This is a genomic window from Bacillus sp. JJ1562, from assembly GCF_036962705.1.
GTDB lineage: Bacteria > Bacillota > Bacilli > Bacillales > Bacillaceae_L > Ferdinandcohnia.
In genome coordinates, this window is sequence record NZ_JBALOQ010000017.1 from 25,265 (window position 1) to 108,697 (window position 83,433).

An 83,433-nucleotide genomic window follows, 5' to 3' on the forward strand; every position below is an offset into this window, starting at 1 on the left:
CAGATTGATTGAAAAACTAGTTGGATTTGTCTCCGAGAGGCGGGCTCAGAGACAGTTTGTATAAAAACTTTGGAGAATTGTCTTTGAGTAACTTCATATTAACAATGAGTAAACAATTGTATCATGCGCAACACCATTCTGGTACATATAGCCTCGTAACATACCTTCCTTTTCAAAGCCAAGCTTTGCCAATAAATCATTTGATGCTTTGTTCTCAAGAAAAACAACCGCACCAATACGGGTTAAACCAAGTTCGTTAAATCCATATGAGATCACTTTTGAAGCAGCCTCGGTAATATAGCCTTTTCTCCAGAATTGAGGGTGAAGTTCATACCCTATCTCCGCGCGCTTATGCTTAGGAGACCAGGCATTAAATCCAATTGTGCCAATGAACCCCTCTGTATTTTTTAATTCAATCGCCCATCTAATTCCACGCTTTTCTTTATAGTTTTTTGCAAAGAATTTAACAAACTGCTCTGCCTGTTTTAATTCGGTAATAGGATCCTGCCCGTAGTATCGTGTTACATCATGATTTGAAAAACAGTCAAAAATCCCTTGAGCATCACTATGTACAATTTCTCTTAATCTAAGTCGTTCGGTTTCTAGTATCGGAAACATTTATATACTCCTTTATCTATTTTGACTATATTTTTTCGATAAAAAACAGCGTAATCCTTCTGGACAACGCTGTTTTTTTAACATTATTTTTTCTTCTTCTCCTGAAGTGGCTCGACGATTACTTTTTGAATCAGTAGGTTTAGAATGGATATAATGACTGCTGCCAGTAATGCTGTGCCGAAGCCTTCGATGATGAAGGTATCGCCCATTAGGGATTGTGTTAGCATTAAGGTAATGGCATTGATGACGAATAAAAATAAACCTAATGATAGAACTGTTACAGGTAAGGTTAAGAGAATGAGAATGGGTTTGACGATTACATTTAAAATCGACAGGATGATACTTGCAATGACCGCTGCGCCAACACCTTCTAAATGAAAGGTGTCCACATAGCCTGCGACAACCATGAGTACGATGCTATTGACAATTATGCTAGCAAGCCATCTCATTATCTATGGACATCTCCTTCATTCGGCACAATAAATAACCAAACCAGATAAATAAGACCTAGAGAACCAACCCCTAAAATAAACCCAATTACCGCAAGAATTCGCAAAAGGGATGCATCGATTCCAGTGTAATCCGCAAGGCCTCCGAGCACGCCTCCGAGCATTCTATTTCGGGTAGAACGGTATAATTTCTTTTTCATATACAACACCTCAAAGTGGTTTTATCGTAATGGATCCTGTTTTCGTTTCAGCAAACAGATGAAGCTTTTGCGCTTTTTCTTCATTTGCCTTAAAGCGAAGTGACTTCTGAACAACCTCGTTTTTCTCCTCAATGATCGACATCATTGGAAGCTCAGACTTAAAATTGCCTAGATTGGATTTTAATTCCCCATCAACTTGGTAGTCATTGGCAACAAACATATCAATTCCGCCAGTTGTGGTTTTTACAAATGCAGTGTGGCAGACATCTCCTTGAAGGTCACATGTAATATTTCCGTTAAAGCTTTGGAGATCTACTTTTTCAAAAAGACCCGTAGCTGTTACTGTTCCGTTAATTGTTTCTGCTTCAAAATCCTTGCTCGTGATTTGATTTGCTTTGATGTGGCCATTTGCCGTTTCTACTTCTACTGAATCTGTGTCGAAGTTTGAAATGGTAATGGCACCATTTGCTGTTTTTGCACGGAATTCCTTTACTCGTAAATTATCCCCAAGTATAGGTCCGTTAAACATGCGCGCCTTAATGCTTTCGTAGTTTTCCTGCGGAACATAGATTTTCGCATGAACCTTCATTTGCTTTTTCTGAATCGATAGTCGAAGCGCACCATTTTCAATTGAGAATAGGACATCCTCTAAGAATGCTTTTCGCGCTCGTTCCTGGTTTTCAATATTGTATACTTTTGCTTCACATTCAACGCGAACATCCCGCTCTTCCCATGGAATAATGGTGATACTTCCGTTTGAAACGTCAAGGTCAAGCTTGGTAATATATACGTCCTTGTGTTGAAATATATGTTTCACTTCAACTGCGTTACCAAAATTAAAGTCGAGATCAAGGTCCTTAATTTTTTTCAGAGCAGTGTCGATAAAGTCCATAAATTTGTGTTTTGCAGAACCTTTATTTTCATACGTGTTCCGGTATTGCTGTTGCGATTGCTCGTACTGAACTTGAGTCGTGAGCTCAGTCTTGATTTCTTGGGCAGGGTCCCCTGACTGTTCTCCCGAATGTAGTTTTTCAATCAGAATGATGGCTTCCTCTGCTGTAAGTTTTCCTTCTTCAACTAGCTTTAAAATTCGTTTTTGTTCTTCTTTCATGAGTAAATTCCTCCTTTAAATTTCATCGTGAGCTAATACTTGAATTCCTTTTACAATATTGTAAATCACAATTCCAATGTTAATAATGGCTAACAGGATAAATACAAGCACCATGGCTGCTGCAAATATCTCCACCGACCATATAAAGAAAAACGGAATGATGATAAAAACGACAGTTGCTGCAGGAATAATATGTGAGATTAACGCATGCAAGGCATGCTTCTTAACTGCTGGATTTTGTACTAGAATATAAACTACAATTGGTAAAATAAACCCTGCAAAGAAAATACTAAAGTAACATAACGCTGCAATTAATTTATCCGTATTCACTCTACATCTCCCCTTCATACCTCTATATACGGAACCTACACAATAATGGTTTCAACATTTTATAAAAATAAGTCTGGAGTCTTAGATGGAACCAGAGGGACGGTTCTGTTGGTTCCCTTTGTTTTTATTTTTGCGAAGATTATGTAAGTTAGGGACCGAGAGAACCGTCCCCGTGGTCCCCAAATTGTTTCTCATTTTCTAGACTTTCTTTCTAGCAGTCCTTTAAAGTTTTCACGATAGTGCCAAGCTAGAATCCCTTCGAATATTGTAATTAAAATAGCTAATGGCAATAGTTCAGAATCTACAAAAATATGAAATGCTAAAATATTGACGATTAATCCAGCTAAAACAACTAAAGCCAATGGTACATACCTACGAATGATCAATAGGAATCCTGCAATGATTTCAACGCCCTTTTCCATGGCCAATAAATAGCCATCTCCCAAAAACTCCATTGCAGCTGGACTTGTTGGAGCAAAAGGCTCAAATCCAAATAACACAACATACCCATTTAATCCAGCTCCTAAAAAAATGGTTCCCAACAGAATTTCAATTATTCGAATCGTGATTTTCATTTTTGAGCTCCTTTTAGGAACCACGGGGACGGTTCCGGTGGTTCCTACAGAAGATTTTTAAAAATTCCAGGAATCTGAACCAAGAGAACCGTCCCCTTGGCACCCTTTGGCCGCCTATACTTTCAAAATCACTTTACGGCTAATTCCGGTAAGTCTAGCTATTTGTCTGGATGAGAGTCCATTTAATTTTAGACTTTTGATATGTTCGTCTCGTGTGTTGGGGTTTGTTATTTTTTGAAGGTCTAAGCAGTGGTCTACCTCGCAGATATTTTTGATGATTTGAATTGCTTTTTCATCTGTAAGTTTCTTTTTGTCATTGATATCTAGGTAATTTTCTTGGGACTCTTGCATGTGAAACTGTTTAAAATGGGTTAGCGCTATATTATTATTTGTATGAAACAATCCTAAAATAAAGTCCTTATCTATCATTCTAGACTTCCCTATATATTCACCATAGCTACTCCATAAGTAACTTGAAATATCTCCAACAATTCCTGCTTTTAAAGGATTTTGGTGGACATATCTAATTACATTTAATAAGTACGATAGGTCCTCGACCACCTCACTTTTAAATCTGTCTTGAAACAAATGTCCGTTTCGTTCATATTTTAGGTTGTACCAATATACAAAACTTGCACCAAAACGCCTCATAATACTTCCAATCTCCTCATCCCCTTCCTTTATAACTAGATGGACATGATTTCCCATTAAACAGTACGCATAAATTTCAAAACCACATCTATCTTTTAACCTTTTAAGGGTCTCTAAAAATTTTAATGAATCCTCTTCTTCCTCAAAAATTGTTTGACGATTAATCCCTCTTATAATGACGTGATAGACATTTGTTCCACTTTTTTTCCTAGCAATCCTAGGGCATAAACATCACCTCTTATTCAGATTTTTATATTTTTTTGGAATCAAAAACAATAAAGGGCGGGGGCACTGAAAACAGAATAGAATTAGCAGAAGAGGGAGATGGAGAATCTTACCAACTATATAGTATCATAATTAACTAGAAAAAACGTTGTCTAATTTCTTGGGAGGGACCACAGGGACGGTTCTTGTGGTCCGGGTGTTTTTTTAAAAAATCTGTTTAAGCTGGTACTTTGGAAGTTGAATGGTAATGGGGGATTCTAATGAGAGACAGAGGTTCAGTTGTATTGATAGAAGACAATAAGATTTGTCTTATCAAGAGGTTCAAGGATGACTTTTGTTTATTATGTATTTCCTGGTGGTGGGATAGAGATAGGAGAATCCCCTGAAGAATGCACATATGAAGAACTAGGGGTGAAAGTAAAGCTACATGAATGCATTGGAACCGTCGAATATAGTGGAAAACAATATTTTTTCCTATCAGAAATTATCGATGGCAAATTTGGAACAGGAATGGGAGATGAGTTCTCTGTAAATAATCGAAACAGAGGCTCATATACTCCAGTTTGGATTAGTCTAGAAGACCTTACATTCCTTGACGTAAGGCCAAAGCAAATTGCTTTAAAAGTAATATCCCTGTTCAAATGATAGATAGTGAAGTTACAAATTTAATTTCATCGTTTCCTCAATTCCCTTGCCAGAATTGACCGACGAAAGCCTTTTTGATGCATGAATTCTTTTATCTCTTCAACACTCATATAGGAAAGGCGAATGTGATAATAATTAATATGTTCAATAATAGCAAACCCATATAAGAATAGGTACCAATAAAGACCTTTTGAAAATGTAGCTTGATAGACAAGTATGGGTAAACCAATTACAAGTAATACAAGATTAATTAACTTGAAGATTCGAAAAGTCTCTAGTTGTTTGTTTGTCAAAGAAGAACGCTTGCCCTCCTTAACCCGCTTCCACTTCAAGTACCAATAATAACTTCCTTGGAATAAGATGAATTCTAATACGCTGAAAGCAAATATATGCGGAAAAGTAGTTAAATACTGATCAGACCATTTAAATGTAGGAATATAAAACAACCATAGAATTGGGAATAGAATGGCAGCCGCTAATTCCCCTGACCAAAGGCTAAATAATTTTTTCTGAGCTCTTTCTTTCATGGATATCACCTATCAGTATATTTATATAATGCTAAGGTTACCATAATTTGCCGATGAGAAGTTTATTAACAAACCCCTCTTTACAAAATATTTATTAAAAAAATCCCGATCTGCAGTTAAGCAAATCGAGATTTCACATGCAACGAACCACAAGAACCGTCCCCCTGGTTCCTAAACTGTTTCTTTTTCTTTGATCAATTCCTTCATGCGCTGGCGGTCGCGTTCAAGGACTGGTTTTAGGTAGTGGCCGGTGTGGGAGGCTTCAAGTTTTGAGATTTCTTCTGGTGTACCTGTTCCTACGATGGTACCGCCTTTGTCTCCGCCTTCTGGTCCAAGGTCAACGATATAATCTGCTGTTTTAATCACATCGATATTATGCTCGATTACAAGGACCGTATCGCCACTTTCTACAAGTCGTTGCAATACCTTTAGTAATCTTGAGATGTCATCCACATGTAGTCCAGTTGTAGGTTCATCTAGAATATAAAACGTCTTTCCATTGGATCGGCGATGCAATTCTGAAGCAAGCTTCACACGTTGCGCTTCTCCACCGGATAAGGTTGTAGCTGGTTGTCCTAATTTGACATAGCCTAACCCAACATCAAACAGAGTTTGTATTTTACGCTTGATTTTAGGGAGGTTTTCGAAGTACGAAACCGCCTCTTCAACTGTCATATCTAATATATCTGAGATGTTTTTATCTTTATATTTTACTTCTAAAGTTTCTCGATTATAGCGTTTTCCATGACAAACCTCACATGGAACATAAACATCTGGAAGGAAGTGCATTTCGATTTTAATAATTCCATCTCCACGGCAAGCTTCACAGCGGCCACCCTTCACATTGAAGCTAAAACGACCTTTTTTATAGCCTCTTACCTTTGCTTCATTTGTATTCGCAAACAAGTCGCGAATATCGTCAAACACCCCTGTGTAGGTCGCTGGATTCGAACGTGGTGTCCTACCAATCGGAGACTGATCGATATCAATAACCTTTTCTAAATGCTCAAGTCCCTTAATGGTTTTGTGTTCACCTGGCTTGCTTTTTGCACGGTTTAACTTTTGAGCAAGCGATTTATGAAGAATCTCATTCACTAATGTACTTTTACCTGAACCAGATACTCCAGTAACGGCAACGAACATACCTAGAGGAAACTTCACGGTTACATTCTTTAAGTTATTCTCCTTCGCTCCAACAACTTCGATAAAACGGCCATCCGGTTCTCTTCTTTCAACAGGAAGTGGAATAAACCTTTTACCTGATAGGTATTGACCGGTCAAGGAATTTGGATCCTCCATCACTTCATTTGGAGTTCCTGCTGAAATGATTTCTCCTCCATGGGTACCAGCCCCTGGGCCAATGTCGATTAAGTAATCTGCAGCAAGCATTGTATCTTCATCATGCTCTACCACAATTAATGTGTTACCAATTTCCCTCATGGCTTTTAATGTATCTATCAGTCGGTCATTGTCTCGTTGGTGTAGACCAATCGATGGCTCGTCTAAAATATAGAGAACACCTGTTAACCGTGAACCAATCTGGGTAGCAAGGCGAATCCGCTGTGCTTCACCACCAGACAAGGTCCCTGCAGCACGACTTAGCGTCAAATAATCAAGTCCCACATTGTCTAGGAAACCAAGTCGTTCCTTGATTTCTCTAAAAATAAGGTTTGCGATCTGCATATCCTTTTCAGAAAGCTCGATTTCTGAGAAAAACTCTAAAGACTCTTTAATTGAAAAATCTGTAATATGTGAAATATGTTTTCCAGAAATCAAAACTGCAAGGCTTTCCTTTTTCAAACGATGGCCTTTACAGGAAGGGCATGGCTTTTCACCCATGTATTTTTCCATTTGCTCCCGAATATAATCAGAGCTTGTTTCCTTGTAACGTCTCTCTACATTACGAAGAACGCCTTCAAATTGAATATAATTTTCACGAACCTGACCCCAATCGTTTTCATAATGGAAAAAGATTTCCTCACCATCACTTCCATATAAAACTTTATCCATTAAAGGCTTCGGGATGTCTTTTACTGGCATATCCATATCGATACCGAAATGGTTGCAAACCGCTTCAAGCAACTGCGGATAATATTGTGAGCTTGTTGGCTCCCACGGGGCAATCGCATGCTTTCGAAGTGACAAATCCCAATTTGGAATAACGAGATCAGGATCGACCTCAAGCTTACTACCTAATCCATCACAATCAGGGCAAGCCCCAAATGGACTGTTGAAGGAGAACATTCTTGGCTCAAGTTCGCCAATCGAAAAGCCACAGATTGGGCAGGAGTGAAGTTCACTAAATAAAAGCTCCTCTTCCCCCATTACATCAATGATGACCCTTCCTCCCGCAAGACGAAGTGCTGCTTCAAGTGAGTCAGCTAGTCTTGTAGTTACACCCTCTTTTACGACAATACGGTCAACAACAACCTCGATTGAATGCTTTTTATTTTTTTCAAGCTCAATGTCATCAGAAAGCTCTAACATTTCCCCATCTACGCGAATCCTTACATAGCCCTGTTTCTTAATATCCTCTAAAACCTTTACATGAGCTCCCTTGCGTCCTGATATAACAGGAGCAAGTACTTGAAGCTTTGTACGTTCAGGATATTCTAAAATTCGGTCGACCATTTGCTCAATGGTTTGTGAGGTAATTTCGATACCGTGATTTGGACAAATCGGTTTACCTACGCGCGCATATAATAAACGTAAATAATCATAAATTTCCGTAACCGTTCCAACTGTTGATCTTGGGTTACGGCTTGTTGTTTTTTGGTCGATTGAAATCGCAGGGGAAAGTCCCTCGATTGAATCGACATCTGGTTTATCCATTTGTCCTAAAAATTGACGTGCATATGCAGAGAGGGACTCGACATAGCGTCGTTGTCCTTCCGCATAAATAGTGTCAAACGCAAGGGAAGACTTACCTGAACCCGAGAGACCTGTAACCACAACCAATTTATCTCTTGGAATCGTAATGTCTATATTTTTTAAATTATTCGCCCGTGCGCCTTTCACAACGATTTTATCTAATACCATGGTACTGTCATCCTTCCGCTTTTAACTCCAAAATTAAATCACGTAATTCAGCTGCCCGTTCGAAATTAAGTGCTTTTGCTGCTTCTTTCATTTCTTTTTCCATGTCAGCTATCACTTTATCGCGTTCCTTCTTCGATAATCCAGTTAACTTAGGTGCTGCTTCATAGTTTTCAGTACTTTCAGCTGCTTGTGTGGCACGGATTACATCACGGATTTCTTTTTGGATCGTCTGTGGGGTAATACCATGCTTATTGTTATATTCCTCTTGAATCTCACGACGGCGTTTCGTTTCATTAATCGCGATTTCCATTGAATTTGTCATCTTATCCGCATACATGATGACTCTACCATTTGCATTTCTTGCTGCCCGACCAATCGTCTGGATAAGTGATCGCTCTGAGCGTAGGAACCCTTCCTTATCTGCATCAAGAATCGCAACAAGTGAAACCTCTGGAATATCTAATCCTTCACGGAGTAAGTTAATTCCAACAAGGACATCATATTTACCCATTCTTAGATCGCGAATAATTTCAATCCGTTCAAGAGTTTTAATTTCTGAGTGTAAATAATTCACCTTAATCCCAATATCCTTCAGATAGTCCGTTAAATCCTCAGACATTTTTTTCGTTAAGGTTGTAATCAGAACACGTTCATTTTTATTCACGCGGTCTTGGATTTCTCCTAATAAATCATCAATTTGACCTTGAATTGGTCGAACATCAATAATCGGATCAAGTAGTCCGGTTGGACGAATGATTTGTTGAACCATTTCATCGGTATGTTCAATTTCGTATGGTCCAGGAGTCGCTGAAACATTTATGATTTGATTAATATGCTTTTCGAATTCTTCAAAACGCAATGGACGGTTATCCATTGCGGAAGGAAGTCTGAAACCATGATCGACCAGTACTTTTTTTCTCGCTTGGTCACCATTAAACATCCCTCGAATTTGCGGTAAGGTTACGTGGGACTCATCGATGACAATCAGTAAATCCTCAGGAAAATAATCCATTAATGTATATGGTGTTGAACCTGATGGTCGTAATGTTAGATGACGTGAGTAGTTTTCAATTCCTGAACAAAAGCCCATTTCACGCATCATTTCAAGGTCATAATTTGTCCGTTGTTCAAGTCTTTGTGCTTGAAGCAATTGGCCATCTTCACGGAACTCTGCTAACCGTTCCTCAAGCTCCGCCTCAATATTTTTAATCGCAATTTGCATTTTTTCATCACGGGTTACGAAGTGGGATGCCGGGAAAATTGCGACATGTTCACGTTCGCCAAGAATCTCACCCGTTAAAGCATCAACTTCGCGAATTCGGTCAATTTCATCACCAAAAAACTCGACGCGAATACAGTGCTCATCACGTGAGGCTGGGAAAATTTCAACTACGTCCCCTCTGACACGGAAGGTTCCGCGATGAAAGTTGATGTCATTTCGTTCATATTGAACATCCACTAGTTTATGTAAAAGCTCATTACGCTCGATTTCCATTCCAGTTCGGAGGGAAACAACGAGTTCCCTATATTCCTCTGGAGAACCCAAGCCATAAATGCACGATACACTGGCAATGATGATGACATCACGTCGTTCAAAAAGCGAAGATGTAGCAGAGTGACGTAATTTGTCAATTTCATCATTGACGCTTGAGTCTTTTTCGATATATGTATCAGAGGAGGGTACATACGCTTCCGGCTGGAAGTAATCATAGTAACTGACAAAATATTCAACAGCGTTATTTGGAAAGAATTCTTTAAACTCACTGTAAAGCTGTCCAGCCAATGTTTTATTATGCGCAATAATCAAGGTTGGTCGATTCACTTCTTTAATCACATTTGAGATCGTAAAAGTTTTCCCTGTACCAGTCGCTCCTAGCAAGGTCTGATATTTTTTCCCCGCTTTGATTCCATCCACAAGTTCTTTTATTGCTCCCGGTTGGTCACCCTGTGGGGAATATTTCGAAACTAATTCAAATTGATCCTTCACATGCAATCCTCCAATCCATCATTTCGTTTTATGTAGATTTTCACTGACTTTTTCTCGATAGAAACATTGTACCACAAACTGTCATAAAACAAACAAAAATACGAACTGATATTCGTTTTTTTATTTAAGTATTTTTGGTTTTAAGCATGTTATAATTTGGAAAAATACTTTTAACTGAGAGGTATTATATGAAAAAAAGGTGTGGAATCCTTATTCTCGTTTTCGTATTGGGATTTTTAGTTTCGTGCAACAACAAGTCTGGCACATTTGGATCCAGTCAAACTAAAGGTTGCCCAAATGGCGAAATTATTGAATGGGTTGAAGTGCTGATGATTAATGATATAAAGTATCAGCATCATTTTCCTGATTCTACAGATGAACAAAGCTTGATTTCAATTGAAAAAGGAGAAGAGCTTGGAAAGGTTACTTTCATGATGGATGAGCATGCATGCAGTAATCACGTAATGGGTAACGGAGATGCTGCTTATCTGCCTAAAGGAACTTCAATTTATGAGGTAAAAGGATACCCTGCCTCCTTCATTGTAACTGCGAGTGATGATGTGTATGTTGTTGACGAAAATAAGAAAGCAAAAACAGCCGGGGAGCTTTACCCACTCGATGGATTGGTAAAGAATATTCATATCGAAAGCACTGAGGATGGAAGTCGTCTGCATACTTTTTCAGAAGCATCAAAGGAACAATTTATTAAAGCTTGGTATCAGCTTGAACTTGATGACCCTTATATTTTACATTTTACTGGAAATTCCGAAGGTAAACGTGCTTTTTTAGAAATTGAGCTAAATAACGGGGTTAGCTTTCGGCAGCTTTACTGGATGGATTCAAACACCTTTCATAATGGGGCAATTGGGAACGATGTGATTAAATCAGTGATTGTTTCCGAGTTTGAGAAATTGGAGGAGAATTGAAGGACTTTTCGCTGCGACACCACAGGCAAAGAGTCCTTCATAAGACTGATGAAGGACTCTTCGGAGCGTTATCAAAGGCAAATGATCCTTCATCACCTCGATGAAGGATTTTCCGAAGCAATACCAAGAGCAAATGGTCCTTCATAACCCCGATGAAGACTTTCCGGAGCAACAGCTAAGTTCAAGAGTCCTACATAACCAATGAAAGCTTTTATTTCTCCGCTCTCTCCCCCATCTTTCTCGCATACAAGAATCCCACTACGAGCGAGATGATATCCGCAATGATGATAAAAATGGAATCCGCGTATCCTTTATATATGGACGCAGCGATTAGAGCAACTGCAAGTAATAATCCCACATAAAAATTATAGGTTACCCTTGTAAAGAAAACGACGAGTACACCCGGAAGGATGAGCGCCAGTAATAGTTTCAATAGCATTAAATTCGTGTCCTTTCAACATTTTCATAGTTTTACTATAGCAAAACTCTTAAAGTAAAACACCATTTAACCCTGCTATTTAAACAACTCCGGATAGAACCCTCCTGCAAGTGTTTCCACCGCATACGCCATTCGGTTTCCTGGCAATACGCTCTCTAGTGTAATGACGACAAAGTTTTCATTTTTTACACTTTCAAGCTGTGAAAGGGCAGGGTCGTTTTTGATGTCATTTATTTTTTGCTCAATCGACGGTGCATCATAGTCGTGAATCAAGATTACATCAGGCTGCCTAGCGAGTACCTCTTCGTAGCTAACAGTGGTCCATTGTTTGTCCGCAATATCGTCAAATATATTACGTCCGCCTGCAAGCTCAATCAATAGCGTTTCAAAATTCGTACCACCCGCTGTGAAGACGCCGTTTCCACCACTGTCGTATATTAAAACATCCACTGGTTCCTGACCGACCAACTTTTCCTCCACTTCAGCAATACGTTTCTTCTGCTCGGCAACAAATGCTTCCGCCCGATCTTCAACCTCAAAAATTTTACCGAGGTCGAGGATTTCCTGATAGATTTCTTCCAATGAAGTTGCCTTGTTCATATACACCTTGATTCCATAGCTCTCAAGCTCATCAAGGTCCAGACCTTCACTTCCAAATTCCCAATCGATACCGTAAATAAAATCGGCTCCACTTGTTAATACAGCTTCCCTTGTAGCAGAACCGTATGTGAGCTCAGGGATATTATCATAGTCCTCCGCGAATTCTGGTAAAGCACCGCGGCTATGATTGTCCAAGCTATTTCCGATCACATAATCAGAGAGTCCTAATGCGATAAACAATTCGGTCGCATTCGGTCCTAAAGTTAACACCTTTGCAGGCTTTTCGGTAATTTCTACTTCCCTACCATAATTATCAATAGTAAGAGAATCCTCGGTTTGTTTTGAAGTTGTGTCCTCTTTCTCAGCCCCACATCCTGCTAATACCAACATAAGAATCCCAGTTACAAGCAAAACTAGTTTTTTCATTTATTTTCTCCTTCTAGTAAACTCATGGGTAAATAAGTGATCGCTACCTTTTTAGTAACCGGATGAATTGTCACATCTGATCTTACCCCGTAAATCTTGTAAATCGATTCAGGAGTTAACACATCTCTAGGAGTTCCTGCCATCAACATTCTTCCATCCTTGACAACATATAATCGGTCACAGTAAAGAGCAGCTAGATTTAAATCATGAATGGCTGATAAAACGGTAACCCCCAACCCTTTAATTAAATCAAAAATTTGCAGCTGATGCTGGATATCAAGGTGGTTTGTTGGCTCATCTAAAAGCAACAAATCAGTTTGCTGTGCTAGTACTCTTCCTAGCAGAACACGTTGCTTTTCCCCACCTGAGAGATTGCTATAATTTCGTTTTTCCATTTCTGTCATCCCAATTTGCTTGATGGCATCAGCAACAATCTCTTTGTCTTTTGTACTATCCCCGTCAAAAAAACCTTTGTATGGGCTTCTCCCCATAGCAACGATCTCTTCTACCTTAAAGTCAAACGGAACTACATTTTCCTGTCCGACTACCCCAATTTTTTTCGCTGCCTTTTTTGGGTTCAATTTAAAAATATTTTCTCCTTCTAAAAAAGCAACACCCGAATCGGGTTTGAGAGCACGATAAATATTTTTTATTAAGGTTGATTTTCCACTTCCATTAGGCCCAATGATTCCTACAAACTCACCTTCAGAGACATGTAGATTCATATCTTCAATAATCAGTTTTTCATTCAGTGAAAAGTTTATATTCTCTACCTGTAGTTTCAATTTTTCACCTCATTGCTTCTTTGTTTTTAACAACCAAATAAAAAATGGTCCTCCGACTAATGCTGTTAAAATCCCGATTGGTAATTCCTCAGGGGCGATTACTTTTCGTGCTGCAACATCTGTCCAAATCACTAAAATTCCACCTAGCAGCGCACTTATAGGAAGAACACGCTTATGGTCCGATCCAACGAGTAGTCTTGTGATATGCGGAACCATCAACCCAATGAAACCGATCGAGCCACTAACAGCTATTGTGACACCTGCTAAAAGGGAAGCAACGAGGATTAGCATTCTATGCAATCTTGACACATTAAAGCCCAATGTTCCCGCTGTTTCATCTCCAAAAAGCAAGGCATTAAGGGCACGATATTGACTCATTAAAATGACCATACAAAAAACGGCCACAATAAATGGAAGGGTTAAATAGCCCCACTTCGCACCCGCTAAACTACCTGACATCCAAAAGGTAGCATTATGTAATCCTAATGCATTTGGTGCACTCAGCGTAATAAATCTTGTCAAAGCATCCATCATGAGGGCGATTGCGACACCTGATAGTAAAAGATGAGTGACATTTATTCTACCGTTCACTCTTGAGAGGATGTAAACTAATATGATCGTCACAGCAGCTCCGATGAATGCGCTGATCGACAGTGAATAAGTACCGAAAATTGAAAATGCGCCAAACAGCATACCTAAAGTCGCCGTTGCGGACGCGCCTGATGAGACCCCAAGAATGAAAGGATCAGCCAGATGGTTACGAACCAATGCCTGCATAACAACCCCTGTAATCGCCAACGAAGCACCAACGATCATCCCTAATAATACCCTAGGCAGACGCAAGCCCCAGACGATATTATACTCAACCTGTGTCCAGTTATTTTCAATAGTAAGAAATGGAAGTTTTGCGAGAAGAATCTTGATAACTGTTCGTGGATCAACAGAAACAGGTCCAATTCCAATCGCCAAGAGAATAGAAACAATGCTAAAAACAAGTAGCAGCACTGTAATAACCTTCATATTCGGTTCATCTTGATTGAAGATTTTTCGAAACGAATTTCTGTTCATAGTTAATCCTTTCAATAATCGTAAACGCCCAGAATAGTTTCTGAGCGTCTTGTTTTAAACACCTTTATAGTCATTGCTTTCAAATAAGTCAATTAGTTCGACGTCTTTGTTTTTATCCTGGAAATAGCGATACGTAAAATCATTTTCAAACAAAACAACATAGCGCTCGTTACGGTCGCGAACAAGTAAACTTCTTGAATCGAATAGACGTGTGTCCACATTCTTATTAGCAATCCATCTTGGGATGCGTGTTCCAATCGAGGTGAATTCAACTGAAACATTGTATTCTGCCTCTAAACGATATTCAAACACATCATATTGAAGTTGACCAACTGCACCCAAAATGAAATCTTCATTTGACTCTTGTCTGAATAATTGAATCGCCCCTTCTTGAACGAGCTGCTCAATTCCTTTTCTAAATTGCTTCGCCTTCATCACGTTCTTTACGCGAACCTTACGATACATTTCCGGCGGGAACACAGGTAACTCTTGATAATGCATATCTTCTTTACCAGCCGTTAATGTATCGCCGATTTGGTACACGTTCGGGTCATAGATTCCGATTATATCACCAGGATATGCCTCATCAACTGTCTCACGGCTTGCCGCCATAAACTGTTGAGTCTGATTCAATTTGATCGATTTACCTGTACGAGTGATGTTAACGCTCATTCCGCGTTCAAACTTTCCAGAGCAGACACGTAGGAATGCAATCCGGTCACGATGCTTCGTATTCATGTTGGCTTGGATTTTAAAAATATACCCTGAGAACGTTTCGTCCTCTGGTGGGACTAAACCAAGATTTGTTTTACGTGGCTTCGGTTCTGAAGCAAATCGTAAAAACGTATTAAAAAATGTTTCCACCCCAAAGTTTGCGAGCGCACTTCCAAAAAATACAGGAGTAAGTTCACCCTTGGCGACACGCTCCACATCAAAATTGTTTCCAGCTTCGTCTAGTAAAAGCAACTCGTCTTGTGAACTGTCATAAACCGGACTTTCAGTAATAGCTGGATGCTTGCCGTCCTCAAGCTCCTGTAATGGAATGAGTTTTTCATCTTCATTACCAGTAAAATGAACAAACCGATTGTTAAAACGATCGACAATCCCTAAAAATCGTTTTCCCATACCCACTGGCCAGTTCATTGGATAGGATTCAATGCCTAGAACCTCTTCAATTTCAGCTAAAAGTTCAAGTGGATCCTTACCTTCACGGTCAAGCTTATTAATGAATGTAAAAATCGGAATTCCTCTCATGCGACAAACTTTGAAAAGCTTAATCGTTTGTGGCTCAACACCCTTTGTGGAATCGATGATCATCACAACACTATCCACGGCAGTTAGCGTACGATAGGTGTCCTCACTAAAGTCCTCGTGCCCTGGTGTATCCAGAATATTGACATAGAAGTTTTCATATGGAAAACTCATAACACTTGATGTTACGGAGATTCCACGTTGCTTTTCGATTTCCATCCAGTCCGATGCGGCGAATTTCCCTGATTTTTTTCCTTTTACCGTACCCGTTTCTCGAATTACATTTCCAAAAAACAATAGTTTTTCTGTCATCGTGGTTTTCCCGGCGTCCGGGTGTGAGATGATGGCAAAGGTTCTTCGTTTTTGTACTTCATCTATATAACTCATGCAAATTTCCCTTCCGTTATCACGAATTGTATCTAAAAAAATATATCACAATTAAAAAAGAACTACAACGTGAATTGATTCCAATTTTGCCGAGGAAAACCATCAAAAAAAAAGCATTTATGTGATACAAATCACATCCTGCAATATAAGTTCCCACTATACTGAAGGTAGAAATAGAAAAATACTCTAATGAGGTGAAGGTTCATGTTTGCAGCATATTTTATTCTTATTAGTATTATTCTCATTTGTGTCGGTTTTACAGTACAAATTATGAACGGCATTAGAGAAATAGATAGAAAATCACTAGATAATTAATCTTGAAAAAGAAAACGGGAGAAGCTAGTTTTTCTACTAGACTCTCCCGTTTTTTCGTCATCATATAAAGGTACCCTTCCATTCTATAGCAACCCGGCCGCCATAGAGAATTCTCCTTAGGCCCGTGGCTTTGCGTCATCGTTTTTCAACAATTTTGCCTTTTGTATAGTTTGGTCGTCTATCTATGCTGTCTATCTAATAGCTTTACTCATGCGCTGATATTTACGTTGAATGCTAATTGGACTACGGTTTAGCCTTTTTCCAATATCAGAAAATGGTGTACCCGTTGCCACAAGCTCGATCATGGAATGAATTTCAACAGTTGTCCATGAGCGGTAATTGACCCTCTTTTGCTTTGAACGTTCCCCTTCAACCCAGCTAGGTTCAGGAACGATTGCATTTTTTTCAATCTTCGAGAAATCAATTCGGTCTTTGTTGTTTTTTGCCCAACCCCAAAAATCTTCGGGTTTAATAAAGTAAAACTTTCGTGTGTTTCGTGTTGCTTTTTTTGTGTACTTTAGTCCATGGTTGTCAATCCATAGCTTTACAGACTTTGGATCAATTTTTAATAGAGTTGCCAATTCATGCATCGTTAACTGGCCAGTGAAAGATTTCGTGTTTGAAAGCCCTAATCTCTTAATTTTTAACTCAACCGCCGTTTCTGTTCTATCGAGGTGACCTGCAATCGTAGAGATCTTCATACGACCTACATTATCTTTCAAAAACTCTATTTCCTCATACGTCCATGTTCTTTTCTTCAAATCAAAAATCCCCTTTTCATTCTTAATAGTACTAAGAATGAAAGGCCTTTTGATGACATACTCTTATCATATCATACTATTGAACTAAAAAAACACCGGTATTTTTATTTTCCCTTGAATTGTCAAGTGCTTTTTATACTCTTTATAGTTTGCGAGCATTTATGTGACCCATACTATCTTTTCCTCTCTGAAAATAGGTATATGGATAGTCATATCTTTGCGACGCCAATCGATAGATTTCCATAAAAATCGATACAATCACAAAAAGCAAAAGCCTAGGGAATTGTCCTCAGGTTTGGTAGTTTAATTATTTTTAATAACAAGCTTCATCGCATGGATCTGGCCTAAATGATAGGATATATGGAAGAGTGCTAGGTTGGTTATATCACCGAAGGTTTCAAGCCCGAGAAATGGTTGTTTCAATCTTTCTTCAAATCGTTCAATGGGGATTTGCTGAGTTCTGGTTACCTGTTCGGTAAATTGAGTTACCATAACTGCTAATGATGGGATGTCTCCATTCCAACTGGCAGGACTAGTTCCTTTTGCAAAGAGATCCATATAATTTTCCGGTAGAAAAGTAGACTTCTTCGGATAACCAAACATAAATTGTTCATTGATGGTAACGAGATGCCCTACATGCCAAAGGATTGTATTATTAAAACCGTCCGGTTGAATGGTAACTATCTCGTCCGTTACATCCTCCAACTCGCCAAGAAAACGACCTTTTAACAATTCAAATTGTGTTAATAAATAGTGACTCATTTTTAATTCCTCCTGTTTTTTCAAGTGGTAGTAATCTATATGGCAATTTTGCGTATTTGAGACCTGATTCTTATCGTTTTCGAAAAGATAGTCTGTTTCCCAAATAATTTGAATGCATTTTATGATATTTAGGTAGTAGTTATTACAAAGCATATTTCCTATGGTCTAGTATATTTTTGAATCTATTTAAATTTGCTGTCACTAACCAATACATGCTGTCGTTTCCCGGGAAATGTTGTCGGTGATAGTAAATTATTTCAGATATATTTCTCCGTTATGAAACATACGAAAAGGCCCAAAACCGCATTTCCGGTTTGGACCTTCCTTCACATTATGTTAAATTTCTTTCAATCTTGTATTCCTCTGTTTTTTCAGTGAGCCACACAGTATATTCCTCTGAGACTTTTTGATTAAACAAGACTTCGTAAATGGTGTCTTTGCTTTCTTCATAATTAGCTTCTTTGGCTTCTTTTTTATCGGTAACTTTGATGATATGGTATCCGAATTCTGTTTTTACAGGATCACTAATTTCATCAATACCCAATGAGAATACTGCATTATCAAATTCAGCAACCATTTGCCCTTTTCCGAAATAGCCAAGCTCTCCACCATCCTCAGCATTGGCAGTATCCTTTGAATACTCTTTTGCTAATTCGGCAAAATCTGACCCATCTGCAAGCTTTGTGGCTACTTCATTTGCTGTTGTTTCATCTTCCACTAAGATATGACTTGCTTGAACCTGTTCAGGCTGGGCAAGTGAATCCTTGTTTGCCTCAAAATATGTTTTTATCTCATCATCTGTAATCTCAATTCTTGGTTCAAGTAGTTTTTTCGTTTGGATAAACTGCCTTACATCGTCTTCTACATCAGCGCGAGTCAAACCACTAGCTTCAATAGCACTCGTAAAGCTTTCCTCTCCTCCATAGGAATCGATTAATGGCTGCATTTCCTCATCTAACTCTTTATCTGAGACTGTTATCATTTCTTTTTCAGCTTCTTGTTCAATGATTTTATTCGTAATTAATAATTCTAAAACCTGTGGGCCATATAATTTTTCTAAGGATGTGTGCAGTTCATTACGTTCAATTTCTACGCCAGCTACACTAGCAACTACATCCTTCTTTAAAAAAGTGAACCCAATAATTGCTATTAGTGCTATACATAAGATTGACCCAAAGACCCAGGCTAATTTTGTTTTCCCCATCATTTTTGATCCCTTCACCGCTATGCGTTATTCTATTCCTGTATTATTGCTTGCTAATGTAAGTTTTGCTGTTTCAAGATTGCCGCCACGGTAAAAGCTTAACTCAATTTCGTCACCAATTTTCACTTTTGAATACAAGTATTTGCGAAGGTCCATTGAACTTTTAACCTCTGTGTCATTGATTTTCACGATGACATCGGTCATTTTCATGCCCGCTTTTTCAGCTGCAGAGTTCTGTGCAACACTTGTTACAATGACTCCTTCTTTTATATCATCAGGCAGGTCAGCATAATACATTCTTGGTATTTCCGCAAGGTCCGCTAAACCGATGCCAATAAATGGACGCTCAATTTTACCACTTTCTATTAAATCATTAATTATCGGCACGACATCATTACTAGGGATGGCAAAGCCTAGTCCTTCAACACCACTATTCGCAATCTTTAAGCTATTAATTCCAATAATTTGCCCCTGTGTATTTAAAAGAGCACCACCGCTGTTACCAGGGTTAATCGCAGCATCGGTCTGAATTACGTTTAATTCCCAGCTACCTGCAGAGGTATCAACGGAAATGCTACGATCCTTTGCACTTACAATTCCTGATGTCACTGTTCTTGATAAATCAAGTCCAAGTGGGTTTCCAATTGCATACACCTGGTCACCAGGTCTTAGTGACTCGGAATCACCAAATTGCAGAACCGCCTCTACGTTTTTAGAATCTATTTCTAAAACAGCTAAATCGGTTAACGGATCTGTTCCAATTAACTTAGCCATTGTTTTTTCACCATTATAAAGTGAGATTTCCACTTCATTTGCATTTTCGATTACGTGGTTATTTGTAACAATATAGGCTTTATCGCCATCCTTTTGGAAAATAACCCCGGAACCAGTTCCACTTGGGACACTTTGTGAATTGTTTCTGTTAAACGGATTTTGTTGGGCTTGCATGCTTGTAATTCCAACAATTCCTTTTGATGCATCTTCAACCATATCCGCTACAGAAGACGATGAGTCATTGACTGCAGTTGGTTGGATTTGCACAGGTCCAGAAGCTTCAATTACTCCTGATTGCTCCTCCTTAGTTGGTGCATCTGAATTGAAATATCCCTGTAATCCGTCAATATGTGGTGCGACTCCCAGTGTTAATGCCGAACCAAGGACGCCAGCAGATACCATGGATAGAAAGCTTTTCATTTTACCAGTTGATTTTTTCTCTTTTAGCTTTGATGAGCGCAGTGTCGTTTCTTCGGAAACCGACGATAGTTGAATCGTTTCCGATTCGACTGGCTCAGCTAGCACTTGCTCAACTTCTTGTTCTAGTTTCATTTCTTCTTGTTCTAGTTTCATTTCTTCCTGTTCAGAATGAGTTTCTTTATTATGATTTTCACTATTTTCTAGGTTGTTAGATTGACCTTCTGTATGATTAAATTCATCAAAACGTTTTTCGTTCTCCATTATGAATTCCTCCCTTAACTAACTCCATGTATATATCATAGACAAAAATTATGAACAAAATATTAACAAACCTTGAAAAGACATAGAAAATCCACCAAAAAAATGGTGGATTTAATCATATGGAATTCGAATTTCAAATTTGGTTCCTTTTCCTCTTTCACTAGACACTTCAATCTTTCCGTTATGGAGCTGAACGAGCTGCTTAACGATTGAAAGTCCTAGACCGAATTGACCAAATAGAGTACCGGTTCGTGAGACATCGGCCTTGTAAAAACGATGCCAGATTTTCTCGATTTCTACTGGGTCGATTCCCACTCCGGTATCTTCGATTTCGATAATCGTTTCGTTCTCGCCCTTTTTTCCACGAATCCAAATTGTACCGTTATCGGTAAACTGGATACTGTTTTTAATAATATTGATTAAAATTTGAATCAAGCGATCGTAATCGGCGGTTATCGATAAATCTTCAGGGACTTCAATGATTATTTGGTCATTTTTTTCATCCGCCTGTGGCTCAAGTGTATCTTTTACAATCTCGAGCACTTCAATTAACTCAATCGTTTCCTTTTGGAGAGTAACTTGATTTGATCGGATTTTTTCATAGTCCAGGTTTTCATTCACGAGGCGAATGAGACGTTTTGTTTCCTGGTTAACTAATTGAACGCCCTTTGCCTTTTCTTCTTCAGGAATCAAGTCATTTTTCAACCCTTCAATCACACCACTAATCGTTGTGAGTGGTGTCCTCATTTCATGAGAGACATCAGCCATGAATTTCCTTCTGCGGCTTTCCAAGCTTTCGATTTCCTCCATCGATTTCTTCAAACGCTTTGCCATCTCGTTAAAATCATTTGATAGCTCGCCAATTTCATCAAAATCAGATGAGGGGAGTTTTACAGAAAAATCACCAGCGGAAATCATCGAAGTTGCTTTCCTTAAGCGTTTGATGCGCGTTACATGAATCGTCGACAAAATCCAGCTCATTAAAAGAGCAACAGCCAGTGCCAAAAACATCGTGTAAAACAAATATTGGTTGATATCATGTATCATTTCCTGTGTTCCACTGATCGGTGACGCTAGTAGGACCCCTCCGACAAAGGTTTGACCAAGCATATAAGGCATGACAATAAACGTCACTTCCTGATCAAAACGCTTATAATCCTGTTTTACTGACACAATATGCCCACTGCGGACCTTGTCCCATTCCTTCTTTTTTAACTCGACCTGTGGAACAAATCCACCGAAAGCACTCAGGCTTACTCCATTTTCGTCAAACACTGTAAAAAGAATATTTCGCTCATTGAGCAGGTTTGAGTATTGCCGAATTAGTACATCGACATTCGATGTGCGATTAATATCACTTATGATATTCTCACCATATGTGGTCAATTCCTCGACCTTTTCTTCAAAGACGAGGTTCCCAACGTAGTGCGCGAACACAATACTTAAAATTAGAAACGCAACCACAATCACACTTATGTGGCTAACAAGCTGCTGAAACATGTACCGAAATTTCATTTTTCTTCCTCAATGGACTCATCGAATTTGTAGCCAACACCCCATACTGTATGGAAAAAGGGCTGATTAGCTGTACCAAGTTTTTTACGAAGCCGCTTTATATGTACATCAACTGTGCGCTCATCCCCATAAAACTGGTACCCCCACACACGATCCAATAACTGCTCCCTTGAAAACACCTGCTTTGGATGCTGTGCAAAATAATACAATAAATCAAATTCCTTAGGTGTTAAATTATTAATAGATGCTCCATTTATAAGGACTTCTCTTGTATTCTTGTTGATTTTAAAATGTTCGGTCTGAAGGGTCTCTGCTTCAACTTCATCTGAAGTCCTATTATTATAACGACGAGTAACAGCCTTAATCCGTGCCATCAAAGCGAGTGGGCTAAATGGCTTTGTGACATAATCATCCGCCCCCATCTCAAGTCCCAATACTTGATCAGATTCACTATCCTTTGCTGTCAGCATAATAATCGGAATATCGTTTTTCTCCTCGCGTATTTTTCGGCAAATGGTTACTCCATCCATCCCGGGCAGCATCCAGTCCACAATGAGTAAGTCCCAATTATCCTCTTTAAAACGGTTATAGCCCTTAAGGCCATCATGGACAAACTCACCTTTGATGCCTTCTTTTGAGAAAAACATTTCAATCATTGAACATACACTTTCATTATCTTCTATAACGAGAACTCTCATGTTTCCAACTCCTAATATAGAACCATTGTTATTTCCATTTTACTATACAAAATCTTTTTTAAAAAAGGAGTGCTTATTTTTTCATAAAATTATGTTCACGCCCATAATTGTCTGCATAAAGCAGTTTTATTTCTGTATCTCCCAAATCAAATGTCAAGGTTTCATATAGAAACTCAGCTTGATAAATCATTTGAGCATTTTCCACTTTTACAAGATTAATAGGATACATATATGGAACACCATACTTTTTAGGAGCTGTTAAAAATAAAGAACCCCCATGATTTCGGTGAATTGTTAGCTGCATATTTTCATTTTCATACTCGCCTATTAATGGTGAGGTGTCTATCTTTTGTTCTACTTTATGTGGGATCACCATTGGTTTTATACCCTTACCAAATACTATTCTCGAAAGATCATCACTAATTTTCTCAACAGGGGTGAGATTAAAATTTGATAACACAATAATCGTTACATCTTTTTCTACAAACAAATAAAAATCACTAACATAGCCATTTATATCCCCAGAATGACGGGCTACTTTTTCAGGTTTATCTAGCACAAACCAACCATAACCGTATCCATCGAGATTAGGAGTAAACATTTGGTCGATCAGTTCTTTCCTTAAAATGTCACCATTACGTAAAGCTTGTCCCCACTTGAATAAATCCTCAACTGTAGAGTATAAACCGTATGCCCCTAGAGGAAATGACATGTCGATAAATTCTGTATGAATGATCGTTTTATTTAAGGTGTGACCTGTTGCCAAATCAGGAATAATAGTTCTTCCGTCATCAACACCTGTATCAATCATTCCAAGTGGATGGAAAATTGTATCAGTTAATAATTTCGCATAAGAATTTCCTGTAATTTTTTCAATAATTGCGGTTAGTACTAGATAACCAGCATTACAATATTCCATTCTCTCTCCTGGCTCGAAATCAAGTGGTACGTCTTTGAAAGAGTCCAACACTTGTTCAAGCGTGGATGGAAGCCTCATTGATTTGTTCCAATAGTCTGGTGATGAAGTAAAATCAGCAATTCCTGAAGTATGGGATAACAGATGATGAACGGTTATTTGGTGGCCGAATCTAAAGTCCGGTAAAAATAGATCAACCGTATCAGTCAATGCAAGTTTGTCGTCTTCAACAAGCTTTAAAATAGCTACTGCCGTAAAGGCCTTTGAAAGGGAACCGATTCTGAATTTTGTTTTTGAAGTGACTGGTACTTCGTATTGGAAGCTTGCATATCCATAGCCCTCTGATAGCAAAATTTCTCCTTTTTCCGCCACAAGTACAGCCCCATTAAAATAACCTTGATCTGCTTGAGATTTCATATAGTTTTGCAGATTTTGACTCATAAATTCCTCCTATGTATGGAAGGAGCTAGGTAACTTAGCTCCATAAAGTGAAACTTCAATCAGTGGGGGTTTACTGCCCGTTAATGCTGGATAAAGTGTTATACTTTCATTTCCCCATGCTCAATCGTTGACGTTTCAATCTGTATCGTAGTGTGTTCAATTTTAAATTCTTCACGTATTTTATCAATCGCTTGCTGTAAAATTTCCTGACTATCGTGATCGTCCTTGATTAAAATATGGCAGGTGAGCGAATCCATTCCCGATGTAATCGTCCAGATATGGAGATCATGAACATCGATAACCCCATCAATTTCCTCAAGTGTAGCTTTGACTTCTTTTTGGTCAATTGTTATTGGCGTTCCCTCCATTAAAATGTGGATGGAATGCGTCAAAACACCCCAAGCACTTTTTAAAATGAGGAAAGCTACCACAACAGAAATAATTGGGTCGGCAATATACCATTCAAAGAGGAGCATCAGTAAACCTGCGATAATCGCTCCAACTGAACCTAGAGCATCTCCTAGAACATGTAGGTACGCGCTTCGTAGGTTAACGTTATTTTTTACATCCCCTTTGCTAATTAACGACCAGGCACTAAGCAAATTTGCCAATAGACCAATACCAGCAATGATCATCATTGTCCCGCTTGCAACAGTCGGTGGCTCAAAAAATCGGTCAAATGCTTCATAAACGATAAAGCCCGCAATGATGAACAACGTAACCGCATTAAAAAGGGCTGCCAAAATTTCAAATCGGTAAAACCCGTAGGTTTTCTTCGGTGATGCAGGTCTAGTTGCAAACCAAAATGCAACTAGACTTAAAAATAGCGAGCTTGCGTCACTTAGCATATGACCTGAATCTGATAGTAGGGCTAAGCTATTTGTAATGAGGCCGCCGAAAAATTCAAGCAGCATAATTCCACTGGTAATAATCAAAGCAATGAGTAGACCTTTTTTATTTCCTTCCCTCACTTCATCAAAATGATTGTGGTGATGGTGACCATGATGGTCGTGTCCGTGATGATGGTGGTGGTGACCATGGTGGTGATGGTGATGTCCCATCATTCTCTCCTCCTATTCGTGTTCAATATGATGAATGACTTGGTGTAGCAACGTTATGACATGTTCATCATCATATGTATAAAGGAATGTGTTTCCTTCGCGTTGGTATGTCACTAAGCGTAAATTTCTCAGTAGGCTGAGCTGATGGGATACAGCCGATTGTGACATTTCGAGTACTTCCGCGATATGGTTGACCGAGCATTCCTCTTGAGACAATAAGTAAAGAATCTTGATTCGCGTTGGATCTGCGAGTGCCTTAAAAATCCGTGACGCTTCGTCAATAGTCGCTTGCGATAAAAAAGAATGATCCTTTTGTTCCAATTTTTAAACCTTCTTTCTTAATTTTGCTTGGCATCCTGAAAATGTTGAATGATGTATTTTGCATCGTCTGCGACTCCTTGTAGAAGGGCCGAGCCTCTCCGGGATTGCCAAGGTAGGCCTAAAAAGTAGAGCCCCTTTATAGTTGTGATTCCTCTAATATGTTCAGGTTGACCATTTTGTTGTAAGACTTCAGGGATTTGCAGCCATTGATAATTTGATCTATATCCTGTTGCCCATACAACATTTGACACCTTTAGATCGCTTTTATCTTGAAAAAAGAATGTATCCTCTTTTATGTTCGTTGTTCTTGGTTTTAAAGTGATTTTTCTGGAATGTATAGCCTTTTTTAACTCAAATCCAAAAATCGGATCTGGTCGACTTTTTATTAATTTACCTAATTTTGATGTGGCGTCAGCTTTGAGTATACCAAATTTATCAAACCACCAAAAAATGCTCTTGCCACCTAGATTCTGCGGGATAAAAGTATGTCTTTGACTAACTGAAAGGTACACATCTCTGCCCTTTGCTAACTCGACTGCAATTTGTGCCCCGGAGCTCCCCCCACCTACTACTAATACAGGGCCATTTTTTAGCTGGTCTGGATTTTTGTATTGTGAGGAATGGATTTGAAACACATGATTGGATAAAGCTTCTGCAATTTTTGGTATAGAAGGCTCCTGAAACGGACCTGTTGCAATTATCACATTTTTGGTATGGATTGTTTCATTTGTCGTTTCAATTTGAAAACCTTTTTCTGCTTTGGTAACCCTGACTACCGATGTATTCAATTGAATCGGGAGAGAATGGTATGATGCGTATTTTGTTAAATAATCGGCAACCTCATCCTTAGTAGGGTAACCCTGTCTTTGACCTTCCATTTGAATGTCTGGAAGTTCGCTATAAGCTCTTGGTGTAAAAAGAGTCAGCGAATCATAGCGGTTTCGCCACACATCACCGATTTCCTTTGCCCTATCTAAAAGTAGAAAAGATTGATTTGTTTTTTTCAAATAAAAGCCCATAGCTAAACCCGCTTGACCAGCTCCAATAATAACAACATCATACATTATAATCCCCACTTTTTTCACAAACTATATGAGCATATGCTCATATATAATACTACGACAGCGTGTAAATGGTGTCAATAATAATTGGAAAATTGTAATTTCACTTTGTATCACAGATATCTATCGTTGATAATTTCGTTCTATCGGAGTTAATTTTGTTCTATCGGCGTTAATTTTGTTCTATCGGCGTTAATTCCTACCTATCGGCGTTAGCAAATCCCTTCCATTAAAAAAACCTGCATTTCGCCATGAAATGCAGGTCTTACATCCTATTTCGTCTGTTCCCATTCTTCCCGTAGTAATCCCATTCGAATCGAGTCATAGTAGACACCATTATAATAACGGCATTTTCTCATACGTGCTTCGAGTGTCATACCGAGTTTTTGACCAACTTTGATCATGCGATGATTTCCAGACCATGTAGTGTATCCGACTCTTTCGATATATGGTATTGTTTCAAATAAATAGTCAATCCACAGCTTAATTGTTTCCGTACCGTAGCCATCACCCCAATATTCGGGAAGATAGATGACAATGCCCATCTCAAGCCATCTAGTTGCTTCACTTTCCCAATAAAAAATGACCGTTCCTATAATTTGACCATCCGCTTCTATAATCATTTGATCTAATGGATAGTGTTGCCTTGTGAGTTGATGTTCGGACTTTTTTATATACGTTTCTTTATCAATGTACTTATGCGTAAAATAGGGCGCATCCCACTTTTTCCATTCCGGATTTGGATCACCGTAACGCATTTCCCAAAGCGTAGGTAAATCCTCTTTTTCAACTTGTCGTAAGGTTACTTTTTCTCCCTTTATTTTGACTAGATTCATCGTGTTCCCCCTGTTTTCATGTTTCCTATAGTTTTTATTCGGTAAGAACAGGAAAAATCCTTTCTTTTCTTTAACCTTCACTTTCTAAAAAGCACTTTACTGTTCCTATATAAAAATAACTGGTATTAAATCCTGAAATACTGTTTTTAATCTTTAAATACTATTCTTAATCTTTAAATACAATTTTTAGCCATTTTGCGGGCAAACAAAAAAAGCATGCAGCGTTAATCTGCATACTTTTAATATCCAACAACTTCTAGAAAGTTGTCTTTAAATGATTCCTCTTTTTGAAATTGCATTTCTTGTTGTTGTTCGATTTCAGCTCGTCTTGCTATCTCGAATTCTTTTAATCTTGTTTCAGTTAAGTCCCCATCGATTAAGGCTTGCTCAAGGATTGGTGCCAAAACATAAGCATCCTTTATCGCACAGTTAATTCCGATTGCAGCCGTTGGCGTCATGGTATGAGCGGCATCTCCCAGGATGACAAGACCATCTTTTACCCATGTATCTGCGTTTGAGCTGAACACTTTTAAGCACACGAAGTCTTTCCAGGATTGAATGTGTCCACGAACAAGTGGTTCTAATTCAGGAAAACTTATTAAAAGTGGTTCCAAAAATGGTTCCAGCGGTTGCTTCCGTAAAGAGGCAAATGTACCCTCTTCAATGTTCCAGCCGATTTGAATCATCCCACCTGTTTGTGTGAACAATGCAAGTTGGTGACCATTGACATATACCATTTTTGTTGAAGGTTCCCAACCAGCAGGTGCTGGGATTTTAGCCCAAAGCACGTCATAACCATGTGTTTCCTCTGTAGCGGCAATGTCTGCAAGTCTTCGAACAGTCGAATAACGGCCATCCGTGCCTACAACGATTGAGCTTGAGATATTGATTTCTTGTCCATTTTGTTTTGCTTTTACACCTGTATAGTTGCCTTTTTCGTCCTGAACTAACCCAGTGACACTTGTGTTTAAAAGCAGCTGGTAGTTTGGAAACTGCGCAGCTTCGTTTGAAACAGCAGTTAAAAAGTGTGGCTGCGGAATATGGATTCCAACATGATCCTCTCGTGTTGGAGTAATTGATTTTACAATATTTCTTTCGTAATAATATTCCACTTTTTTCATTTTTAATAAGCCAAGTGATTCTATTTTATCAAATAAATGATGTTCTTTTAAAATGGCTTCGGTTTCCGCGTTGATGTGCTCACCTCTAAATTCACGTTCATTTCCTGATGTGCGCTCAACAACGATCGTAGATATCCCTTTCTTAGCTAATAAATAGCCAAGAAGAGCACCTGCCGGACCTCCACCAACAATGCAAACATCTGTCTGTAGATTCATGTTTTCACCTTCTATAGTAATCGTATGATGTAAAAAAGTTTTCTAATAAGAAACAAAGTTTACTAAACGATAATTAAATGATATCAACCAAGCTTTATTTGGTCAACTGAAATTCATTTCCATCTCTGAAAGTTGCACTTTTTCATTCAATTCGCTATGTTTAAGGAACTACTGGTAAAGGATGAGAATATTGACTAAAACCTCAATTACAACATTAACGATGATAAGACAATTTGATGTAGCTCCAGAAGCAGTTTTTAATGCTTGGACCCAATCAGACATGATCAAAAAATGGTTATTTACAATGGAACACACTAATAAGGTCGCAAAAAATGAACCACATGTCGGTGGAACCTGGGAAATTGTTGATCACAGAAATGGTAAGGATTATCGAGCAATTGGTGAATACCTTGAAATAGACCGCCCAAGTAAATTAGTTTTTACATTTAAGATGCCTCAATTTAGCGATACACAGGATGTGGTTACAGTAGTGATTAATCCTGTTGAAAATGGCAGTGAGATGACTTTTACACAAGAAATTGTTGTGCCGCATGAGGAAGGTTGGACTGAAGAAGACATCGAAAAATCGCTCAAGGAGTATAATGAAAGCTCAGAGCAAGGTTGGAACTGGATGTTTATGGGTCTAAAGCAGCTTGTTGAAACCGGAAAAATTAATTATCCATCTTAATGTGAATGGCTTGGGAATCCAGGCCTTTTTTTATTTCCTTGTAATTGTAATAATATAGAAAGTAACTATGTAAAATGAACTATTGGATCATTTTTGGAGGAGCAAAGCGAATGAAGCGAATTCTTTTTTTGGTTACTTTTGCTTTCGCCTTTATGTTAGCAGGCTGTGAAAGCCAGCAAACTGTACCATCGCATCAAGGAGAAGATGAAAATAATGCAGAGCATTTTGAATTTGATACAGCAACATATGAGAACGGGGAGTTAACGATTCACTACCCTCAGCTTTTAAAAATGCAAAATAAAGACCTGGAACAACAAATCAATCATCTCATTAAAGATGATGCCATTCTGTTTCTGAACCAATTCCAAGATGGCGATGCTCCACTCAAAATGGATAATCATGTCATACTTCCAGAATCTGATACTTTTAGTATTCATTATACTGGTAATTATAATGGTGGTATGTATCCTACTCATCTTCTTTTTACAACCAATATCGATTGGAAAACAGGAGAGAAAATCAGGTTATTCGATCTGTTTGTTTTAGATGAACATTTCATAGAAACATTAAAAAATGCGAAGTATATTGATTGGGAAAATCCACCTGAGCCAAATAAGGAAAAACATGCTGCTATCATAGAATACTTGAACACTTTTAATAACCAAGATCTCATTGAGGCTATCAAAAAGGCAGATCACCCAAACCCTGAAGAAAATCCATATGGAATTTTTTCTTACTTTCTTAATAATTCTGTTGTCATCAGTATTCAAGTCCCGCATGCGCTTGGAGACCATGCGGAGTTTGAAGTGAACTTTGGAGATTTGGTAAGGAAATAGAATAGCCATATCTAAAAGCGCTGTTCATTGAACTAGCGTTTTTTCACACTCTGACGAACCTAAAAAATCCTTCTCATTCCACAAATTTGTCAAATTCCTTAAAGACATGCTGTTTGCTATTTGTGTTAAAATACTAATATACCAAAAATGTATACGGTTACAAAATGAAGGAGAGATCAACAATGAAGGTCAGAGATTTCATGATTACAAATGTTTTTACTGTAAAACCTTCAAATACTGTCAAAGAATTATTACTTATTCTTAAATCAAACCGAATTGGCGGTGTGCCAGTTGTTGATGATAAAGGAAATTTGGTCGGTATGGTATCAGATGGGGATGTATTGCGCTACCTAACTCCTAAGCCTATAGGGATTGCTGGAATTGTCTATTTAATAGAGGATGGGAAATTAGAAGATGTATTACAAGAAAAGTTGGATACACCTGTAAAAGAAATCATGACCAAAAGAAACCTCCTCTTCGTATCACCTGATGAAGATTTCGAAAGAACAATGCGGTTATTATCGATGCATCGTTTCAAAAAACTGCCTGTAGTCAACGGGGCTGGTCGGGTTATAGGTGTTCTTAGCAGAGGGGACATTATCAATAATATTACGAACAGTATTCTTATATCATAAAAAGAAACCATTCGCAAAGATTGGCCTTTACGAATGGTCTAGTGAAAAATATAAAAGTTTAGTTTTGTTAAATTGTATTAGTTTCGAACAGGTTCTGTTGCTTTTACTGTTGATGCAGATTTTTCCTTTACACTGGATCCCTTTTTTACAAATAAAGATAAAATTAAAGTAACAACTGAAATTCCAGTAACAAAGTAGAATGCATATTTTACACCTGCGGCTAAGATTTGCGGCTCTGATGCAGCAGGAACTTCGACCACATAATTTCCTTGGCCAGCTGTAAATAACGTAATCGCTATCGCTGTACCTGCTGCCCCTGCTACTTGATTCAATGTATTCATAGCAGCTGAACCATCACCATAAAATTCACGTGGCAATTGATTTAGGGCATTTGTTTGTGATGGCATCATTACCATCGTTAATCCAAAGAAGAAAATCATAAATGCAACTATTATTTGCCAACCAGGAGTTGATGCTGATATTACGGTTGCAAACATGAAATTTGCAATCAGAATAATTATAGAACCAATAATGACGAAAACACGTGGTCCGAATTTGTCAAATAGAGTACCAACAATTGGTGACATCACAACATTGACAGCATTACCAGGAAGTAATAATAAACCTGCTACTGCTGCACTATATAATAAAGCATCCTTTAGATACATTGGTAAGAGAATACCCGCTGCTAAAATCATTAAAATACCGAGGAACATCGTCGCTGTTCCCAAGGTAAACATAGGAAACTTAAATACACGTAAGTTAACCATGGGCTGAGACATTTTCATTTGGCGAACGCCAAATAATACAAGTGCGATGATTCCAATTAGTAAAGGTGCCCAAACTATTGGCGATGAGATAGCTGCTTCGGCCATTGACGCCAATGCGTAAATTAAACCGCCAAAACCAATCGTTGATAAAGCAACCGATGAAAAATCAATTTTTGGTTTCGTAATTTCCGACACATTTTCAATTTTAGCTACAGCAAAAAGGGTCAATAATGCATATAAAATAGAGCTAATCCAGAAAATATATGGCCATCCTAACGTACTAATAATTACCCCTGAAAGTGTAGGGCCTAAGGCAGGACCTAATGTAATAACTAATCCCATTATCCCCATTACCACTCCACGTTTATGAACAGGGAAAATAATTAAAAGAACACTTGTCATAACTGGTATTAAAACACCCGTCCCTATTGCCTGCACGATACGGCCTGCTAATAGTATTGCAAAATTTGGAGATAGAGCAGCTAGTACCGCTCCTAATAGTGAAATAACTAGTCCCCCGATAACTAATTTTCTAGTAGAGAACCATTTCATCAACAGTGCAGAAATTGGAACTAATATCGCTAATACTAATAAATATCCTGTTGTCAGCCATTGGGCAATAGCAGGTTTGACTGAGAATTCACCCATAATATTTGTTAATGCCATGTTTAATGCAGTTTCACCAAATAATCCTATAAAGGTACCAAACATTAAAATAAATGCCATTATTTTAGGACTTTTGACTTGTAATTGTGTGTTCATAAAAATCTCCTTTTTCTTTGATTTGACCCATTTGGGTCTATTTTTTGCATAATAAAGGCCAATCCCATATCTTCCTGAGCTATGCTCATGAAAAATTGGAATTAGCCGTTTTTTCAAAAACCATATTATTCACTTTTTATCTCCTGTAATATGTTTGGTAATACTAGAGAAATTGTTTTTAGTGGTTCACTTGCATTTTGAGTTAAACAAAGCATCATTCCCCCTTCAATTGTAGCCACCATCGTAAGTGCAATTGAATGAGCAACTTCCTCCAAAAATCCATCCCCAACTAACTTGTTTGAATAAATACCTTGCATTTTTGTATATAAATTAGAACAAGCATAACGAACTGGTTCACTAAGTGAAGACATTTCGCTGACAATACTGCTAAATGTATATCCCGTAATCGTTCCTTCTGTTTCAAAATGAATGATTAATTGATCAATCATAGCTTTTGTGGCTTCGATCGTGTTCGGGTACCGTTCAAAAATGTTCTCGATGTCATTAGTGATTGTTTCATTCAACTCTTGAAGGCAAGCAATAAGTAATTCTTCTTTTCCATTTGGGAAGTGATGATATAGCGAACCTTTCGAAATGTTACAGGCCTTTAAAATTTCGCTTAGCCCCACACCTATATATCCTTTTTGTTGGAAAAGCTTTGTCGCGATTTCGATAATTAGTGCTTTTGTATCCATTCCCGTAGTACACCTCCACCATACCAACCGGTCTGTTTGTAACTTTACCAAAAATTTTTCCTTATAGTCAAGAGTTTTTTTACTGCGACTATAGTGTTAACCAGAATCCAGATACTATGCTAACTCAAAAAAAAGCAGCGTTAATCTCAATAAATTAACGCTGCGAAGCAGGGTACTTCTCTAGAAAAGATTAAATTTTATTTACCAATCAGAATATCAAAATCAACCGTAATTTGAACTGTTTCCTTATTTAATATTGAAGCTACTTTTTCTTTTTTAGCCCATGTCATGGGTGTCATTTGAACCAACCATTCTATAGCAGATTTATTAAGTTTCCTATTATACGTTAACCTTGAACGATCAACAATTCGAAAATTATCATAAAATCTTTTTACTGTATCCTCATTCGAATAGGAACGATCTCCAAAAATTTCGCCTCGCAAGTCTTTCAAGTATCCACTTTGAGGAACAATTTTAATGACGATCCCATTCTTTTTCAATACCCTCTTAAATTCTGCATAATTGGATGGTGAAAGGATATTAAGGATTACATCGAACTGGGAAGTCTGAAACGGTGTGTTTGTTAGGTCTGCCACCGCCCAAATCTTATTTCCATAGTTCATAGATGCTGCTCGAATTCCTTCCTTTGATAAATCGATTCCTACTCCAATTACATCTTTATTGACAGTCTCACAAATTTTAAACAGATGCGATCCCTCTCCACAACCCGTATCAAGAATCGTTATTCTTTTACCTGAACATTGTCCAACTATCCTTGAAATTTCATTGGACAAGGGCACGAAAAAACCATCATCGATTATAAGTTTTCGTCTTGCATCAAATAGTTCCTTATTATACTTCGTGTTTACTGGGTGAGTCGAAAAATTGATATAGCCTTGTTTCGAAATGTCAAACGTATGACGTTTGAAGCAAACCAAGCTTTTAGACTCCATTACCTCCATAGGGGAATGACAAATAGGACAAGCAAACATCGTTTCATTTTTGCTCACATAATCTGCACTTTGCATTCTTCTATTCTGTTTTAACAAAAAAGCCACCTCATTCATTCGTTTTTAGAAATGAAAAAGGCATAGACAAATAAACCCTCACTAACTATTTTTAAAAAATAAGTGGGGTCTACATATCGTCTATACCTGTTTTTATCTATAACGAATGAATTGAATGATCATGATAATGACTCCTTGTTTCAGCTTAGGACTGTGTACAATAATATGGTAGCAAGACTGTAAGCGCAAATCAATCTACAATTCTATCCAAAACCTTTTGATGACATTTCCATCTTCCTCGATAAAGTCGGAATCTGGTACCCCGCCATTATTTACTATTGTTTTAAATGAACCCATATTATCATGGTCACAAACAACTAAAGCTTTCTGAATCCCCAGTTTTCTCGCTTTTTCTAAAGATAATGATAAGAGTTTCGTAGCAAATCCTTTACGGCGTTCTGACGGACGGATTCCATAACCAATATGTCCACCACTGTTGAATAATGTTTCGGTCAACCGATGGCGAATATTTACAGCTCCGATTACTTTTTTATTTTCATCAACTAACCATAATGTTGAGTCGGGCACCCATTTGTCCGGTAGATTCTCACCTTTTTCTGCATCGTAAAGAGATTGAAGCATTTCCGAAAAGTTTGAGGGGTCCTTACTAATAACCCATGGAACCATGTCCTCTCCACTTTCCTTCCATTCTTGGTAGTAAGATAGATATTCTGTTTCGTAAGCTAGTGATGGTTGTATGAGCTTAAGTTGTACCATTGAATGTTCACCTTCTACTTATTATTATTAATTTCTTAGCACCAATCATAACTGAAGAAGACTAACAATTCCATATTTCCCCTATTCTTTTACTCTTCTTAAATAGCACAATCTCATCAACAAACAACCTCAACGCAAGACCAGTCTTTTGCATGTTTCAAAGTAATATCTATAAAACTTGATAATGCAGGGGAAACCCATTTGTTTTTGTGATAAACGACTTGAGAGTATATCGGTTTTAATTCTGCTTCACAAGGAATCGTTTTTAACTTCCCTTCCTTGATTTCATCCTGTACAGTCATTAAAGGTAGATAAGCAATACCAAGCCCACTCATTACAGAACGCTTTATCGCCTCAATACTCCAAAGCTCCATGATGTTGGAAGGAACAATCCCTCGACCACGTAGAAACTCTTCAAATATTCTTCTATAACTGGCCTCTTTCTCGTTAGTAATTAAACACTCGCTAAGTTTCTGATTTTCGTAGCTTATAGGTAAACTAGTCAATGAACAGTCAGGACTTCCAACGAGAACGATCGGTTCGTTCATTAACGGATGGATGACTAAATCTGAGTCCTCAAACTGTGGCAACATGACAAACGCAACATCTGCGCTACCATCAACTATTGCTTTCTTGTTATCTCCACATGTGGCATTACTTAAACGGATGCTTACATGTGGAAATTTTTTTCGATATTCTCTTAATATTGGTTCTAGGCGGTAGACTGTTAAAGACTCAGGAGCCGCAATCTTTAACGTCCCTCTTATATCCTTTTCCTCACGAGTAACGCTTTCGATTTTTCCATAAGTATCTAAAATTTCTTTCGTATATGGTAAAAGCTTCTTGCCCACATCCGTCAATCGTACCTTCCTACCCATCCGATCAAATAGAGGTGCACCTAAATGCTCTTCAATCGTTTGAATATGAGAAGTCACCGTGGATTGAGTGTACCCTAAATGTTCTGCAGCTTGTGTGAAGCTACCCATTTCAATAACCTTATTAAACGTAACAAAATGGCGTATTTCCATCACTTCGCCCTCCCTTGAATATTCTCTTTTTTCAATAGTATCAGAAAAATCAATGATTCACTTCATAAACTTCAATTTTACACATGATTAGTTACTAGTTAAAATTAAATAAGAATCATAGATAGAGAGGCGATTTCATTTTGAAGCATATCCACTATAGCTGGATTATTCTTACAGTAACCTTTTTTTCAATCATTATAGCTGGAATTGTTATGGCATCATCAGGGGTTTTCTTAACTCCTTTTGAACGTGAATTTGGCTGGGATCGGCCCGTAATTTCCCTTGCTTTTGGCATTTGTTTATTTTTCTATGGAGTCTCAGGTCCGTTTATCGCTGCCTTACTGGAAAAATTAGGACTAAGGAAAATGATGTTAGCTTCAATGGGAACATTGCTGGTAGGACTCCTATTAACTTTTTTGATGAATCAATCTTGGCAATTGATTATCATTTGGGGAATTATTATTGGATTAGGATCAAGTCTTTTCTTAACTGTATTAAGTCCATATGTGGCTAATCATTGGTTTAAGGAAAAAAGGGGACTTGCAACAGGAATATTAACAGCAAGTACCGCAGTGGGCCAGTTAATATTACTTCCTGTCTTAGCAATGGTTATCGAAATATACTCGTGGCGATGGGCAATTGGATTAATTATTGTTTTGAGTATCATTATGTTCATCATTATTTTTTTATTTATGAAAAACTCACCCAAAGATATTGGAATTCTTCCATATGGTCAAAGGGAAGAGACAGAGGAAATGTATGAAACTCAAAAGAAAAATCCGATAGTCATTGCCTTCGATGGATTATTCGAAGCTTTAAAAGCAAAAGAATTTTGGTTATTAGCAGGCAGTTTTTTTATTTGTGGTTTTTCTACTAGTGGATTGATTGGGACACATTTCATTTCTTACTGTTTTAGCTTTGGAATTCCACTAGTTACTGCTGCTTCCTTACTTTCATTTATGGGCGTTTTTAACATCGTAGGAACAACTCTATCTGGTTGGCTGTCAGATCGTTTCGATAATCGCTGGCTCTTATTTTGGTACTACCTGTTTAGAGGAGCTTCCCTCGTACTTCTTCCATTCGCATTAATGGAGGGTAATATTATTTGGATTATTGTTTTTACTGTATTTTATGGTTTAGATTGGGTGGCAACAGTACCACCAACAATTAATATCTCAAGACAAATCTTTGGTCTTCAGAAGAGTGCTATTATATATGGTTGGATTTTTGCATCACACCAAGCAGGGGCTGCAGTAGCTGCTTATGGTGGAGGTTTAATTTATAAATATTTCGATACTTACAGTTGGGCTTTTTTAATGGCAGGGGTCTTCTGTTTATTCGCAAGCTTATTTGTCATTATTATTAAAAAACAACCTGCCTGAGCACTGAAAGTAATGGGGCTATTGACCTTGATTAGGGAAAGTAGCCCATAAACTTTCTGCAAACTAGCTGTTTCGAGCTTGCATGAGTTCATATATCTTTCTAGCGGTGTTTACGTTTCTTACCGTAACTTGTTTGTAAATCTTTGATCCAATTATTTTTGATTTTCCACTCTTAGTTGCATTTTTCCTGTCAACTGACCAGAGTATTGCTCCGGGGACATATTTAATCGTGTCAATATTTGGTTTTATAACCAAATTTTCAAGTACAGACTCATCATCGATTTCATCCCATAAAAACAGGACATCACTTGTCATTTCTTTGTTATTTTCCCATGTGTCAGGATGTGTCAGGAATTGCGTTAATGATTCCTTCGACATCATCGATACTGCGAACTACTACTTTAATTTGCAATCCGAAATCGTTATGTATCGCCTCTTCCAAAATACCGGAAAGTTCAGTTCTTGATTTGTCTTTGTCTGAAAAAATAATATTACCTGTATTGATGTATGTAACCACATCTTTCATCCCGACTTTTTCAAACGTTTGCTTAAGCAGCTTCATATCAATTTTATTTTTCCCACCAACATTAATACCCCGTAAAAGAGCAATATAGATCATAGCCAGTCTCCTTTCTTCTTTTATTACCCCTTGTATATTTCTACTAGATTATCCTGATTAACCGTAATGCTACCGCCATCAGTTGTTCGAATTTCAATCGGATAGACAGCAGAATCTTTATCAGAGAAGATCCATCTTCTCCCTGGCTGATTAAGAATAATGAATATCCCTTTAGATTTTTCTCCCATGAAATTAAGTGATGCTTGGCTCAATGGTTCATTGTCCCGCTCATGAATACCAATATCGATTAACCTATTTCCTGCACGAATAGCATCGTCTACAGTAAGGCCGATTTCACTAATATTTAACACACTTTCTATAGAGAATGGTTCTGTTCCTTCTTCAGAGGACTTTCTCGAAATGAACTCGACAATATTCCCAGCTGGGTCATAGAAATATAGAGCGTATGCGGAAAAGAAGGAAAAATAGGCCTCATCTTCCCCATCCTCGACATTTAACTGGACTCTCTCTTTTACCCATGTCTTCGCTTCAGTAAACTGGTTGGACGGAATATTAAATGCAAAGTGATAAAAGGGATTACCTATCACGTTTTCCGATGTGAACTCCAGCTCACTTGAACCCACTGCAATACGAAAACTGTTTTTATCTTCTTTAATTAAAGGAAATCCAAAAAGGTCCACATAGAACTTCTTCATTTCATTAATTTGATCTGAATGTAAGATTAGTAATTTTATTTCCATAGATGTGACACTCCTTAACTACTATTGATTCATTACAGCAAATCCTATCCAACCAATTAGGATAAAGTTTGGTGCAATTAGCAAAATGGATAACCATTTCATCTTTTTGGCAAGGGATACTGCAGATCCTACATAAAAAAGCGGAAAAACGAGCCCCCAGATTTCAAATCGTGGTGTAGCTGCTAAATATAGTGACAAGGGTACGATTAGAACTGAAGATATCACGAGCAATAATGGCTTTTTAAAACATACCGCTAAAATCGAAAGAATAAGTGAAGCAATCATAAACGGCCAAAATAGTAGTGCCATCGAAACCTCCAATCTGTACAAATGGAAATTTGTGTTACATGATTAAATTCAACAAAAAGAGTGTTAATCCTGCTGGATTAACACCCCTTGAGACTGTTTATGTTTTTAAAATGAGCAAAATGATGAGGAAAATAATAAGGCCGATCATTAAAATCGTGCCAAGACCTGCGCTGTAGACGACATACACATTCACATGAAGAATCAAATGGACAATCAAGACGACAAGTATCAAAATCAGCAATAGGATTGCAAAATGAGTATTCTTATTCCTATTCAAAGAATCAGCACCTTTATGAAATAGATTAGGAGGGCTTATAATACGTGTATTCGCAAGTTAATTACAATATTACTAAAACACTCTTAATCAAAATTCTCTACAGAGAAATCCACCTCATTTAACCTCTTTATAAATGTGACAGCTTGGTCAATATGGTTAATCCATTTTTAACAAGCCACTTCCACTTTATTAGTAAATATTATTTCGGAATTGTAAATGGATTGTTTAGATGTATCTAGTACCTTAGAATCACCCTCGATTTTTCATTTCAAAATACTTTCTTTCAAAAGTACCTATTTCCTAAAAATTAAGTAGAAGGATTATGCAGAAATATCTATTTCTTTTCTTGGGGATTTGTTTATAACATGAGTTTTGTCTCATTTTTTCCTATTAACCTTTTATTTACTTCCTATTAAAACCATGTCCACACTCCAAATCTATACTAAGCCTATAAATAATTTAGGAGGAATAATCATGAAAAAGAAATCTATTAAAAAGAAACTAATCCCGTTTGCTGTTGTATCTTCACTCGCACTAGGAGCCCTTGTAGGAAACTTTTCAGTTCCAACAGCAGATGCGAAATCAAATGATCAAAGCGGCAATAATAGTAAAGTTAAAAATGTCATTGTAATGGTTCCAGATGGCTACTCTGCTTCCTATGCAACGAACTACAGATGGTATAAAGGTGAGGAAACTGTGTTAGATTCTATGCTTGTTGGGATGCATCGTACCTATTCCTCTAACTCAGAGGTAACAGATTCAGCTGCAGCAGGTACTGCAATGGCAACTGGAATCAAAACAAATAATGGAATGATTAGTACAACACCAGATGGTAAAGAATTAAAAACCATTCTTGAAGCTGCTGAAGAAAATGGAAAATCATCAGGCTTAGTCGCTACTTCAACGATTACACATGCAACACCAGCTGTCTTTGCTTCTCATGTTGCTTCCCGTGCAAATGAAGCAGATATTGCACCACAATTACTTGAAAATGATGTCGATGTTATTCTTGGAGGAGGTAAAAAATACTTCCCGGAATCCTTATTAAATGAGGCAGCAGAGAATGGTTATCAACAAGTTACAAATAAAGAAGAGCTTAAAAATGCTAAAAAAGCAGACAAGCTTATCGGACTATTCGCTGAGGATAGCATGGCACCTGAATTGGATCGCGACGAAACCAATGAACCAAGCCTTGCAGAAATGACAGAATCTGCAATCGATGTTCTTCAAAAGGATAAAGACGGTTTCTTCTTAATGGTTGAAGGTAGCCAGATTGATTGGGCTGGTCATGATAATGATGCTGCATGGGCAATGAAAGATAGTGAAGCATTTGAACTTGCAGTTGAGAAAGCAGTCGAATTCGCAAAGAAGGATGGTAAAACTTTAGTAGTTGTTGCTGGTGACCATGATACAGGCGGTATGTCAGTTGGTGGTTATGGAAAAGGTGACGCAAATCTTGAAGTATTGCGTAATGTTACTGCAACTGGTGATTTCATGGAAAGCAAATTGAACGCTGACCGTAGTAATGTAAAGGAAATTGTTAAGCAATATACAAACCTTGATTTAACAAATGCTGAGGTCGAGAGAATTAAAACTGCTAAATCCCCATCAACAGCTATCAATCAAGTCGTTTCTGAACGTGCAATTGTTGGCTGGTCAAGCACTGGTCACACAGGTACAGATGTTCCTTTATATGCATTCGGACCAGGGTCTCATTTATTCAGCGGATTACATGAAAACACGGATCTACCTGTATTAATGGCCGAAGCTATGAAGATTAAATTCAACCCAGGAAAATAAGGTACCATATGAAAGGAGCTGTTTAATACAGCTCCTTTTTAATTGTTTCATATAAAAAATCAGCACCTTTATGAAATAGATTAGGAAGGTTTGTATTATAACGTTTATTCGCTAGTTTACTACATTAGTCCTAAAACACTTGTAATCAAAATGCTCTAAAGCGAAATCCCTTGTTTTCAGCTATCAGCATTTAACCTCTTTATAAGTGAGACTGCTTGGTCGATATGATTAACGTCAAATATTTCTATTTTTAGGTTCATGGATTGTTTAACCTCCCTAGCCTCTTTAGCATTTCCGCTGGGAACAATTATATAGGGATATGATTCATTCTCAGCAATCCTTATCTTTTCTTCGACCATTCCGATCGGTAATACATTTCCTGTTGCATCTAGTGCACCCTTTATACCAATTGTTTTATTATTTGTTAACTTCCCGTCTGCAATTTTTGCGGATATCGCCACTCCTAACCCGACACTATCACCTGAAATATCATCTCGTTTTAAAAACGGAGCAATACTTGTGGTGTCCCCTGAGAGATAATTCTCTACGTTTTTCCTCATGATTGAAAAATCATCTTCCTTATTCATTAACCAATTCCAAAGCTGGGTATTTTTACTTTTATAGCGACTCTCATTATCAATCTTATGTAAATTAAGGACTTCTTGATTTTCATGTTCAAAACTTTTAAGGATGAGTTCCTCATCTTTTTGATATTCGAAATCAGCGGTTTTAACAACCATTAGCTGAATACCAGAATTATCGACTATTTCAATGGGATCTGCCATCAAGCTTACAAGATAGGTATGGGATTCATAATTTAATAGTTTAAATTCAAAAATCAGAATACATATTAATAGAACAGAGGTGATATGGATAATCCTTAAATTTGAGTTTCGAAAAATGATTAAAACAATAACTAGGAAAATTAATTCTACTAGTAAGACCCCGATTAATAGAAAAGCGTTAATAAAATCAAAATAATATAGAACCCACAAGGTTATGTATAAGAGGAAGACAGCGACTCCGGTATATAGAAATGGTTTTCTCATAGATGGTTCCCTCCTGTGGTTCATGACAGATACCTTATGAATGAGGACGCCAACGTCCAAATCCACCCTCTGTATTTATGATTTGTCCAGTAATCCATGAAGCCTCTTCCGTTAATAACCAGGCAATAAGTCTTGCGGGGTCTTCAGGCTGTCCCATTCTTCCAAATGGAAACATTGGTTTCAGATTTCCCCACAGTTCCTTGGTCATATACCCCGTATCGACTGGGCCCGGGTTGACGGTATTGACGGTTATGTTTTGATCAGCGAGTTGATCTGAAATTGTTAACGTAAGATCTGCAAGCGCTCCCTTGGATGCGACGTACGCAACTTCATCTTGCATTGGCCCTAATCTTTGACCTGAACTCATGAAAATGATTCTGCCTCTGCCTAATTTAGGATCATGTTGTTTCGCAAAATATTGAGCCAGTAAAATAGAAGAACGCGTATTAACTGCCCAGTGTTTATCTAGCATTTCAACTGTAAGTTCTCCAATTGCACCATCACTTCCACTCAGCGCATGATTGCAAACAAGTGCATCTATATGACCACAATGACTGCTGATTTCATCCAACACCCGCTTTGGTTCATTAGGATCTGAAAAGTCTCCGCTGATGTCATATAAAAATGCATCATCTAATAACTCAGCTTTAATGCCTTTTATTACTTCATTTAGATCATCTGCACCCCAGGATTGTTCTTTATCGTGTGCCTGGAAATGATGAATAATCACAGATGCTCCCCATGCTGCCACTTGACGTGCAGTCGCATATCCAATTCCTTGGCGACGGCTAACTCCAGTAATCAATACTTTTCTACCTTTAAGAGGGTATTGGTCTCGAATTAATTCACTCATCATCGTGATCTCCTTTTGTTAGATTAAAATTTCCCTGGATATTTCTCTTCTGCTTGTCTTTTTAATTCGTCTATAATTGTTGGATGAATTGATAATTGCTCACTTTGAAAAATGGATTGGTACGCCTCGACCTCTTTCCCTTGGCTGATTAAATCATGAAATGCTGATATTTCATCCACCCATTTTTGATGAAATTTCACATTTCCAAATAGATCATGTTTGGTTAATTCTAAAGCCTTTTTTGCCATTCCCCTAGATTCCTTAGGGTCGATAATCGTAAGAAGATAGGATAGATATTGAAAAGCAGCTCCATCACTTGGATTTAATTGTACAACTTTACGTCTAGCTTCGAGTGCCTCTGCCCACCTTTTTTGTTCTTCAAGAAATAGAGCAAATTGTTGCCATGCTAAACCTTCATCAGGGTATTTCTTTAAAATTTCGAGATACATTTTCTCTGCTGTTTCAATCCCAGATTCCTGCCAAACAATCCATGCTTTCTCTAATTCTTTATTTACTGAGAATATGGTTTGGTTCAGAGTACTCAAATGTAATCCGGTGATTTTTTCAAATGATTTCTTGAATGAACCAGTTTCTTTTTGATCGATAAGAATACTAGATATTGTTTTCTCACCATGTTCATCCACAATATATTCAATTGCTTTTTTTGCTATGTAATAGATGTCCGAGTTTTCGGATGCATAGTTCCAATCTTCATGTGTATGTAGGTCTTTGAAGGATATTTCAGTATCTAAAATTCCGGGCGTTCTTGGGGCGTCAATGATTTGATAATGAACGTACTCGCTTATTCCTTCGTTAAACCAAATAGGTATTTCATCATAATCCAGTCCAACTTCCATTGAATATAGGTTTAATAGATAATGGGTGTACTCATGTGCAAACGACCCAACCATAATTGATTCATCTTCACTATCCTGATAAATCAATATTTTTTTATTTTTGTTGTCGTATGCCCCCTCAATATTTTCAGGTAAAAACGGCATTAACTCATAATATTCCTTTGAATTACGAAGGACAATAACTTCTAAAGACTCGCTCTTTGTGATTGCATGATCAAAAATTCGTTCTTCCAATCTATTGATTTTTTCCAATGAATCAATAATCTTGTATACTTGTTTTTCTGTTTCAGGATGGTAGTTAAATGTGATGTACTGATGTTTTAAAACCGGGTAGTTTTTTGTCATTTTTGTTTCTGAAATCTCTCTTACCACTGTGATTTGTTGCAATAGCTGCAATTTGTCCCTTACAGACATGTCACCAAATTTATAGTAGAGGATAAAATTATAAAAACATATTCCACATAGCAGTATTATTGTACCTACGAAATAGAAGAGTGTTAACAATATGCTAAATTTACTATGTATAAATAAGAATTTCCCTTTTCCTAAGCCAATCGCTGCAAAAACAACCAATGTAACTAAACCTAATAATCCAACAACTAATAAAATCATTCCTACTAAGTTATTTAAAAAGAGATAAATAACAACTATTAAAAAGGCTGTTAAAACCAGGCTAGATAAAGCAAATAGGATATTTCGAGCTATTCGCATCGAATACCTAGAGAAACTTTATTATATACTCCTTTAAATTAGCATGTTTTTCCAAAATTTACATCTGTTTTTTAACCATCCTGAATAAGATACTCTAAAATTCAAAAAAGTGATGTCCATGGACATCGTACTCTCACTTTGTTATTGTTTTTAGCTTTAGTCTCCTAGGTCATCCCCTCCACCATTACTGCCCCCGTTATTAAATCCGTCGATATTCCCATCTTTATTATCATCATCGAAAAAATCATTTATGGTATCTATTAAGCCTTTATTCTGTTTTTCACTTTCAAACTGATGGGTGTTTATAAAATTCTCAATTGTGAATACTTGAATTGCTTGTTGTTTATACCTCAATACAAAGTAAAGAATTAATATTATGATAATGAGAATAAGCAGTACAATGAATATCAAATTGACACCCCCTTACTTGTCCTTTTTCAAAAGATATGAAACCCTGCTGTAATTAATTACATATTTTAACAAGTTGAGTTTTACAAATACAAATTCTTAACAAATGTATTTTTCAATCGGTATAAAAAGCTTCAATCCTCCCCACCACTCATTTGTTTCAGCTTTTAAATGATCAAGTTTTTAGCAGTATGTTTATTAGCCATTTTAAATAATTACTTGAGAAACTTATATTTATACACTTTTGCGAAGAATTGCTTATTGTATTAACGAAGCAGGTGAATGTAAAAAGAACAGGAAAAAGTAACTTCTCAATTGATTTTCCGTCTAATAACCAAAGGGGGATATTTTTATGTTCAAGAAAATACTTTTTTTAGCTATTTCACTACTGCTAGCTTTGGTTGCACTGGGTGGATGTAGTTCTTCATCAAATGGCTCATATGCAGGAATTTTATCGGTGAATGAAAAAAAGTATATCTGGCAAGGAGAAATTAAGAATAATGAATTTACCCTTAGCGAAAAGATTGGTGAAGTACAAAGCAAGGTGAAAGCAGAGGTCAATCCTAGAGAGAACCTTTCATCTAACTTTCTTGAAGTAGGTGAAGAGATATACTTTTCAAACGAAGATAGTAGGGTCCTTATTGTAAAACGAGAAGATGGAAGTTTAGAAAGAATGACAGAGGAAGACTAGAACGAAAATGAATAAGGTCGCGTCATTGGAGGAGATATTATTATGAAAAAAATGATTGCTGGATTATTTTTGTTACTACTATTTTCAGGTTGTTCAAATAAAAATGTTAACAGCCCACCTTCTAATAATGAGGAACAAATTGAAAAACAAAACATGGAAATTGCAAGATTAAAAGAAGAAAATGAACTACCAGAGGAATCAGCTGCAGAAATATTAAGAAATCTAGCAAATCAAAATTTCACAATTAAAGGAAGTCAAATTAGTGTTGATGATCGAGAAACCATCGTAATATTTGGAAAAGCCTTTGTAAATTTATATACCGGAGCTATTGCAGAACAAAAAGCAGTATCATTTAAAAATTACATCTCTAACGAGAATCTACTTAATTTTACAAATAAAATGTTAGAGCTAGAACAAAGACAGAAACTAAAGGGGGGAATAGGTGTAATTTTCGGTTTAGAAAATGAATTTAATGAAGCAGAGTTCAAGAAACTTGATGGAAATCTCTATTACGTAAGTTTACCTTTTTCGAACCAAGGCTCTGTAATGAACTTCAAGATGTTAGTTCAATCTGAAAACAAGGCATTAAAAATTGTTGATTTGTACTTTGGCAACAAAGATGGTGTAGATACTATTGTAACAGGACATCCCGCTGATAGAAAACTTCATGATCCAAAACTATGGGATGACCAAGTATGGGTTGATGGTGTTTTTAAAAAGCTTGAAATAGTAGAGCAGGAAATTTCAAAAGTGAGTATTTCGAAATCTAGTGGGTTCGGAAAGGTGAATTCAAATTTTCTTGCTGTGTTTGAGGATAAGGAAACTCTTGAAATAATCAAAGATGTCATCGCAAATACTGTTAAAGAGCCCGGAATTGTGAACATGGCTGAACCTGAGTTTGATCTAGAAATCAATTATACTGATGGAAAGAAACAAGGCTATTATCTATGGTTGGGGAAGAAAGATCAAAATAGCACCTTTATGAAAATTGATGATACCCACACTATCTATTCAATCCCTAAAGAATATTCCAAGCAACTACTTGATTTGGTTGGAAAGTATTGACTAAATGAACAAACCCAAAGAATGTTTACATCATTCTTTGGGTTTTATTTTGTCTACAGCTTCTCTTCCATTTTCTTGTCTTTTATTTTTAATATCCACTTTGTGATGAAATGAGTAAGTAGCACCATTAATGTATTAAGTCCTATTATGACAATTGAGAACAGTATATAAGCAACTAATAGCCACCCAACCGCTTCAGCTTGCTGCCCTCCTTGGTTTGCTACATAAAACACATAACTTACAACGAAAATAATCTGTGCTCCAGATGCCAGAAAACTATTAATCACGAAAAACTTATCTACTTTCTGACTCTTTCTTGTAGCCCTTATTTGTAATGGTATCCCTACAACTGCAGGACTCAAGACCACCATGTAAAATAAAAATCCCTCTATTAATTCTCCCATGATTTACCTCCAAGTAACGTCCCTATATAATTACGATTTCTTCTTCTCTTCCTTTACTGCTAGTATATGAGTTTCTGTCCCCCATTTTTTTCGGATGTTTTTTCGAGCTTCCGCAGGTGTTCTCGCATTGACTGACTCAACTTGTGCTTTCCCGTCTGCCTCTATTTCGACAAGAAAGCATTTAGCTCCACATCTCATGAGTACCTCTCCTTCCATCTCTGCTTAAAAATTGGGGGTATCGTTAATACGAGTAATAAAACCCCAACAACTAAATATTTTCCCTTTCCCTCATAGGAAATCATTAGGATCAGTTCCCAGTAATTTCTTGGACCAGAATCAGCGCCTTCACTTAACGGATAATCAAAGATATAAGGTAAGATCCCAAAAATTGATATTAAAAGTCCTATCACTAGGAATAAGTTTAAAATTTTTCTCATAAAACACCTCGATAAGATTCATTCCATTTTGATCCAATTTTAACATAACTCTTCCATTCTCTATGATTTAATTTCAAATGGTCGCCAATTCAGGCCAAAAGAACCATGGTGCTTTAGTCCCTTTTTATCATTCATATAGTTTCATATATTTAGAAGAAAAGGATATTTAGGGGAGTTGTTAATGAAAGAACTAAGTTGGCCGAAGTTTTTTGCCTTCGTGGCATTTATTTTTATCATTTATATAAATTATGATAATGTGCTTGAGCATAAGGCATTTCTGGAGGAAGCAGAGCAAAATCAGGTCGAGGAGAGGATTTGGAGAAAATTCGTAGTGAACGATTTGTTGGTTGGCCCAAGGTTTTCCGTCCAAATCGGAACGTTGCCTGAAAGCAGTATTCCCACAAAACATAATGATTCGATGGTTATAATCAGTCAGGATTTATTTGAACAGGTGGACGTTGGAGATACGATTCCTGGCTATGAAGTTGACGGAAAATTTTACACGGAGACATTGTTGAAAGAGGAAGTTAAATGGTTTTATATTTTGTTAACCTTCTTTAGTCTGTATCCTATCGGCTATATTTTGTATTGGCTCTTCAAAATTAAAGTCATATGGGAATTGTTTGTTAATATCTCAAGACGTTTATACCTAGATAAAATTGCAAGTTTTGTTATTCCTTTCTTAATTTTTGGTAGCCTGATTGGAGCACTCCTTCTTTTTCTCTCGACCGAAACAAAGTCAGCATTTGAAAATGGACATGAAAAATATTTCGGAGGTAATCATGCAGAAACAACTGCCTTCATCATGGAACACGGGTTTGATGGAGGAACTTCAACGTACAGCGAAAATGAGTACTATATCTCAATGATGTATAAAACCGAAAATCAGGACACCATTTTTATCGTAAAGGGCGTGACTAGGCATACGTATAACAAATATAAGGAGAAAATGCCGATCGTCTATAATATTGATAATCCCTATGAAGTCTATATTAAAGAAATGGATTTTGCAGACTATATTGATATCCTTATGACAAATACCGTGTTTCTAACGTCCATAGCCATTTTACTACTCATTTTATTGGGCTGGGTCCCATTCCTTTTATGGAAGCGGAAAAAACGCAAATTACAAAAGGACCATCCATTTTAAACTTGGATGATCCTTTTTTTCTCTTAATCTCTTTCTCTTGCTTTTTGCGTATCGCGAATGTTTTTTTGAACGGTAATGGCTGCAAAAACACTAAGAACAAATGCCATTCCGTAAAATCCTTTTTCACTTAACACAATACTTCCTGCATTGTATAAACCAATAGCCATCAATGAAATGGACACTATCAAAGCAACCCAGCTAATCCCAAAATAAATACTTGTTACTGGAATTCCCTCTTCTTTATCCCTTACTGCTTTTTGTAATGACACCGATGAATAGAGACCAAAGATTAAAATAGCAAAATAATATCCTTTTTCATTTAGTTCCATTGCTGCGTTAAATAAGCCGATAAGATAAGCGGAAACACCAACTAACAGCGCTGCCCATGAAGCCCCTTTGAAGGCAGCAGTCGGTTCCCCTTCCTTCCGTTCTATCTTCAATTTCGGCTTTTCTTTTTTTTCTTTATCCACAAAAACCTCATTCTCCATTAAATTGTCCCCTCCATTTTTTTAACTAAAAAAGGAAGCACCTCAGATCCCTGTTGTGCATAAATCCATTATACAAAAATCCTTTACAAAAAATGACCCTTTTTTCATTCATTTCCATCTAGATTTTCTAGGAGTCCAAATATCTTTTTAGCTCCCTAAAGCCTACAATTATTACAGTAGAAATGAATCCTAAGATAATGAAAAGTCGAAATATGAAATGATCAATGACAATAAGAGCAAGTACCATCGTTAAAACTACAATACCAGCAATTGCCCCAAATTTCGTATGGCGAATCGCATCATCCGTAAACTCCGGTTCTTCTTTATACATCCATCTTTGCCCTAATAACATACTTTCCTCTGGATTAAAATAGGTCCAAATCAGAGCAGCATATACAGGAATCATAAAAATAAAATAGATAAAGGCGTCAACCAAAGCAATCCCCCCTTAAGATGGAATGACCTTTTCTAATATATACGTGTAAACTCATCGTTTTGTTTCAGATTATTCTGTACCTTCAAAAATCTTTGGTAAACTATTTTTTGTAGCCTATATTTATCTTAATCTTTCTCATAAAATAAGTTTCCTCTATTTATTAGAAAAATAAAAAATAAGAAACTATTAAAACGACGATTATTGAAAGTATAGCCCTAATCCAGGTTGCTTTTTTACTTACACCTGCTTTTGACTCTAAGTAATTTATATAATTAACGGTGAGAAGGAAACCGAAGAATGCGAGAAAATATCCTGTTGTAAAGCCACTGATGTCAAATAGGTGAATTGCTGCAAATAAAACAAAAATAGTTCCCACTCCACCAAAAAACATACTTATGTATGAAACCTTTTTATCTTCCTCCACAAAATAATCCCCCAAGAAAAACTATATTTTTTGGAACAATAACTCGACTAAAAATACTATATATCGATTTCACCACATAAAGATACCAAAATATTACATTATTTTCCGTTTCTCTTCCTCGATAACAGAGCCTAAAAGTGTCAGTCCTTTAACGTTCGGGACAATTACCCATTTTCTTAGCAAAACGTGGCAATTTGAAACTAGGTGAGTATACTGTAGGGAATCTTCACTATATAGAAAAGGAGAATGAATATGGAGTTTAATATTTCTAACGTAAATGCCGCATCTTTTGCGAGTCCTTATGTGGCACCACAACCAACTTATTTCGCCCCTAGTCATGAATATGCTGAACCTAGCTATAGTTATGGACATTGTGAACCTAGCTATGGTTATGGACATTTTTGTCCAGAGCCTTGCAACAATTCATTTATATTAATTGTTGTGTTATTTATCTTATTAATAATTGTAGGTACTAGCTTCTGTCGTTTTTAAAAAGCAACACCTTCTAAAAACAACCCACACAAACAAGAACATATTTGTTTAATATGTTCTTGTTTGTTGGTTAAATTATTTATGTATCTTTGACAACGCTATTCGATAAGGGAAAACTTCAGCTGTCATAAGTCCCAGCTTAACAGTTGGATCTTCATTCATGAATGCTTCTGCTTTTTCATCGTTTTCTTCTTTAAAAATAACGATTCCAAATCCTTTTTCATCTTCTCTGTCTGTTTTACCGGCTAGGATTACCTTTCCTTCATCACAAAACTTTTTCAGTCTATTAAAATGATCTCTTACAATTTGACGGTCTTCTTCCGTCCAATTTTGTTCATCATGTAACCGAGGAATTAATTTTAAAATGTAGATGTATTCTCTCATTGGCCGCACCCCTTCATATCACTTATTGCGTGTAGTTTCTATCATTTTTTTATATTGAAGATCCCCTAACCCATATTCCTTAAAATTATTGAGCAGTAAAGATACGAGTTCTTTTTCCTGAACATGTTGGTGTTCTTTAATAAATTTTATAAGAATACTATCTTGATTAAGATAATTTAAATAGAGTTCAATCCCTTTTTCCAATGTGGGTGGTTCAATATGTCTAGGCATTTCTTTATCTATCAACACGTTTTTGTACAAATCATAATATCCCTCTACCTCAAGATTGAAATGATTGAGAACTTCAAACCTGTCATCGACTAAGTGAAACTGGACATCACCTTGATATTTAACTCGGTCTAACCAGGCTAGAACAGTGAGGAGGTTAATTTGACAAAACATATCTGCGTCAAACCAGAGATTTATATGTGTAAACTTCCCAGTAAAGAAAGGTTTCAATGGTTTAAGCGTAATTTCATTATATTGTGTTGTCGTGACTTGATGAACTTTCGAACGTATATCAATGAATTCCTCTGAAAAAAGATTGCTACTGGTTTCCCCAAAACACATAGCCTCGTTGAAGGGTACCATCAATTCTTGTTCAAGAAATTGCGTCTTCTTGAAATGATTGTACATGACTTGACCATTTAGAACATGGATTGTTTTTTTGATCTTCATCTTCTCCCTTAATCTTGCATTCTTTTTCTATTTAGTATAACTCCAATTCACTGTTATTGAATTACCCACTATATATTCTGGAAAAATTTTAAAAACCCTTCGAATAGTATGTATTTTTTAAGTTGCATACTCGAATTTACACGTTCATATATTGGGATTAGGACAACCATTCTAAAAAAATTGGGGGAATCATTTTGGATAGCAACGAAAAAGTAGCACATGCAAAGTCTGATAACAGAAACTATGTAAGAGTTAATAATAACTTTCAGTTTACGATTAATTTTGGTGATTCATTAAATTTGCTGGCTCTAATCGCAGGCATATTTTTTATTAGAACACTCTCTAAAAAATCCAAGTCGGAAAAAGAAAACAAAAGAAAGAAGGCGCTGATCCTTCCATAGATCAACGCCTTATTGTTATTGTCTCGGTGCGAATAATATGACTGACACACCAATTATACAGATTCCAGCACCTAGCCAATCGTATAGATCGGGTGTTTTTTTATCAATCCCCCAGCCCCATAAGACTGAAAGCACAACAAAAACTCCGCCGTAGGCAGCATATACTCTCCCGAACGATGGAAAAGTTTGAAAGGTGGCAATCACTCCATACAAAGCTAAAGCAATCCCTCCTCCAATCCCCCAATAAAAGGGCTTCCCTTCCCTTAACCAGAGCCAAATTAAATAACCTCCGCCGATTTCGGCAATACCTGCTAGAATAAAAAAGAAAATTGCATGAAAGATTTAAACCACGTCCTAATTATATAAATATTGTATTTGTATCTCTGCAAAGAACCATAATTGCTTACTAGTATGGACTCACTAGACCGACTCCGTAAAAGCCTTATGTTATTTCTCTGTTTTTTCCAAGCGATTGATTCTATCTTCTAACTCATTAATCTTTTGTTGTTGTGCTCCTATTAATTTCATTAACTCTTCGTATTCGTTGCTGCCTTTGCTTTTTTGAAATTCGTTCCGTTCAAATGCTAGACGTTCTCCTACAATTACAATTTCCATGCTTTTACCCGCTACTTCCTCTACTGTTTTAGAAATCAACGTCTTATAGCAAGAATCAAGCCAATCAGCCTGAAAATCATTCTTAGCTTTTACGAAAACAACGTCGTCTTTACATTCTGCTGTAGTGTTCGCTAGCCAAGTTACAAAACTTGGTTTAGAAATTTGATCACTAATCCTATTTTAAAACCTTTTGCCAAATCTCCATTACAACATCCCCTATACACTTTTAAATGTCTATTTTACCCACAGTTCATTCCAAAGCCCTTGCCCTAGATAAATGTGTACAGTAAATTTCAACACTTGTTTATTATATCAACCATTCTCGTATTTCAAAAACCTTAGCTTCTAAGTACTTCACTTAACTTCATTGGCGTGATCGTGCCTTGATGAAAAAACAATTGCCATCTTCCATCTATTAATTTCCATATGGAACTTCGAAGGGTATTGCGTTCTCTCGTTACATCAACTATATAATATGTTGATAAAACAACATCCGGTGCCAGCGGATAAATTTCATAGTTATGGAGGGACATTTCCGTAAGTGCAACCCCAAACTCAAGACATTCTTTTTTATCAAACATATAACCCGAGCTGCCAATCTCAAAAAAAGCATCTGCTAGGATTTTATCTAATTCTTCACGACTTTTCCGAACTTCAATGTTTGTGTGCATTTCCTCTAATTCTTTTAAATGTTGCTTTAATTGTTCATTCATTATCTTTAGATCCCTTCTTAATATCTTCTAACAATCCAACGATTTTTTCATTTGTATGATTCAGTTTCTTTAACTCTTTTTCGATTGATATAAAATAATTTATAACAGCCAAAATAATGAGAATTCCTCCAATCCAAACAATGACTTCCATAAGGCTTCCTCCCTCTCCAACGTCCATTAATCCATTTTTATGTACTATTCTTCCTAAACCTTCCCAATCCTTCTTCACCTTTGAAACTTCTGGTAAAATGTATAGACCAACACAACATCATTCGTAAAAAAAGTCACAGAAGAATAGAGGGCTATATATGGAACTTTTAATAAGACAAGAACGACCTGAGGATTTTCACGAGACTGAGGAAGTTGTAAGAAAAGCTTTTTTGAACGAGGAATACAGCGATAAACAAGAGCACTTTCTTGTGAACCGGATTCGAAAATCGGATGCTTTTATACCCGAACTTTCGTTAGTTGCCGTTAATCTTGATGACGAGATCGTAGGACATATACTTCTCTCAAAAATTCAAGTTGTGGATGAAGAACGTTCCGTCGAATCTCTGGCACTGGCACCTGTGTCGGTCATACCGGAATATCAGCACCGAGGAATTGGAAGTCAATTAATCCGTGCTGCACTATATGAGGCTAAGGAACTCGGATATCAATCGGTGATTGTGCTAGGGCATCAGGATTATTATCCACTTTTTGGCTTCAAACAGGCAAATCTTTGGAATATTAAAGCTCCTTTTGAGGTACCGAATGAAGTGTTTATGGCACTCGAATTGGTTGAAGGATCTCTTGAAAATGTTCAGGGTGTTGTGGAATATTCCAAAGCATTTGAGGAATAAAAAATAGGGCGTCCAAGGGTCGAATGAATCGACCTATTGGGCAATCCCATTTTTATTATTCTAATTTCAAACAATATATTGGCTCAGGATGATGCCCCTCTTCGACCTCTCCAGTTGGTTTAAAACCCACTTTCTCATAGGCTCGTATAGCGCGTTCATTATTATAGATAACAGATAAATAGATTTCATTACATTGATAAGTATTAACCATATCTTCAATTATTACATTTAATACAGGGATTCCATATCCCTTTCCTTGATACTTGTGACCTAACATCATACTTATCAATTCATACCGTTCTGTTTCTTTTTGATACCCATGGGACGTAAACCCGATTAGCGTTTCCCCATCATAAATTGCTTTTGGTGTGAAACCAAATGTTTGGCTTACTGCTAGAAAATATGCATTTGATCCCACCCATCTTTCAAAGATTTGGAAGTATTTCTCTTGGTTTTCATCCGACTTTAACTTGATAACATCGTAAAAATTATCCTCTGTTACATCAACCAATCTAATCTTCATGTGAGCTCCCCTTTTTAGTTGAAAATGATTTATCATCCTATAAAATTCAATAAATGAAGAGTTCCTCCTTCTTAGAACAGCGCACATCGGTAAGTTTTTTATTCGACAAAATGATATATTACAATAAACACAAAATTTTTTTTGAAACTTTTTATTACATTTCATGCCTCTAATAATTGAAAGGAGGTTAGCTAATGTCGTATTCTACGAAATTAGTCGAGTTGGCCATTGCTGGCGATAAGCAAGCATTTGAACAACTTATTAAACTTGAAGCTGAAAAATTATATAAAATTGCGTATTTACATATGCGGAACAAAGAGGATGCACTTGATGTAATACAGGAAGCTACCTATAAGGCCTATATTTCCATACACCAGCTGAATTCACCTGCTTTTTTCAGTACATGGTTAGTGAAAATCTTAATGCGAACAGCCTACAATGAACTTGCACGTAAAAAGAAGTTGGTACAGCTACCAGAAGAGGCATTAGAGTATCTTTTAGAATCGAACCAGACCACTGAACTGAATCTATCAATCGATTTATCAGATGCACTTTCGTCGCTAAACATGAACTATCGAAATGCTATTTTACTTTTCTATTATTATGATTTACCGATTCGTACGATTTCTACAATTCTTAATAAACCACAGGCAACAGTTAAAACGTATTTGCGTCGAGCAAAAGCCGAATTAAGAAAAACGTTAGGGGCTGACTATTATGGAAAAGGATTTATTTAACGAAATTGAAATACCGAAACAAGAACTAAATTTTGCGATTGATAAAGGGATTGAACGCGGTGAAAGGTCCCGTAAAAATAGAAAATACATAAAACCATTAAAACGCACATCCATTTTTACTACTGGTGCAGCTGCTGTCCTCCTTGCCTCAGGATTTATTTTTTCACCTGTAAATCAGGTTCTAGCGCAGGTTCCGATTATTGGAGGTATTTACGAAAATTATCAAATGCCAATTGGTCAGGATTTGGCAGCAGAACAACTTATTACAGAAATCAATGAAACCGTTGAAAATAATGGAGTCAAAATGAGTATTACATCGATCTTTTACGATGGTTCCTATGTTGGTTTAACATTTAAAGCATCTGGTGAAAACTTATCCAATACATTTGGAGGAGAAACAGGACCTGAGTCAGGGTATTCGTATAAGATGTTTGACGGGAAGGATGAATCTGGATGGGGTTCTGCCATGGGGACCACAACGAAACAAGGCGATGACTATGTTGCTGCGATGATTTTGCAAAATCCAAATGAGAAAAATCCGGAGGAGTTAACACTCCCGATTACATTTACACATATGGCCGGAGTACATGGGAAATGGTCTTTTAACCTTTCCATAAAGAAATTGCCATCTCGAGAAATTGAATTAAATCAATCCCTGTTCTCTTCAAACAATGAATATAGCCTCCATTTCAAAGATATTAACATTGGAAAAACGAACGCAATTTTAACCTATGAAGAGTTAAAAACAGCTGGGATTGAGGGCGAGAACCTACATTTTGCTATCGTTGATGATCAAGGTGTAAAAATATCCCTAAATAGCGTTTCAAATTCTACTATTATATTTGAAATAGATAGTAAAAATCCACCAAAATTTATACAGGTGAAGCCTTCGTATAAAATTGGCAAGGAAGAAATAAGTTTGGGTACTTTAAAGGTTGATTTGAAATAAAAGTTAAAAAACCGGACTTCACTAGTTGTCCGGTTTTTTGGGGTCTATAAATTTATGAAGAATAAACATATCGATGTTCATTCGACCTTTATTTATTATCGAGCAGTCCATGCTCCATCAACAGTTACAACTTCACCGTTGATGAATTTTGATTCATCAGAACCTAGGAATAATGCTGCAGCAGCAATATCTTCAGCTTGTCCACCATTAAATGGCCCTAGATCTCCAAATGTTGCTGCTCCTAGTGGATCTAGACCAGATAAGTTTGCTGTCATACCTGTTGCAATTGATCCTGGTGCAATTACATTTGCACGAATTTTTCCATTTTCACGACCATAGAATGCTGCAATATTTTTTGCTAAACCGATTGCAGCGTGTTTTGACATGGTGTAAGCTGCTCCACCACGTGCTCCAAGGTAACCAGCAATGGAAGCAACACTCACGATTGTTCCACCAGTTTCTTGTTCTTTGAATACCTTGATAGCTGCACGGCTTGCAAAGAATTGACCGTTTAAGTTAACACCCATTACACGTTCAAATAATTCATTTGTCGTATTTTCTACTGATGCCATGTTATCAAAGATTCCAGCAATGTTAGCTAGGATATCTAACTTTCCATATTCATCTAAAGCTTTTTGAATCATTGAATCGATATCGGCTTCCTTCGATACATCCGTTTTAATTGCAACTGCTGTACCTCCAGCGGCTTTAATCTCTTCAAGTGTTTCATTCATTGAAGCTTCGTTAAACTCAGCTAAAACAACTTTAGCCCCTTCTTTTGCATATAATTTTGCAGTTGCTCGACCCATTCCTGAACCTGCTCCTGTTACAATAGCTACTTTACCTGCTAATCTTGACATAATAATATTCTCCCCTCTATTGAATCTGAATTTGTCTTGAAATCAAGATATATTGAACACTTTAATCGTAAGACATGTCTGTTTCGGCTTCAATATGCAATAATAATAGAAGTGTACGATAACCAACATATTGATTGGTTTTGTATGTTAAAAGTGTAAGAAGGAGCTTTCAAATGTCTATTCAACATCCCGACAAACGTGTAAAAAGAACAAAAGAGACCTTTAGACAAGTTTTATTATCATTGATGGAAGAAAAAAGCTTTCATGAAATTACAATCACAGAAATAGTAAAGGCTGCAGATTTTAACCGTGGTACCTTTTATGCACACTACGAACAAAAAGAAGATTTATTAGATGAGATTATTGAAGAGATGTTTAAGGAAATGACCGAGGCTTATCGAAAACCATATCTCGATTTATCGGTTGTAGATTTCAACAAAATTCCGGCAAACTCAATTGTTTTATTTGAACATTTTTTAGAAAATAAAAATTTCTATAAATTGATGTTACGTCCAACAACGAACTATAATTTTCATGAGAAGTTATTGAAAAGGTTGGATAGGATATTTAGAAACGAATTTGAATTCTTCGTTACTGATGTAGACCCTGATATTGATATTAAACTTTTTAGTACATACCGAATCCATGGAATTATCGGATTGATTCTTGAATGGATTGAAAATGATTTTGAACAATCTTCAACCTACATGGCAGAACAACTCATTCAAATATTAAAATTTCACACACCGAAAATCTATATCAAACAAAAAGAGTAATCCTACCTTACTTAATGGAAAAAACCTCCAATCCTAATCGAGATTGAAGGTTCTTTTTATCTAGATTTCTCTTATTTTTAAAGGACTAATTCAGAACAAGTTCCTTTTCTTCTATTGCTTCTTGTTCGAGTAGGTCGAGTGCTTCTCCTGTTGAAGCATTTATTTTCGCTAGAAGATCTGGATGTTCCATTAGTGATAGCCCAAATGAAGGAATCATGTCTTTGATTTTTGGCTCCCATTCTAGCATATGTTCTGGGAAGCACTTTTTGATTACTTCAAGCATAACATGAACAGCAGTTGATGCTCCTGGTGATGCACCTAATAAGGCTGCAATTGAGCCGTCAGCTGCAGTTATGACTTCAGTACCGAATTGAAGCGTTCCTTTCCCACCAGCTTCAGTGTCTTTGATTACCTGAACGCGTTGACCAGCCACCACTAAGTCCCAATCTTCACTCTTAGCATTCGGAATAAACTCACGTAATTCTTCCATGCGCTGTTCCTTCGTTAACAACACTTGCTGAATCAAGTATTTAGTTAGCGCCATTTCTTTTACACCAGCAGCTAACATGGTTAACAGATTGTCGTGTTTTACAGACGTGATTAAATCCAAGTTTGAACCTGTTTTTAGGAATTTTGGAGAGAAGCCCGCAAATGGTCCAAACAGTAATGATTTTTTATTGTTGATGTATCTTGTGTCAAGATGCGGAACAGACATAGGTGGAGCACCGACCTTTGCTTTTCCATACACCTTCGCGTGATGCTTTTCAATCACTTCTGGATTATTACATACCATGAAAATTCCGCTAACTGGGAATCCACCAATATGCCTTCCTTCAGGGATACCGGATTTTTGGAGTAAATGAAGACTTCCGCCTCCGCCTCCGATGAAGACAAACTTCGCTTTATGGTGTTCAACCTGACCATTGCCAAGATTTTTCACCTTTAAATCCCATAATCCGTCGCTTGATCGTTTTACATCCTTGACGCTGTGGTTGTAATTAATTTTGACATTTTTATTCTTTAAGTGGTCAAATAACATTCGTGTCAAATTTCCAAAGTTGACATCGGTTCCATCTTCAGCTTTTGTAGCTGCAATTGGCTCATTGGATGTGCGATCCTTCACAATAAGTGGTATCCATTTCATTAATGTTGAAAGGTCATCGGAAAATTCCATCCCTTTAAACAATGGATTGTTTGACAGCGCTTCAAAACGCTTCTTTAAAAAAGCAACGTCTTGTTCACCTTGCACCATACTTATATGTGGCAGTGGCATGATAAAATCCTGTGGGTTGCGAATTAGATTGTTGTTAACGAGATATGCCCAAAATTGTTTGGAAACTTGGAATTGTTCGTTAACTCTAATCGCTTTCATAATATCTAATGTTCCGTCTGGTTTTTCAACGGTGTAGTTAAGCTCGCACAGTGCAGCATGCCCTGTCCCAGCGTTATTCATTTCTTGAGAGCTTTCCTCTCCTGGTTTGTCAAGCTTTTCAAAAACGGTAATGTTCCATTCAGGCACTAGTTCCTTCAAGAGTGTCCCTAATGTTGCACTCATGATACCAGCACCGATTAAAATGACATCTGTTTTGGTTTCTATGTTGCTCATTTTTATCAACCTTTTCTTCTGAAATTTGGACAAAAAAGATGAATGCGTTCACAAAGAATGTGCTCGCTATTGTCGGACAATCATTCTTGTCTCAATCTTTGCCATTAATTATGGCAATTTATATAGATTCATATATCAATATTATAAGATAATTATAAACTTTTTAAAAGCCGGTTATAAGTGAGATATTCAACCAATGGGTATGGCTCCGACAATCCAACCTCTGTGTACTATCTGAGCTAAGACAAGACTTATAAAATCACACTCTTCATTTTCAACATAATTATTATAACACGTCTACATCAAGTTGAATGAAAATAAATCTTAATAATTTTACTTTTCAGCATTTCCATAAAACAGCGATAATTTCTCTTCGTTGCCAATACACTCCCATTTTACATATTCTTAACAAATATATACTTGATTGAAGTATATACATGAATTAAAGTAAGAATATGGACAGAACAAGTTTAATTAAAGGTCATTTAGAAATGTGTGTATTAGCGATTTTATCTCGTCAGAAAAGCTATGGATATGAAATTATGAAGGAATTAGAAAAACACAATTTAAAGTTGAAAGGAGTAGGCAGTATTTATCCAATCCTAACAAAGCTTAGCGAGCAGGAATGGGTCAGTACATCAAGGGAACTAACAGAAACGGGGAAGGTGAGAGTGTATTATGAAATCAATGAAAACGGAAAACGTGCACTTTCAAATAAAATAGCTGAGTGGCTTCATTTACAAAACGATTTAAAGTCCTTGCTTGCTGATAACATGAAGGAGACAAATGAATAATGACTATATTAACAAAGCTTGAAAAAGATTATGTAGAAAAAGTTCTTTTGGAATTAAAAAAACACAAAATCAATAAGGAACAATTGGATAGCATCAAGGAGCAGCTAATGGATCACATTTCATCCTCACACGAGAATGGTGAAAATAGCATCGAACAACTAGGTGATTCTGATTCACTCGTTAAAGATTATTTAGAAATATACGGTATCGATATTCATAATGAAGGAAACCGAAAATCAAAGCATTTAACTATTATTTGGGGTGCTATCTCATTTCCAGTTGTTTATTTATTTAGTCAGTTGATCTTATCGTTATTTTTAACCCAATCTTTTAGTCAGCAAAGATCGTTCGAATACAACATCATTTATCGAATTTCCGAACAGCCGTGGTGGAACACGTTACTAGTTTCAATAAGCTTATTCTCCGCCATTGCCTTTTCAATTCTCTTATCTGTTATTTTGAGAAGGAGGTCCGTTATGTGAAAAGAATATCGCATTACCTGATTTTCACAATATTATTCATGTTTTTGTTGCCCACTTCTCATATTTCGGCCAAAGATACTTTAGATTCAGAGCTACATTCATATATTGAGAACTACATAGAAAAGCAACGTATCCCAGGTACTGCAATTTCAATTATTGAAAATGATAAGGTCATATACTCGGAGACAATTGGTCATACTGGTGGGAATGTAAAAGAAGTAACACAAGACACTCCTTTTTCATTAGGATCGATTAGTAAATCGTTCACAGCACTTGCCGTTCTAAAACTTGCAGAGGAAGGATTGATAGGACTGGATGATCCGATCAACAACTACCTCCCCTCTTTTACTTTGAAAGATAAAGAGGCTTCGACAAAGATTACGATAACACAACTACTAACACAGACAAGTGGCATTAGTACATATGATGGGATGGCTATTTCGGATTTAGGGTCCGATGAACGTGACGCAATCCAAACGAATATTCATTTGCTCTCAGATACCAAATTGACGGAAACTCCGGGAACTCTACACCAATACAGCAATGCAAACTTCTCTATTCTTGCAGCATTAATTGAGGAAGTTACAGGTCAATCCTATGCAGACTTTATGGATGAACAAATTTTTAATCCATTAGGAATGAACCATGCTGCAGCTGACTTTGAAAGAGCATATGATCGAGGGTATCAATCAGGGTACCAATCTTGGTTCGGATTCCCTGTTAAAAGTAAAGTACCGTATGACAATGGTGGTGCCCCGTACGGATACATAACAGCAAGCTCAAATGACATGGTTCATTATTTGAAGGCTCTGATTCAGAGAAATGAAGAAAAGCTTGTAAATGAAGAGCTTTTAAATCTATCCTTTTCACCACATGTGCAAACTGGGGAAACACGGTATTATGGCTTTGGTTGGAGAATAACAAATCCAGGTTCAGACAAGGAAATGATCTGGCATTCCGGATCAACTCCTGACTCTCGTACAGACATCTTTTTTTATCCTGAAACGAAATGGGGAGCAGTTATTCTAACAAATAAGGAGCACATTTTAGAAGAAGCCGCCCTCATCCATTTCAGGAATGGGATTATATCCATTATGAATGGCGAAGAACCAACTAAAGTAGATGCTTATAAACCAACAGTTCAAGTAGTTATTTCTCTTTTAGTATTGCTTCTTTTCGGAGCCATCGTTCTATTACTAGTAAAAATAAAATCTAGTAAAGAAAGAAGATATCGCCGTATGAATACAGTTGTTGGAATAATATTGATTTTACTAACTATCATTTTAATTCCATCACTTATCTATTTTTCATCGTCTCCTTGGCATTCGATAACATTATTTTCACCTGATATCGCTCTACTCACAGTTTTGTTATCCGTATTATTGTTTGGAAATGGTATCCTTCTCATGGTCTATAATAAAAGAAAGAAAATCAAGCCGGAAAACTCTTTATGAGCTTCCGGCTTTTTTAATTAGAAAAGAAGCGTTAATCCTTGGATTAACGCTTCTTCATTGAAAATACTGATACGCTTTTATAGCAATCCAGATGAAGATGAGGGACCAAAGTAGAATAATAAGCGCCCCTACGATCCAATTTTTAGGCTTACCTTTTTTCATTAATTCTTCAGCTTTTACTTCACAGTCTGCTATAACAGCCTTTGGGATCATTTTCATAGCAAACATGATTCCGATTGGGACAAGAATGATCTCATCCAGATACCCGAGAATTGGAATGAAATCAGGAATAAGGTCGATGGGACTAAACGTGTAGGCCACCACCCCAGCTGTAAAAAGCTTTGCATACCACGGAACTCTTGCATCCTTGTATGCAAAGTATAGGATATATATCTGTTTTTTTAAGTTCTTTGCCCAGCTTTTAATTTTCTCCATAGATTCACCCATTGATTTTGATTCAATATGTTATTCCTTCATTTATTAGATGTGAATTACCCATTTACCATTCTTGTCCAAAACGGCCATAGTTAATCCTTTTGCAACGGTTCCAACAACTCAATTAGTTCAGGGGTAAATCCTTTTACAGCGCGATCTCCCACGACTGTTACAGGTACACCTAAGAAGCCGAAGCGTTCCACTTCTTTTTGATATACTTCATTTTCAGCAATATTTCGAACATCGAATGGAATTCCATGTTCAGTGAGTACCTTTTTTACAAAAGTACACTCGACACAATCATTTGTCGTGTAGACAATTACTTCATTTGTCATTATTGGTAATCTCCTTTATTCTCTGGTTGGCCAAATTTCCCACCATGGAAGTCGCGATAAGCTTGTTGGATCTCTTCCAAGGAAAATTCGTTCACCCCTTGTATGCTCTATCTAGTAGTCTTTCCTATTTCCATTTTATTTTGACACGGTTAGGGGGATTTGTACAAAAATTACGCTTAACTTTTTCTGGAATATTTACCCACCCACTCATATAATGGACTAAAGAACCTGTTTTTAGTGGGGGAATTGTATGGAGTTCATTTTGGGATTATTTTTATGCCTTCTTGGAGTTATTGATAGATTAGTAGGAAAAAGATTGGAACCAGGATATAACATCATGGAGTCTGATGGAAGTGTGAAATATAGGGTGGGGAGCATTATCATTTTAATCCCAGCTATTATTGGGATTTTTATGATCGAATATAATGATACGGATACCTATAAATGGTTAATAATTTTGGTGTTAATCATGCATTGGGGATTTCAGGCATTCATGGAATGGATATATGTAGAGGGAAAGAAGTATCGATTGTCCTTACTACTATTGATTGTGGGCGTCATTGCTACTTGGGGAATCTTTTTTGTGGATGAAAAAGTTAATAGTTCAACTTTTGGTGCAGAAATAAATGAAATGCTAGATGAATAGCAAATAACTAAAATTGAAGTTTTGCGAATGGTATACGATGAAAATCAGGAGTACTCACGTGAAAAGGCAACCATAATTGACCAAAATTTTATAGATAAATTTTCAACCCTACCTTCAGGAATGGTATTGAAAAAGTCAAATTCAGCAATCCCAGGTCTTGATTATATTATGTCGATTTACACCCACGTTGGTCCGTATACCGTAACCTTCTCAGAGGAAGATATTCGAATTGAGGACGATAAGTATTTTATCCTTGATAAAAATGAACTGATAAAGTTAATTGAAGGTGAAAAATTGGAATGGGAACCAGCTTCTTTTTAAAAAATAAAATCCCCTTAGCCACTCGGCTAGGGGGTACTTAATAAAGATTCCATTTCTTCTTCAGTTACAAATTTCCATTTTATATCTTTCCATACGTCTTTATCCATCGCTTCAATGAGTTGGTCGATTTCATCATAACTAAACTTAATAGCATGTTCATTCATGTAGACCACCAAACCTTTCATTACAGCATTCGAATGGGCTTATCTGGATTTGAGGGTCAAGTTCAAAAAAATTTTGGAGGAAAATAAGATGAGCAACACTCAGTCTATTAAATTCCGAAACTTCGCCATCACCGAGTGTAAGGGCTCAAGTATATTATATGAATTTCTTTCCTTAAAAATTGCTGAGGATGAAGATATTCTTGAGCTAACTTCGCATGCCCGTGAAGGTCAGCCTTCGTCCAATTTGCTATTTGGTGCTGTGCATTATCTTTTGTTACAGGGAAAGGACCATCATCTTCGAGAGTTTTATCCAAGTATAGCGAAGAATCCTCGGGAAGTCGAGGAATCCTTTTTGCCTTTTAAAGAGTTCTGTCTTCGATTTTCAGATGAGATCATCCAGCTTTTCCAGGAAAAATTAGTTCAAACAAATGAGGTTAGGCGTTGCTCCTATCTCTTCCCAGCCTTCCAATCTATTTACGGTATTGCAAAGAAACCGTTAGCTTTGATTGAAATTGGGACAAGTGCTGGGTTGCAGTTATTATGGGATCAGTATAGCTATTCCTATGGAACGAATAAAGTATATGGCAACAAGGATTCTGCACTACATATTACTGCCGAGGTTAAGGGGGACAAAACTCCTAATCTCCAAGACTTTATTCCGCCCGTAGCTGCTCGCATTGGCATCGATCTTCATCCTATCGATTTAAGTGATGATGAAAATGCCCTTTGGCTTAAGGCTCTCATTTGGCCTGAACACCATGAAAGACGTGAATTATTTGAAAAAGCTGCTGAATATGTGAAGGTAAATGAGCTGCGATTGATTGAGGGGGATGGTGTTGAATTGCTTTGGGATCTATCAGAGGAAATTCCAAGAGAGTATGCAATTAGTGTATTTCACACTCATGTGGCAAACCAAATGCCATCAGAAGTAAGATTGAGATTGCTAGAGCAGGTTCAACTTATTGGTGCCAAACGCGATATTTTTCATTTGTATAATAATATTCAGGACCGCGACCTCCATCTGGATTATTATCTGGATGGGACAGAATATAAAAATATCGTCGGTGAAACCGAAGGACATGGAAGATGGTTTACGTGGAGATTGTAATATTCGAAAGGCATTTGGATGTTTCCAAATGCCTCTTTATAATCTGAAGCTACATAGGCCTCGTAACTTAAAGTTCACTATTTTTTTATAAATTTCATATAGGTTGCTTAATCCAAATTTTCCAATCAGTAATCCCTTCAATCTCAAAAACATTTACATTTTCAGTAACTGGTACATTTCTTTTAATATAACCCACTTCATATCCAAATTCTTCACTAGTAATTACTGTTTGAATGTCACCACTTCCTTCAAATGGCCCATTCATTTGGACTATTTCTTTAGCTGTCCATTGTCCGTCTCCTTTATGGACGTCAGTAACCCAAATATCCTTATCATTCATTGCCCCTCTAAAAACAATTAAGACAAACTCATCATTCACTTTATGAGAACCATATACATGTATTTCTCTTTCTTCGTTTCCAACCTCTATCGTCTTTAAAGCATCTTCTGGATTATTAGCTATATCTTCGCTGCTTTCAGTACATCCTACAAGAAAAAAAACAAATGACATGACTATAATGATTAAGTGTGACTTCATTTTTTCCACCCTCTACGTAATCCTTAATTACAAATTGGAAGCTATAACTATCACACAAAACTTGCCCGTTAATTAAAAAACGTCATCAAAATGGGGCTAAATAATGTTGGAAAGAGCAATACTAGAACTAAACCAGTAAACGTATATGTAACAAATTTCTTTCTATCTACACCTTCTCTTAATTCCCACAATCCTATTGTAATGAAATATAAACCTATCATTGAAACTATTGTGGGTAGCAAAACAAAAATACTCATCTAAATTTCCCCTTTTTATTATTTGTTTACCCTCTCATACCACAATTCATATTAATATAATATTCCAAATACACATATAACTTTCCTGCTACGTTTGCTAAAATTACTCCAACAAAAACAAGCGATAATCATAGATCACCGCTAACCGCTATTTTAAATATTCCTTCACTTATTTGACCTCTAAAATAGTGTATATCCCCGATTTAAAGCGGTATTTTATATCATACCTTTCACCTGTTTTAAACTGTGAGCAAAATTCTTCTGTTTTTTCTTTGCTTTCGTCAAAGTACTGGAACATTGTATATGAATCATTGACTTTACACACGTATAGTCCATCGCTATTTTTTTCGCCTGTAACTGCTGTTTCCTCAACCAAAATGGAACTTTCTTTTTCATAGGACGGCCGCAGTTTATTAGATCCCATGGCACCTATAATGATAAGGAGACCAATGATTCCAATTACCAAAGCCTTCCTCCTTTCTTTCTGTACCATGAACATAAAGATTGCACAACCTAGTGCACCAATACCAATTGCATACAAGGCCATTAAAAGTAAGTACAAATAAATCATCCCCTTTTTAAAGATTTATTTTTTATAAAACCTAAACGACTCTGCTATCTTGATAATTTCTTCTCTTGGGATTGGTTCCTTTCGGAGGCTTGTTTTATCTTTGTTTTCTACGAAGACATTGAGGTGATAATTTACACCATCGTCAATCCAAAATAGCATTTGAGCACTCCCGTTATACATATAAGAAGCAGTAATACCATTGTCTAACTGAATGGTTTCATATCCTTTTGTATCTAGACTCTCTACGGTACTATCTGCAAGTATTAGATGAATACTTTTAAAAGGGTCATCAAATGATAAGTAGCTAATATTTTGAACTTGAAACTTTGGATTATCTGGCTCTAATTGTTTAAGTTCACCATCCTCAATAGATTGAGGTCCTAAGTATTGTTCCATAAATTCAACCTCATGTACTTCAAAAGGTGCATAGGTTGGAAGTTTAATCTTTCTCTCAATCTTTTGAAGTTCCTTTATTTCCGCTATCTGCTCTTCAGCTAAAAAAGCCTGATGTGAAAATGGATTTTGTGGCAAGGTCCATATAAAAAAGGCTAATAACGCAACGACTGCTAAACCGCCAATCGTTGATAGCGTCCACTTCATATTTTTCCATGTCTTTTCAATTGGATGTTCCTCGAAGTTCATCAATGTGCCGTGAATCCTTTTTTTATCTTCAAATCCCAGATTTGCTGTTGGCATTGATCGCAGTTGATTTTCCAAATGATCATTCATGTGTAGCACCTCCTACCCGCTGCTGTAGGGCAATTTTGGCTCGATGAAGGTCGACCGCGTTTTGTTTTCACTCCATTGCAAAATTTCAGCGGTTTCCTGAACAGACAACCCCTTTATTCCTCTTAAAACAATCACGTCTCGATAACTAGATTTTAAGGATTGAATTGCTTCATATAGCGCCCTATTTTCTTCCGATAAATGAAGAAGTTGCTCTGGTGTTCGATCCGTTCTTGGTTCATGACTGGAATTAAAAGTCAGCATTGTTCTCCATTTGATTCGATTTCTACTCCTGATTTCATCAATTGCGATGTTCCTGGCAATACTGTAAAGCCAAGTCCTTGGATTAGAGTTCCCTTTGAAGGTATGAAGCCCCTTCATTGCCCTTATAAAAACCTCTTGGACCAAATCCTCAATATCTGCTTTTCCTAATCGATACAAAAGGAAATTGTATATGTCATCGCTATATTGATGGAACCAATCTGAAATGATCTCTTTATCTCTCATACCGAAATTTTCTCCCCAATAATTTTACCTTCTATAACATTAGACGATTTCACCCCATGTTTATCGCAGTATTTCTAAAAAGAATGATCGCACGAAAAAAAGAAGGCAGTTTCCGTAGAAATTGACCCCTCGCAAATTCGAGCTATGTAATTAACCTCGCGATACCCCTTTTACACCCTTGATTAAAACTAGAGATTTTTTTACTTTATTATCACATATTTTCTAAAAACTTGAAATTAATAAAAAATATTCCAGAGCTAAATGGTAAAATAGGTTTAGAGATTTTTAGAATTGGGGGGTTTTGTTTGAAAGAGAAAATATTCTGGGCGAGTATTTTGATCATCATCGTTAGCTATATCGGAAATTATGTGTATTTTCAATCGAAGCAGCTGGATGCCCCGATATTTTTGGAGCATTTTTATGAGCTCACCATGAATGAAGAAGACGAGACGGCACTTATATTCTATTACTTAACAAACAAGTCGGACACGTCGACAGCAAACTATGTAATGATTAATGGTATCGGGAATTATCCCGTTTCAAACAACGACTTTTATATGTGGGAATCGCAGGCACCTAAATTTGAGCAAGAATATACTCACCATTATTTAAAAACACTTTATATTACACTACCAACAGAATATGAGGGTGATGGTCCTTTATCGTTTTCAGAAATGGAGGTCCACTTTTCAAATGGTATAACCGTTCAGGCTGATATTGGAGAAGTTGTTCTTCGCAAAAGAACTGAAAATCCTGATGTATTAGAGACCCGAATGAGTTCGGGCAGCAACCAACATACTGCAGAAACCTTAATGGTAACAAACCAGCCAATCACCATCGAGAAAATTGAGATTCCTTTTGCTAAGGATTTGCCAGATAACGTTCTAATTAAGGTTGACCGTGAGCAGGAAAAATTACGTGAACTCGAAAAACCTATGGAAGTTTCCGATTATCCTGAGTGGTTTGCTAAAGAAGGCGATAAAGAGTGGAATGAGCTACCTGGAGTTTTACTTAGCGAGGACTTACTACCTTTTAACCTAGAACAAAATGAATATATCCGTTTCTTGATGCAGTTTAATCCGGAAAGGGAGAGCTATTTTCAATACAGCATAAAACTATCTGGAAAAACAGAATCGGGTGAAGAATTCGTGACTGAGATTCCGATTATCGATCACCCTTACTTAGACCAAAAGGCAATTAATCAAATCATCAAGACCAAAAAGAGTGGTGAGAGCGAATGAATTTTAAGAGAATATTCTGGGGCTATATTATTATCTTAATAGAAATTCATATGTTTGTTATCGATCTTTTGCCTGATCCTGTTGGGTATTATTTAATTTATTCAGGAGTTGCAGCATTACCTCCAGAAAATAGAATTGGGAACAAACTGAAAAAACTATTGATCGGTCTTATGTTTATCAGCATTCCGACTGTGTTTATACAACAAAATGTAAAAGTGAATGAATTAGGATCATTTGCTGGCATTGCTCTTTTGGATATCTATTCAATTATCCTTGAAATTTCAAAATTGATCCTGGTATTTTTTGTTTTTCGTTTAATCATGGAATTTGTTACGGTAATCGGGGATAAATTCTTAGTACGAAGAAGCTCAAAAACGTTTAAAATTTACATGACCGTCATGCCTCTCATTACTTTGTCACATACATTTGCGATGAATCTTTCCAGTAACATTTTATTAGGGTACCTATTCTTTACGATCCCTTTAGGTTTTATCATGGAGATTATGTTTCTAGTATTATTATGGAAGTTGCATAAGCACAATGGATTTCGAGGCTTTCCTCCTCTATACAACAAGAATGACAACTATATACCTAGCGACTTTTATTCAGAACAAGAGTAAGGAGTATTTAAGTGGACATTTTCAACAGATTGATAGATAAAAAAATGAGTGTACTTGAACTTCCAAAATGGGGTGCCTATTTAAGGAGCGAGTGGGAATCCCATTTTGCTGGCCATCTTAGCGATCAAGAAAAGAGAACCATCTATTTGAATTCCAACAACGGTTATTTATGGCATCTGTTTAGTTACGAAAAAAAGAAGTGTTTTGATGGAGAAGCTGCTGAGGAAGCTTTTAATGATGAATCCAAAAATGAATGCTATATATTTTACCAACGTTGGGACTATGCGGTCCTTGTTAAAAATGCCTCAAAGTTACATGTAAGTGATTTTGGGGATGAAACTGATATTTATGTTGTGGATAAAGATTTTCGGTGGACTTTTGTAATCACGCACGAAACGGGTTTGTGTGGTCCTTATTTTAGTAGGAATGAAAAACATCTATGAGTAAAACTGGTCGTTAATTCAGAAGGATTAACGACCTTATTCTATAATATTTTAGATTTCCCAATTCTATTTTACTTATTTTTTCTCGATAAGACCGAACCCAACTCCAGTTGGATCGACTAAATAAGCTAAATAAAACTCATCAAACTCCATCTTTTCACGGACAACCATCGCTCCATTATCGACTGCTTTTACGATTGTATCGCCAATGGAATCAACTTCAATCTGAATTCTGGTTCCATGTGGATAATCATGCGGTCCTTTGCTAATTCCACCTTGAATTTCTACTGGATCTGTGCTTTTAACAGGCCAAAAACCCCAATTCGGCTCTCCGGTTTCCCATCCAAAAACGGTTGAATAGAACTGAACTGCTTTTTCAGGATCTTGACTACTAATTTCAAAGCCTACTACTCTTGCCATTGTCATCTCTCCCTTATTTCATAATCCAAATTGCCTTTGTATAACCTATTCTCATCCCTGCTCGTTCCATGTTATTTTGGCTAACAGAACCAAATCTCGCCTGGCCTACAATCCATCTACAATTTTGTTCCAACGCTTTTTGCATTCGCTGCTCAATTAATGCTGTTTGAATACCACGATTACGATATTCCGGTAATGTCGTTGCGGATGCGAGGGTTCCAATGCCGTTTTTAGTAAATAAAACGCCAATTCCAACCGGTTGGTCTTCAATACTTGCCAGATAGAATGTCCAGTTTTCGTGGTCGTAAAGAATTTGATTATTTTGAGCGACACTATCCTTTAAAAAAGCAGGCATCCCAAATCCTTTTACATAAATTTCAGCGTACAAATCAAACTCATCTTTTTGTAACTCGCGTATCGCAATTTTCGAATGATTGCCGGTTTCATTTTGTGAAGTAAGTTCTGAGTAGAGGGTTGTGTGAAAGTCATGTTGATAAAAACCTTTGTTGCTTAAGTACGTAAGCAAATCCGTCGAAACATGGCCTGGTGTTAGTTCAAATCGAACCGGAATATCCTTTTGCTTGTAAAAGTTGATGATTGGTTCGATGTATTCTTCATCTCCATCTAATAAACCCTTTACTGTGTTGAATGAGGGCCCTGGAATGTTCTTAACTGAAAAGGCTGTAGCATTTCCAAACTGTTCAATTTCGACGCCCATCGGATTTCCTTCGATTGCTTGTATCGCTGTTAGTCTTGATTTCAACACCTCAATTTCTGATGTTTCTAATGTTTGGGCTAAAGTTTTCGTTACGACCACTATGCCACAACCTTTCTACATACATAGATCATTTGGTGGCTTCCTTCTGTCAACGGTGTTTCTTTCCAATCCTTGTAAACTGCTAAAATCTCAAAGCCGTTTCCTTTTAGAAGTCTGTCCATTTCTTGCGGAAACACATATCGTAATTTGATGTTGGTTTTCTTTTCATCAATTGTTTGGCCGTTCTCATCAATTTGTTTTCTAATGGTTATGTAGTGTTGAATCTGCTTAATGGTGTCATAGTTACTAATCGTGTAAACATCTACAACTTTACCTGCTTCATCCTTGTAGCTTCGCCAATATTCCTCGGTGGACGGTTGAAGCAATTCATCTGGGCTTGGAAATCTTGTGCCGAAGATGAAAACCCCCTCATTCCCAAGGTGGTTATGAACGGAAGTTAATAGTTGGTCCTGTTCCTCATTTGTAAGAAAATGCTGAAATGAATTTCCTACGATATAAATGAGCTGACTTTTTACACCTAATTGAAGCTTCGTGCAATCCTGTTCAATCCACTCGATGTTTAGATTTGTATTTTCAGTTTTCTTTTTTGCTTGAGAAAGCATGCCCTTATGTATGTCTACCCCAATAAGGGGATGTGCCGATTGCGCTAAGGGAATAGTTGCTCGACCTGTTCCACATGCTAAATCAATAATCGGCCCGTTCACTTTTGCTGCCCATTTTTGTAAAAATTTCACGTCATCCTGGTAGGGGTCGTTTTCATGATCGTAAAGGACGGGGTCCTCGTATTCTTCAAAATTGTCTAATCGGTTCATTATGTGCTCCTTTATTAAACTGATAAATATAGGTTCATAACTCTATTTTCCACATAAAGGCATTAATTTCCTTCTATTTCTGTAAGCAAACCCATGTTTTATGGTAATATTAAAAAGGAAATTATAACTTGAAATTGAAAGGCTTGGTTTTTGTGGTAAAAACAAAGAAAAAACGTGTATTTACAGAGATTAAACAGCTCATTATGATTACCATAGGGGCTCTAATTGCGGGATTTGGGTTGGAATTATTTTTAGTACCAAATGATATTTTGGATGGTGGGGTAATTGGCCTTTCCATCATTGCGTCTAAAATATTTGGTGTTCCAATGAGTATCTTTCTTATTGTTTTAAATATCCCATTTCTTTTTCTTGGATATCGTAAAATGGGAATAAAGTTTACTTTACATACGTTGTTTGGTGTTCTAGTGTTATCAGCGTTTACTGCTTATTTGCATCATTTTGAACCCGTAACGGATGATTTATTTTTGGCAACAGTTATTGGTGCGGTTATTTTAGGAACAGGTGTCGGGTTGGTCATCCGGACTGGTGGTGCATTGGATGGTACTGAAATATTAGCCATCATTGTCAGCAAGAAACGACCAGTGTCAGTTGGACAAACTGTTATGATCATGAACGTGTTTATTTTTATCCTTGCTGCCTTGCTCGTATTCAGCTGGGAAACAGCAATGTACTCGATTATTACCTATTACATTGCCTTTAAAATGATTGATATTGTCGTTGAAGGTATCGAAGAACTAAAATCAGTAACGATTATTTCTGATAAGCCTGACGATCTTGCGAATGAATTGAATAAGGTTATGGGTCGTGGAGTAACCTTTATTCATGGTGAAGGCGCCTATACAAATGAACCTAAAAAAATTATCTATACAATTGTTAGCCGGATTGAACTCTCAACACTAAGGGAAATTGCACATGAAATTGACCCAAGTGCATTGATCGCTATTGAAAACATGGCAGATGTGACGGGAAGTAATTTCGGAAACGGTGAAGGACATTAATCAGTAAATGCAGAGGCGGTGGCCTCTGCATTTTTTATTGGAATCTTTCCTTTGATTTTTTAGGCCTTAAACTTAACGAATAATAGACTTGGATAATAAATTAGAATACATAAAGCCAAAATTGCTTTTAGTTTAATGCGTTTGTTAGAATTTATCATAATACTAAAGAAAACAGGTGATAACGTTGATAAATAAAATTGGAAAAATTACTGTTTACGTGGAAGACCAAGAACAAGCCAAGGATTTCTGGATCAACAAACTTGGTTTTGTTTTAAAATTCGAGCAACCTATGGGCCCTGACTTTTTCTGGATTGAGGTAGGACCTAGTGAGGACGAATTCACAACATTGGTACTCTATTCTAAAGCGGCTATGGAACAGCACGACCCATCAAAAGTTTCACATCCATCGGTTCTTTTCAGCACCACTGACATTGATGCAGCTTATGAAAAAATGAAGCAAAATGTCGTAAAAGTTGGGGACTTGCTAAAAGTGCCGTATGGCTCAATGTTCTCTTTCTATGATCAGGATGGAAATGAGTATTTGTTAAGAGAAGATAAATAAGATAGTAGTACATAGACTAAGCATGGCTCGCCATGCTTTTTAAATTTTATAAAACATTCTAATTCAGTCAACTTCTTCATATACATGTCCAAAAGCCATAAAGGACTGAGATCATGAAAAGTTCTGAATATGGGCCAATTTTTATTTCAAGAATTGCCTTTCTGTTTATCTTTACGGTAATCATATGTTTCGCAGCTGCTTCAGGCATATCCTCAATCAAAAAAGAATGGGTGAATTTTCGACAATTCGATATTAATATTCGGAGCCTTCCGAATGAAGTTTTTGTTAAATTACTTGAATTTGAGAATGCTTATTTCGGACAAACCTTAAATGAGGAACAAGAATCTTTCACCAAAATTTTAGTAGAATCAACCCTTCAATTTAAGTACGGAGATTTACGAAGCTTTTTCGGAGATGAATTACCCGGATTATCCATGTACCATACTGAAATCCTGATTTCAGGAGAGGGTACAAATTTCACCAATCTCCCATATGAATCAGCGCCTCCTTTAGATGTTTTATTACAAGAAAGGGAAATGGCACAAAAGGAATTAGACGAACTTAATAAGGAGGAACCGAAAACACCACCAGGTACTTTTGCAACTGATAAAAAGGTTCTCATTTATCACTCACATAGTTTTGAGTCCTACTTACCACTTCTCGGGCTAGCAGGCGACCCTGATATGGACAAAGCGGTTGATTCAAAAACAAACATTACAACTGTGGGCGAACTTCTCGGTAAGGAGCTAGAAAAATACGGAGTTGGTGCAATAGTCGATACAACAAATATTGGGCAGGAATTAAAGAAAAAAGGTTGGAGCACTACTCAATCTTATGCAGTATCTCGTGAGATTGTCCAATCAGCAATGGCTAGCGACTCCGATATCGACTTTTTAATCGATATTCACCGTGATGGTATCCGAAAAGATGTATCAACTGTAACTATCGAAAACAAGCCTTATGCAAGGATATTCTTTGTCGTTGGTAGCGCCAGTAAAAATTTTGAACAAAGTTATGCATTAGCTGAGTCTCTCAACAAGTCAATCGAGTCACAGCTTCCGGGAATCAGCAGGGGCGTAGTTGCGAAGGGATATGACCAAGGGAATGGAGTGTATAATCAAGATTTAGCAGAAAACTCTATTCTTATTGAAATCGGTGGAGTCGATAATGATATGAAGGAGTTAAAAAATACCGTAGAGGCTCTTGCAAAAGTGCTAAGTGATCAGATCATCGATGCTGAGAAAGTGAACGGGTCCAATGACTAAAGAGTTACTCTTTTGGTTGATTTGGTTGTTTATCTCAACCCTGGTTTGCTTTTTTTACTTGCCCTTCGGCTACACTATTACGGCATTTCTGACTGGGATTGTCATGTGCTGCAAGGCATTAATTAAACAATCGATTGTGGAAAATAAAAAACAACGGGGGTAATGGCTTCCGTTGTTTTTGACTATGTATCATTTTCGTCTGAATTGCTGGCCCCTTTTTTTCTCCAACCTCGGAAAGATAAATAACAAGCAAATGATAATATCAGAATGCTTCCTATCCATATTTCTAAACCTTCTGGCAAGAAATCAACAGGCATAAAACCTAGTTTACTCGTAATGTAAGTCCCGATTAACTGAAAAAGGAATATGAAAAAACATACAACAATGACTTCTATTAAGAATGTTTTAAGATGTAACTCCTTCTTCTCCCAGCGAAAGAGTGCTAGTGCTAATACTACCCCTAAATACATCATGTCAATTGCCTTCTTCTTTTTCCTGCTTCATTTTTTCAAATTCTCGCCAATCTACCTCTTTTACTTTACGAAACTCTCTTCCGCATTTTTTACAAGCGTAGTTTGGTGGCATTAAAAATGGTAGCCAACAAATGATGAATCCGTATGGTACTAAAAGCATTAAGATGGCAGCAGGGATTTTGAACATATAAAAGTTCTTTTTCACCAGCATATCTGATTCACAATGCAAACAAAGCTTCATAGAGCCCCTCCTTATTCCCCTACCGTCATCTCCGAATTATGAGTGATGGTTGTGGTTTGTTTTTTATAAATTTTCGTAGATTTCAATCAGGTTACCGGCTGGGTCTCGGAAATGTGCAACCTTTAGCATCCAGTCCACTTGCTCGTGCGGCTTTGTGATGAAGTCAAGTTTATCTTTCATTTTTTCGTATGTACCCTCTACACTTTCTACTTTAAAAATCAATGTTGCTTTGTCCTGATTGTCTACTAGTGGTGCATATTCTGTGCCAATTGCCGCCACCATTTGCTTTCTTTCAAAAAGACCAAGCTTTACCCCACCGATACCAGTAAAATCAGCATATCGGGAATTTCCATCCCCCCACGAAACCTCAAAACCTAGTATGTCTCGGTAAAATAAGAAACATTCATTATAGTTGTCTACTAAAAGACGAATATGTGACAGGTCCATTTCGTTCCCCCTCAGCTTATTATTTTACATTTTTCAGGTACTTCCCCTTCATTAATCCATGTTTCGACCATCTGATTGAAAAAGTCCGGCATCGCCATCGAAACCCCGTGGCCAATGTTTGGAATGTGGATACCTTTAGCATTTTGGTTTGCTTTTACGATGTCATTAGCTGATTTTTTCATAATGGACTTTTCTTGTTCGCCCACAGTCACTAATATGTTGGTGGTAGCTTTTTTTAAATCAGTCGAGATCGTAAACGACATATTTTCCTTTAGTACACTTGTAAGAGATTCCGCTGTGATTTGGCTGCTCTCTTCATAATATTTTTCGAAATAATCGTCACCGACATATAAAGTTTTTGCTTGGAGTTTGGAAAACCATCTTTTTTTAATGAGTGGAGCTGATAGTTTAATAGTCGGCTGAATCCATTTTTTTGCATAGGTCATCGGCCGTACAAGAGCACTATTAATGATTGCAAAATCGACTAAATCAGGTTTCATGCTTAGAAGCTGCACAATAATTTGAGCACCTAGTGAAAAACCAATTAGTATAACTTTCTTTCCGTTTGATTTTTCTTCGATTAAGTTTTTAACTCTTTTTGCACTGTCTTTGATTGAAAAAGGAATTGCGATGCTTTTCCCATGACCAGGTAAGTCTGGAACGAGGCAATGGTAATGAGAGAAATATTGGATCTGTTTGTCCCACATCCAGCCACTTACACCGCCACCATGCAAAAAGACCATCAGAGGTGCACTCGTATCGCCGTATTCTTGATAATGTAGATCCATTGGAGTTACCTCACTTTTTTGTATTCGATACTTTTATTATAAGATTATCGAAAATTTCTGTCTAATCTATTTGTAGTCTACGCTAAAAACCATGAAGCGGTGAAAATGTATTTTGTCTATTAGCTATAAGTTTATATTAATGGCCGTAAATCATTTTTATTGGCTATAAATCTCATTTATCAGCCATATTTTTTGATTATTGACTATAAAGTGTCCACGAGTTTGAATTTATCATCAAACATTCAGTCCAAGTCGGTCCTCAACCATTAAGTTACTGTCACTATTTGAATAATACTGCCACTAATCACCAAGTTACTGTCACTATTTCAAAAATATTGCCACTATCTGAAAAATACTGCCACTAACCTCAAAGCCCCAAGGATTCTCTCCTTGGGGCTCGCACTTTATTTCACCGGTATCCAAATTTCTGAGTAATAATTAGGTTCATATGCGTTTCCATCCGGATACATTTCGAACTCGGCTGTACCACCGTACTTATATCCGCTTGATGGGAACCATTCTGAGTAGATTTTTTTCCACGCATCCTGCATCGCGTGTGGCATCGCACCATGAACCTCGAATACAGCCCATTTCGATGCAGGAATGTCTAGGACCTCAAACTTTCCTGATGCGCCATCTACGTTTTCCACCGCCACCCAATAATCGATTGCTCTGACGTTCGGCTCACTTACACAGACTCCTAAAATCCCATCAATTTCACCATTCATAAGTGGAATTAATGAATCACAGGTGCCATCAGAATTTACTTCGTCCCATAACTTCGGAATACTACGGAGATGCTCATCATTCTCACATGAAAAATTGCGCTTTACACCTACTGCCTTAAATCCTTCCTTCTCAACAATTCGATACTTCACTGGATCTGCTCCTTTCAGACTCACCTGGATGACCAGGCGGCTATATGATTGCAGCTTTCCAATCCCCTTTCGAACATCGCTTGGCGTTACACCATGCTGTTTCCGAAAAGCTTTTGTGAAAGCCTCGGGAGTGTCGTAGCCATATGTGTAGGCTAGATCAATAATCTTTGTGTCAGTTTTCGTTAATTCTTCAGCTGCCAGTGTTAATCGTCGACGGCGGAGGTAATCACCCACTGTGATATCTGTTAAAATCGAAAACGTACGTTGAAAATGAAACGGTGATGCATTTGCTTGCCCCGCTATTTCCTCGATTGATATATCCTCAAGCAGGTGGCCCTCCATATAGTCAATTGCGTTTTGTAATGATTCTAGCCAACTCATTCCCCTCACTCCTTACCTTAATTCTATCTGCCACACGGTTTTTCATCCTGTCATTTTATGCTTAGTTAGGACAGATTTTTGATAAAAAAGCTCCGGGTATCATCATGAGTAAGTGTATCCAGAACCTTTTCCTTCCTAATAAACAGAAGGTCTGCAATTTCTTCATCCTGTGGAGTCAATTTTTCTTTACCACTTGTGAATTCAACCAAAAACATCGTAGTCACCTGACGCTCATACCCGATTTTCCTTTGAATTTTTTTAGGAAATTCAAAGCTGATTTTCTCATCGAACTCCTTAATAATTAAAAAATCAGTCGAACCGGTTTCTTCTTTAAGTTCGCGGAGAAGTGCCCCCTGTAGTGATTCATCACTGTCTTCAATTCCACCCTTAATGAAATCCCACTCACCTGAAATTGTTTCGGAACCAGATCGTGTGTTTATTTTTGTTTTATGTACGAGCAAAAATTGATCATCCTTAAAGACAATTGCCCCAACCGCTTGTCTAATCATAGATATGAGGCTCACAACCTTCATGTTCGACCAGCTGTCCATTTTTAAAATAAACACCTGAGTTTTCATCAATTCCATAGCCAGGAACATTCAATTTAGAAATTGCTTTTATTAGGTTTTCCTCTCCTCCCCATTCCGAGAAGTGAACGGATATCACACAATTTTTAATTAAGCCTAAACCAGGTAAATATAGCTGTTCTTTTTGCAACGTGTCTTCTGGTGAAATCACGCAATGCTCACAGGAGACTAAAGCTCCCGCGGAAAAGCCTGCTATAGGAACTCCATCATTATACCTCTCTTGAATTATCTCCCCAACTGGGGTATCGACAATATTGTCCCGGTAGAGCTCGGTTACTCCGCCTCCGATAATAATCCCGGTGCATTTTTCAAGCTTACCCAGTTGTTCCTGAGTTGGTTTTTCCGAAAGTGCAAAATAATAAAATTCATGTACTCCATTGTCTTCTAAAACCTTCGTATAGCTCGGCATATATTCTTGCCAGCCTGGTCGCTCAAGAAACAAAATCGCAATCCGAGCAACATTATTTCCAGCTAAATCCGCAAACCTCTCCCCTAATGATGAATTAAAAGGAGGTCCTCCCCCAAATAAAAATAAATGTGATTCTGACATTTCTATCTTCCACCTTTTTTCGAAAATGATAAGATTTATATGTATTTCGATAATAACAACTAAAATCCTTTTATAAATTTGAAACGTTTTGCATGTCTAGTTTCTCTAACTTATAGAAGAAAGGAGGAAAGGTTTTGAATATAAGTAAACTGGTCTCGAAAGCAAAAAAGGGAAATAACCGTGCTTTTCAGGAATTAATTGATACCGAAAAAACGAAGCTTTATAAGATGGCCTATTTGTATATGAAAAATGAGGACGATGCACTTGAGGTGTTTCAGGAAACGGTTTATAAGGCACTCTCCTCTCTGAAGGATTTAAAAAATGATACATATTTTTCGACTTGGATCACTCGAATTCTTATAAATACCGCGATTGATCAGCTTCGTAGGAAAAAAAGAGTGATTCCAATGGAACGGGATTTCCTCGAAAGCAAGGCACCTTCGTACTCAAATAAGGAAGCCGATTCCGACTTATTGAACGCTATTAAAGGATTAGATGAAAAATATAAAACTGTTCTAGTTTTAAGATTTTACAGGGACTTCACAATTAAGCAAATCGCTGAATTTCTTGATTGTCCAGAAGGAACCGTAAAAACAAATATACACCGTGGGATTGCCCTATTGCGTAATCAATTAAAGGAGGACATCGTGAATGAGTAAACATTTCCCTGAATTTAATAAAGAGCTTGAAAGCATTCATGTGCCCGTTGAGAAGCTTGGTCGCATTATTCAACATACAATCAATGAAAATCGAAAGCAGAAACCAAGACGCAAAAAAATTGTACTAACAACAATCGGATCAATTGCTGCAGCATTTATCCTGTTTTTAGGGTCAGCTACTTTTTCACCGACATTAGCAAAGGTTGCTTCTGAAATACCTTTAGTCGGAACCTTTTTCAATGAGTCTGGTGATGAAGGGCTACAGATTGCCGGAAAAAGTGGGCTTACTCAAGTCGTTAACCAGACAGCAAAAGATAATGGTGTGACGCTGACAATGAATGAAATTTTTTATGACGGTACTCGGTTAACATTTGGCATTACCCACGAGTCACTCATTGCAATTGGGGATATTGAGCGTCCGACCATTTTGGTAAACGGGAAAGAGATTAATTTTGGTGCAGGTAGCACTGGAAAGTTTATTACCCCATCTAAATATGAAATAGTCATGGATATTAAACCGACAGAAGAATTACCAGAAAAGTTTGATATGAAGGTCATCATTGATGCAGTGGGGCTAATTCCGGGTAATTGGGAATTTGAATTTCCGGTGAAGCAATCAAATGAAGTGACGGTTATTCGTCCAAACACAACGAACGTCATTTATGACGCGGAAGTGACCGTAGAGTCTGTGAAAGTCGGCCCGGCCGGAACAGATTTAGCTGTTCAAGTAAAAGTAGACCCTAACAACACAGAAATTGATCCTTATATGGATTTACATTTTGCTATGATCGATGATCATGGTAGAGTTCTAAGAAGCCTTACTGGTAGTGGACATGGGGAAGCTATTGACGGAGTTGAGGTTGCAAACCTTGATTATCTTTATACGCCAATTAAAGAAGGAGTGAAAAGCCTGACGATCCTTCCATATAAGATTCCAACTGAGATGGGTGCCTTTGAGGAGCTATCCGTATCATTAGACGAAACACTTCCACTAGAAATTGATCAGGGCGATGCTGGGAAAATTAAAGTAACGGATGTTGAGTTTCTTGATGATAAAACGGTCGTTTATTTTGAAGCAGAAAGCGCATTTCCATTTGACGATAACTTAACAAGGAATCGTACATGGTTAGAATCGAAGGATGGCAAGGATTTATCCTTTCAAGAAGCTCCATTTGCCGAACGAATTAAGGGAAACTTATTTAAGCAAGAATTTAAAGCTACCAAAAATAAAGGGGTAAAATTTAAGGCTTATCAAATCCCTAATCCAATTATGTTTGAAACCTTTGAAATTAAATTACCGTAAATTGAAAAAGTCAGGCCATGGTTGCCTGACTTTTTCCGTTATTTATCATCTACAAGTGCATTTCTATCAACGGCATGTGGTGGCTTCTCAAACCATCCCTCATCAATCATGATATCGGCGCCATCTTCTACATATCTGCCAACATCCAGGATGAATTTGCTATACATCAACCCAATGTCTCGTCTACCATTTAGGGAAATCGCATTGGCATATGATCGAACTTTCATGGAGAACATATCGATTTTGTGGAAAATCATTAACTTATCAGAGAAAGGTGGAATCGTTGATGCCTCCACTAAATCATCGAGTAATGGATGACCCGGTAGACTATCCCGGTGCAGCTTTTCCAGGCAGTTCTTAATATGATCCATTGTAATTTCCTTACCGCGCACCATAAAATCTTTTACCTTATTATGTGATGCCACTTGGCTGAATCCCATCAATAGTCCTTTACTCGCCACATTGTTTTCAAGGTTATCCTGGAGGTGAGCAATTTCTAAAGCATGAAGTGGCCTTATGTCGCCAATAAATCCAGCTAGATAGCTCTGTTTTTCTACAAAACTCACTTCTTTCGGGATTGGAATGACTGGTGATTTCGTTAAAAAGCCCTTTTTTTCTAATGTCTCATTTAATGCAACTAAAAATTCTATGGTATCCACATCAAATTTAATGATTGTATCTCTTACGTCTTGCCTGATCATCATCGGAATCGCTGTTGAGTAAAGACTTAACCCTGCTTTCGCAGTGTATTTTAGATAATGAAGATAAAATTCATCCGCGAACAATCTTGGAGCATCCATGTTTACATCCTTTTTTACATCAAATCCAATTGGAATAGGGAAATTTTCTTTATTATAAATCTTCGTAATTTCCGCAATGATATTTTTACTGATGTTTTTTGCTTTATCAAGGATTTCCATGATGTCAGGGTCCTGACAATGTTTTTGATAATAGGTTAACACGCAAAGGGCCATTGAGTTCCCCATATAAACCGCCCAAAGCTTTCCCATCTCCGCTGATGTAAGATGTTCATTGTTGGGTTTCATTGCCTACCTCCTTTCTCTTTTTTCTCTAGTATCTTGCAAGAGAAGCAGATGTATACAAAAATGTAGTTCTCCGGAATATTTTTCCACAAAAATCTTTCTTTTTTCACCTTGAATGATTTGTTTTTCATCAACAATCGAGGCGCGGCACCATATTATCCGAATAATTCTATGACAAAGTTCAACTTTTTGGATTATTTTTACATTTGCTTTCGTGGAATCAATCATGTAGTATACAGATACAAGCTACATTGTACGTAATCATAATAAAGTTTAACCTTTGAACTGAAATAGGGAGTTTAACATTGAAGCTCGAATGGCAGGCCTTCGTCCATGGCGACCTGAAGGACATACAGGAACGTTTCTGAAAACACCCACTTTGAGGAGTGGTGGTTTTAAACTTTCTTAGGGTATTACGGCAATTGTGGCTTTTCCAATTTCATTCTAACTAATCCATTCTCCAACCGGAGAGTGGATTTTTAATTTCGCTCATAAGTCTTGACCATTGTCGGGAATTAATTTTATAATTATCTTCTAAAGAATCAAATATGCCACGGCATATTTGCGCCCAGATTTTTTAGGCCCACATGAGGTGGGTCACAAAGACGTTGCCACAGGACGTGGCGTTCTTAGTCTTTGATCTTAAGCTCGAAAAGTTTCCTTTTATAATCTGTGGCATCCGCCGGAGGCTTTAATTTTATTCAGTAAGGCTGAGCTATCTAGATCTTATTTACTTAAACTGTACAATTGGTGGACTTCTTCTGAATAAAGTTATTTTCCATGTCCCAGTAGCTCAGTAGGATAGAGCGACAGCCTCCTAAGCTGTAG

101 protein-coding genes, 1 other RNA gene, 3 pseudogenes and 1 riboswitch are annotated in these 83,433 nt (G+C 37.1%); of the genes and pseudogenes, 31 read left to right on the forward strand and 74 right to left on the reverse strand.

Going from position 1 to position 83,433, the window contains the following annotated elements:
- Nucleotides 1–93 precede the first annotated feature (93 nt).
- From V7097_RS10660 to V7097_RS10690, 7 genes are all read right to left on the reverse strand, one after another.
- Nucleotides 94–618 (reverse strand): GNAT family N-acetyltransferase, encoded by a 525-nt coding sequence (locus V7097_RS10660; protein WP_335703596.1) that lies wholly within the window; start codon nucleotides 616–618, stop codon nucleotides 94–96.
- 83 nt (nucleotides 619–701) lie between these two features.
- Nucleotides 702–1,067 carry a phage holin family protein gene (locus V7097_RS10665; protein ID WP_335703597.1) on the reverse strand — a complete coding sequence of 122 codons (366 nt, stop codon included), beginning with the start codon at nucleotides 1,065–1,067 and terminating at the stop codon, nucleotides 702–704.
- Nucleotides 1,067–1,267 (reverse strand): PspC domain-containing protein, encoded by a 201-nt coding sequence (locus V7097_RS10670; RefSeq protein ID WP_335703598.1) that lies wholly within the window; start codon nucleotides 1,265–1,267, stop codon nucleotides 1,067–1,069. The genes V7097_RS10665 and V7097_RS10670 overlap by 1 nt, the downstream gene beginning before the upstream one ends.
- Nucleotides 1,268–1,277: 10 nt before the next feature.
- Nucleotides 1,278–2,378, reverse strand: coding sequence for a DUF4097 family beta strand repeat-containing protein (locus tag V7097_RS10675; RefSeq protein WP_335703599.1), 1,101 nt, complete (start codon nucleotides 2,376–2,378; stop codon nucleotides 1,278–1,280).
- A gap of 15 nt (nucleotides 2,379–2,393) precedes the next feature.
- A complete protein-coding gene (locus tag V7097_RS10680) occupies nucleotides 2,394–2,708 on the reverse strand; it encodes a DUF4870 domain-containing protein (RefSeq protein WP_335703600.1) in 315 nt (104 codons plus the stop codon).
- Nucleotides 2,709–2,899: 191 nt separating this feature from the next.
- Nucleotides 2,900–3,283 (reverse strand): hypothetical protein, encoded by a 384-nt coding sequence (locus V7097_RS10685; protein ID WP_335703601.1) that lies wholly within the window; start codon nucleotides 3,281–3,283, stop codon nucleotides 2,900–2,902.
- 114 nt (nucleotides 3,284–3,397) lie between these two features.
- Nucleotides 3,398–4,150: a transposase gene (locus V7097_RS10690; RefSeq protein WP_335703833.1), complete on the reverse strand. Its 753-nt coding sequence runs from the start codon at nucleotides 4,148–4,150 to the stop codon at nucleotides 3,398–3,400.
- A gap of 336 nt (nucleotides 4,151–4,486) precedes the next feature.
- Between V7097_RS10690 and V7097_RS10695 the strand changes: the two genes are divergently transcribed.
- Nucleotides 4,487–4,804 carry an NUDIX domain-containing protein gene (locus V7097_RS10695; RefSeq protein ID WP_335703602.1) on the forward strand — a complete coding sequence of 106 codons (318 nt, stop codon included), beginning with the start codon at nucleotides 4,487–4,489 and terminating at the stop codon, nucleotides 4,802–4,804.
- 26 nt (nucleotides 4,805–4,830) lie between these two features.
- On the opposite strand, the gene V7097_RS10700 is transcribed toward V7097_RS10695, so the two are convergent.
- The 3 genes from V7097_RS10700 to uvrB all read right to left on the reverse strand — a co-directional run bounded on the left by V7097_RS10700 (nucleotide 4,831) and on the right by uvrB (nucleotide 10,357).
- Nucleotides 4,831–5,331 carry a hypothetical protein gene (locus V7097_RS10700; RefSeq protein ID WP_335703603.1) on the reverse strand — a complete coding sequence of 167 codons (501 nt, stop codon included), beginning with the start codon at nucleotides 5,329–5,331 and terminating at the stop codon, nucleotides 4,831–4,833.
- Nucleotides 5,332–5,502: 171 nt separating this feature from the next.
- Nucleotides 5,503–8,370, reverse strand: coding sequence for an excinuclease ABC subunit UvrA (gene uvrA, locus V7097_RS10705; protein WP_335703604.1), 2,868 nt, complete (start codon nucleotides 8,368–8,370; stop codon nucleotides 5,503–5,505).
- Nucleotides 8,371–8,377: 7 nt separating this feature from the next.
- The gene (uvrB, locus tag V7097_RS10710; RefSeq protein ID WP_335703605.1) at nucleotides 8,378–10,357 is read right to left on the reverse strand and encodes an excinuclease ABC subunit UvrB; all 1,980 of its coding nucleotides are present in this window, start codon (nucleotides 10,355–10,357) and stop codon (nucleotides 8,378–8,380) included.
- 188 nt (nucleotides 10,358–10,545) lie between these two features.
- Here uvrB and V7097_RS10715 point away from each other — a divergent pair, with 188 nt between their 5' ends.
- On the forward strand, nucleotides 10,546–11,283 hold the full coding sequence (locus tag V7097_RS10715) for a hypothetical protein (protein ID WP_335703606.1): 738 nt from the start codon (nucleotides 10,546–10,548) through the stop codon (nucleotides 11,281–11,283).
- Between the two features lie 211 nt (nucleotides 11,284–11,494).
- Here V7097_RS10715 and V7097_RS10720 read toward each other — a convergent pair whose 3' ends face one another.
- The 17 genes from V7097_RS10720 to V7097_RS10800 all read right to left on the reverse strand — a co-directional run bounded on the left by V7097_RS10720 (nucleotide 11,495) and on the right by V7097_RS10800 (nucleotide 28,922).
- On the reverse strand, nucleotides 11,495–11,722 hold the full coding sequence (locus V7097_RS10720; protein WP_335703607.1) for a DUF2198 family protein: 228 nt from the start codon (nucleotides 11,720–11,722) through the stop codon (nucleotides 11,495–11,497).
- Between the two features lie 75 nt (nucleotides 11,723–11,797).
- Nucleotides 11,798–12,748, reverse strand: coding sequence for an ABC transporter substrate-binding protein (locus V7097_RS10725; RefSeq protein ID WP_335703608.1), 951 nt, complete (start codon nucleotides 12,746–12,748; stop codon nucleotides 11,798–11,800).
- A complete protein-coding gene (locus V7097_RS10730) occupies nucleotides 12,745–13,533 on the reverse strand; it encodes an ABC transporter ATP-binding protein (RefSeq protein WP_335703609.1) in 789 nt (262 codons plus the stop codon). Before V7097_RS10730 ends, V7097_RS10725 begins: the two co-directional genes overlap by 4 nt.
- A 9-nt stretch (nucleotides 13,534–13,542) precedes the next feature.
- Nucleotides 13,543–14,601 (reverse strand): FecCD family ABC transporter permease, encoded by a 1,059-nt coding sequence (locus tag V7097_RS10735; protein WP_335703610.1) that lies wholly within the window; start codon nucleotides 14,599–14,601, stop codon nucleotides 13,543–13,545.
- A gap of 54 nt (nucleotides 14,602–14,655) precedes the next feature.
- Nucleotides 14,656–16,239: a peptide chain release factor 3 gene (locus tag V7097_RS10740; RefSeq protein ID WP_335703611.1), complete on the reverse strand. Its 1,584-nt coding sequence runs from the start codon at nucleotides 16,237–16,239 to the stop codon at nucleotides 14,656–14,658.
- Between the two features lie 399 nt (nucleotides 16,240–16,638).
- Nucleotides 16,639–16,723, reverse strand: a riboswitch (cyclic di-GMP riboswitch).
- Nucleotides 16,724–16,745: 22 nt separating this feature from the next.
- Nucleotides 16,746–17,315, reverse strand: a complete 570-nt coding sequence (locus tag V7097_RS10745) for a DNA-binding protein (RefSeq protein WP_335703612.1) — start codon at nucleotides 17,313–17,315, stop codon at nucleotides 16,746–16,748.
- 303 nt (nucleotides 17,316–17,618) lie between these two features.
- Nucleotides 17,619–18,077 (reverse strand): DinB family protein, encoded by a 459-nt coding sequence (locus V7097_RS10750; protein ID WP_335703613.1) that lies wholly within the window; start codon nucleotides 18,075–18,077, stop codon nucleotides 17,619–17,621.
- A gap of 331 nt (nucleotides 18,078–18,408) precedes the next feature.
- Nucleotides 18,409–19,284, reverse strand: a complete 876-nt coding sequence (locus V7097_RS10755) for a peptidylprolyl isomerase (protein WP_335703614.1) — start codon at nucleotides 19,282–19,284, stop codon at nucleotides 18,409–18,411.
- A 24-nt stretch (nucleotides 19,285–19,308) separates the two neighbouring features.
- Nucleotides 19,309–20,736, reverse strand: coding sequence for a S1C family serine protease (locus V7097_RS10760; protein WP_335703615.1), 1,428 nt, complete (start codon nucleotides 20,734–20,736; stop codon nucleotides 19,309–19,311).
- Nucleotides 20,737–20,847: 111 nt separating this feature from the next.
- The gene (locus tag V7097_RS10765) at nucleotides 20,848–22,251 is read right to left on the reverse strand and encodes a HAMP domain-containing sensor histidine kinase (RefSeq protein WP_335703616.1); all 1,404 of its coding nucleotides are present in this window, start codon (nucleotides 22,249–22,251) and stop codon (nucleotides 20,848–20,850) included.
- On the reverse strand, nucleotides 22,248–22,949 hold the full coding sequence (locus tag V7097_RS10770; protein WP_335703617.1) for a response regulator transcription factor: 702 nt from the start codon (nucleotides 22,947–22,949) through the stop codon (nucleotides 22,248–22,250). The genes V7097_RS10765 and V7097_RS10770 overlap by 4 nt, the downstream gene beginning before the upstream one ends.
- 73 nt (nucleotides 22,950–23,022) lie before the next feature.
- Nucleotides 23,023–24,306, reverse strand: coding sequence for a serine hydrolase domain-containing protein (locus V7097_RS10775; protein ID WP_335703618.1), 1,284 nt, complete (start codon nucleotides 24,304–24,306; stop codon nucleotides 23,023–23,025).
- Between the two features lie 98 nt (nucleotides 24,307–24,404).
- Nucleotides 24,405–25,367, reverse strand: coding sequence for a cation diffusion facilitator family transporter (locus V7097_RS10780; protein ID WP_335703834.1), 963 nt, complete (start codon nucleotides 25,365–25,367; stop codon nucleotides 24,405–24,407).
- Nucleotides 25,368–25,379: 12 nt separating this feature from the next.
- Nucleotides 25,380–25,688, reverse strand: coding sequence for an ArsR/SmtB family transcription factor (locus tag V7097_RS10785; protein WP_335703619.1), 309 nt, complete (start codon nucleotides 25,686–25,688; stop codon nucleotides 25,380–25,382).
- Nucleotides 25,689–25,705: 17 nt separating this feature from the next.
- The gene (locus V7097_RS10790) at nucleotides 25,706–26,752 is read right to left on the reverse strand and encodes a flavin-containing monooxygenase (protein WP_335703620.1); all 1,047 of its coding nucleotides are present in this window, start codon (nucleotides 26,750–26,752) and stop codon (nucleotides 25,706–25,708) included.
- Between the two features lie 269 nt (nucleotides 26,753–27,021).
- Nucleotides 27,022–27,585 carry a GNAT family N-acetyltransferase gene (locus V7097_RS10795; RefSeq protein WP_335703621.1) on the reverse strand — a complete coding sequence of 188 codons (564 nt, stop codon included), beginning with the start codon at nucleotides 27,583–27,585 and terminating at the stop codon, nucleotides 27,022–27,024.
- Between the two features lie 239 nt (nucleotides 27,586–27,824).
- Nucleotides 27,825–28,922 carry an FAD-dependent monooxygenase gene (locus V7097_RS10800; protein ID WP_335703622.1) on the reverse strand — a complete coding sequence of 366 codons (1,098 nt, stop codon included), beginning with the start codon at nucleotides 28,920–28,922 and terminating at the stop codon, nucleotides 27,825–27,827.
- Between the two features lie 181 nt (nucleotides 28,923–29,103).
- Here V7097_RS10800 and V7097_RS10805 point away from each other — a divergent pair, with 181 nt between their 5' ends.
- The 3 genes from V7097_RS10805 (at nucleotide 29,104) to V7097_RS10815 (ending at nucleotide 31,081) form a co-directional block, all read left to right on the forward strand.
- A complete protein-coding gene (locus V7097_RS10805; protein WP_335703623.1) occupies nucleotides 29,104–29,610 on the forward strand; it encodes an SRPBCC family protein in 507 nt (168 codons plus the stop codon).
- A gap of 110 nt (nucleotides 29,611–29,720) precedes the next feature.
- Nucleotides 29,721–30,446, forward strand: coding sequence for a hypothetical protein (locus tag V7097_RS10810; RefSeq protein WP_335703624.1), 726 nt, complete (start codon nucleotides 29,721–29,723; stop codon nucleotides 30,444–30,446).
- 182 nt (nucleotides 30,447–30,628) lie between these two features.
- Nucleotides 30,629–31,081 carry a CBS domain-containing protein gene (locus V7097_RS10815; protein ID WP_335703625.1) on the forward strand — a complete coding sequence of 151 codons (453 nt, stop codon included), beginning with the start codon at nucleotides 30,629–30,631 and terminating at the stop codon, nucleotides 31,079–31,081.
- Between the two features lie 77 nt (nucleotides 31,082–31,158).
- Here the strand turns inward: V7097_RS10815 and V7097_RS10820 are convergent, their stop codons facing one another.
- From V7097_RS10820 to V7097_RS10840, 5 genes are all read right to left on the reverse strand, one after another.
- On the reverse strand, nucleotides 31,159–32,613 hold the full coding sequence (locus V7097_RS10820) for a DHA2 family efflux MFS transporter permease subunit (protein WP_335703626.1): 1,455 nt from the start codon (nucleotides 32,611–32,613) through the stop codon (nucleotides 31,159–31,161).
- 125 nt (nucleotides 32,614–32,738) lie between these two features.
- A complete protein-coding gene (locus V7097_RS10825; RefSeq protein ID WP_335703627.1) occupies nucleotides 32,739–33,308 on the reverse strand; it encodes a TetR/AcrR family transcriptional regulator in 570 nt (189 codons plus the stop codon).
- A 197-nt stretch (nucleotides 33,309–33,505) separates the two neighbouring features.
- Nucleotides 33,506–34,357, reverse strand: a complete 852-nt coding sequence (locus V7097_RS10830) for a putative RNA methyltransferase (protein WP_335703628.1) — start codon at nucleotides 34,355–34,357, stop codon at nucleotides 33,506–33,508.
- A 213-nt stretch (nucleotides 34,358–34,570) separates the two neighbouring features.
- Nucleotides 34,571–35,092 (reverse strand): GNAT family N-acetyltransferase, encoded by a 522-nt coding sequence (locus V7097_RS10835; protein WP_335703629.1) that lies wholly within the window; start codon nucleotides 35,090–35,092, stop codon nucleotides 34,571–34,573.
- A gap of 116 nt (nucleotides 35,093–35,208) precedes the next feature.
- Nucleotides 35,209–36,120, reverse strand: a complete 912-nt coding sequence (locus V7097_RS10840) for a LysR family transcriptional regulator (RefSeq protein ID WP_335703630.1) — start codon at nucleotides 36,118–36,120, stop codon at nucleotides 35,209–35,211.
- 140 nt (nucleotides 36,121–36,260) lie between these two features.
- Here V7097_RS10840 and V7097_RS10845 point away from each other — a divergent pair, with 140 nt between their 5' ends.
- On the forward strand, nucleotides 36,261–37,502 hold the full coding sequence (locus V7097_RS10845; RefSeq protein ID WP_335703631.1) for an MFS transporter: 1,242 nt from the start codon (nucleotides 36,261–36,263) through the stop codon (nucleotides 37,500–37,502).
- A gap of 63 nt (nucleotides 37,503–37,565) precedes the next feature.
- Here V7097_RS10845 and V7097_RS10850 read toward each other — a convergent pair.
- The 4 genes and pseudogenes from V7097_RS10850 to V7097_RS10865 all read right to left on the reverse strand — a co-directional run bounded on the left by V7097_RS10850 (nucleotide 37,566) and on the right by V7097_RS10865 (nucleotide 39,408).
- Nucleotides 37,566–38,121 (reverse strand): annotated as a pseudogene (locus tag V7097_RS10850) (DUF1697 domain-containing protein).
- A 23-nt stretch (nucleotides 38,122–38,144) separates the two neighbouring features.
- Nucleotides 38,145–38,822 (reverse strand): VOC family protein, encoded by a 678-nt coding sequence (locus V7097_RS10855; protein WP_335703632.1) that lies wholly within the window; start codon nucleotides 38,820–38,822, stop codon nucleotides 38,145–38,147.
- Nucleotides 38,823–38,843: 21 nt separating this feature from the next.
- A complete protein-coding gene (locus tag V7097_RS10860; RefSeq protein WP_335703633.1) occupies nucleotides 38,844–39,131 on the reverse strand; it encodes a hypothetical protein in 288 nt (95 codons plus the stop codon).
- Nucleotides 39,132–39,228: 97 nt separating this feature from the next.
- Nucleotides 39,229–39,408 carry a hypothetical protein gene (locus V7097_RS10865; protein ID WP_335703634.1) on the reverse strand — a complete coding sequence of 60 codons (180 nt, stop codon included), beginning with the start codon at nucleotides 39,406–39,408 and terminating at the stop codon, nucleotides 39,229–39,231.
- Between the two features lie 474 nt (nucleotides 39,409–39,882).
- Between V7097_RS10865 and V7097_RS10870 the strand changes: the two genes are divergently transcribed.
- Entirely contained in the window at nucleotides 39,883–41,208 is a 1,326-nt protein-coding gene (locus V7097_RS10870) for an alkaline phosphatase (protein ID WP_335703635.1), read from the forward strand.
- Nucleotides 41,209–41,384: 176 nt separating this feature from the next.
- On the opposite strand, the gene V7097_RS10875 is transcribed toward V7097_RS10870, so the two are convergent.
- From V7097_RS10875 to V7097_RS10890, 4 genes are all read right to left on the reverse strand, one after another.
- Nucleotides 41,385–42,257, reverse strand: a complete 873-nt coding sequence (locus tag V7097_RS10875) for a S16 family serine protease (protein WP_335703636.1) — start codon at nucleotides 42,255–42,257, stop codon at nucleotides 41,385–41,387.
- Between the two features lie 34 nt (nucleotides 42,258–42,291).
- A complete protein-coding gene (locus tag V7097_RS10880; protein WP_335703637.1) occupies nucleotides 42,292–43,110 on the reverse strand; it encodes an SDR family oxidoreductase in 819 nt (272 codons plus the stop codon).
- Between the two features lie 23 nt (nucleotides 43,111–43,133).
- Nucleotides 43,134–44,678, reverse strand: a complete 1,545-nt coding sequence (locus V7097_RS10885; RefSeq protein ID WP_335703638.1) for a collagenase — start codon at nucleotides 44,676–44,678, stop codon at nucleotides 43,134–43,136.
- A 156-nt stretch (nucleotides 44,679–44,834) separates the two neighbouring features.
- A complete protein-coding gene (locus V7097_RS10890; RefSeq protein WP_335703639.1) occupies nucleotides 44,835–45,089 on the reverse strand; it encodes a hypothetical protein in 255 nt (84 codons plus the stop codon).
- 349 nt (nucleotides 45,090–45,438) lie between these two features.
- On the opposite strand from V7097_RS10890, the gene V7097_RS10895 reads away from it, so the two are divergent.
- The gene (locus tag V7097_RS10895; protein WP_335703640.1) at nucleotides 45,439–45,777 is read left to right on the forward strand and encodes a hypothetical protein; all 339 of its coding nucleotides are present in this window, start codon (nucleotides 45,439–45,441) and stop codon (nucleotides 45,775–45,777) included.
- A gap of 42 nt (nucleotides 45,778–45,819) precedes the next feature.
- Nucleotides 45,820–46,842 carry a hypothetical protein gene (locus V7097_RS10900; RefSeq protein ID WP_335703641.1) on the forward strand — a complete coding sequence of 341 codons (1,023 nt, stop codon included), beginning with the start codon at nucleotides 45,820–45,822 and terminating at the stop codon, nucleotides 46,840–46,842.
- A gap of 53 nt (nucleotides 46,843–46,895) precedes the next feature.
- On the opposite strand, the gene V7097_RS10905 is transcribed toward V7097_RS10900, so the two are convergent.
- Genes V7097_RS10905 through V7097_RS10915 form a run of 3 tightly spaced genes read right to left on the reverse strand, consistent with a single transcriptional unit; the run spans nucleotide 46,896 to nucleotide 47,683 of the window.
- Complete coding sequence (locus V7097_RS10905; RefSeq protein WP_335703642.1) at nucleotides 46,896–47,246, reverse strand: hypothetical protein; 351 nt, start codon at nucleotides 47,244–47,246, stop codon at nucleotides 46,896–46,898.
- Between the two features lie 30 nt (nucleotides 47,247–47,276).
- A complete protein-coding gene (locus V7097_RS10910) occupies nucleotides 47,277–47,444 on the reverse strand; it encodes a hypothetical protein (protein ID WP_335703643.1) in 168 nt (55 codons plus the stop codon).
- Nucleotides 47,441–47,683, reverse strand: a complete 243-nt coding sequence (locus V7097_RS10915; protein WP_335703644.1) for a hypothetical protein — start codon at nucleotides 47,681–47,683, stop codon at nucleotides 47,441–47,443. The genes V7097_RS10910 and V7097_RS10915 overlap by 4 nt, the downstream gene beginning before the upstream one ends.
- 181 nt (nucleotides 47,684–47,864) lie before the next feature.
- Here V7097_RS10915 and V7097_RS10920 point away from each other — a divergent pair, with 181 nt between their 5' ends.
- Entirely contained in the window at nucleotides 47,865–48,833 is a 969-nt protein-coding gene (locus tag V7097_RS10920) for a hypothetical protein (RefSeq protein WP_335703645.1), read from the forward strand.
- A 23-nt stretch (nucleotides 48,834–48,856) separates the two neighbouring features.
- Here V7097_RS10920 and yiaA read toward each other — a convergent pair whose 3' ends face one another.
- The 3 genes from yiaA to V7097_RS10935 form a co-directional block, all read right to left on the reverse strand.
- Nucleotides 48,857–49,321 (reverse strand): inner membrane protein YiaA, encoded by a 465-nt coding sequence (yiaA, locus tag V7097_RS10925; protein ID WP_335703646.1) that lies wholly within the window; start codon nucleotides 49,319–49,321, stop codon nucleotides 48,857–48,859.
- 127 nt (nucleotides 49,322–49,448) lie between these two features.
- The gene (locus tag V7097_RS10930) at nucleotides 49,449–49,757 is read right to left on the reverse strand and encodes a hypothetical protein (protein ID WP_335703647.1); all 309 of its coding nucleotides are present in this window, start codon (nucleotides 49,755–49,757) and stop codon (nucleotides 49,449–49,451) included.
- A gap of 160 nt (nucleotides 49,758–49,917) precedes the next feature.
- On the reverse strand, nucleotides 49,918–50,181 hold the full coding sequence (locus V7097_RS10935) for a hypothetical protein (protein WP_335703648.1): 264 nt from the start codon (nucleotides 50,179–50,181) through the stop codon (nucleotides 49,918–49,920).
- Between the two features lie 417 nt (nucleotides 50,182–50,598).
- On the opposite strand from V7097_RS10935, the pseudogene V7097_RS10940 reads away from it, so the two are divergent.
- Nucleotides 50,599–50,673, forward strand: a pseudogene (locus tag V7097_RS10940) (YjcZ family sporulation protein); the annotation flags it as partial.
- A 75-nt stretch (nucleotides 50,674–50,748) separates the two neighbouring features.
- On the opposite strand, the gene V7097_RS10945 reads toward V7097_RS10940, so the two are convergent.
- Together V7097_RS10945 and V7097_RS10950 are read right to left on the reverse strand one after the other, a co-directional pair.
- Nucleotides 50,749–51,057 carry a YciI family protein gene (locus V7097_RS10945; RefSeq protein ID WP_335703649.1) on the reverse strand — a complete coding sequence of 103 codons (309 nt, stop codon included), beginning with the start codon at nucleotides 51,055–51,057 and terminating at the stop codon, nucleotides 50,749–50,751.
- Between the two features lie 18 nt (nucleotides 51,058–51,075).
- A complete protein-coding gene (locus tag V7097_RS10950) occupies nucleotides 51,076–51,735 on the reverse strand; it encodes an AraC family transcriptional regulator (RefSeq protein ID WP_335703650.1) in 660 nt (219 codons plus the stop codon).
- A 194-nt stretch (nucleotides 51,736–51,929) separates the two neighbouring features.
- Here V7097_RS10950 and V7097_RS10955 point away from each other — a divergent pair, with 194 nt between their 5' ends.
- Nucleotides 51,930–52,136, forward strand: a complete 207-nt coding sequence (locus V7097_RS10955) for a hypothetical protein (RefSeq protein ID WP_335703651.1) — start codon at nucleotides 51,930–51,932, stop codon at nucleotides 52,134–52,136.
- A gap of 15 nt (nucleotides 52,137–52,151) precedes the next feature.
- Here V7097_RS10955 and V7097_RS10960 read toward each other — a convergent pair whose 3' ends face one another.
- The 5 genes and pseudogenes from V7097_RS10960 to V7097_RS10975 form a co-directional block, all read right to left on the reverse strand.
- The gene (locus tag V7097_RS10960) at nucleotides 52,152–52,478 is read right to left on the reverse strand and encodes a YnfA family protein (protein ID WP_335703835.1); all 327 of its coding nucleotides are present in this window, start codon (nucleotides 52,476–52,478) and stop codon (nucleotides 52,152–52,154) included.
- Nucleotides 52,479–52,583: 105 nt separating this feature from the next.
- Entirely contained in the window at nucleotides 52,584–52,751 is a 168-nt protein-coding gene (locus V7097_RS10965; RefSeq protein ID WP_335703652.1) for a hypothetical protein, read from the reverse strand.
- 33 nt (nucleotides 52,752–52,784) lie between these two features.
- A pseudogene (locus V7097_RS26025) lies at nucleotides 52,785–52,925 on the reverse strand (DnaA N-terminal domain-containing protein); the annotation flags it as partial.
- Between the two features lie 164 nt (nucleotides 52,926–53,089).
- Nucleotides 53,090–53,464 carry a DUF4440 domain-containing protein gene (locus V7097_RS10970; protein ID WP_335703653.1) on the reverse strand — a complete coding sequence of 125 codons (375 nt, stop codon included), beginning with the start codon at nucleotides 53,462–53,464 and terminating at the stop codon, nucleotides 53,090–53,092.
- On the reverse strand, nucleotides 53,457–53,693 hold the full coding sequence (locus V7097_RS10975) for a hypothetical protein (protein ID WP_335703654.1): 237 nt from the start codon (nucleotides 53,691–53,693) through the stop codon (nucleotides 53,457–53,459). Before V7097_RS10975 ends, V7097_RS10970 begins: the two co-directional genes overlap by 8 nt.
- Before the next feature lie 79 nt (nucleotides 53,694–53,772).
- Between V7097_RS10975 and V7097_RS10980 the strand changes: the two genes are divergently transcribed.
- Nucleotides 53,773–54,306 (forward strand): GNAT family N-acetyltransferase, encoded by a 534-nt coding sequence (locus V7097_RS10980; RefSeq protein ID WP_335703655.1) that lies wholly within the window; start codon nucleotides 53,773–53,775, stop codon nucleotides 54,304–54,306.
- 55 nt (nucleotides 54,307–54,361) lie between these two features.
- Here the strand turns inward: V7097_RS10980 and V7097_RS10985 are convergent, their stop codons facing one another.
- Nucleotides 54,362–54,829, reverse strand: coding sequence for a GNAT family N-acetyltransferase (locus tag V7097_RS10985; protein WP_335703656.1), 468 nt, complete (start codon nucleotides 54,827–54,829; stop codon nucleotides 54,362–54,364).
- Nucleotides 54,830–55,023: 194 nt separating this feature from the next.
- On the opposite strand from V7097_RS10985, the gene V7097_RS10990 reads away from it, so the two are divergent.
- Both V7097_RS10990 and V7097_RS10995 read left to right on the forward strand, forming a co-directional pair.
- On the forward strand, nucleotides 55,024–55,566 hold the full coding sequence (locus V7097_RS10990) for a sigma-70 family RNA polymerase sigma factor (protein WP_335703657.1): 543 nt from the start codon (nucleotides 55,024–55,026) through the stop codon (nucleotides 55,564–55,566).
- Nucleotides 55,547–56,515 (forward strand): DUF4179 domain-containing protein, encoded by a 969-nt coding sequence (locus V7097_RS10995; protein ID WP_335703658.1) that lies wholly within the window; start codon nucleotides 55,547–55,549, stop codon nucleotides 56,513–56,515. Before V7097_RS10990 ends, V7097_RS10995 begins: the two co-directional genes overlap by 20 nt.
- 95 nt (nucleotides 56,516–56,610) lie before the next feature.
- On the opposite strand, the gene V7097_RS11000 is transcribed toward V7097_RS10995, so the two are convergent.
- Nucleotides 56,611–57,375, reverse strand: coding sequence for an SDR family NAD(P)-dependent oxidoreductase (locus V7097_RS11000; protein ID WP_335703659.1), 765 nt, complete (start codon nucleotides 57,373–57,375; stop codon nucleotides 56,611–56,613).
- Between the two features lie 173 nt (nucleotides 57,376–57,548).
- Here V7097_RS11000 and V7097_RS11005 point away from each other — a divergent pair, with 173 nt between their 5' ends.
- Nucleotides 57,549–58,151 carry a TetR/AcrR family transcriptional regulator gene (locus V7097_RS11005; protein ID WP_335703660.1) on the forward strand — a complete coding sequence of 201 codons (603 nt, stop codon included), beginning with the start codon at nucleotides 57,549–57,551 and terminating at the stop codon, nucleotides 58,149–58,151.
- 85 nt (nucleotides 58,152–58,236) lie between these two features.
- On the opposite strand, the gene mqo is transcribed toward V7097_RS11005, so the two are convergent.
- Nucleotides 58,237–59,757, reverse strand: a complete 1,521-nt coding sequence (mqo, locus tag V7097_RS11010; protein WP_335703661.1) for a malate dehydrogenase (quinone) — start codon at nucleotides 59,755–59,757, stop codon at nucleotides 58,237–58,239.
- Nucleotides 59,758–60,212: 455 nt separating this feature from the next.
- On the opposite strand from mqo, the gene V7097_RS11015 reads away from it, so the two are divergent.
- Genes V7097_RS11015 through V7097_RS11025 form a run of 3 tightly spaced genes read left to right on the forward strand, consistent with a single transcriptional unit; the run spans nucleotide 60,213 to nucleotide 62,487 of the window.
- Nucleotides 60,213–60,551: a PadR family transcriptional regulator gene (locus V7097_RS11015; RefSeq protein ID WP_335703662.1), complete on the forward strand. Its 339-nt coding sequence runs from the start codon at nucleotides 60,213–60,215 to the stop codon at nucleotides 60,549–60,551.
- Nucleotides 60,551–61,033 carry a hypothetical protein gene (locus V7097_RS11020; protein ID WP_335703663.1) on the forward strand — a complete coding sequence of 161 codons (483 nt, stop codon included), beginning with the start codon at nucleotides 60,551–60,553 and terminating at the stop codon, nucleotides 61,031–61,033. The genes V7097_RS11015 and V7097_RS11020 overlap by 1 nt, the downstream gene beginning before the upstream one ends.
- Entirely contained in the window at nucleotides 61,030–62,487 is a 1,458-nt protein-coding gene (locus V7097_RS11025; protein ID WP_335703664.1) for a serine hydrolase domain-containing protein, read from the forward strand. Before V7097_RS11020 ends, V7097_RS11025 begins: the two co-directional genes overlap by 4 nt.
- A 54-nt stretch (nucleotides 62,488–62,541) precedes the next feature.
- Here V7097_RS11025 and V7097_RS11030 read toward each other — a convergent pair whose 3' ends face one another.
- Together V7097_RS11030 and V7097_RS11035 are read right to left on the reverse strand one after the other, a co-directional pair.
- Nucleotides 62,542–62,922 carry a YkvA family protein gene (locus tag V7097_RS11030; RefSeq protein ID WP_335703665.1) on the reverse strand — a complete coding sequence of 127 codons (381 nt, stop codon included), beginning with the start codon at nucleotides 62,920–62,922 and terminating at the stop codon, nucleotides 62,542–62,544.
- 92 nt (nucleotides 62,923–63,014) lie between these two features.
- Nucleotides 63,015–63,257, reverse strand: a complete 243-nt coding sequence (locus V7097_RS11035; RefSeq protein ID WP_335703666.1) for a glutaredoxin family protein — start codon at nucleotides 63,255–63,257, stop codon at nucleotides 63,015–63,017.
- 250 nt (nucleotides 63,258–63,507) lie between these two features.
- Between V7097_RS11035 and V7097_RS11040 the strand changes: the two genes are divergently transcribed.
- Complete coding sequence (locus tag V7097_RS11040) at nucleotides 63,508–63,903, forward strand: DUF4181 domain-containing protein (RefSeq protein ID WP_335703667.1); 396 nt, start codon at nucleotides 63,508–63,510, stop codon at nucleotides 63,901–63,903.
- Nucleotides 63,904–63,930: 27 nt separating this feature from the next.
- Nucleotides 63,931–64,224 carry a hypothetical protein gene (locus V7097_RS11045; RefSeq protein WP_335703668.1) on the forward strand — a complete coding sequence of 98 codons (294 nt, stop codon included), beginning with the start codon at nucleotides 63,931–63,933 and terminating at the stop codon, nucleotides 64,222–64,224.
- Nucleotides 64,225–64,250: 26 nt separating this feature from the next.
- Here the strand turns inward: V7097_RS11045 and V7097_RS11050 are convergent, their stop codons facing one another.
- Entirely contained in the window at nucleotides 64,251–64,388 is a 138-nt protein-coding gene (locus tag V7097_RS11050; RefSeq protein ID WP_335367279.1) for a hypothetical protein, read from the reverse strand.
- 88 nt (nucleotides 64,389–64,476) lie between these two features.
- On the opposite strand from V7097_RS11050, the gene V7097_RS11055 reads away from it, so the two are divergent.
- Entirely contained in the window at nucleotides 64,477–65,496 is a 1,020-nt protein-coding gene (locus V7097_RS11055; RefSeq protein ID WP_335703669.1) for a DUF2332 domain-containing protein, read from the forward strand.
- 94 nt (nucleotides 65,497–65,590) lie between these two features.
- Here V7097_RS11055 and V7097_RS11060 read toward each other — a convergent pair whose 3' ends face one another.
- The 4 genes from V7097_RS11060 to V7097_RS11075 all read right to left on the reverse strand — a co-directional run bounded on the left by V7097_RS11060 (nucleotide 65,591) and on the right by V7097_RS11075 (nucleotide 68,095).
- Nucleotides 65,591–66,034, reverse strand: a complete 444-nt coding sequence (locus tag V7097_RS11060) for a hypothetical protein (protein ID WP_335703670.1) — start codon at nucleotides 66,032–66,034, stop codon at nucleotides 65,591–65,593.
- Between the two features lie 426 nt (nucleotides 66,035–66,460).
- Nucleotides 66,461–66,853, reverse strand: coding sequence for a hypothetical protein (locus V7097_RS11065; protein WP_335703671.1), 393 nt, complete (start codon nucleotides 66,851–66,853; stop codon nucleotides 66,461–66,463).
- A 24-nt stretch (nucleotides 66,854–66,877) separates the two neighbouring features.
- The gene (locus tag V7097_RS11070; protein WP_335703672.1) at nucleotides 66,878–67,591 is read right to left on the reverse strand and encodes a hypothetical protein; all 714 of its coding nucleotides are present in this window, start codon (nucleotides 67,589–67,591) and stop codon (nucleotides 66,878–66,880) included.
- Between the two features lie 12 nt (nucleotides 67,592–67,603).
- Complete coding sequence (locus tag V7097_RS11075; protein ID WP_335703673.1) at nucleotides 67,604–68,095, reverse strand: RNA polymerase sigma factor; 492 nt, start codon at nucleotides 68,093–68,095, stop codon at nucleotides 67,604–67,606.
- A 305-nt stretch (nucleotides 68,096–68,400) separates the two neighbouring features.
- Here V7097_RS11075 and V7097_RS11080 point away from each other — a divergent pair, with 305 nt between their 5' ends.
- Genes V7097_RS11080 through V7097_RS11090 form a run of 3 tightly spaced genes read left to right on the forward strand, consistent with a single transcriptional unit; the run spans nucleotide 68,401 to nucleotide 70,399 of the window.
- Nucleotides 68,401–69,336 (forward strand): hypothetical protein, encoded by a 936-nt coding sequence (locus V7097_RS11080; RefSeq protein WP_335703674.1) that lies wholly within the window; start codon nucleotides 68,401–68,403, stop codon nucleotides 69,334–69,336.
- A complete protein-coding gene (locus tag V7097_RS11085) occupies nucleotides 69,333–69,956 on the forward strand; it encodes a hypothetical protein (RefSeq protein WP_335703675.1) in 624 nt (207 codons plus the stop codon). Before V7097_RS11080 ends, V7097_RS11085 begins: the two co-directional genes overlap by 4 nt.
- A gap of 11 nt (nucleotides 69,957–69,967) precedes the next feature.
- Nucleotides 69,968–70,399: a DUF4275 family protein gene (locus V7097_RS11090; protein WP_335703676.1), complete on the forward strand. Its 432-nt coding sequence runs from the start codon at nucleotides 69,968–69,970 to the stop codon at nucleotides 70,397–70,399.
- Between the two features lie 75 nt (nucleotides 70,400–70,474).
- On the opposite strand, the gene V7097_RS11095 is transcribed toward V7097_RS11090, so the two are convergent.
- Genes V7097_RS11095 through V7097_RS11105 form a run of 3 tightly spaced genes read right to left on the reverse strand, consistent with a single transcriptional unit; the run spans nucleotide 70,475 to nucleotide 72,409 of the window.
- Nucleotides 70,475–70,819: a VOC family protein gene (locus V7097_RS11095; protein WP_335703677.1), complete on the reverse strand. Its 345-nt coding sequence runs from the start codon at nucleotides 70,817–70,819 to the stop codon at nucleotides 70,475–70,477.
- 13 nt (nucleotides 70,820–70,832) lie between these two features.
- The gene (locus tag V7097_RS11100; RefSeq protein ID WP_335703678.1) at nucleotides 70,833–71,636 is read right to left on the reverse strand and encodes a GNAT family N-acetyltransferase; all 804 of its coding nucleotides are present in this window, start codon (nucleotides 71,634–71,636) and stop codon (nucleotides 70,833–70,835) included.
- Nucleotides 71,636–72,409 (reverse strand): class I SAM-dependent DNA methyltransferase, encoded by a 774-nt coding sequence (locus tag V7097_RS11105; RefSeq protein ID WP_335703679.1) that lies wholly within the window; start codon nucleotides 72,407–72,409, stop codon nucleotides 71,636–71,638. The genes V7097_RS11100 and V7097_RS11105 overlap by 1 nt, the downstream gene beginning before the upstream one ends.
- 134 nt (nucleotides 72,410–72,543) lie before the next feature.
- Between V7097_RS11105 and V7097_RS11110 the strand changes: the two genes are divergently transcribed.
- The 3 genes from V7097_RS11110 to spoIIP all read left to right on the forward strand — a co-directional run bounded on the left by V7097_RS11110 (nucleotide 72,544) and on the right by spoIIP (nucleotide 75,255).
- The gene (locus V7097_RS11110) at nucleotides 72,544–73,428 is read left to right on the forward strand and encodes a YitT family protein (protein WP_438824227.1); all 885 of its coding nucleotides are present in this window, start codon (nucleotides 72,544–72,546) and stop codon (nucleotides 73,426–73,428) included.
- Nucleotides 73,429–73,603: 175 nt separating this feature from the next.
- The gene (locus tag V7097_RS11115; RefSeq protein ID WP_335703680.1) at nucleotides 73,604–73,990 is read left to right on the forward strand and encodes a VOC family protein; all 387 of its coding nucleotides are present in this window, start codon (nucleotides 73,604–73,606) and stop codon (nucleotides 73,988–73,990) included.
- 113 nt (nucleotides 73,991–74,103) lie between these two features.
- Nucleotides 74,104–75,255: a stage II sporulation protein P gene (gene spoIIP / locus V7097_RS11120; RefSeq protein ID WP_335703681.1), complete on the forward strand. Its 1,152-nt coding sequence runs from the start codon at nucleotides 74,104–74,106 to the stop codon at nucleotides 75,253–75,255.
- A 182-nt stretch (nucleotides 75,256–75,437) separates the two neighbouring features.
- Here the strand turns inward: spoIIP and V7097_RS11125 are convergent, their stop codons facing one another.
- The 7 genes from V7097_RS11125 to V7097_RS11155 form a co-directional block, all read right to left on the reverse strand.
- Entirely contained in the window at nucleotides 75,438–75,728 is a 291-nt protein-coding gene (locus tag V7097_RS11125) for a hypothetical protein (protein WP_335703682.1), read from the reverse strand.
- A 1-nt stretch (nucleotide 75,729) separates the two neighbouring features.
- Nucleotides 75,730–75,969 carry a hypothetical protein gene (locus V7097_RS11130; protein WP_335703683.1) on the reverse strand — a complete coding sequence of 80 codons (240 nt, stop codon included), beginning with the start codon at nucleotides 75,967–75,969 and terminating at the stop codon, nucleotides 75,730–75,732.
- 63 nt (nucleotides 75,970–76,032) lie between these two features.
- On the reverse strand, nucleotides 76,033–76,416 hold the full coding sequence (locus tag V7097_RS11135; protein WP_335703684.1) for a VOC family protein: 384 nt from the start codon (nucleotides 76,414–76,416) through the stop codon (nucleotides 76,033–76,035).
- An 11-nt stretch (nucleotides 76,417–76,427) separates the two neighbouring features.
- Nucleotides 76,428–77,204, reverse strand: coding sequence for an alpha/beta fold hydrolase (locus V7097_RS11140; protein WP_335703685.1), 777 nt, complete (start codon nucleotides 77,202–77,204; stop codon nucleotides 76,428–76,430).
- A gap of 404 nt (nucleotides 77,205–77,608) precedes the next feature.
- Nucleotides 77,609–78,463, reverse strand: coding sequence for an AraC family transcriptional regulator (locus V7097_RS11145; RefSeq protein WP_335703686.1), 855 nt, complete (start codon nucleotides 78,461–78,463; stop codon nucleotides 77,609–77,611).
- 65 nt (nucleotides 78,464–78,528) lie between these two features.
- A complete protein-coding gene (locus tag V7097_RS11150) occupies nucleotides 78,529–78,972 on the reverse strand; it encodes an NUDIX hydrolase (RefSeq protein WP_335703687.1) in 444 nt (147 codons plus the stop codon).
- Nucleotides 78,965–79,600: a Type 1 glutamine amidotransferase-like domain-containing protein gene (locus tag V7097_RS11155; RefSeq protein ID WP_335703688.1), complete on the reverse strand. Its 636-nt coding sequence runs from the start codon at nucleotides 79,598–79,600 to the stop codon at nucleotides 78,965–78,967. The genes V7097_RS11150 and V7097_RS11155 overlap by 8 nt, the downstream gene beginning before the upstream one ends.
- A 134-nt stretch (nucleotides 79,601–79,734) precedes the next feature.
- Between V7097_RS11155 and V7097_RS11160 the strand changes: the two genes are divergently transcribed.
- Nucleotides 79,735–80,259 (forward strand): sigma-70 family RNA polymerase sigma factor, encoded by a 525-nt coding sequence (locus V7097_RS11160; RefSeq protein WP_335703689.1) that lies wholly within the window; start codon nucleotides 79,735–79,737, stop codon nucleotides 80,257–80,259.
- Nucleotides 80,252–81,562, forward strand: coding sequence for a DUF4179 domain-containing protein (locus V7097_RS11165; protein WP_335703690.1), 1,311 nt, complete (start codon nucleotides 80,252–80,254; stop codon nucleotides 81,560–81,562). Before V7097_RS11160 ends, V7097_RS11165 begins: the two co-directional genes overlap by 8 nt.
- A gap of 38 nt (nucleotides 81,563–81,600) precedes the next feature.
- On the opposite strand, the gene V7097_RS11170 is transcribed toward V7097_RS11165, so the two are convergent.
- A complete protein-coding gene (locus V7097_RS11170) occupies nucleotides 81,601–82,608 on the reverse strand; it encodes a DUF3231 family protein (RefSeq protein WP_335703691.1) in 1,008 nt (335 codons plus the stop codon).
- A gap of 237 nt (nucleotides 82,609–82,845) precedes the next feature.
- Here V7097_RS11170 and ssrS point away from each other — a divergent pair.
- Nucleotides 82,846–83,040: non-coding RNA, 6S RNA (gene ssrS / locus V7097_RS11175), on the forward strand.
- The last annotated feature ends 393 nt before the right edge of the window (nucleotides 83,041–83,433 follow it).

Excerpts from the sequence above, each read along its gene's own strand:
- V7097_RS10970 (WP_335703653.1), bottom strand. The coding sequence starts at position 53,464 with ATGAATGAACAATTAAAGCAACATTTAAAAGAATTAGAGGAAATGCAC.
- V7097_RS11040 (WP_335703667.1), top strand. The coding sequence starts at position 63,508 with ATGGAGTTCATTTTGGGATTATTTTTATGCCTTCTTGGAGTTATTGAT.
- V7097_RS10780 (WP_335703834.1), bottom strand. The coding sequence starts at position 25,367 with ATGGGACATCACCATCACCACCATGGTCACCACCACCATCATCACGGA.
- V7097_RS11145 (WP_335703686.1), bottom strand. The coding sequence starts at position 78,463 with ATGAGTTGGCTAGAATCATTACAAAACGCAATTGACTATATGGAGGGC.
- V7097_RS10775 (WP_335703618.1), bottom strand. The coding sequence starts at position 24,306 with ATGAGTCAAAATCTGCAAAACTATATGAAATCTCAAGCAGATCAAGGT.
- V7097_RS11020 (WP_335703663.1), top strand. The coding sequence starts at position 60,551 with ATGACTATATTAACAAAGCTTGAAAAAGATTATGTAGAAAAAGTTCTT.
- V7097_RS10800 (WP_335703622.1), bottom strand. The coding sequence starts at position 28,922 with ATGAATCTACAGACAGATGTTTGCATTGTTGGTGGAGGTCCGGCAGGT.
- V7097_RS11170 (WP_335703691.1), bottom strand. The coding sequence starts at position 82,608 with ATGAAACCCAACAATGAACATCTTACATCAGCGGAGATGGGAAAGCTT.
- V7097_RS10920 (WP_335703645.1), top strand. The coding sequence starts at position 47,865 with ATGAAAGAACTAAGTTGGCCGAAGTTTTTTGCCTTCGTGGCATTTATT.
- V7097_RS10910 (WP_335703643.1), bottom strand. The coding sequence starts at position 47,444 with ATGAGATGTGGAGCTAAATGCTTTCTTGTCGAAATAGAGGCAGACGGG.
- V7097_RS10765 (WP_335703616.1), bottom strand. The coding sequence starts at position 22,251 with ATGAAATTTCGGTACATGTTTCAGCAGCTTGTTAGCCACATAAGTGTG.
- V7097_RS10670 (WP_335703598.1), bottom strand. The coding sequence starts at position 1,267 with ATGAAAAAGAAATTATACCGTTCTACCCGAAATAGAATGCTCGGAGGC.
- V7097_RS10810 (WP_335703624.1), top strand. The coding sequence starts at position 29,721 with ATGAAGCGAATTCTTTTTTTGGTTACTTTTGCTTTCGCCTTTATGTTA.
- V7097_RS10825 (WP_335703627.1), bottom strand. The coding sequence starts at position 33,308 with ATGGATACAAAAGCACTAATTATCGAAATCGCGACAAAGCTTTTCCAA.
- V7097_RS10995 (WP_335703658.1), top strand. The coding sequence starts at position 55,547 with ATGGAAAAGGATTTATTTAACGAAATTGAAATACCGAAACAAGAACTA.
- V7097_RS11005 (WP_335703660.1), top strand. The coding sequence starts at position 57,549 with ATGTCTATTCAACATCCCGACAAACGTGTAAAAAGAACAAAAGAGACC.
- V7097_RS10860 (WP_335703633.1), bottom strand. The coding sequence starts at position 39,131 with ATGGCACTACTATTTTGGCCGTTTATGATTGCTTCACTTATTCTTTCG.
- yiaA (WP_335703646.1), bottom strand. The coding sequence starts at position 49,321 with ATGGAGAATGAGGTTTTTGTGGATAAAGAAAAAAAAGAAAAGCCGAAA.
- V7097_RS10675 (WP_335703599.1), bottom strand. The coding sequence starts at position 2,378 with ATGAAAGAAGAACAAAAACGAATTTTAAAGCTAGTTGAAGAAGGAAAA.
- V7097_RS10695 (WP_335703602.1), top strand. The coding sequence starts at position 4,487 with ATGACTTTTGTTTATTATGTATTTCCTGGTGGTGGGATAGAGATAGGA.
- V7097_RS11085 (WP_335703675.1), top strand. The coding sequence starts at position 69,333 with ATGAATTTTAAGAGAATATTCTGGGGCTATATTATTATCTTAATAGAA.
- V7097_RS10720 (WP_335703607.1), bottom strand. The coding sequence starts at position 11,722 with ATGCTATTGAAACTATTACTGGCGCTCATCCTTCCGGGTGTACTCGTC.
- V7097_RS10855 (WP_335703632.1), bottom strand. The coding sequence starts at position 38,822 with ATGGAAATAAAATTACTAATCTTACATTCAGATCAAATTAATGAAATG.
- V7097_RS11055 (WP_335703669.1), top strand. The coding sequence starts at position 64,477 with ATGAGCAACACTCAGTCTATTAAATTCCGAAACTTCGCCATCACCGAG.
- V7097_RS10815 (WP_335703625.1), top strand. The coding sequence starts at position 30,629 with ATGAAGGTCAGAGATTTCATGATTACAAATGTTTTTACTGTAAAACCT.
- V7097_RS10875 (WP_335703636.1), bottom strand. The coding sequence starts at position 42,257 with ATGAGAAAACCATTTCTATATACCGGAGTCGCTGTCTTCCTCTTATAC.
- V7097_RS10915 (WP_335703644.1), bottom strand. The coding sequence starts at position 47,683 with ATGAGAAAAATTTTAAACTTATTCCTAGTGATAGGACTTTTAATATCA.
- V7097_RS11060 (WP_335703670.1), bottom strand. The coding sequence starts at position 66,034 with ATGAAGTCACACTTAATCATTATAGTCATGTCATTTGTTTTTTTTCTT.
- V7097_RS11105 (WP_335703679.1), bottom strand. The coding sequence starts at position 72,409 with ATGAACCGATTAGACAATTTTGAAGAATACGAGGACCCCGTCCTTTAC.
- V7097_RS10790 (WP_335703620.1), bottom strand. The coding sequence starts at position 26,752 with ATGTATGATGTTGTTATTATTGGAGCTGGTCAAGCGGGTTTAGCTATG.
- V7097_RS11130 (WP_335703683.1), bottom strand. The coding sequence starts at position 75,969 with ATGAAGCTTTGTTTGCATTGTGAATCAGATATGCTGGTGAAAAAGAAC.
- V7097_RS10820 (WP_335703626.1), bottom strand. The coding sequence starts at position 32,613 with ATGAACACACAATTACAAGTCAAAAGTCCTAAAATAATGGCATTTATT.
- V7097_RS10770 (WP_335703617.1), bottom strand. The coding sequence starts at position 22,949 with ATGAGAGTTCTCGTTATAGAAGATAATGAAAGTGTATGTTCAATGATT.
- V7097_RS11165 (WP_335703690.1), top strand. The coding sequence starts at position 80,252 with ATGAGTAAACATTTCCCTGAATTTAATAAAGAGCTTGAAAGCATTCAT.
- V7097_RS11045 (WP_335703668.1), top strand. The coding sequence starts at position 63,931 with ATGGTATACGATGAAAATCAGGAGTACTCACGTGAAAAGGCAACCATA.
- V7097_RS10945 (WP_335703649.1), bottom strand. The coding sequence starts at position 51,057 with ATGAGAGAATACATCTACATTTTAAAATTAATTCCTCGGTTACATGAT.
- V7097_RS10950 (WP_335703650.1), bottom strand. The coding sequence starts at position 51,735 with ATGAAGATCAAAAAAACAATCCATGTTCTAAATGGTCAAGTCATGTAC.
- V7097_RS10665 (WP_335703597.1), bottom strand. The coding sequence starts at position 1,067 with ATGAGATGGCTTGCTAGCATAATTGTCAATAGCATCGTACTCATGGTT.
- V7097_RS10900 (WP_335703641.1), top strand. The coding sequence starts at position 45,820 with ATGAAAAAAATGATTGCTGGATTATTTTTGTTACTACTATTTTCAGGT.
- V7097_RS11140 (WP_335703685.1), bottom strand. The coding sequence starts at position 77,204 with ATGGATCTACATTATCAAGAATACGGCGATACGAGTGCACCTCTGATG.
- V7097_RS10835 (WP_335703629.1), bottom strand. The coding sequence starts at position 35,092 with ATGGTACAACTTAAGCTCATACAACCATCACTAGCTTACGAAACAGAA.
- V7097_RS11030 (WP_335703665.1), bottom strand. The coding sequence starts at position 62,922 with ATGGAGAAAATTAAAAGCTGGGCAAAGAACTTAAAAAAACAGATATAT.
- V7097_RS11125 (WP_335703682.1), bottom strand. The coding sequence starts at position 75,728 with ATGATGTATTTAGGGGTAGTATTAGCACTAGCACTCTTTCGCTGGGAG.
- V7097_RS10700 (WP_335703603.1), bottom strand. The coding sequence starts at position 5,331 with ATGAAAGAAAGAGCTCAGAAAAAATTATTTAGCCTTTGGTCAGGGGAA.
- uvrA (WP_335703604.1), bottom strand. The coding sequence starts at position 8,370 with ATGGTATTAGATAAAATCGTTGTGAAAGGCGCACGGGCGAATAATTTA.
- V7097_RS10750 (WP_335703613.1), bottom strand. The coding sequence starts at position 18,077 with ATGAGTCACTATTTATTAACACAATTTGAATTGTTAAAAGGTCGTTTT.
- V7097_RS11135 (WP_335703684.1), bottom strand. The coding sequence starts at position 76,416 with ATGGACCTGTCACATATTCGTCTTTTAGTAGACAACTATAATGAATGT.
- V7097_RS10715 (WP_335703606.1), top strand. The coding sequence starts at position 10,546 with ATGAAAAAAAGGTGTGGAATCCTTATTCTCGTTTTCGTATTGGGATTT.
- V7097_RS11095 (WP_335703677.1), bottom strand. The coding sequence starts at position 70,819 with ATGGCAAGAGTAGTAGGCTTTGAAATTAGTAGTCAAGATCCTGAAAAA.
- spoIIP (WP_335703681.1), top strand. The coding sequence starts at position 74,104 with ATGAAAAGTTCTGAATATGGGCCAATTTTTATTTCAAGAATTGCCTTT.
- V7097_RS10990 (WP_335703657.1), top strand. The coding sequence starts at position 55,024 with ATGTCGTATTCTACGAAATTAGTCGAGTTGGCCATTGCTGGCGATAAG.
- V7097_RS11070 (WP_335703672.1), bottom strand. The coding sequence starts at position 67,591 with ATGAATGATCATTTGGAAAATCAACTGCGATCAATGCCAACAGCAAAT.
- V7097_RS11000 (WP_335703659.1), bottom strand. The coding sequence starts at position 57,375 with ATGTCAAGATTAGCAGGTAAAGTAGCTATTGTAACAGGAGCAGGTTCA.
- V7097_RS10885 (WP_335703638.1), bottom strand. The coding sequence starts at position 44,678 with ATGCGAATAGCTCGAAATATCCTATTTGCTTTATCTAGCCTGGTTTTA.
- V7097_RS10895 (WP_335703640.1), top strand. The coding sequence starts at position 45,439 with ATGTTCAAGAAAATACTTTTTTTAGCTATTTCACTACTGCTAGCTTTG.
- V7097_RS10740 (WP_335703611.1), bottom strand. The coding sequence starts at position 16,239 with ATGAGTTATATAGATGAAGTACAAAAACGAAGAACCTTTGCCATCATC.
- V7097_RS10870 (WP_335703635.1), top strand. The coding sequence starts at position 39,883 with ATGAAAAAGAAATCTATTAAAAAGAAACTAATCCCGTTTGCTGTTGTA.
- V7097_RS11150 (WP_335703687.1), bottom strand. The coding sequence starts at position 78,972 with ATGATTAGACAAGCGGTTGGGGCAATTGTCTTTAAGGATGATCAATTT.
- V7097_RS10965 (WP_335703652.1), bottom strand. The coding sequence starts at position 52,751 with ATGGAAATTGTAATTGTAGGAGAACGTCTAGCATTTGAACGGAACGAA.
- V7097_RS10840 (WP_335703630.1), bottom strand. The coding sequence starts at position 36,120 with ATGGAAATACGCCATTTTGTTACGTTTAATAAGGTTATTGAAATGGGT.
- mqo (WP_335703661.1), bottom strand. The coding sequence starts at position 59,757 with ATGAGCAACATAGAAACCAAAACAGATGTCATTTTAATCGGTGCTGGT.
- V7097_RS10755 (WP_335703614.1), bottom strand. The coding sequence starts at position 19,284 with ATGATGGGGAAAACAAAATTAGCCTGGGTCTTTGGGTCAATCTTATGT.
- V7097_RS11015 (WP_335703662.1), top strand. The coding sequence starts at position 60,213 with ATGGACAGAACAAGTTTAATTAAAGGTCATTTAGAAATGTGTGTATTA.
- V7097_RS11155 (WP_335703688.1), bottom strand. The coding sequence starts at position 79,600 with ATGTCAGAATCACATTTATTTTTATTTGGGGGAGGACCTCCTTTTAAT.
- V7097_RS11050 (WP_335367279.1), bottom strand. The coding sequence starts at position 64,388 with ATGAATGAACATGCTATTAAGTTTAGTTATGATGAAATCGACCAACTC.
- V7097_RS10735 (WP_335703610.1), bottom strand. The coding sequence starts at position 14,601 with ATGAACAGAAATTCGTTTCGAAAAATCTTCAATCAAGATGAACCGAAT.
- V7097_RS10685 (WP_335703601.1), bottom strand. The coding sequence starts at position 3,283 with ATGAAAATCACGATTCGAATAATTGAAATTCTGTTGGGAACCATTTTT.
- V7097_RS10795 (WP_335703621.1), bottom strand. The coding sequence starts at position 27,585 with ATGAATCTAGTCAAAATAAAGGGAGAAAAAGTAACCTTACGACAAGTT.
- V7097_RS10805 (WP_335703623.1), top strand. The coding sequence starts at position 29,104 with ATGAGAATATTGACTAAAACCTCAATTACAACATTAACGATGATAAGA.
- V7097_RS11035 (WP_335703666.1), bottom strand. The coding sequence starts at position 63,257 with ATGACAAATGAAGTAATTGTCTACACGACAAATGATTGTGTCGAGTGT.
- V7097_RS10980 (WP_335703655.1), top strand. The coding sequence starts at position 53,773 with ATGGAACTTTTAATAAGACAAGAACGACCTGAGGATTTTCACGAGACT.
- V7097_RS10725 (WP_335703608.1), bottom strand. The coding sequence starts at position 12,748 with ATGAAAAAACTAGTTTTGCTTGTAACTGGGATTCTTATGTTGGTATTA.
- V7097_RS10660 (WP_335703596.1), bottom strand. The coding sequence starts at position 618 with ATGTTTCCGATACTAGAAACCGAACGACTTAGATTAAGAGAAATTGTA.
- V7097_RS10760 (WP_335703615.1), bottom strand. The coding sequence starts at position 20,736 with ATGGAGAACGAAAAACGTTTTGATGAATTTAATCATACAGAAGGTCAA.
- V7097_RS10905 (WP_335703642.1), bottom strand. The coding sequence starts at position 47,246 with ATGGGAGAATTAATAGAGGGATTTTTATTTTACATGGTGGTCTTGAGT.
- V7097_RS11075 (WP_335703673.1), bottom strand. The coding sequence starts at position 68,095 with ATGAGAGATAAAGAGATCATTTCAGATTGGTTCCATCAATATAGCGAT.
- V7097_RS10985 (WP_335703656.1), bottom strand. The coding sequence starts at position 54,829 with ATGAAGATTAGATTGGTTGATGTAACAGAGGATAATTTTTACGATGTT.
- V7097_RS10880 (WP_335703637.1), bottom strand. The coding sequence starts at position 43,110 with ATGAGTGAATTAATTCGAGACCAATACCCTCTTAAAGGTAGAAAAGTA.